Source organism: Chimaeribacter californicus (genome assembly GCF_002858675.1).
Taxonomy (GTDB): Bacteria; Pseudomonadota; Gammaproteobacteria; order Enterobacterales; family Enterobacteriaceae; genus Chimaeribacter; species Chimaeribacter californicus.
Genome location: NZ_PJZF01000016.1, coordinates 1 through 114,682, shown reverse-complemented (window position 1 = coordinate 114,682; position 114,682 = coordinate 1). Strand labels below are relative to the sequence as shown.

The window sequence follows — 114,682 nt, the reverse complement described above, 5'->3', positions numbered from 1 at the left end:
TGCCGTATGAAGTGGGCCGGGCGCAGTTCAAGCATCTGGCGCGGGCGCAAATTGCCGGGATGAATGTAGGCAGCCTGAAACTGCTTTTCCACCGCGAAACCAAGGAGATTCTGGGTATTCACTGCTTTGGCGAGCGCGCGGCGGAGATTATTCACATCGGCCAGGCCATCATGGAACAGAAAGGGGAAGGCAATACTATTGAGTATTTCGTCAATACCACCTTCAACTACCCCACGATGGCGGAAGCCTACCGCGTTGCCGCACTGAACGGGTTAAACCGCCTGTTTTAATGCGGTGTCAAACATCGGCTGCATATGCTCTTTGATGGCCTCTGCCAGTTGCTCATAGCGGCTGCGCAGTGGTGAGCCGGGGCGATAGACCAGCGCAATGGTCCGCTTCGGCTCCGGTTTGCAGCACTGCATGTAGCTCACGCCGTCACGCTGGCGCTCATTCGGCACCGCCAGCGCAGGCAACAGCGTGATGCCGCTGCCGGCCGCCACCATGTTCCGCAGGGTTTCCAGGCTGGTGGCACGGAAGTGGGTGTCCTCGTCCGCCCCGGCCTGGAAGCAGAAGCCCATCGCCTGGTCGCGCAGGCAGTGGCCATCTTCCAGCATCAGCAGCTTTTCACCGGACAGCTCCGCCATCGCCACGCGGTCACGCCCCGCCCAGGGGTGATCGGTATACACGGCCAGCTTCAGCGGCTCATCAAACAACGGCACTTCGATAAAGGATTCTGACTCTTTCACCAGCGCCAGAATCACACAATCGAGCTTGCCGCTGTCGAGCTGTGCCAGCAACTGATGGGTTTGCGCCTCGTGCAGGTACATCTCCAGCTTCGGGAACGTCTGGTGCAGCATCGGGATGATATGCGGCAGCAGGTAAGACCCGAGCGTCGGGATCAAGCCAATATGCAGCGGGCCGGACATGGTCTCTCCCTGCTGGCTTGCCATCTCCTTGAGCACTTTCACCTCACGCAACACGGTGCGGGCCTGCTCCACCAGCAACAGCCCGGCCTGGGTGAACAGCACCTTACGGCTGGTGCGTTCCAGCAACATCACCCCCAGTTCATCTTCCAGCTTACGGATCTGGCCGCTCAGGGTGGGCTGGCTGACGTGGCAGGCATCCGCCGCACGCCGGAAATGGCGGAATTCCGCCAGGGAAACCAAATACTCTAAATCGCGAATGTTCATTTTTTCCTCCGACCCATGATAGCTCATGGCAATGAATAAGATAGCAATCAACGATTAGATCTATCAACCCCCAGCGTGAATAATGTACCCCAACGAAGCAAGTCACATGCAGAAATAAGAAATTCATCCTTTATTTTAAGAGGTTATCGATGTTTTCAAGCCAAGAAGGTAAGCAAGTCCCACAGGTTGTGTTTCATACCCGTCAGGGCGACCAGTGGGTTGATGTCACAACCGACGACCTGTTCAAAAATAAAACGGTTATCGTCTTTTCACTGCCGGGTGCCTTTACCCCGACCTGTTCTTCCAGCCATCTGCCGCGTTACAACGAACTGGCCGGTGTGTTCCGCCAGCACGGCGTAGACAGCATCCTGTGTGTTTCCGTGAACGATACGTTCGTGATGAACGCATGGAAAAACGATCAGCACGCTGAAAACATCACCTTCATCCCGGACGGTAACGGCGAGTTCACCAAAGGTATGGAAATGCTGGTAGAGAAAGCGGACCTGGGCTTTGGCCCGCGCTCCTGGCGTTACTCCATGCTGGTTCGTAACGGCGTGGTAGAAAAAATGTTCGTTGAGCCGAACAAGCCGGGCGACCCGTTTGAAGTCTCTGACGCTGACACCATGCTGAAATACCTGGCACCTGAGTTCAAAATCCAGGAATCCGTCTCTGTGTTCACTAAGCCGGGCTGCCCGTTCTGTGCCAAGGCAAAACAGATGCTGCAAGAGCGCGGTATTCAGTACGAAGAGATCGTTCTGGGCAAAGACGCGACCACCGTCAGCCTGCGCGCTGTTTCCGGCCGCGCCACGGTACCACAGGTCTTCATCGGCGGCCGTCACATTGGTGGCAGCGACGATCTGGAAACCTTCCTGGCCGTATAACCCTGACGTAAGAGATAAGCCATCCCTGCGTATTAACAATAAGAAACAGCCAACGTGAATTTTGGCGGGCTTTTAGCCCGCCTTTTTTATTCCCGTCCCTTTTTTACACAGCAGAAAACCGAGGCATACCATGAAACAACTAAACGTCGACGTTGCCGTCATCGGCGGCGGCACCGCCGGCCTGGGCGCTTACCGCGCCGCGAAACTTTCCACGCCGAATGTGGTGATGATCGAGGGCGGCCCGTTTGGTACTACCTGCGCGCGGGTAGGCTGTATGCCTTCCAAACTGCTGATTGCGGCGGCGGAAGCCGTACACCAGGCGGAACGCGCCCACGGTTTCGGCATCCACCCTCAGGGTGAAATCGTGATCAATGGTCGTGAAGTCATGGATCGCGTCAAGTATGAGCGCGACCGGTTTGTCGGCTTCGTGCTTGAGGGTGTCGATAACATCCCGGCGCGTGACAAAATCTCCGGCTATGCCCGTTTTATTGATGACAACACGCTGATGGTGGATGACCACACCCGCATCGTGGCGCAGCGCATCGTGATTGCTACCGGCTCGCGCCCCACCTGGCCCGCAGCCTGGGACGCACTGGGCGATCGTCTGGTGATTAATGATGACGTCTTCAGCTGGGATGACCTCCCGGCCTCCGTCGCGGTATTCGGCCCCGGCGTAATCGGCCTGGAGCTGGGCCAGGCGCTGCATCGCCTTGGCGTCGAGGTGAAAGTGTTTGGCGTCGGCGGTGGTGTCGGCCCGCTCACTGACCCGCGTGTGCGCGACTATGCCGCCGCCACCCTGGGCAACGAGTTTTACCTCGATCCGGATGCAAAAATCGAGATGATGCAGCGCGAAGGCGATCGCGTCTTCATCCGCTATCAGGACAAACAGGGCAACCCGCAGGATCTGATGGTGGATTACGTGCTGGCCGCTACCGGCCGTCGCCCGAACGTTGATAAGCTCGGGTTGGAAAACACCACCCTGACGCTGGATGCGCGCGGCGTACCGACGGCCGGCCGCCTCACCATGCAAACCAGCGTGCCGCACATTTTTATTGCCGGTGATGCCAGCAACCAGTTGCCGCTACTGCATGAAGCCAGCGATCAGGCACGGATTGCCGGCGATAACGCCGGGGCCTTCCCGGAAGTGAACCCGGGTTTACGCCGCAGCGCGATCTCAGTGGTATTCTCCGATCCGCAGATTGCCATGGTCGGCGCCACCTACCGCGAACTGAACAGTGCGCTGGGCGCCTGTGGCTGCTTTGAAATCGGTGAGGTCTCCTTTGAGAACCAGGGCCGTTCACGGGTGATGCTGCGTAATAAAGGCAGGCTGCACGTTTATGGCGAGCAAGGTACCGGGCTGTTCCTCGGTGCGGAGATGATCGGCCCGGATGCTGAACATCTGGCACACTTGCTGGCGTGGGCACATCAGCAGAAAATGACCATCAACCAGATGCTGGATATGCCGTTCTACCATCCGGTGATTGAAGAGGGGCTGCGCACGGCCCTGCGCGATCTGCAAAGCAAACTGCGCCTCGGCAATGACGAGGCCGAACGCTGCCAGCGCTGCCCGGGCGAGTAAACTGTCACCGTTCCTCAACGAAAAGCGGGCCTGCCAGGCCCGCTTTTTATTTCCCAGCCCTGTACCCACCCTTATTCCCACGCATAGCCACGTATAAATAGAACAAGATAAAAAATAACCTTGATCTATTTAAATGAAACTCTAAAAAATAGTTAATTGCCACTTCAATAATTATTAAATTTTTCATGTTATTCGCTTTGTTAATATCCTTTCCGCGATTTTATTAGCACGCGTAAAATTTATTATTCAAAGGGAATGACAATGAAATTAACACGTATTTCCAGGGCATTACTTGCCATTGGTTTGACCACCGGTGCCGCCAGTGCTTTCGCGCTGGAAGCCTGGAATGGCCAGGAAGGTGGCGACACGATGCAGGTTATTTTTGACGGCAGTGTCTACCAGAATGCATGGTGGGTGGCTGCCGCTAACTGCCCGAAAGATGCCGCCGCCGATGAAGCCAATAACCCGTGGCGTTATCTCCGCACGGCTACCAGCGCTGAAATAGCAGAATACGGTAACCCGACCAGCTGTGATATTAACGGCGGCGGCACCCCGGTTGTGCATGAAACCTTCAGCACCGATAAAGCCTATAAAGAAGGCGATATCGTGATGTATCAGGACAATAGCTATAAAGCAAACGGTGCGGTGCCGGCCTATTCCTTTATTCCGGCTGAAGGCAACCCGTGGCAGCTTTATACGCCGGTAGACACCTGGATCGCCTCCAAAACCTATAATAAAGGGGATGTGGTCAAGGTGAACGGCCAGTCTTACGAGGCGCTGTTCTACACCATCGGTGATGACCCTTCAAACCCGGCTAACCAGAACCCGGACAATAACAACGGCCGTCCATGGAAACCGTTAGGCGCGACGGTGGAATACACGCCGGAACAACTGGCCGCCGCCCCGCAGTTCAGCGCTGCTACCCTCTACCCTGCCGGGCAACTGGTGCAGTTCCGGGGCCAGCCGTATGTGGCGCAGGCCAAAGTTCAGCACGCCTCCCCAACAGATGCTAACCCGTGGGCAGTGTACATCGACTGGGCGGGCACCAAGGAGCGCGTAGGCACGCCGAAAAACCCGTGGCCGGCCCATGTTTATGCACCGTATGTGGACTTCAGCCTGAACAGTATTCCGGATCTGGCGAAACTGGCGAAAGAGCAGAACGTTAACCACTTCACCATGGCATTTGTGGTGGCGAAAAGTGGTGACCAGTGCCTGCCGACCTGGGGCACCGCCTACAACCTGCAGGACTACACCCAGTACAGCAAAATCAAGGCGCTGCGTGAAGCCGGTGGCGACATCATGGTTTCCATTGGTGGTGCAAACAATGCCCCGCTGGCCGCTGCCTGTAAAAACGACGCTGACCTGACCCAGCTTTACCATGACATCGTGGATAACCTGAACCTGAACGTGCTGGACTTTGACATCGAAGGCACCTGGGTGGCGGATCACGAGTCAATCCAGCGCCGTAACCGCGCCGTAAAAGCGGTACAGGCGAAATGGAAAGAGGAAGGCCGCAAAGTCGGCATCTGGTACACGCTGCCGATCCTGCCGACCGGTCTGACCGCCGAAGGGCTGTATGTGCTGGAAGATGCGCGTGACGCCGGGGTCGATCTGGCCGGTATCAACGTGATGACCATGGACTACGGCAACTCGGTTTGCCAGTCTGACAACACCGAAGGCCAGAACATCCACGGCACCTGCGCGACCTCCGCGATCGACAACATGTCCGCACAGTTGAAGAAAATCTGGCCGGCCAAGTCCGACAAAGAGATCAACGCCATGATGGGCACCACCCCGATGATCGGGTACAACGACGTTCAGGGCGAAGTGTTCTACCAGTCTGATGCAAAACTGGTGATGGAAGATGCGGTGAAACGCGATCTCGGCATGATCGGCATCTGGTCGATGGCGCGTGACCAGCCGGGCATCGCCAAACAGGTCAGCCCGGAACACAGCGGCATGACTGAACAACAAGCGCCGATGTATGCCTACAGCAAGATCTTCGCGCCGTTTACGCATGTTGATGACGAAATTAACCCTGCCCTGGCCGCCCTAAAAGGGTTTGAAGTAGTCATCAGCAATGGTGTCCCGATGACCAGTTTGTCATTAGATCGCCCGGCTCACGAAGCGAGAAATATGAACTATACCATTGAGCTTAATGGTAAATATTGGGCGAAAAGCCAGTACAACCGATGCTATGAATGGGGAACGAAAAAAACAGACACGGTGAATGATATTGTAACCTGTTCCTGGGGTATCCCGCTAAAAGTCGGTGATACATTACACCTGTGGAACTATTCCAATGGCGTTCAGACCCCCCTGGAAACCATCACCGTGTCAGAAAAAACCCTGGAAGGGAAAACTTCGGTGGCGCCCATCATCGGCGAACAGCTGAAAGGATTTGCTCTCGCACTTCAGGAGGGTAAGCCGGTTCTGCAAATGACGGTGACTCAAGAAGCGCATAAAGCCTCAGACGTTAACTTTTCTATTGAGCTGAACGGCAAATATATCGGCAAAAGTCAGAATGGCTCGATAGACCATGGTAAGAAAACCATTAATACCGAGACAAATATGGTCACCGGCACCTGGACTAACCAGTTGAAAGCAGGTGATAAAATTAAACTGTATCGCTTTAGTAACAGCGTTTACACGCCTATCACTGAAACCCTGCTCACCAGCGATATGCTGAAAAACGGTGGCTCACTCATTAACCAATAACCCCTTTTTATCAGCGTAATAAAACCCAGGAGCCGGATGGCTCCTGGGTTTTTTGTTTACGGCACACACCCACCATGGCGCTCTACGCTAACCGCTGTTTCGCCTCGGTGATGGCGTTTGCCACCTGATGCGGTGACACGCCGCCTTTGGCGTCACGTTTATCCAGACAGGATTGCAGTGACAGGATTGGGTAGACATCGTCGCCAATCACGCTGCTGAACGTCTGTAACGTTGCCAGCGGCAACGCTTCCAGCGCCACACCCTGGTTAATGGCTTCCACCACCGCCGCGCCGACAATATGGTGCGCCTCGCGGAACGGAATGCCTTTCGCCACCAGATAATCTGCCAGCTCCGTGGCATTGGCGTAACCCTGCTCCGCCGCTTCCTGCGTGCGGGCGCGTTTCACCTTGATGCCGTCCAGCACCAGCGCTGCCATGTTCAGGCAGTCAAACCAGGTTTCCAGCGCGTCAAACAGCCCTTCTTTGTCTTCCTGCATGTCCTTGTTGTAGGCCAGCGGCAGCCCTTTCATGGTCATCATCATGCCGGTCAGCGCACCCTGTACCCGGCCGCTTTTACCGCGGATCAGTTCCAGCGCGTCGGGGTTTTTCTTCTGCGGCATCAGTGACGAGCCGGAGGTCACGCGGTCTGACAGCTCCACAAAGCCCGCCTCGCCGGTGTTGAAGAAGATCAGATCTTCGGCAAAGCGCGACAGGTGCACCATGCTGATGGCCGCATTTGACAGCAGCTCCAGCACGTGGTCACGGTCAGAGACGCTGTCCAGGCTGTTACGGGTGGCAGAAGCGAACCCGAGCCAGCCCGCCAGTTGCTCCCGGTCAATCGGGTAAGCGGTGCCGGCCAGCGCGCCACAACCCAGCGGGCTGACGTCCAGCCGCGTCAGGGTGTCACGCAGGCGGCTTTCATCCCGCGCCAGCATCTCGACATAGGCCATGCACCAGTGGGCAAAGGTCACCGGCTGCGCGCGTTGCAGGTGGGTATACCCCGGCATCACCGCATCCTGATTGGCCTCGGCGGTCGCCACCAGCGCCTGTTGCAGGTTTTTGAGCGACAGCAGCAGCTCCGCCACCTGCGCTTTGCACCACAGCTTCAGATCGGTCGCGACCTGATCGTTACGGCTGCGGCCGGTGTGCAGCTTCTTGCCGAGGTCGCCCACTTTGTTGATCAGCTTCTGCTCCACCCAGCTATGGATGTCTTCCGCATCGCTTTCGACAATGGCTTCCGGGTTGGCGCGCACCTCGTCCAGCAGAAACATCAGCGCTTCCTCCAGTCGCTGCTGCTCATCCTGCGTCAGCACATTGACCGTGACCAGTGCCTTCGACCAGGCGACAGAGCCGACGATATCCTGTTCGGCCAGCCGGTAATCGAAACGCAGGGAGTCATTGAGTTGTTTGAAACGTTGGTCTGCTGCCTGGGTAAAACGCCCGCCCCAAAGTGCCATAGTGTGCGTCCTTCTGATAAATGCTGTAACTGACAGGGCGCGGTACCGCGCCCTGATAAGAATGGGTGCCTGTCCGGGCCGCCGGGCGGCCCGTGGCGATTACTGCTTTTTCGCGTTCAGCGCACGGATGCGGGAAGAGAGCGAGAACAGGCGGATGAAGCCGCCGGCGTGGCTATGGTCATACACTTCATCTTCACCAAAGGTCGCGAACTCTTCGGAGTAGAGGCTGTTAGCAGATTTTTTCTGGATAGCGGTAGCGGTGCCTTTGTAGAGTTTCACCACCACTTCACCGTTCACCTCTTCGGCCAGCGCTTCTGCCGCTGCCTGGATGGACTGGCGCAGCGGGGCGAACCAGCGGCCGTCATACACCACGTAGGACATCTCGTGGCCCAGTTGTTCACGCCATTTGAAGCTGTCACGGTCCAGTACCAGCTGTTCCACACCGCGCAGTGCCGCCATCATGATGGTGCCGCCCGGGGTTTCGTAGCAGCCGCGGGATTTAATCCCCACCAGACGGTTTTCCACGATGTCGATCCGGCCGACGCCATGTTTCACGCCCAGTTTGTTCAGCGCTTCCAGGCACTGGTATGGGCTGAGCGCCTCGCCGTTCACCGCCACTACGCGGCCTTTTTCCACGGTAACCGTGACCAGTTCGGCGGCGTCCGGGGCTTCTTCCGGGTCAACTGTCCAGGCCCAGCAATCTTTGTTCGCGGCATTCCATGGGCTTTCCAGCACGCCACCTTCGGTGGAGATGTGCCAGGCGTTTTCGTCACGGCTGTAGATCTTCTCCAGCGATGCGGTGGTCGGGATGTCACGCTCTTTCAGGTAAGCCAGCAGCGCCTCACGGGAACGCAGGTCCCACTCACGCCACGGTGCCACCACTTTCAGCTCCGGGGCCAGGGCGGTGTAGGTGGTTTCGAAACGCACCTGATCGTTACCTTTGCCGGTTGCGCCGTGGCACAGGGCATCCGCGCCGACTTTCAGTGCCAGTTCCACCTGCGCTTTCGCAATCAGCGGGCGCGCCATTGAGGTGCCCAGCAGGTAGCTGCCTTCGTAGAGGGCGCCGGTTTGCAGCACCGGGTAAACGTAGTCTTTGATGAATTCTTCACGCAGGTCGACCACATGGCACTCAGAGGCACCGGTACGCAGCGCTTTCTGCTCAATCCCTTCCAGATCGCTGCGCTCCTGGCCGATATCGGCGACGAAAGCCACCACTTCGCAGTCATAGTTCTCTTTCAGCCATGGAATGATGGCTGAGGTGTCCAGACCGCCGGAGTAAGCCAGAACGATTTTCTTGATGCCTTTAGTTTGCATGATGATGTCCTTGATACAGATTCAGTAAATTCAGTAAAAACCCGGCATTACGCCAGGATGCGTGTGCCGATGGCCACGCCGTTAAACAGGGCAGGTAATTTCTCTGCATTACGCCAGCTGGCGATATCCACCGGCCGGCCAAGGGTGCGGGCGGCGTCCAGCGCGGCGTTAACTTTCACGACCATGCCGTCGGTGATGATGCCCTGCGCGATCAGCTGTTCCGCTTTCTCCGCCGTCATCTCCGCGATGCGCTGGCCTTTACCGTCCAGGATGCCGCTGACGTCAGAGAGCAGAATCAGATCCGCGCCCAGGGTTTCTGCCAGCGCAGTGGCAGCCTGATCCGCATTGACGTTCATCAGTTCGCCCCCGGCCGTAATGCCGATGGAGCTGATGATCGGCAGGTAACCGGCGCCCAGCAGGGTGTTCAGCAGGGAAGCGTTGCCGGGGGTCGCTTTGCCGACGTGGCCCAGCTCTTCATCAAACTGCGCCACGTTTACCGTGTTGCCGTCAGCCAGGCTCAGGCCCACGGCGTTAAGGTTGTTTTTGATCGCCCAGGCCAGCAGGGTTTTGTTGGCGGTGCCCGCCAGCGCCCCGGTGATGATGTCGATCTGGTCAGCGGGCGTGACGCGCAGGCCGTGCTTTTTCACTACCGGCAGCGAGAGCTTTCTCATCAGCTCATCCACCAGGAAGCCGCCGCCATGCACAATGATCAGCGGGCGCTGGTGTTCCTGACGGTAAGCCACCAGTGCGCCAAACAGGCGTTCCAGCGCCTCTTCGCTGTCGAGCAGCACACCGCCCAGCTTGATAATTAACGGATTCATCATGTTCACGCCTCACCCTGTTGAAATCTTGACTCGAATGTTTAGCAGACGCCGCCCACCGGCCGCGCCGGAGAATTACAGCAGCGACTGGGTTTCCGGGAACCCGAAGCGCAGATTCATGCATTGCACCGCCTGTGCGGAGGCCCCTTTCAGCAGGTTGTCCTCGGTGGCGACTACAATCAGGTGCTCGCCCTGCACGGCAAAGCCAATGTCGCAGAACGGCAGGCCGACCACATCTTTCAGCGCCGGCACCCCCTCGCGGTAGAGGCGCACCAGCGGTTTGTCGTGGTAGGCGTTGTGGAACGCTTCCGCCACATCCTGCGCCGTCACGCCTGCATTCAGACGGCAGGTGATGGTTTCCAGGATGCCGCGCGGGAAGTTTGCCAGGTGCGAGGTGAAGATCACCGGCGTGCCCAGATGGGCGACAATTTCAGGATGGTGGCGATGGTTAAAGATGCCGTAAGGCTGAAGGCTGACTTCGCAGACGCTGCTTTTCAGGCTGGCCTTGCGCCCGGCACCGCTGACGCCGCTGGTGGCGTTGATCACCGGCCACTGGTCGGTATTCAGCAGGTTGTTGTCGAGCAGCGGCTTCAGCGCCAGCTGGGCCGCCGTCGGGTAGCAGCCCGGCACGGCGATCAGTTTCGCGTCGGCCAGGGCGCCTGCCTGCCATTCAGCCAGCCCGTACACGGCTTTCTCCAGCCATTCCGGGTGCTGGTGCTCAAAGCCATAGAAATCGGTGTAGAAGGCGGCGTCACGCACCCGGAACGCGCCGGAGAGGTCAAACACCACGCAACCGGCCGCCAGGAATTGCGGGGCCAGATCGTGGCTGACGGCGTGGGCCGTCGCGAGGAACACCACATCAACGCCGTTGGCGGCCTCGGCCACGTTCTCCAGCGGCAGCACCGGCAGATCGATAATCCCTTTCAACTGGGGATGCAGCTCGTCGAGCCGTTTTCCTGCATCTGCACTTTGCGCTGAAACCATCAAACCGGTTATGTTCATATGCGGGTGACGATTCAGGTAGGTCGCAAGTTCCGCACCGGCATAGCCGCTGGCACCAACTATCAGCGTATTCAACATGGGTTCCGCTCACCTTCTTAGTGGATGACTGACGCGCGCGTCAGGCGTAACAGGTTACCGGGCTTATCAGCGTGCTTTGCCGTTCACCCACGGGACTGAGCAGTTCATTTTTTCGCCAGGGCCGTTACCGGTTCCTTTCTGCTCTGCCTTACTGTATTTTTATTCAAAATAAATGCATGAATATTGATACTATCCTAACTAAGGGCTGTCAACAGTGAAGATGAAATTACCTCCTTTTATTGAGCTATACCGGGCGCTGATCGCCATGCCATCCATCAGCGCCACCGACAGCGCGCTCGACCAGAGTAATGAAGGATTAATCACTCTGCTCGCCGGTTGGTTCCGCGATCTCGGCTTTAAGGTGGAGATCCAGCCGGTGCCGGATACCCGTAACAAATTCAACATGTTGGCCAGTATCGGCAGCGGCAGCGGCGGCCTGCTGCTGGCCGGGCATACGGACACTGTCCCCTTCGATGACGGCCGCTGGACGCGTGACCCGTTCACGCTGACGGAGCATGAAAACCGGCTCTATGGGCTGGGCACCGCCGACATGAAAGGTTTCTTCGCCTTTATCCTCGATGCGCTGCGTGACATCGACCCCAGCAAACTGAATAAGCCGCTCTATATCCTGGCAACCGCCGATGAAGAGACTTCGATGGCCGGGGCGAGCTATTTTGCGCGTTCCACCACCCTGCGGCCGGACTGCGCCATCATCGGCGAACCGACTTCACTGAAGCCGGTGCGGGCGCACAAAGGGCATATGTCGAACGCCATCCGCATTGAGGGCCAGTCGGGCCACTCCAGCGATCCGTCACGCGGCGTGAATGCGATTGAGCTGATGCACGAATCGATCACCCAACTGATGGGGCTGCGTAACTCGTTGAAAGAGCGCTTCCACCATGACGGCTTCGTCATCCCCTACCCGACGATGAACTTCGGCGCTATCCACGGCGGCGATGCCTCTAACCGCATCTGTGCCTGCTGTGAACTGCACATGGACATCCGCCCGCTGCCGGGGCTGACGCTCTCTGATCTGAATGAGATGCTGAACCTGGCGCTGGAGCCGGTGAGCCAGCGCTGGCCGGGGCGCGTCACCGTGACTGAACTGCACCCGCCGGTGCCCGGCTATGAGTGCCCGGCGGATCATCATTTGGTGCAGGTGGTGGAAAAGCTGCTCGGCACCAAAACCGGGATTGTGAATTACTGTACGGAAGCGCCGTTTATTCAGCAGCTCTGCCCGACGCTGGTGCTTGGCCCCGGCTCCATTGAGCAGGCACACCAGCCGGATGAATACCTGGATATGGCCTTTATCCAGCCGACGCGCACGCTGATCACCCAGGTGGTGCATCACTTCTGCCACGCCTGATGCCGCATAATCAGCCCGGACGGAATTAGCCGGGCTGATACGCAGCGGCCTGTAATTAAATTTCAGCGGTTGAGCGTTTTTAGCAGTAAGAAAATCGCCGCTTTTGCGGTACATATAGAGTGAAGGGCCGTGAGGCTGGTAATACGATGCATTAACAGGGCAGCAATGCCTTTCGGGTGAAAGTTATTTACAAAACATAAAATCACAAGAGAAACAGGTCAGGGTCTATGAACGAACAATATTCTGCAATGCGAAGTAATGTCAGTATGCTCGGCAAGCTGCTCGGTGAAACCATCAAGGAGACACTGGGCGAGCACATTTTGGATCGTGTTGAAACTATCCGTAAGTTATCCAAATCCTCCCGCGCCGGTAATGAGGCGCACCGCCAGCAACTGCTTTCCACACTGCAAAACCTGTCAAATGAGGAGCTGTTGCCGGTTGCACGGGCGTTCAGCCAGTTCCTCAACCTGACCAACACTGCCGAGCAGTATCACAGCATCTCGCCGAACGGCGAAGCGGCCAGCAACCCGGAAGCGCTGGCGCACCTGATCGGCCGTCTGAAAGAGAACAACGTAACGGACGACCAGCTGCGTGACTCGGTGGATAATCTCTCGATTGAACTGGTGCTGACCGCGCACCCGACGGAAATCACCCGCCGCACTTTGATTCACAAAATGGTCGAGGTGAACACCTGCCTCAGCCAGCTCGACCATAACGACCTGGCCGACTACGAGCGCAATAAAATCATGCGCCGCCTGCGCCAGCTGATTGCCCAGTCCTGGCACACTGACGAGATCCGCAAGCATCGCCCATCACCTATCGACGAAGCCAAATGGGGCTTTGCAGTGGTGGAAAATAGCCTGTGGGAAGGGGTGCCTGCGTTCCTGCGTGAGCTCAACGAGCAGCTGGAAAACTCCATTGATTACCGCCTGCCGGTAGACGCCACGCCGATCCGCTTCACCTCCTGGATGGGCGGTGACCGTGACGGCAACCCGAACGTGACCGCGGAGATCACCCGCCGCGCCCTGCTGCTGAGCCGCTGGAAAGCCACCGACCTGTTCCTGCGTGACATCGCGGTGCTGGTCTCGGAGCTGTCGATGTCCGACTGTACGCCGGAACTGCGCGCCCGCGCCGGAGGCGACGAGGTGCTGGAGCCGTACCGCGAAATCATCAAAGGGGTGCGCAGCCAGCTGACCAAAACCCAGGCCTGGCTGGAAGCGAAGCTGAAAGGCGAGCACGCGGTGCGCCCGGACGATCTGCTGGTGCAGAACGAACAGCTATGGGAGCCGCTCTACGCCTGTTACGAGTCGTTGCAGGCCTGCGGCATGGGCATCATCGCCAATGGCCAGTTGCTCGACACGCTGCGCCGCATCCGCTGTTTCGGCGTGCCGCTGGTGCGCATTGACCTGCGTCAGGAGAGCACCCGCCACACCGAGGCCATCGCTGAAATCACCCGTTATCTGGGGCTGGGCGATTATGAAAGCTGGTCAGAGCCGGACAAGCAAGCGTTCCTGATCCGCGAGCTGAACTCCAAGCGCCCACTGGTGCCGCGCAACTGGGAGCCGAGCGAAGAGACCAAAGAGGTGCTCGACACCTGCCAAGTGGCAGCGGAAGCGCCGGAAGGCTCGATTGCCGCCTATGTGATTTCTATGGCGCGCACGCCGTCTGACGTGCTGGCGGTGCACCTGCTGCTGAAAGAGGCGGGCTGCCCGTTCCCGATGCCGGTCGCCCCGCTGTTTGAAACGCTGGATGACCTGAACAACGCCGATAGCGTGATGACCCAGTTGCTGAGCATCGATTGGTATCGCGGCTATATTCAGGGCAAGCAGATGGTGATGATCGGCTATTCCGACTCTGCCAAAGATGCGGGCGTGATGGCTGCCTCCTGGGCGCAGTACCGCGCACAGGACGCGCTGATCAAAACCTGTGAGAAATCCGGCGTGGCATTGACGCTGTTCCACGGCCGCGGCGGCTCCATCGGCCGTGGGGGTGCACCGGCCCATGCGGCGCTGCTGTCACAACCGCCGGGCAGCCTGAAAGGCGGCCTGCGCGTCACCGAGCAGGGCGAAATGATCCGCTTCAAATTCGGCCTGCCGGAAGTCACCATCAGCAGCCTGGCGCTCTATACCGGCGCGATCCTCGAAGCGAACCTGCTGCCGCCGCCGGAACCGAAACCGGAATGGCGCCGCATCATGGATCTGCTCTCGGACGTCTCCTGCTCCATGTACCGCGGCTACGTGCGCGAAAACCCGGACTTCGTGCCCTACTTCCGCGCGGCCACGCCAGAGCTGGAGCTGGGCAAACTGCCGCTGGGTTCCCGCCCGGCCAAGCGCCGCCCCAACGGCGGTGTTGAGTCGCTGCGCGCCATTCCCTGGATCTTCGCCTGGACGCAGAACCGCCTGATGCTGCCGGCCTGGCTGGGTGCCGGTGCCGCACTGCAAAAAGCGGTGGAAGAAGGGAATCAGGACGAGCTGGAAACCATGTGCCGCGACTGGCCATTCTTCTCCACCCGCATCGGGATGCTGGAAATGGTGTATGCCAAGGCTGACCTGTGGCTGGCCGAGTATTACGATCAGCGGCTGGTGGACAAGTCACTGTGGCCGCTGGGCAAACAGCTGCGCGATCAGCTGGCCAGCGACATCAACGTGGTCTTGCGGATCGCCAATGACGATCACCTGATGGCCGATCTGCCGTGGATTGCCGAATCCATCGCGCTGCGCAACGTCTACACCGACCCGCTGAACGTATTGCAGGCCGAATTGCTGCACCGCTCACGCCAGCAGGAAGAACCAGACCCGCAGGTGGAACAGGCGCTGATGGTAACCATCGCCGGCGTTGCCGCCGGGATGCGCAACACCGGCTGATACCCGCAAAAAGCACAAGGGCACCTGCGGGTGCCCTTTTTTATGGCGATCGTTTTTAGCGCGGGAAAGGCATAAAAAAGGCCGCTTCAGCGGCCTTACAGGAAGAGGAATCAGGCGTGAACCGGGGCCGCCGTGCCGGGGCGGATGCCCAGCGTATGGCAGATGGCGTAACTCATCTCCGCCCGGTTCAGGGTGTAGAAGTGGAAATCTTTCACCCCTTCCCGGCTCAGGATTTTCACCATGTCCATCGCGATATTCGCCCCGACCATTTTGCGCGTTTCGGCGTCATCATCCAGCCCTTCAAACATGCTGATCATCCACTGCGGCACCCGTACGTTGGTCATGGTGGCGAAACGTTGCAACTGCTTAAAGTTGGAGACCGGCAGAATGCCCGGCACGATTTCCACATCAATCCCCGCGGTCACGCAGCGGTCACGGAAGCGCAGATAGCTCTCGACATCAAAGAAGAACTGGGTGATGGCGCGGTTGGCGCCGGCATCAATTTTGCGCTTCAGGTTAATCAGGTCAGCCTGCGCGCTTTTGGCTTCCGGGTGCACTTCCGGGTAGGCGGCGACTGAAATATCAAAATCCCCCACTTCTTTCAGCAACGCGACCAGATCGGTGGCGTACATCTCTGGTTTACCGCTGCCCGGCGGCAGATCGCCCCGCAGGGCCACGATATGGCGGATACCGCTGTGCCAGTAATCGTGGGCAATCTGGCGCAGCTCGTCACGCGTAGCGTCGATGCAGGTCAGGTGCGGGGCGGCTTCCAGCCCGGTGCGCTCTTTGATGCCCTTGATGATGCTGTGGGTGCGGTCACGTTCGCCGGAGTTGGCACCGTAAGTCACAGAGACAAATTTCGGTTTCAGGCTGCTGAGTCGGTCAATGGAACGCCACAGGGTATCTTCCATTTCGCTGGTGCGCGGCGGGAAGAACTCAAAGGAGACATTAAACTGGCCATGCAGTTCGGCCAGACTCTGGTTCAGCGCGTCCCGCTGGTTTGCGTGGAAAAAACTCATACCCTACCTCATCAGTCACTGCGTGGTTGTTATAGACACATTGGTGTTATAGACACGGTGTTGTTATAGACACGTTATTTTTATTGGCGATATAGGATTTGCTTCGCCTGATAAGCGTCTAGACGTCTAAACGTTTAGATAGAAAATGACGGAGATCGGCCAAAGAGTCAACTAAATATTATTTACCTTCCGTGAGTAATCTTCACCCAGAATGAGAAAAATTCAAGCAGGAAACGCAGCAGGCGGGAAAGGCCTTCTGCCGGGGCGGCAGAAGGCATTGAAAGGCTTAGAGAAGGCGGGCCAGGCGGTTGAGATCAGATTGAAGCGCCCCGGCGGTGACGTCACGCCCCGCGCCCGGCCCGCGGATCACCAGCGGGTTATCACGGTACCAGCGGCTCTCAATCGCGAAAACGTTGTCGCACGGCAGCAGCGCGGCCAGCGGGTGATCCGGGCGTACCGCTTCCACACCGACGCGGGCCTTGCCGTTGGCATCGAACCGCGCCACATAACGCAGCACCAGCCCCATCTCGTTGGCCGCTTCCAGACGTTGCACCATCTGCTCGTTCAGCGCCTCGCCATCTTCAAAGAACTGATCCACGCTGCCCTGAATGCAGTGGGCCGGCACCAGTGACTCAACCCGTACCTGATTCGGCTCGATGTCATAGCCCGCTTCACGCGCCAGGATCACCAGCTTGCGCATCACATCCTGGCCTGCCAGATCCACGCGTGGGTCCGGCTCCGTCAGCCCCTGTTGCCACGCCTGATCCACCAGCTCGGTAAAGGGCACCGTGCCGTCAAATTGCAGGAACAGCCAGGAGAGCGTACCGGAGAAAATGCCGCTGATTGCAAGAATGGTATCGCCGCTGTCACGCAGGTCACGCACCGTGTGGTTGACGGGCAAGCCTGCGCCGACAGTGGCGTTATAGAGCCAGTGGCTGCCGGTTTTGGCGAAGGCGTCACGGATCTGGCGATAATTATCGCCGGCGGAGGCCCCGGCCAGTTTATTGGCGCTGATGACATGGAAACCGTAGCTGGCGAAATCCAGATACTGCTCAGCCAGGTTTTCACTCGCCGTGACATCCAGCACCACCAGATCATCAAACGGGTGGGCGCGCATCCACAGGAACAGCGACTCCTCATCCTGCTCACGCGCTTCGTCGTCAAAGAAGGCCAGCGCCCGGCTGGCGTCCAGCCCGTCATAGCTCAGCAGGCTGCGGCGGCTGTCCACCACCCCGGCCAGTACAAACTCAAACCCACTGCGCGCCGAGAGGTTTTTCTGTTCGCGGGCGAACAGCTCCAGCCAGCGCGAGCCAATGTTGCCTTTGCCGAACAGCATCAGGCCGATGCATTTTTCCGCGCGGAACAGCGTCTGGTGCAGGCCCTGGATCAGGTGTTCCGTCGGGCCGACGCGCAGCACCGCCACCAGGCTGATGCCGTCTTCCGCCTGCCAGATGAACTCCACCGGCTGATCTTTCAGCTCCTGATAGAAACGGTGGCTGTGCAGCGGGTTTTTGCATACGCCGGCGCCCACCAGCGCCACCAGCGCCAGCTTTTCACGCAGGTGAAGCTGGCCGGGCAGCCCGGCATCTTCCAGCGCCCGCAGGGCACTGCCGACGACTTCGGCCGTATAGCAGAGTTGCAGCAGGTTGCGGTCAGGGTGTACGCCGGTGGCCAGCGGCCGGATCTGGGCACGATTAAGCACCCGATCCACCTCTTTCTGTGCCAGCACAAAGTCATGCTGCGGCGGAATAGTAAATTCAATCAGGCAGATATCGTCGTGGCTGGTAACGATTTTCGCGCCGGTGCCGGAGGCCAGCACACGCTCAATACGCGTCGAGCCCTGCTCCGGCTGGTAGCTGCAACGCAGTTGCAGATCGATATCGCTGCCGGAAACCGGCTGTAGGGTTCGGGCGTGCAGCACCGGTGCCGCCAGGCGGGCCAGCTCGCTGGCCTCATCCAGCCGCAGCAGCGGCAGCAGGCAGGCATCTTTCACTTTGCGCGGGTCAGCGCTATACACCCCGGCCACGTCGCTCCAGATGGTGACGCGGCTGACACCGGCCAGCGCGCCAATCTGGGTAGCGGAGTAGTCACTGCCGTTACGGCCGAGCAGCACGGTTTCACCGGCATCGTTGCGGCAGATAAAGCCGGTCACCACCAGATATTTATGCGGGTGCTGCGCCAGCAATTGTTGCAACAGCGGGTAGGAGCGGCCTTCATCGACCTGCGGCTGGGCGCTGCGCTCCGCCCGCAGGAAATCACGCGCGTCAAGCCAGGCAGCCTGGTAGTCAAGTTTGTTGAGCACGGCCGCCATCAGGCGCGCAGACCAGATCTCACCATGGCCCACCACTTCGGCATAGACGGCGTCAGTCAGCGGGGCGTCCAGCAATACGGCCAGACGCTCCAGATCGTGAATGAATTGGGTAATCAGCGGCTCAGCCAGTTCCGGCGGTAACAGACCGGCGATCAGCTCGCTCTGGTAACGGCGCAACGTCTGCTGCACCTGATGCGCCGACAGGCGATCGCTCTGGCTCAGCTTCAGCCAGCTGATCAGCTGGTTGGTGGTGCTGCCTGCTGCCGACACCACCATCATGTCGCCCGGCTTGCCATACTCCGCCATGATCCCAGCGACGCGCAGATAACACTTCACATCGGCCAGACTGCTGCCGCCGAATTTGTGCAACTGCCGGCTCCCCGCCGGCGCTGCTACCGCAATTGCATTCATGCTTACCTCGTTGCCGCCGCCTGGAAAGCCTGTTCCAGATCGGCAATCAAATCTTCACTGTCTTCCAGACCCACGGAAACCCGCAACAGGCTGTCGGAAATACCGGCCGCCTTGCGCGCCTCCGGTGCCATGCCCGCGTGGGTCATGGTTGCGGTATGGGAAATCAGGCTCTCTACCCCGCCCAGCGACTCCGCCAGCGTGAACAGTTTCAGGGCTTTCAGGAAGCGGCGCAGGATCTGCTCGTCGCCATCCAGTTCAAAACTCAGCATCGCGCCGAAACCGGCCTGCTGGCGGCAGGCGATCTCATGGCCGGCATTGTCCGGCAGGGAAGGATGATACAGCTTTTTCACCTGCGGCTGCTGCGCTAAATAGTCAACAATCGCCAGCGCGTTGCTCTGTTGTTGTTTGATGCGCGGTGACAGGGTGCGCAGGCCGCGCAACAGCAGGTAGCTGTCAAAAGCCGCGCCGGTGACGCCGATGTTGTTGGCCCACCAGGCCAGCTCCGTCGCCAGCGCCGGGTCTTTGGCGATCACCGCACCGGCCACCACATCAGAGTGGCCGTTCAGGTATTTGGTGCAGGAGTGCACCACCAGATCTGCGCCCAGGGCCAGCGGCTGTTGCAGCGCCGGGCTAAGGAAGGTGTTATCCACCACGGTGACCGCACCGGCCGCCCGCGATGCCTCACAGATGGCGGCAATGTCCACCACGCGCAACAGCGGGTTGCTCGGTGTTTCAATCAGCACCAGCTTCGGTTTTTCCTGTAATGCGTCTGCCAGCGCGGCGGCGTCACCCTGATCGACAAACCGCACGCGGTACGCGCCGCGTTTGCTCAGGCTGTCGAACAGGCGGTAGCTGCCGCCATAACAGTCATGCGGGGCCACCAGCAGATCGCCGGGTTTCAGGAACACGGTACACACCAGATGAATTGCTGACATCCCGCTGCTGGTCATGACTGCACCGGCACCGCCCTCCAGGTCTGCCAGCGCGCGTTGCACCACATCACGCGACGGGTTGCCGCGGCGCGAGTAGTCGTGGGCGCGTGGTTCGTTGAAATCCGTGAAGTTATAGGTGCTGGACAGGTGGATGGGGGGAACAACACAGCCATATTGCTCGTCATCGTTCAGGCCGCTGCGTACGGCGATGGTTGCTTGCTTATGCGTCATGTGGTCTCTCCCTGACGGGATGCTGGGGGTTTAGGGCCTAAAGATTAATCGCATCGAGAATAGACGTCAATACATCTGGACATCTAAACTTCTTTGCGTATAGATTGAGCAGAGCCACAATACCCGCTAAAATTATAGCGTTTTCAAATATGAGTAACCTGTCAGGCAGGTTGCATCCCCATTGCGTGGGTGAAGGAATACTGTTGACCGGTTACACCGGCATGTCAGTGAGGTTGCTCCGGTATCGGAGATTTTTATCAAGATTGATTTAGTGAGAACAGTGAAGATCGGGCATAATCAGCCGGTTTTTAGAATTTTATATTTTTCCGACAAATTTAAGGTGTCCCATGGCTGAGTGGAACGGCGAATATGTCAGCCCATACGCTGAACACGGTAAAAAAAGCGAGCAGGTTAAAAAAATCACGGTCTCTATCCCGCTGAAAGTGCTCAAGATTCTGACGGATGAACGGACACGTCGCCAGGTAAACAACCTGCGCCACGCCACCAACAGCGAGCTGTTGTGTGAGGCGTTCCTGCATGCCTTTACCGGCCAGCCGCTGCCGAATGATGCTGACCTGCGCAAAGAACGCAGTGATGAGATCCCGGAAGAAGCGAAAGTGATGATGCGCGAAATGGGTGTGGATCCCGATACCTGGGAATATTAAGCGGGGCGGTGGGCGGTGCCCGCCGTGTTGCGGTGTTTATTCAGACATGCAAAAAACCAGAAACGCAAAACCCAGAAATGCAAAAAGGCGCCCAAAGGCGCCTTTTTCGTCGTACGGGCAGTAATTACTTCTTAGCGCCCGGTACGCTGAAACGCTTGTTGAAGCGGTCAACACGACCACCGGTAGCCACGTCACGTTGCTTACCAGTATAGAACGGGTGGCATGCGCTGCACACGTCCAGGTTCAGATCGTGACCCATAGTGGAACGGGTTTTGATCACGTTACCGCAAGTACAAGTGATGGTAACGAAATCGTATTTTGGGTGGATACCTTGTTTCATGGGAAAACCTCAGTTAAGGCCGCGTCGCTATCCAGCCCTGTTTTGCCAGACACCACGCGTAGTGGATAAAGTTAGGTTTTGATACATCAAAATGTATCAAAGGCGGCGAATCATACAGAAACCCATCGGCCGATGCAAACGCATCCACACATTTTGAGGCACACAGTGTACACTATTCCGACATTTTTTAACAGTCCGGACACCTGATGCCTGTCGTTCATACCGCCCTGCCCGTCCCCCTCAACCGCACTTTTGACTATCTGCTGCCTGACGGCCTGCCGCCGGTGGTGCCCGGCGCACGCATCACGGTGCCGTTCGGCAAGCGTCAGGTGGTGGGCGTGGCGGTGGGGGTCAGTGAGCAGAGCGAACTGCCGCGTGACCAGCTTAAACCGGTGGCAGAGGTGCTCGACAACCACAGCCTGTTCAGCCCACTGATGTGGCGGATGCTGCACTGGGCCGCCGGGTATTACCACTTCCCGCTCGGTGAGGTGCTGTTCCATGCGCTGCCGGTGCTGTTGCGCCAGGGAAAGGCAGCTGACCTGCCGCCGCGCTGGCAGTGGTTCGCCACTGAACAAGGCCGGGTGACGCCGCCTGACAGCCTGAAGCGGGCACGCAAACAGCAGCAGGCGCTGGCTGCGCTGTTGCAGGGGCCGGTCTGGCGTGATGCGGTGGCTGACCTTGAGCTGACTGACCCGGCGCTTCAGGCGCTGCGCGCCAAAGGGCTGGCTGACCTGCGCGCGCAGGCGGCAGAGGTGGCGGACTGGCGGCCGGGCTTTGAAGTGCTGGGCGAACGGTTGCGGCTGAACACCGAGCAGGCCACCGCCGTGGGGGCGATCCGCAGTGAGGATGACCATTTCGCTGCCTGGCTGCTGGCAGGGGTGACCGGCTCCGGTAAAACCGAAGTCTACCTCAGCGTACTGGAGAATATCCTCGCTGCCGGCAAGCAGGCGCTGGTGATGGTGCCGGAAATCGGCTTGACGCCGCAAACCATCGCCCGCTTCCGCGAGCGTTTCAGCGCGCCGGTAGAGGTGCTGCACTCCGGCCTGAATGACAGCGAGCGGCTGGCCGTGTGGCTGCGGGCGCGTAACGGCGAGGCGGCGATCGTCATCGGCACACGTTCTTCGCTGTTTACCCCGTTTGCGCGGCTCGGCGTCATCATCATCGATGAGGAGCATGACAGCTCCTATAAACAGCAGGAAGGCTGGCGCTACCATGCGCGCGATCTGGCGGTGTACCGCGCCCATGCGGAAGATGTGCCGATCGTCATGGGGTCCGCCACCCCGGCGCTGGAGACGCTGCACAATGTCCAGACCGGCAAATACCGCCAGCTCACCCTGGCACGCCGTGCCGGTAATGCGCGCCCGGCCTCCCAGCACCTGCTGGATTTAAAAGGGTTGCCGCTGAAAGCGGGCCTCTCCCAGCCGCTCCTGAAAAGGATGCGTGAACACCTGGCGGCGGACAACCAGGTCATGCTGTTCCTTAACCGGCGCGGCTACGCCCCGGCCCTGCTCTGCCATGAGTGCGGCTGGATTGCCGAATGCCAGCGCTGTGACCACTACTACACTCTGCACCAGCACCTGCGGCAGTTGCGTTGCCACCACTGCGACAGCCAGCGGCGCGTGCCGTACCAGTGCCCGCAATGCGGCTCCACGCAACTGATGCCGGTGGGCGTCGGCACCGAGCAACTGGAGCACGAGCTGGCGCCGCTGTTCCCGGAGACGCCGATCACCCGCATCGACCGCGACACCACCAGCCGTAAAGGCGCGCTGGAGCAGCACCTGGCAGATGTTCACCGCGGCGGCGCGCGCATCCTGATCGGCACCCAGATGCTGGCGAAGGGTCACCACTTCCCGGATGTCACACTGGTCTCGCTGCTGGACGTGGACGGCGCGCTTTTTTCCGGGGATTTCCACTCGGCGGAGCGCTTTGCCCAGCTCTATACCCAGGTTTCCGGCCGTGCCGGGCGCGCGGGCAAACAGGGCGAGGTGATTTTGCAGACCCACCACCCGGAACACCCGCTGTTGCAGATTCTGCTGCGCGAAGGGTATGACGCCTTTGCCCGCCAGACGCTGGCCGAGCGCAAAAGCGTGTTTTTGCCGCCCTTTACCAGCCATATCCTGATCCGCGCCGAAGATCAGGATAACCAGCTGGCGGCCCAGTTCCTCCAGCAGTTGCGCACCCTGTTTGAGGCCAGCCCGCTGCGTGAGGAGGCGCTCTGGATCCTCGGCCCGGTGCCGGCGCTGCAACCCAAGCGCGGCGGGCGGTTCCGCTGGCAATTGCTGTTGCAGCACCCGACGCGCCGCCTGCTCCAGCGCCTGATGACAGATTCCCAGACCCTGATCGCGGCCCTGCCGCTGTCACGTAAGGTCAAGTGGACGGTGGATGTTGACCCTATCGACGGCTGACCGCAGAACGATAACCCTGCGGTGGAAAAAAGCTACCGGCCAGTGCCGGAGTTGGGTAGCACATCGAAAAAGTCTTCACTGCTCACACTTTTCATGCAAATTAGGTAATAAATCCTAACCACAATCTGTTTAGAATGTGGTTAGGTATGCACCCAAAACAGATACGCTGTCAGCCTCAGGGAACCAGGCATGTACCACCAAATGACACGTTGCCTGCCGACAATGGCTCAGCATCATGATTTTCCAGGTAGTGGCACCGGCCTGCCGCCTGTGCAAGGAGAGACGCGTTGGAATTAAAAAAAGAAATACCGATGGCGACCATGAAGGACGTTGCCGAGATGGCCGGTGTATCCACCGCCACTGTGTCGCGCGCCCTCATGAACCCCGAAAAAGTCTCCGCCCCGACCCGGCAAAAGGTTGAACAGGCGGTACTGGCTGTCGGCTATTCCCCCCACGCCCTCTCCCGCAACATCAAACGCAGTGAATCCCGTACGATTCTGGTGATTGTCCCGGACATCAGCGACCCGTTCTTTGCCGATGTGATCCAGGGCGTGGAGCGCACCGCAGCGGAAAATGGTTACCTGGTGCTGATTGGTGACTGCGCCCAGCAGCAGCAGGAGGAGCGCACCTTCATTAACCTGATCATCACCAAGCAGATTGACGGGATGCTGCTGCTCGGCTCCAACCTGCCGTTCGATGCCAGCAAAGAGGAGCAGCGCAACCTGCCGCCGATGGTGATGGCCAATGAGTTCGCGCCCGAGCTGGAGCTGCCGACCGTACACATTGACAACCTGACCGCCGCGTTTGAGGCAGTACACTACCTGCACCGCCTCGGGCACCAGCGCATCGCCTGCATTGCCGGGCCGGAAAAAATGCCGCTGTGCCATTACCGGCTGCAAGGCTATATTCAGGCGCTGCGCCGCAATAACCTGCCGGTGGAGAGCCACTATATTGTGCGCGGGGACTTCAGCTACGAAGCCGGCGCGCAGGCGCTGGGCACGCTGATGGCGTTGCCGAAACCACCAACCGCCATCTTCTGCCATAACGACATCATGGCGATGGGCGCACTCTCCCAGGCGAAAAAACTGGGCCTGCGTGTGCCTTACGATGTGTCGCTGGTCGGCTTTGATGACATCAAACTCTGCCAGTACAGTGACCCACCACTGACCACAGTGGCCCAGCCGCGGTTCCAGCTCGGGCGCCAGGCGATGCTGCTATTGCTTGAACAGTTGCAGGGTCATGCGGTACAAAGCGGCTCACGGCTGCTCGACAGTGAATTGGTGGTTCGCGGCAGCACCGCAGCGCCTAAGCGCTAGTCAAACATTTTAGGGTTCAGTAACATGACCGACTTCATTCTTCATCACGACACAGCGAAACGATAGTGGCACAGAGAGACTATGTAAGCCGTGGGCGCGCAGGAGCGCGGCGGAAAGCCCCCGGCCGGAAGAAAAAAAGCAGTTCTCCGGGTATCTCCAAAACGATGGTGGCACTGGCCGTCGCGGTTCTGGTGACATTTATCGGTGGCCTCTATTTCATCACGCACAATAAGTCAGAGGATGCGGCACCGCTGCTGCCGGCGCACCCTGCCCATCCGGGCAACGGATTGCCGCCGAAGCCGGAAGAGCGCTGGCGTTACATCAAAGAGCTGGAAAACCGGCAGATCGGCGTGCAGTCCCCGACGGAACCTACCGCCGGCGGTGAAGTGAAATCGCAGACGGAACTGACGCCGGAGCAGCGCCAGTTGCTGGAACAGATGCAGGCCGACATGCGCCAGCAGCCGACGCAGCTCTCTGAGGTGCCGTATAACGATCCGTCCCAGAGCACGCACACCCCGGCCACCACCCGGATGCCGCCGGTGACCAACAGCCTGCCGCGCCAGCAGCCGGTACAGCCGCAGCCGCCGAAAACCGTGCCGCGCCCCCAAAGCGCGCCGGTGCAGCCTGCAGCGCCGGTCACAGCGGTGCAGCCGAAGGCAGAGAAGCCGAAAGAGAAAGAGAAGCCCCAGCGCTGGATGGTGCAGTGCGGTTCCTTCCGCACCGGCGACCAGGCGGAGTCTATCCGTGCGCAGCTGGCCTTTGAGGGCATTGAAAGCCGCATCACCGCCAATGGCGGCTGGAACCGCGTGGTGCTCGGGCCTTACAGCTCCCGTGCTGCGGCGGATAAGTCTTTACAGCGCCTGCGCGGCGTAGGTATGTCCGGCTGCATTCCCCTTGCAGCCGGGGGTTGAAAAGCCACAATCCTCCCCCATCTCTATTCTCAATATGCCCCGGACCGGTGTTGATGCCCCGGTCCGGGGATCTTTTCTGACTGCAACGAGGGTTTGCTCGTGACAACAATTGTAAGTGTGCGCCGTAATGGCCAGGTCGTAATTGGTGGCGATGGCCAGGCAACCCTGGGAAATACCGTCATGAAGGGCAACGTGCGTAAAGTGCGCCGTCTGTACAATGACAAAGTGATTGCCGGTTTTGCCGGCGGCACCGCCGATGCGTTTACCCTGTTTGAACTGTTTGAGCGCAAACTTGAAATGCACCAGGGCCATCTGGTCAAAGCGGCCGTGGAGCTGGCGAAAGACTGGCGTACTGACCGTATGCTGCGCCGCCTGGAAGCCCTGCTGGCCGTGGCGGACGAGAATGCATCGCTGATCATCACCGGGAACGGTGACGTGATCCAGCCTGAGAATGATTTGATTGCCATTGGTTCCGGCGGCCCTTACGCCCAATCAGCGGCCCGCGCCCTGCTGGAAAATACCGAGCTGGGTGCCCGTGACATCGTGGAAAAATCCCTGGGTATTGCAGGTGATATCTGCATCTATACCAACCAATTCCATACTATTGAAGAATTGCCTTCCAAAGCGTAAGGACCGAATACTATGTCTACCATGACCCAACGGTCTGAAATGACCCCACGCGAGATTGTCAGCGAGCTGGACAGCTACATCATCGGCCAGGACAAAGCAAAGCGTGCCGTTGCCATCGCCCTGCGTAACCGCTGGCGCCGGATGCAGCTGGATGAAGCGCTGCGCCATGAAGTCACCCCGAAAAACATTCTGATGATAGGCCCCACCGGTGTCGGTAAAACCGAAATTGCCCGTCGCCTGGCGAAACTGGCCAATGCGCCGTTCATCAAAGTTGAAGCCACCAAGTTCACCGAAGTGGGCTATGTGGGTAAAGAAGTGGATTCCATCATCCGCGATCTGACCGATGCCGCCGTGAAAATGGTGCGCCTGCAATCGATCGACAAAAACCGCCACCGCGCGGAAGAACTGGCGGAAGACCGCATCCTGGATGTGCTGGTGCCGCCGGCGAAAAACAACTGGGGCGTGCCGGATGAGCACCAGGAGCCGTCCGCCGCGCGTCAGGCATTCCGCAAGAAACTGCGTGAAGGCCAGCTTGACGACAAAGAGATCGAAATCGATCTGGCGGCTGCGCCGATGGGCGTTGAAATCATGGCACCTCCGGGCATGGAAGAGATGACCAACCAGCTTCAGTCCATGTTCCAGAACCTGGCCGGCCAGAAGCAGAAACCACGCAAAATCAAGATCAAAGAAGCCTTCAAGCTGCTGGTCGAAGAGGAAGCGGCGAAACTGGTGAACCCGGAAGAGCTGAAAGAGCAGGCGATTGAAGCGGTTGAGCAGCACGGCATCGTGTTTATCGATGAGATCGACAAAATCTGTAAGCGCGGCGGCCAGGGCTCCGGCCCGGATGTCTCCCGTGAAGGCGTACAGCGTGACCTGCTGCCGCTGGTGGAAGGCTGCACCGTCTCCACCAAGCACGGCATGGTGAAAACCGACCACATCCTGTTCATCGCGTCCGGCGCGTTCCAGACGGCCAGCCCGGCTGACCTGATCCCGGAACTGCAGGGTCGCCTGCCGATCCGCGTGGAGCTTCAGGCGCTGTCGACCAGCGATTTCGAACGCATCCTCACCGAGCCAAGTGCTTCGCTGACCGAGCAGTATAAAGCGCTGATGGCGACAGAAGGCGTGACGGTCTCCTTTACCGAAGACGGCATCCGCCGTATCGCTGAAGCGGCCTGGCAGGTCAATGAAACCACCGAAAACATCGGTGCGCGCCGCCTGCACACAGTGCTTGAGCGTCTGATGGAAGATATCTCCTATGACGCGAGCGAGAAAAGCGGTGAAGCGTTCTCTATTGATGCGGACTACGTCGGGAAACACCTGGATCAGCTGGTGGCCGATGAAGATTTGAGCCGTTTTATCCTGTAATTCGCGTCCATAATCCCATACTATTTGCAGGGAGGCTTCGGCCTCCCTGTTTTTTTATGGTATTCCCTCCGGACAAAAGCGAATCATGAGCGAACAATGTTATACCTCCCCAGGCCGGGCCTGGCTGGAAAGCCTGCGGCCGCGCACCCTGCCGCTGGCTTTCGCCTCCATTGTGGCCGGCTCGGCGATTGCCGCCTGGCACCACAGTTTCCACCCGGCCATTGCCTTGCTGGCGCTGCTGACCGCCGGTCTGCTGCAAATTCTTTCCAATCTGGCCAACGATTATGGTGACGCCCTGAAAGGCAGTGATACGCCCGACCGCCTCGGCCCGCTGCGGGGGATGCAAAAAGGCGTGATCACCGCCGGGCAGATGAAACGGGCGCTGATGATTTCCGTGCTGCTGACGCTGCTGTCCGGTATCATGCTTATCGCCGTAGCCTGTGACACCCCGCAGGATGTGCTGGGCTTTGTGCTGCTTGGCCTGCTGTCGATTGCTGCCGCCATCACCTACACCGTGGGGTCGAAACCCTATGGTTACCGCGGGCTGGGGGATGTCTCCGTGCTGACGTTTTTCGGCTGGATCAGCGTCGCCGGCACCTATTACCTGCAAACCCACCGGCTAGACGGCGTGGTATTCCTGCCGGCTACCGCCTGTGGCCTGCTGGCGGCGGCGGTGCTCAACATCAACAACCTGCGGGACATCGACAGCGACAGCGCCAACGGCAAAAACACCCTGGCGGTGCGGCTGGGCGCGCGCAAAGGGCGGTATTACCATGCGCTGCTGCTGGCAGGCGCAGTGCTCTGCTTCGCCCTGTTTGCACTGATTTACCTGCACAGCCCGTGGGGCTGGCTGTTTGTGCTGGCGCTGCCGTTATTACTGCGCCATGGCCGGTTTGTGGTGCGCGAACAACAGGCCGCCGCAATGCGGCCGATGCTGGAACAGATGGTCAAGGCCGCGCTGCTGACCAACGTGCTGTTTGCGCTCGGCGTGGTGCTGAGCATCAGTTAATTCATTCTGGCTGAAGGCAAAGTTAACAATTGATGATTTTGCCAACATCCGCCAGAAAGGGATATACTGGATATTCCTGCATCAACCAGACGTTAATCCTATGAAATACGATACTTCCGAACTGTGCGATATTTATCACGAAGAGGTGAACGTCGTTGAGCCTCTGTTCTCCAATTTTGGCGGGCGTACCTCATTTGGCGGACAGATCACCACCGTGAAATGTTTCGAAGATAACGGCCTGCTTTATGATCTGTTAGAAGAGAATGGCCGCGGCCGGGTGCTGCTGGTTGATGGCGGGGGGTCCGTGCGCCGGGCGTTAATCAATGCCGAGCTGGGGCGCATTGCCACACAGAACGAGTGGGAAGGGCTGGTGATTTACGGCGCGGTGCGTCAGGTGGACGATCTGGCGGAGCTGGACATCGGCATTCAGGCGATGGCTGCCATCCCGGCCGGTGCCGCGGGTGAAGGCATTGGCGAAAGCGATATCCGCGTCAATTTCGGTGGGGTGACGTTCTTCTCCGGCGATCATCTCTATGCGGATAACACCGGGATTATCCTGTCGGAAGACCCGCTGGACATCGAATAACCCGCGTCCGGGGCGTTAACGCCGGGCAACAAAAAGGCACTCTGCGGAGTGCCTTTTTCGTTCTGACTTTACACCCTTGCGGCGTGCGCCGGGTGCGAGGGGATCAGACCTCTTCCATTTTTCCCAGCAGGGCGCGCAGACGATCCTGCCACACATGCTGCTCTTGCTTCAGCTGCTCATTCTCACGCACCAGCATTTCGTGGTGGCTGCCGGCATTCTGAACTTCCTGAGAGAGCGTGTTGTTCTTCTCTTTCAGTTCTTCAATTTCCATTTGCAACAGGGTGATGGTGTCAATCGCCTGCTGAACTTTCGCTTCTAATCTCTCAAAAACTTCAAATGACATTCTTAATTCCTCTTATGTGCGTAAGGCGTACATCTTGTCGTGTCGTCCGCTCCATGGGGAGGCAGAGGCAGCAAAACGGCTTAGTTTTGAAAAACAAGCGCCCTTTTCGAAACGCTGCGGCTGTATCAGCTCGGCGCGCCGCTTGATTAAACCGATTGTATTTAATAAAGCCGATTGTATGTAGCCTGTCTGCCGCTGTCTAGCCACATCCCGGCGTTAACCGGGCGCAGGGGGCCATTTTATTACCGCAGGTTGCCGGAGAAGGGGGGAAAGCGTAAATCGCCCCGCGTTGGCGCCTCAAGCGAAACGGCAAGGTGACCGGTTTACTGATGCGCGATTGGGGTAAAATGGCGAGAAAATAACGCGTATTCGCTCATTTTTATGACACACCACACACATTTTAAGTTCGCTATTTCTCGTTTCTGCTCGTTAACGATAAATTCACATTGTGTTCTCATTTATAAAATGAGCACTTAAGTGAATTAACCTTTGTTACACCACGGCGACCCAACAATAACTTATGAACCTTACCGTCTGTAGGACTTCACTATGAGCCAATTAACCAGCACTACCCTGAAAGGCCAATGTATCGCCGAATTCCTGGGAACCGGCCTGATTATCTTCTTCGGCGCCGGCTGTGTGGCGGCCATGAAACTGGCCGGAGCCAGCTTCGGGCAGTGGGAAATCAGTGTCATCTGGGGCCTGGGCGTGGCGATGGCGGTTTACATGACCGCTGCCATTTCGGGTGCCCACCTCAACCCGGCGATCACCATCGCCCTGTGGCTGTTCGCCTGCTTTGATGGCCGTAAAGTCGCCCCTTACATTGTGGCGCAGGTGGCCGGGGCCTTCTGTGCCGCCGCCCTGGTCTACGGTCTCTATTACAATCTGTTCTTTGTGTATGAACAGGGCCACAATATGATCCGCGGCAGCGTGGAAAGCCTTGACCTGGCGGGCATTTTCTCGACGTACCCTAACCCGCACATCTCGATTTTGCAGGCATTTATTGTGGAAACTGTCATCACTGCCATTCTGGTCTGCCTGATCATGGCACTGACCGATGACGGCAATGGTGTGCCGCGCGGCCCGCTGGCCCCGTTGCTGATTGGTTTACTGATTGCGGTGATCGGTGGCTCTATGGGCCCGCTGACCGGTTTTGCCCTGAACCCAGCGCGTGATTTCGGCCCGAAACTGTTCGCCTTCCTGGCGGGCTGGGGCAAAGTCGCCTTCACCGGCGGCCAAAGCATTCCTTATTTCCTGGTGCCAATCTTTGGCCCACTGGTGGGGGCATCCCTGGGTGCCTTTGGTTACCGCGCCCTGATTGGTCGCCATCTGCCGTGCGAAGTGTGCGTGACAGACGAGAAAGCCGCCCCACAACCTACACAGCGCAAAGCGTAAGCAATAACGCGTTCCCGGTTAACTTTTTTGCAGGATGATTATGATGACGCCAGAAAAGAAATACATTGTCGCGCTTGATCAGGGCACAACCAGTTCCCGCGCGGTGGTTCTCGATCACGATGCCAATATTGTGGCAGTGTCTCAGCGTGAGTTTACCCAAATCTACCCGAAAGCGGGCTGGGTTGAGCATGACCCAATGGACATCTGGGCTTCACAAAGCTCCACGCTGGTAGAAGTGCTGGCACATGCCGATATCCGCTCTGACCAGATCGCCGCGCTCGGGATTACCAACCAGCGTGAAACCGCGATTGTGTGGGATAAAGAAACCGGCAAACCCATCTATAACGCCATCGTCTGGCAGGACCCGCGCACCGCGGACTACTGCGAAAAACTGAAAAAAGAGGGGCTGGAGGAGTACATCCAGCACACGACCGGGCTGGTGATTAACCCCTATTTCTCCGGCACCAAGGTGAAGTGGATCCTCGACCACGTAGAGGGCGCCCGTGAGCGCGCCAAGCGTGGCGAACTGCTGTTCGGCACTGTGGACACCTGGCTGGTGTGGAAAATGACGCAGGGCCGGGTTCACATTACCGATTACACCAACGCCTCGCGCACCATGTTGTTCAACATCCACAAGCTGGAGTGGGATCAACGGATGCTGGAGATCCTCGACATCCCGCGTGAAATGCTGCCGGAAGTGAAATCCTCGTCAGAGATTTACGGCCAGACCAACATCGGCGGGAAAGGCGGCACCCGTATTCCTATCGCGGGTATCGCCGGTGACCAGCAGGCGGCGCTGTATGGCCAGCTCTGCGTACAGCCCGGCATGGCGAAAAACACCTACGGCACCGGCTGCTTTATGCTGATGAACACCGGCGCCGAAGCCGTCACCTCGACCCACGGCCTGCTGACTACCATCGCCTGCGGCCCACGCGGCGAAGTGAATTACGCACTGGAAGGCGCGGTGTTCATCGGCGGTGCGGCGATTCAATGGCTGCGTGATGAGATGAAACTGATCAGCGACGCCGCGGACTCCGAATATTTCGCCCTGAAGGTCAAAGACTCTAACGGCGTTTACATGGTGCCGGCCTTTACCGGCCTCGGCGCGCCATACTGGGACCCGTATGCCCGCGGGGCGCTTTTCGGCCTGACCCGTGGCGCAAACGCCAACCACATCATCCGCGCCACGCTGGAGTCGGTGGCGTACCAGACGCGTGACGTGCTGGAAGCGATGCAAAACGATGCGGGCACCCGCCTGCAGACGCTGCGCGTGGATGGCGGCGCGGTAGCCAACAACTTCCTGATGCAGTTCCAGTCAGACATTCTCGGCACCCGCGTTGAGCGCCCGGAAGTCCGGGAAGTGACCGCGCTTGGGGCGGCCTACCTGGCCGGTCTGGCGGTCGGTTTCTGGAAAGATCTGGACGAAGTACGCGCCAAATCGGTGATTGAACGCGAATTCCGCCCGAGTATCGAAACCACTGAGCGTAACTACCGTTACGCCGGCTGGAAAAAAGCGGTTGCCCGCGCCCGTTCCTGGGAAGAGCACGACGAATAAGCCCTGCCTTCAGGCTCCCCCTGCCGGGGAGCCTGTTCTCCTGCCCCCGTTCCCTGCCCCGCTTTTCCCTGTGTTACACTTCTGCGCATCTTCCTTACCGCAGACAGGTTTGCCATGAAACGTGAATTAGCCATCGAGTTTTCCCGTGTAACCGAAGCCGCCGCATTGGCCGGCTATAAATGGCTGGGCCGGGGCGATAAAAACGCCGCTGACGGTGCCGCCGTCCATGCCATGCGCATCATGCTGAATAACGTGGAGATCGATGGCCGGATTGTGATTGGCGAAGGTGAAATTGATGAAGCGCCGATGCTCTATATCGGTGAGAAAGTGGGTACCGGCAAGGGTGATGCGGTAGACATCGCCGTTGACCCGATTGAAGGCACGCGCATGACGGCGATGGGCCAGTCCAACGCGTTGGCGGTGCTGGCAGTGGGCGACCACGGCACCTTCCTGCACGCCCCGGATATGTACATGGAAAAGCTGGTAGTCGGCCCCGGCGCGCACGGCAGCATTGATCTGGCTCTGCCGCTGGAGCAGAACCTGCGCAATGTCGCCGCCCGGCTCAACAAGCCGCTGGCGGAACTTACGGTGATCATTCTGGCGAAGCCGCGCCACGACGCCACCATCAAAAAGCTGCAACAGCTCGGGGTGAAAGTCTTTGCCATTCCTGACGGTGACGTGGCCGCGTCAATCCTGACCTGTATGCCGGAAAGCGAAGTCGATGTGATGTATGGCATCGGCGGCGCGCCGGAGGGTGTCATCTCTGCGGCGGTGATCCGCGCGCTGGACGGTGACATGCAGGCCCGGCTGCTGCCGCGCCATGAGGTCAAAGGGGAGAGCGAAGAGAACCGCCGCATCGGTGAGCAGGAGCTGGCTCGCTGCAAAGCGATGGGCATTGAAGCCGGTCAGGTGCTGACGCTGGAGCAGATGGCGCGCAACGATAATGTGATCTTCTCCGCCACCGGCATCACCAAAGGCGATTTGCTGGACGGCATCCGCCGTAAGGGCAATATGGCGACCACCGAAACCCTGTTGATTCGCGGCAAATCCCGTACCATCCGCCGCATTACTTCCACGCACTTCCTGGATCGCAAAGACGCGGCGCTGCACCCTTACATCCTGTAGCCACCGCGTTCTGTCTTTTCCGCGTCCGGTATCAGGCGGCGTCACCCGCTTCCTGATGCCGGGCCGCCATCGGCCACCAGCAGAGCAGCATCAATACCGCCATAGCGAACATCAGCAGCCCCAGGCTGAACTGGCCGGTTTGCGGCAGCATGGCCGAAAGCCAGGCCACCAGCCCCGATCCCATATTCTGCATACCGCCCACCAGTGCCCCGGCCGCGCCCGCCAGATAGGGGAACGGCTCCATCGCGCCGGTGGTGGCCAGCGGGAACAGCATCCCCGCGCCAAAGAAGAACAGCGCCGCCGGGATAATCAGCGTCCAGATCGTCATAATGCCGAACCACCCGGGCAGCCACATCATCAGCCCGGCCAGCAGGCAACTGAGCACCGCGTACCACATCAGCTGGTGAAATGAGGCACCCGCCTTGCCGGCAAACCAGGCACCAAAGAAGGCGGCCGGCAGCGGCAGGATAAACAGGATGCTCACCGTCAGGCTGCTCAGCCCCAGCACGCCGCCCATCAGCACGCCACAGCTCGCCTCAAACACCGCGATGCCGGCCAGCGCGCCCATCAGAATCACCAGATAGCGGCTGAAATTGCCGTCGGCCAGCAACGGTTTAAAGCCGCTGAACAGCGCCCGCGGTGCCTGCCCGGCAGGGCGGGTTTCCGGCAGACCGCGGTACATTGCCAGGGCTACCCCACTGCATAACAGCAGCAAAAAGGCGAAACAGGCACGCCAGCCAAACCAGCCCGCCAGCGTCCCGCCAATAATCGGGGCCAGCAGCGGGCTGACCAGAATACCCATATTCAGCAGGCTGTTCGCCTGACGCAGCGCGCTGCCGGCGTAGAGGTCACGCGGCATGGTGCGTGCCATGACCCCGGCGACGCCGGTGCCCATGCCTTGTACTGCCCCGGCCACAATCAGCCCGTTCAGGCTGGTGGCCAGCAACGCACCGGCCGCGCCCAGCAGGAAAATCAGCATCCCGGTAAAGATCACCGGCCGCCGCCCGATACGGTCAGACACCGGGCCATACACCAGCTGGGAGAGGCCATACATCACCAGATAGGCGGCCATCACCCGCTGCACGGCGCCGGGTTTGACGGCAAAGTGCTGGGCGATCGCTGCAATGGTCGGCACATAAATGGTTTGCGCCATCTGCCCGACGGCCACCAGCAGAATCAGCATGGCCATCAGGTGAAGGTTTTCAATTTTTTTCATGGTTTTCAGGGTAATAAACAAAGCCAGGATAACGGCACACCGCCGGCCGGGAAAGTGGGCGGTACGCTACCAAAACTGCGGCTATTGTTAAAACTTTGCAGCGATCGGGTTTCATCCGCCCTGGCAGGCGGCCGCTCCAGCAGCGTAAAGCGTGCTGTACGCTGACCACCCCTCCGGTGCGCCAATCCCATTTAATCGATAATTGTTCACAGAAAGATCACCTACCATCGGGTCACAGGATGCAGCGTGCCGCAGAGCGGCCACCCGATAACCAACAGGAGCACTGACACTATGGCAGAGTGGGTAACAGGAAAGGTCACGCACGTGGAACACTGGACAGACGGCCTCTTCAGCATTCAGGTCAATGCGCCGGTCGATGCCTTCACCGCCGGGCAATTTGCCAAACTGGCGCTGGAAATAGAGGGCGAACGCGTACAGCGTGCCTACTCCTATGTGAATGCGCCCAGCGATGAGAACCTGGAGTTTTATCTGGTGACGGTGCCGGAGGGCAAACTCAGCCCAAAACTGCATGCATTACAGCCCGGTGATGAATTGATGGTGACGAAAGAGGCGGCCGGTTTCTTCGTGCTCGACGAAGTGCCTGAATGCCGGACGCTGTGGATGCTGGCCACCGGCACCGCCATCGGCCCCTATCTCTCGATTTTGCAGGAGGGCAAAGATCTGGACCGCTTTGAGCATATCGTCCTGGTGCATGCCGCCCGTTATGCGCGCGATCTCAGCTACCTGCCGCTGATGCAGCAGCTCCAGCAGCGCCTGAACGGCAAATTAAAAATTCAGACAGTGGTGAGCCGCGAAACCGTACCCGGCTCCCTGACCGGGCGCGTACCGGCGCTGATTGAGAGCGGCGAGTTAGAAGCGGCGGTAGGCGTGCCTATGGACGCGGAAAGCAGCCACATCATGCTGTGCGGTAACCCGCAGATGGTGCGCGACACGCAGCAGGTGCTGAAAGAGAGCCGCGACATGCGCAAACACCTGCGCCGCAAACCGGGCCATATCACCAGTGAGCACTACTGGTAACCGGCCCCGGCCACCTGTCTATAACCGGTAACGCACCGGCTCAGCCGGGGGGCCGAAGCGGTTGTTGTCCGGCGTGCCCGGCATAAACCCGCACTCCACCAGCATCAGCACAAAAATCACGGACGGCAGCAGGCGGCCCAGTGTCCATGATGCTAACGACGGCAACATCTGCCAGTTTCCGGCCGCCAGTACCCAGGCCAGAATCAGCAAAAACGCCCACCCACCGGCACGGTTACGATCGTGCAAACGCTTTACCAGCACCGCCGAGGTGGGCCACAGCAGAAAAACGATCAGAAACGCCGCCGACTGAATCTCTACCCAGCGCCGGTCAGCGGCCAGAAAGGCCGCGCCCATCACCACCAGCCAGAGCACCAGCCATACCCAAAAATCCCGCCGCCCCAGACGGCCGCGAAAAGAAAATCCCCACGCCTGCAATGTCATTATCATTCTCCTTATGCACACCGAGCGCCAGTGTACCCCACGCCCACTCACCCCGGCAGTACCGCGCCGCTTTTTTGACTTTTACCCCTGAATACCGTTTTAATCGGGCACAGACTTCCGCGATGTATACGACATAATGAAAAGACCTCTGATTCCGATTCTGGCGGCCCTGCTGGCCGTGAGTGCCCTGCCCCGCGCGGTGGCCGATCCCCCCGACGCCGGGCGCAGCACCCTGGGTAGTGAGATGCCCAAAGCACCGTACCTGTTGAATGGCGCACCCACGTTTGACATGACGGTGGTGAAATTCCGCGAAACCTATAACGGCCAGAACCCGTCACTACCGATTAACGAATTCCGTTCTATTCCGGACAAAGAACCCAACGCGGTACTGACGCGTGCCGCCAGTAAAATCAATGAGAATCTCTATGCATCGACCGCACTGGAGAAAGGCACCGGCAAAATCAAAACCATGCAGGTGACCTATCTGCCGATTCAGGGTAACGAAGAAAAAGCCGCGCGGGCTACCGCCATCAGTTATATGGCGGCGCTGATGCGTGAATTCGAACCGGCGCTGAACGTCGAACAGAGTACCGCCCGGGTGGCGGAACTGCTGGAGGCCGGCAAGGGCGCGCAATTTTACCAGCATCAGGTCGGCGCTATCCGCTATGTGGTGTCGGATAACGGGGAGAAGGGGCTGACGTTCGCCGTAGAACCGGTGAAACTGGCGCTTTCGGAGCCGTAAGCACGCGGCTAACCATGACAAAAAGCAAAGCCTTTTACGGTAATGATCTCTATACTGGTCGGCAGGTAAATTGCCTGTAAGGCAGTCATTTTAGTCGAATCTTGTGTCTCTGCTTGGAGGATTTAACATGCGTCATCCCTTAGTAATGGGTAACTGGAAGCTTAATGGCAGTACCCATATGGTTAACGAACTGATCGCAGGGCTGCGTAACGAACTGAGCGCGGTTGACGGTTGCGGCGTAGCCATCGCACCTCCGGCACTCTATCTGGATCAGGCCCGTCACCAACTGGCCGGCAGCCGCATTGCCCTGGGTGCCCAGGACGTGGGCGTTAACTTGTCAGGTGCATTTACCGGTGAAACCTCTGCCGAGATGCTCAAAGACATCGGCGCGCAATACATCATCATCGGCCACTCTGAGCGCCGTACTTATCACAAAGAAAGTGATGAGTTCATTGCCAAAAAATTCGGTGTGCTGAAAGATGCCGGTCTGATCCCGGTGCTGTGCATCGGTGAGACCGAAGCGGAAAACGAAGCCGGCCAGACAGAAGCCGTGTGCGCCAAACAGCTGGATGCCGTGCTGAACACCCTGGGCGCGAAAGCGTTCGAAAATACTGTGATCGCTTATGAGCCGGTCTGGGCCATTGGTACCGGCAAGTCTGCTACCCCAGCGCAGGCACAGGCCGTTCACAAATTCATCCGTGACCATATCGCCAAACAGGATGCTGACGTCGCTGAGAAAGTAATCATCCAGTACGGCGGTTCTGTGAATGCCGGTAACGCCGCTGAACTCTTCACGCAGCCGGACATCGACGGCGCGCTGGTGGGCGGTGCGTCCCTGAAAGCGGACGCTTTCGCCGTGATCGTGAAAGCTGCTGCAGAAGCCAAACGCGCGTAATCATCCACGCCGTTTGCCCATAAAAAAACCCCGCCTGGCGGGGTTTTTTATTGCGCGGAATACAGGGTTTATCGCCTTGAAAGACTCAGCGGCGGGTAATCTGGTCAAAGATAGCCCCGGTCGCGAAGTGCGTTTTCTGCGCTTCAGCCCAGCCGCCGGCCACGTCATCCACGGTAAACAGTTTCAGTTTCGGGAAATCGTTGGCAAATTTGGCCGCAATCGCCGGATCGCGCGGGCGGTAGTAGTTCTGTGCGGCAATTGTCTGGCCTTCCGGGCTATAGAGATATTTCAGGTAGCCTTCCGCCACTTCGCGGGTGTTGCGGCGGTCCACAATGCGGTCAACCACGGAAACCGTAGGCTCCGCCAGAATGGATTCGCTTGGCGTCACGATATCAAACTTATCTTTACCCAGCTCTTTCACCGCCAGTTGGGCTTCATTTTCCCAGGCGATCAGCACATCACCCATACCACGCTCCACAAAGGTATTGGTGGCACCGCGGGCACCGGAATCCAGCACTTCCACATTTTTATACAGTGCCTTCACGAAATCCTGTGCTTTGGTCTTGTCATTGTTGTTGTGGTGCAACGCGTAACCCCAGGCCGCCAGGTAGTTCCAGCGTGCGCCGCCGGAGGTTTTCGGGTTCGGGGTAATCACGGATACGCCGGGTTTAATTAAATCCGGCCAGTCGTGAATCTGTTTCGGGTTACCTTTACGCACCAGGAAAACGATGGTGGAGGTATAAGGGGCGGAATTGTCCGGCAGGCGTTTTATCCACGCTTTATCAATACGGCCACGCTCAGCAATCGCGTCTACATCATAGGCGAGAGCCAGTGTTACCACGTCCGCATCAATGCCGTTGATTACCGAGGTGGCCTGCTTACCGGAACCGCCATGTGACTGGCGCACCGTGACGTGATCGCCGGTTTTCTGCTGCCAGTATTTGGTGAAGGCCTGATTATATTCCTGGTAGAACTCCCGCGTTGGGTCGTAAGAAACGTTAAGCAATTGAATATCTTTTGCCAAGGTGCTTGTTGCTGCCAGCATCAGTGCCAGTCCTACTCCCCATTTACGCATTGTTACGCTCTCCCGGTTTCGATCATTGCGACGTGTTTTATTCTGGCCTCCAGCCTGCCAGAAACCCCCGCAAGGATTAAAGAATAAAAAGATAGCGACTATGTTTTTTTGGAATAAGCATTTGAAGGCGAAAAAAAACCTCCCGATGGGAGGTTTTTTCAGCGACATCAGATCAGTAGAGTTTTTTTGCCGTATCCAGCCAGTCAGATTTGAAAGGCCGCTTCATGTTTTCGATGGCATCAATGATGTCATGGTGAACCAGCTTCTCATTCTGAATACCGACGCAACGGCCGCCGTAGCCCTGAAGCAGTAACTCAATAGAGTATGCGCCCATGCGGGAAGCCAGGATGCGGTCATAAGCGACCGGCGCACCGCCACGCTGAATATGGCCCAGCACTGTGGCGCGGGTTTCACGCTTGGTTTCACTCTCAATATGACGCGCCAGCTCGTCGATGTCACAGATGTGCTCCGTGATCGCCACAATGGCGTGTTTCTTCCCTTTGGCGATGCCGGCTTTAATCTCTTCAACCAGATCGTCGCGGGTAAACTCCACTTCCGGCAGCACGATGAACTCACACCCACCGGCAATGGCTGCGGCCAGGGTCAGGTCACCACAGTAACGCCCCATTACTTCAACAATCGAAATGCGCTGGTGAGAAGAGGAGGTGTCACGCAGGCGGTCAATGGCCTCTACCACGGTTTCCAAGGCGGTAAAGTAGCCGATGGTGTAATCAGTACCCGCCACGTCATTATCGATGGTGCCCGGCAAACCGATGCAGGGGAAGCCCATTTCAGTCAGGCGTTTTGCCCCCATGTAAGAGCCATCACCGCCGATGACCACCAACGCGTCAATACCGCGTTTTTTCATGTTCTCAATAGCTTTGGCGCGAACCGCTTCATCACGGAACTCAGGGAAGCGTGCGGAGCCCAGGAAAGTACCGCCCCGGTTGATCATATCGGACACGCTGTAGCGGTCCAGCTTCTCCATGCGATCTTCGTACAAGCCGAGGTAGCCGTCATAAACCCCGTAAACTTCCAACCCTTCGGTCAATGCGGCACGCACAACACCACGGATCGCAGCATTCATACCTGGGGCGTCGCCGCCACTCGTCAGTACACCAATTTTTTTGATCATGACTACCTCTGAACTTGTAGATGCAATTTCTTAAAAATGCTTATTCCGCCGATTATACGTGCGCCGGGCAGTATAGAAAATGAACCGGTCTTGGGTCAGCGATAGTATAACAAAAAGCCCAGGCTGAATTGATTCAGGTCACTCTATCGCGGGGTAATCCACCGCTTGTTGCAAGGCTGTTCAATAATCGGCATCCAAAAACTTTTCCTGGTGAAAACTGGCCTGATTTTCTTAATGTCCTTGCCGTTCCTGCGCTAACGACAGGCAGGTGTCCTGGGTAATGAAGCGTGCGTGCGCATCCGAACCGGCGCTGAACGCCAACACGCTGCAGGATTATCATACCTTTTTCTGCAGCACATTGATGCTATAAGAATAGCACTATTCCTAACTCCATCAGATGGATAAAAAGAACCGCCCTTCGTGCGCTTATCCTCCGAATGGCAACACCCGCCCCGTGCTGCCGGGACGCTGACACAGCGTAAAACAGTATGACTACTGTGATAAGTCAGGAAGAAAATTCCTGTGGCACCGGCAAAAAAAACCCCACCTTTCGGTGGGGAAGACAGGGATGGTGTCTATGGCAAGGAAAAACAGGGTACTACTCTTTGGTACTCAGCTTCTGGGCAGAAGTGGGTTGCAAATCATTCATGCGTTGCGCATTTTGCTGTTGCACTTGCTGCATTCTTTGCAGTTGATCCATACGTTGCTGGTGCTTCTGCGCCAACACCGTTTTCTGGTCATCGGTCAGCAGGTTGTACATCAGGTTACGTACCCGGGCCATCTCGACCTGGCGGGCAACCTGCTCCTGCGCCATTTTTTCGGCCTGGGCCTCAACAGCAGCCTGATCAAAGTTCTTCGCAGTGATCAGCCTATGCATGGTTTCCATTTCAGCTACATTGATACGGGGCATATCACGACGTGCCTGGTGCATTAAATCACGCATCTGCTGGCGTTGTTCTTCCGTGAGACTGACGCCATCAAACATTAATTCGTTGTTAACATACCCATGTTTCAGCATGGATTCGTTATGGTTCCAGGCAGGTTCACTGGTCGTTGTCTCAGCGGCCTGTGCCATACCCGCAGAGAGCGGCAACAGGGTGGCCAACACTAACGCAGTTACCTTTTGCATCTAAAAAACTCCTGGTGCCGTTCACGATTCGTTATTCAATGTGAACCAGTGTAGTGATGCAGCTGCAAACATGCGTCAGTGCATGTAAAACTTCGTAAAGTCATGGAATGCCAACAATTGATGACGTATTTTGCGTCTAGAGGTAAATACAATGAATAAAATCCTTTTAGTCGATGACGACCGTGAACTCACGTCGCTTTTGAAAGAACTGCTGGATATGGAAGGGTTTGACGTCGTGGTAGCCCATGACGGCGAACAGGCACTGGAACAACTGGACAGCAGCATTGACCTGCTGCTGCTGGACATCATGATGCCGAAGAAAAACGGCATTGATACCCTGAAGGAGCTGCGTCAGCACCATCAGACGCCGGTGATCATGCTGACGGCCCGCGGCAGCGAGCTGGACCGGGTGCTGGGCCTGGAGCTGGGTGCAGACGATTACCTGCCGAAACCCTTTAATGACCGGGAGCTGGTTGCCCGCATCCGTGCCATTCTTCGCCGCTCACACTGGAGTGAACAGCAACAGAATGGGGAAAGCGGTGCGCCAACCCTGCAAGTGGACTGCCTGCAGCTGAACCCGGGGCGGCAGGAGGCCAGTTTTGAAAATCAGGTGCTTGATCTGACCGGCACCGAATTCACGTTGCTCTATCTGCTGGCACAGCATCTGGGCCAGGTGGTGTCACGTGAGCATCTCAGCCAGGAAGTACTGGGCAAACGCCTCACACCGTTTGACCGCGCCATTGATATGCATATCTCCAATTTGCGCCGCAAACTGCCTGAACGCAAAGACGGGCACCCGTGGTTCAAAACCTTGCGTGGCCGGGGTTATCTGATGGTATCCGCAACATGATCAACAGCTTAACAGCACGAATCTTCGCCATTTTCTGGTTTACCCTGGCGCTGGTGCTGATGTTGGTATTGATGGTGCCCAAGCTGGACTCCCGCCAGCTGACCCCGCTGCTGGAGAGTGAACAGCGGCAGGGCCTGATGCTGGAACAGCATGTGGAAGCCGAACTGGCCAGCGACCCGGCCAACGACCTGATGTGGTGGCGGCGCCTGTTCCGCGCCATCGACAAATGGGCACCGCCGGGCCAGCGCTTATTGCTGGTTACCAGCGAGGGGCGGGTAATTGGCGCCCAGCGCAACGAGATGCAGATCGTACGTAACTTTATTGGCCAGTCAGATAACGCCGATCGGCCGAAAAAGAAAAAATATGGCCGGGTTGAAATGGTCGGCCCCTTCTCGATTCGTGATGGGGAAGACAACTACCAGCTTTACCTGATCCGCCCTGCCAACAGCCCCCAGTCTGATTTTATCAACCTGATGTTTGACCGGCCGCTGCTGCTGCTGATTGTCACCATGTTGATCAGCTCACCGCTGCTGCTGTGGCTGGCGTGGAGTCTGGCGAAACCGGCGCGCAAGCTGAAGAATGCCGCAGATGATGTGGCGCGCGGCAACCTGAAACAGCACCCGGAGCTGGAAGCCGGCCCGCAGGAGTTTCTGGCGACCGGTGCCAGCTTCAACCAGATGGTTAGCGCGCTGGAAAGAATGGTCACCGCCCAGCAACGGCTGATCTCCGACATCTCCCATGAATTGCGCACCCCGTTGACGCGCCTGCAACTGGCGACAGCCCTGATGCGTCGCCGTCATGGCGAGGGCAAAGAGCTGGAGCGTATTGAAATGGAAGCCCACCGGCTGGACAGCATGATCAATGACCTATTGGTGTTATCACGCAGCCAGCATAAAAACGAACTGGCGCGCGAACCGCTGAAGGCAAATACCCTGTGGGCGGACGTACTGGAAAATGCGCAATTTGAGGCAGAACAGGTTGGGAAAAAGCTGGAAATCACCTCACCGCCCGGCCCATGGACGCTGATTGGCAATCCGTCTGCGCTGGACAGCGCACTAGAGAATATCGTGCGTAATGCGCTGCGTTATTCCCACCATCACATTGCCGTTGCCTTTGCCTGCGACGACGAAGGCATCACCATTACGGTAGATGATGACGGCCCCGGCGTATCACCGGCCGATCGGGAACAGATTTTCCGTCCCTTCTATCGTACTGACGAAGCGCGCGACCGTGAATCAGGCGGTACCGGGCTGGGGCTGGCGATTGTTGAAACCGCCGTTTCCCAGCATCGTGGCTGGGTACGCGCCGATGACAGCCCGCTCGGCGGCTTGCGCCTGATTATCTGGCTGCCGCTGCACCTGCGTTAAGTTTCTGGTATTCTGCGCCCCTCAATTCTGGGGGGCGTATGCTGAATATCGTTTTATTTGAACCTGAAATCCCACCAAATACCGGCAATATTATCCGTTTATGTGCTAATACCGGTTTTCATTTACACCTGATTGAGCCGCTGGGCTTTCCCTGGGACGACAAACGCCTGCGTCGTGCGGGGCTGGATTACCATGAATACGCGTCTATCCAGAAACACGCCGACTATGCCCAGTTCCTGGAGCAGGAGCAGCCTGCCCGGCTGTTTGCACTGACTACCAAAGGCACGCCCGCCCACAGCGCGGTAAGTTATCAGCCCGGGGATTATCTGTTGTTCGGGCCGGAAAGCCGTGGCTTGCCTGCTGCTATTCTGGATGCCCTGCCTGCCGGGCAGAAGATCCGGATTCCGATGCAGCCCAACAGCCGCAGCATGAATCTGTCGAATGCGGTGTCCGTGGTGGTGTATGAGGCGTGGCGCCAGCTCGGTTACGCCGGGGCGCTGATTAAATCTTGATTATCGCTGTGACAATAAAAAAGCAGGCCAGGCCTGCTTTTTTCGTTTCTGAGGTACCGGGAAGCGGTTAAATCCCGTCCCCGTAGACGAACCCATCACCGTTAAAGTGTTGATCCATATCGAGTGAAGGCTTCTCACTTTCCGGCCGGCCGACAATGCGCGCCGGAACCCCGGCCGCTGTGGTATGCGCCGGCACCGAGTGCAGCACCACGGAGCCGGCACCGATTTTCGCACCGCGCCCGACTTCAATATTGCCGAGGATTTTCGCGCCCGCGCCGATCATCACCCCTTCACGGATTTTCGGGTGACGGTCGCCGCTGGTTTTGCCGGTACCGCCCAGCGTGACGGATTGCAGGATGGAAACATCATTCTCCACCACCGCCGTCTCCCCAATCACAATGCCGGTTGCGTGGTCGAGCATGATGCCGCAACCGATTCGGGCCGCCGGGTGGATATCCACGCCAAAGGTAACGGAAATCTGGTTCTGGAAGTAGACCGCCAGCGCCTGACGGTTCTGTTTCCACAGCCAGTTACCGATGCGGTACGCCTGGAGCGCATGGAAGCCTTTCAGGTAAAGCAGCGGCGTGGAGTACTTATCCACCGCCGGATCGCGCAACCGTACCGCCAGGATGTCACGGGCGGCGGAGAGGGTCATCTGCACGTCAGAACGGTACGCCTCTTCCACTACTTCACGGATGGCGATGGCAGGCATAATCGGGCTGCCCAGCTTATTGGCCAGAATATAACTGAGGGCACTGCCGAGGTTTTCATGTTTAAGCAATGTTGCATGGAAGAAACTGGCCAGCATCGGTTCACAATCAGCCAGCGCCCGCGCCTCTGATTTGATGTAATTCCAGACCTGTTCTAACTCTTCAGACGACATTGCCTTCCCCTCTGCCTTATGTAAATAAGCCACGCGACCGGTTTTTTCGGCCACGTGGCTGGATAAAATAACCGGTCAGGCGCTCTGTTTTTCGTCTTTTCTGGTGCGACCCAGTAACGTTGTGGCGGCTTCCCGTGCATCTTTATTGCAGTACAACACCTGATATATCTGTTCAGTAATCGGCATTTCAACCTGATAGCGTTGCGCCAGCGCCAATACCTCTTTGGTATTGCGATAACCCTCCACGACCTGGCCTATTTCATCCTGCGCCTGCTGAACGGTTTTCCCCTGCCCCAGCATAATACCGAAACGCCGGTTACGGGATTGGTTATCTGTGCAGGTCAGCACCAGATCGCCCAGGCCCGCCATCCCCATAAAGGTGGACGGATCTGCGCCCAGCGCCGAACCAAGGCGGCTCATCTCTGCCAGGCCACGGGTGATCAGCGCGGTACGGGCATTGGCCCCGAACCCGATGCCGTCGGACATCCCGGCACCAATCGCGATCACGTTTTTCACGGCACCGCCCAGCTGCACACCGATGAAATCGGGGTTGCTGTAAACCCGGAAGCTTTTGCCGCAGTGCAGCAACTCCTGCAGGTCGTCCGCGAATTGCGCCTCGGTAGAGGCGAGCGCGATAGCCGTCGGCAAACCGGCCGCCAGCTCTTTGGCAAATGTCGGCCCGGAGAGCACGGCGAGCGGGATGGCGTCACCCAGTGCCTCACGCGCCACATCCTGCAACAGGCGGCCGGTTTCCGCTTCCAGCCCTTTCGTCGCCCAGACAACCCGGGCATCCGCACGCAAATGCGGCTTCAGCTGGCGCAGGACATCCCCAAACACATGGCTCGGCACCACCACCAGCACATCCCGGCTGGCAGCCAGCGCACGGGCGAGATCGGTTTCAAGCAACAGGGAATCGGGGAAAGGGACATCGGGCAGAAATGCCTGGTTGCAGCGGGCTTGCTGCATGGCATCGATATGTTGTGGGTTGTGGCCCCACAACACGACGTTATGGCCATTACGCGCGAGGGTAATGGCCAGAGCGGTGCCGTACGAGCCGGCACCGATCACTGTCATTGACGCATTGACACTATCCATCAGGCATCCTGATGTGGAGCAGCACCTTCGCCTTCAGACTGCTGTTGCAGATAGTTCATGAACAGCGCATCAAAATTGACGGGGGCCAGGTTCAGTTGCGGGAAGGTACCGCGTGATACCAGGCTGGTGATGCACTCACGCGCATACGGGAACAAAATGTTCGGGCAGTATGCGCCCAGGCAATGCGCCAGCTGTGTGCCGTCGATACCGGCGATAGAGAAAATACCGCCCTGCTGTACTTCACACAGGAACGCAGTTTCTTCGCCCAGTGAGGCGGTCACGGTAACACGCAACACCACTTCATACACATCGTCAGCCAGCTGGCTGGAGGCGGTATCAAGATCCAGTTTAACTTCCGGCTGCCACTCCTGCTGGAAAACCTGCGGAGCATTCGGCGCTTCGAAAGAGATATCTTTAGTGTAGATACGTTGGATCTGGAAACCCATTTCTGTGTTGTTTTGCTCTGACATGTTAGTCATACCTTTTAGTTAAACGTCCTTATTGCACCACGGCGAACCGCACCCGGCCCTTAGAGTAACGGATCCAGGCCACCGCGCGCCTCAAGCGCATGTAAATCATCACAGCCGCCGATGTGCTGGCCATCGATGAAAATCTGGGGAACCGTCGTGCGGCCACTGCGGGTGATCATTTCTTCACGTTTTTCCGGGTGCGCATCAATCGCGACTTCGGAAAAAGCGGCCCCTTTCGCATTCAGCAGCGCTTTTGCGCGATGGCAAAAAGGACAGGTCGCTTTGGTGTACATCTCGATCTTAGCCATGACTAGCCTCCGGTTTCCGGTAGATTGGATTATTTGCCGCGTGCCAGCGGCAGGTTCTCGCCGCTCCAGCCCGCAATGCCCTCTTTCAGGACAGAAACGTGTTCAAACCCGGCGGCGCTCAGTGCTTCCGCAGAGGCACGGGCGCTGGTGCCGTTGGCGCATACCACGATAACCGGTTGCGCTTTGTGTTTCGCCAGCTCGCCAATGTTGTTGTTTTTAATATCGGCGGCAACGACGTTCATTGAATTCGCGATATGGCCTTTGCGGAAATCATCACGCGGGCGGGTATCCACCACCACGGCATCTTCTTTATTAATCAGGCGTGTGGCTTCACCACGGGTAATTTCACGAACCTTGGAAAAACGGCTCTTGAAGGTCGTTACGATCACTGCAATCAGTAATGCAACCCAGGCCAGGCTCAGTACGAGATGATCTCTAACGAATTCCATAATGTCTTGCATGGGGTGTAGCAACTCCCGTCAGTTAGGGGATAAAAATAAGGCTTCAGAGTATACCTGCGCGTTGCCTCAAATACAGCCGGTAAGCCGGCATGAGTGAAGAAACTGCGGCGCAGCACGAAAATTAGCACTGTTGGCCGGCAAAAGTTAACTCTTATTGCGACGCATCTTTGATCTTCCTGCGCTATGTGGTTTTTTCATTGCGATAAAATCCGCCGCTCTTCAGGGCCGGGTGCCACGCCGCCATGCCCTGCGATTTCTCTCTTTTCAGGTGAGTAAACACGCCATGTCGAGCATTAAGAAACCTACTGTGCTGGTGATTCTGGACGGCTACGGCCACCGCGGTGCGGCCCCGGACAACGCCATTCTCAACGCCCATACCCCAGTGATGGACACCCTGTGGCAAACCTGCCCGCATACGCTAATCGGTGCCTCCGGGCTGGATGTCGGCCTGCCGGACGGGCAGATGGGCAACTCCGAAGTCGGCCACGTCAACCTGGGGGCCGGGCGCATTGTCTACCAGGATCTGACCCGGCTGGACAAGTCGATAAGCGATGGGGATTTCTACCATAATCCGGTGCTGACGGCAGCCGTCGACAAGGCGGTGCAGGCCGGGAAAGCAGTCCACATCATGGGTCTGCTCTCTGCCGGGGGCGTTCACAGCCATGAAAGCCATATTCTGGCGATGATCGATCTGGCGGCCCGGCGTGGCGCAAAAGCAGTCTACCTGCATGCCTTCCTGGATGGCCGCGATACCCCGCCGCGCAGCGCACATGCTTCGCTGGCCCGTGCCGCGGAGACGTTCCGCACACTGGGTTGCGGCCGCATCGCGTCAGTGGTCGGCCGCTATTACGCGATGGACCGCGACAACCGCTGGGATCGCGTGCAGCGAGCGTATGACCTGCTGACCGCCGCCAAAGGCGACTTCAGCGCGGCCACCGCCACAGAGGCGCTGGATGCCGCCTACGCGCGTGATGAGAATGACGAATTCGTGAAGCCGACGGTGATCCGCGCTGAAGGCGAAGCGGACGCCGCAATGGAGGCGGGGGACGCGCTGATCTTTATGAACTTCCGCGCTGACCGCGCCCGCGAGATCACCCGTGCCTTTGTGGAACCGGGCTTTAGCGGCTTCGTGCGGGAAAAAGAGGTCGCGCTCAGCACCTTCGTGATGCTGACCGAATACGCGGCGGAGATCCCGGCTGCCTGCGCTTACCCGCCCGCCTCACTCGACAATACCCTGGGTGAATGGTTGATGAAGCAGGGCAAAACCCAGCTGCGTATTTCGGAAACCGAGAAATATGCCCACGTCACCTTCTTCTTTAACGGTGGGGTGGAAACCCCGTTTGCCGGGGAAGATCGCATCCTGGTCAACTCGCCGAACGTGGCAACCTATGACCTGCAACCAGAAATGAGCGCGCCGGAACTCACGGACAAACTGCTTTCCGCCATCGGCAGCGGCCGTTATGACCTGATCATCTGTAATTACCCGAACGGTGACATGGTCGGCCATACCGGCGTGTATGAGGCGGCAGTGAAAGCCGTGGAGACCCTGGATGGCTGCATCGCCCAGGTGGCAGGCGCCGTGAAAGCCGCAGGCGGCCAATTGCTGATCACCGCCGATCACGGTAACGCTGAGCAGATGCAGGATCTCACCACCGGGCAGGCACATACGGCACACACCAGCCTGCCGGTGCCGCTGATTTATGTCGGCCAGCCGGCCACGGCGGTTGAGGGCGGCAAACTCTCCGACATCGCCCCGACGCTGCTGAGCCTGATGAACCTGCCTATCCCGCCGGAGATGACCGGCAAACCGCTGTTTACGCCTCGCTGACCCACCACAGGCCGGAGCCCTGCCGGCCATTTTCCCCTTGCGCCGCCGCGTTGTGTGGCGCACCTCTCTGTCTCTGTGCCGGAAACAGTAAAAACGTTAACACTTCAGCAGTGGCAATTCCGGCTAAAAAAGAAATACTAAAGGGGCAGCCTGCGGCGGGTGCCTGCCTTTTTGGCTGTGCATCCGGCGCGCGATCAGTGCTAGGATAACCCCCGGGATTTGCCCTGCCAGGACGAATCAGTTTTCACACAATGGACGACAGTTTGCGTAAATCTCCCCGCTCCAGCCAGCCTATTCTCCCGCGCCTTTGCATGATGCAGAGCACGATCTCCTGCCCGCCCGATGCCTTTACCCTGCTGGCCCGCCCTGCCGGGTGTTTGCTGGCCGCTACGCTGTGGGCCGGTGCGTTGCTCGGTTCGCCTATGGCCCACGCCGAGGACAACAAGCAGCAGCTGAAATCCCTGCAGCAGGACATCGCCGAAAAAGAGAAAAGCGTTCAGTTGCAGAAAGTGCAGCGCAGCGCCCTGCTCGATCAGCTGAAAGCGCAGGAGAAGATCATCGCCCAGGCCAGCCGCGAATTGCGTGATACCCAGAGCGGGCTGGCGTCGCTGGAGAAAGAGATAGGCGCGCTGACCATGTCGATCCAGAAATTACAGAAACAGCAATCCGCCCAGCAGACCCTTCTGGCTAAACAGCTGGATGCCGCGTTCCGCCTTGGCCAGCACAATGGCCTGCAACTGGTGCTGAGCGGGGAGGAGAGCCAGCGCAGCGAGCGGATTCTGGCCTACTTCGGTTACCTGAACGAGGCGCGGCAGAAAACCATCAACACGCTGGCCGAAACCCGCACCGATCTGGCCGCCCAGCGAAAATCGCTGAAAGCCAAGCAGGATCAGCAGGCACAGTTGCTCACCCAGCAACAGGCGCAACAGCAGACGCTCGAACAGGCCCGCGCAGGCCGCCAGAAAACCCTGACCAGCCTGGAGGCCTCGCTGGAGAAAGATCAGGCGCGGCTGGTGGAGCTGCGGCAGAACGAAGCGCGCCTGCGTGACCAGATAGCCAAAGCGGAACGTGAAGCACGCGCCCGTGCCGAGCGTGAAGCGCGCGAGGCGGAAAAAGTGCGCGCCAAAGAGCAACAGGCGAAGAAACGCGGCGCGAGCTACAAACCGACCGAAAGCGAGCGCTCGCTGATGTCACGCACCGGCGGGCTGGGCCGCCCCGGCGGCCAGGCGATCTGGCCGGTACATGGCCGGACGATTCACCGTTTCGGCGAGCCGTTGCAGGGTGAACTGCGTTGGAAAGGCATGGTAATCACCGCCGCTGAAGGCAGCGAGGTCAAAGCGATTGCGGACGGCCGCGTCCTGCTGGCTGACTGGTTGCAGGGCTATGGGCTGGTGGTGGTAGTGGAGCACGGTAAGGGTGACATGAGCCTTTACGGCTATAACCAGAGCGCGCTGGTCAATGTGGGCCAGCAAGTGAAAGCCGGGCAGCCGATTGCGCTGGTCGGTACCAGTGGGGGACAGGGCCAGCCTTCACTCTATTTTGAAATCCGTCGCCAGGGACAGGCCGTTAACCCACAGCCGTGGTTGGGAAGATAAGTCGTGTTACAACGAGTATGGAAGAAGCACTCTCACCTCGCCGCCGCATTCAGTACCCTGCTGCTGGCATTCTCCGCACAGGCCGGCAAGCTCTCCATCGTCATTGATGACGTGGGCTACCGGCTGCACAATGAAAACCAGGTGTTGCAGATGCCGCTGCCGGTCACGGTGGCCATTTTGCCCAACGCCCCGCACTCCCATGAAATGGCCGTCAAAGCACATAACCAGGGGCGTGAAGTCCTGATCCATATGCCGATGGCCCCGCTGAGCAAACAGCCGCTGGAGCGCGACACGCTGCAGCCGGCCATGAGCAGCGAGGAAGTGAGCCGCATCATCCGGCAGGCGGTGACGAATGTGCCTTACGCCGTGGGCATGAATAACCATATGGGCAGCGCCATGACCTCCAGCCTGCCGGCGATGCAGAATGTGATGCAGGCGCTGAGCAGCTATCACCTGTTCTTTCTCGACAGCATGACCATCGGCAGCAGCCAGGCAACCCGTGCGGCGGCCGGCACCCCGGTGAAAGTGATTAAGCGCCGGGTGTTTCTGGATGATGTGCAGAATGAGGCGGAGATCCGCCGCCAGTTTGAGCGGGCGGTGCAACTGGCACGCCGCAATGGCTCGGCGATTGCCATCGGCCACCCGCACCCGGCGACAATCCGGGTACTTCAGCAGATGTTGCCCGCCCTGCCGGGCGACATTGTGCTGGTGCGGCCCAGTGATTTGCTGAATGAACCCTCTTCTGCCGGTAACACCCATGCCGCGCCGCCGCCGAAAGCCCCGGCACCAAAACCGAAACCGGCCCCGCGTAACCCGTTCCAGGGCGTGAAAGAGTGCAAAGCGAAACAGCCGCCGCAACCGGTCTATGCCGATGCGATGCTGAACGCGATTGGGGAAAGCCTGATCACCTCGCCGGGCGTACAGTTTATTGAGCGCGAGTGGCAGCAGTGGCAGGCGCTGAAACTGGTGCCGGATTCACTGGCGAGTCCGGCGAGTCCGGCGAGTCCGGCGAGTCCGGCGAGTCCGGCGAGTCCGGCGAGTCCGGCGAGTCCGGCGAGTCCGGCGAGTCCGGCGAGTCCGGCGAGTCCGGCGAGTCCGGCGAGTCCGGCGAGTCCGGCAGGGCAGCCTGCCCCGGCGGCACAGCCGTAGGCAAGCGTTGCGGCGACCGCTTTTTCCGGGTCGCCGCTTACTGTTTCTGTTGTTTCCCGGTCACAGGCTCCCCGGTTCTGTTTCCGTGGCCGGGTAGCCTGCTACGCGGGTGCGGGGCGTCCGGCTGATGTGCATACCACGCCTTGAGGTATTTCAAAAACGAGTAGATCACCGCATAACTGCCGGTCACCACGCCAATTTTCCCCTGCCGCCACGCCCCGCTGAACAGATACCACTTAAAAAACGCCCCGATGGCGCTGGCGATGCCGCGCCATAATGAGGGCCGGATGGTTTTGTATTTCACTAACCGGGTGGTGTAGCCGTTCGCTTTATTAAAGACTTCATGCAGGGAATAGAAGGTGTCATGCCGTACCGCGCCGGGAATAATCTTGCTGCAGGCAAAACCTTCCGCCTCATCGTCTACCGGCCGGTCGTTGAAACGCACCACATCACGGTGAAACAAGCGCACCGGGAAGTCGGGCGATGAAACCGGGTAGAGGGTTCTGACCGGCTTCCCCATCACAAACCAGTAGCGCGACAGACGGTAGGCCGTATGCGGGTCAGGAGCCGGGGCTGCTTTAAAGTGGGCCAGCCAGGCCAGAGTCATTGGGTCGAGGATTTCATCGCTGTCCACGCACAGCACCCAGGCATGGCGGGCGTGCCGGAGGGCGATATTCATCTGCCGGCCGTGAGTTTCATACTCAGCGTAATGCGGCGTAATGCCCAGCTCCCGGCATATCGCCAGGGTGTCATCGGTGCTGCCGGAATCCACTACCACCAAATCATCCGTAATGGCTAATAATGGTGTTAAGACAGACTTAATTAATCGACCGGAATTATACGTCAGGACACAAACACTCAGCGCCGTCATGGTCAGAACTCCCTGTAAAATAAAGGCAAAACGCCTTTATATAAGGAGCGCCGGAGCAGAGATCAAACGCCCCGGGCCGGTTTATTGACCCAGGGCAGGAGAGGGTGAATTAGTCCCAATTCAGGATGACTTTTCCGGATTGCCCGGAACGCATAATGTCAAAACCTTGCTGGAATTCATCAATCGGGAAGTGGTGGGTGATGATCGGCGTCAGGTCGAGGCCGGACTGGATCAGCGCCGCCATCTTATACCAGGTTTCGAACATCTCGCGGCCGTAGATCCCTTTGATAAATAGCCCTTTGAAGATCACCTGGTTCCAGTCGATCGACATCTCTGACGGCGGAATGCCCAGCAGCGCGATGCGCCCGCCGTGGTTCATCGCCTGCAACAGCGAACGAAACGCCGGGGGAGCGCCGGACATCTCCAGCCCGATGTCAAAGCCTTCGGTCATGCCCAGCTCCGCCATCACGTCCGTGAGGTTTTCGCGGCTGACGTTCACCGCGCGCGTGACGCCCATGTTGCGCGCCAGATCGAGCCGGTACTCATTCACATCGGTAATCACCACATGGCGCGCGCCGACATGCTTGCAGACCGCCGCCGCCATGATGCCGATCGGCCCGGCACCGGCCACCAGCACATCCTCACCGACCAGGTCAAACGAGAGCGCGGTATGCACCGCGTTGCCGAACGGGTCAAAAATCGCTGCCAGCTCGTCCGGGATGTTGTCCGGGATTTTGAAGGCGTTAAACGCCGGAATTACCAGATACTCCGCAAAACAGCCGGGGCGGTTCACGCCCACGCCCACCGCGTTACGGCAGAGATGGGTGCGCCCGCCGCGGCAATTGCGGCAGTGGCCGCAGGTGATATGCCCCTCGCCGGAGACACGATCCCCCAGGCTGAAGCCGCGTACTTCCTGCCCAATCCCCACCACCTCGCCTACATACTCATGGCCGACCACCATCGGTACCGGGATGGTTTTCTGCGACCACTCATCCCAGTTATAGATGTGCACATCGGTGCCGCAGATGGCGGTTTTACGGATTTTAATCAGCAGATCGTTGTGGCCCATCTCCGGCTGCGGTGCGTCAGTCATCCAGATGCCGGTCTCTGCTTTCAGCTTGGCTAATGCTTTCATGGCCCTTCCTTATGCGATAACGCCCAATTGCCGGCCGATGCGGGTAAACGCCGCCACGGCATGTTCAATCTGTTCCGGGGTGTGCGCTGCGGAGATCTGGGTGCGGATGCGCGCCTGCCCTTTCGGCACCACCGGGTAGAAGAAACCGGTGACGTAAATGCCCTCCTGTTGCAGCGCCTGGGCGAACTCCTGCGCCAGCCGTGCCTCGCCGAGCATCACCGGAATAATGGCGTGATCGGCCCCGGCCAGGGTAAACCCGGCAGCGGTCATTTTTTCGCGGAACAGCGCCGCATTGGCCCACAGTTTTTCACGCAGGGCATCGCCCTGTTCCAGCATCTCCAGCACTTTGATCGACGCCGCCGCAATCGACGGGGCCAGGGAGTTGGAGAAGAGATAGGGGCGCGAACGCTGGCGCAGCCACTCCACCACCTCTTTGCGCGCGGCGGTATAGCCGCCGGACGCCCCACCCAGCGCCTTGCCCAGCGTGCCGGTGATAATGTCCACGCGGTCCATCACCCCGCAATACTCCGGCGTGCCGCGCCCGTGTTCACCCACAAAGCCGACCGCGTGCGAGTCATCCACCATTACCAGCGCGTTGAACTCCTCCGCCAGATCGCACACGCCGTTCAGGTTGGCGATCACGCCGTCCATTGAGAAAACGCCGTCGGTGGCGATCAGGATGTGCCGCGCGCCTTCCGCCGTGGCCTGCGTCAGCCGCTCGCGCAGTTCGGCCATGTCATTGTTGGCGTAACGGTAGCGCTTCGCCTTGCATAACCGCACGCCGTCGATGATGGAGGCATGGTTCAGCGCATCGGAAATCACCGCATCTTCCGGCCCCAGCAGGGTTTCAAACAGCCCGCCGTTGGCATCGAAACAGGAGGAGTAAAGAATGGCATCTTCCATGCCGAGGAACGCCGCCAGCCGCTGCTCCAGCGCCTTGTGCAGATCCTGCGTGCCGCAGATAAAACGCACCGAGGCCATGCCGAAACCGTGTTTCTCCATGCCCGCGGCCGCCGCCGCGATCAGGTCTGGGTGGTTCGCCAGCCCCAGATAGTTATTGGCACAAAAATTAATCACCTGCTTGCCGTCCGCCAGGGCGATTTCAGCCTGCTGGGCGGAGGTAATAATCCGTTCGGTCTTATACAGCCCCTCGGCGCGCGCGGCCTCAAGCTGGTCTTCCAACTGCTGGTAGAAGGACATCGACATGCTGTTATCTCCGGGATAGGTCATTTCGCGAAAGATATTACTGGCAGCCAGGCAGGTTGACGATGCAGAACAGGGATCAAATGTCACTTTTGCAGCATATATCACGCCGCTCAATGATCTTCACGTGAGCAATCAGGGATATTCAGCCGCTTCCCGCTGCCAGCCAGGAAGTGAAGTGCTATGATATTGCCCATTATAGCGTGGGGCATGGTGCTCCACCGGCAAGTTGAATAAAGGTAAACCCCATGATTATTGTCACTGGCGGCGCTGGTTTTATCGGCAGCAACATCGTTAAATCCCTGAATGATATGGGGTACCGGGACATTCTGGTGGTGGACAACCTGAAAGACGGCACCAAGTTCGTAAACCTGGTGGATCTGGACATCGCGGACTATGTGGATAAAGAAGATTTTATCGCCAGCATCGTCGCCGGTGATGATCTGGGTGACATCGAGGCGGTGTTCCATGAAGGTGCCTGCTCCTCCACCACCGAGTGGGATGGCAAATACATGATGGACAACAACTATCAGTATTCAAAAGACATCCTGCACTTCTGCCTTGACCGCGAAATCCCGTTCCTTTATGCCTCGTCTGCCGCGACGTATGGTGGCCGTGACGGCAACTTCATTGAAGAGCGCCAGTATGAGCAGCCGCTGAACGTCTACGGCTACTCCAAGTTCCTGTTTGACCAGTATGTGCGTGAGATCCTGCCGCACGCGGCGTCACAGATCTGTGGTTTCCGTTACTTCAACGTCTACGGCCCGCGTGAAGGTCATAAAGGCAGCATGGCGAGCGTGGCGTTCCACCTGAATAACCAGATCAACGCCGGTGAAGCGCCGAAGCTGTTCGAAGGCAGCCAGGGCTTCCAGCGTGACTTCATCTACGTGGGCGACGTGGCCGCAGTGAACCTGTGGTTCTGGCAGAACGGCGTCTCCGGCATCTTCAACTGCGGCACCGGCCGGGCCGAATCTTTCCAGGCCGTGGCTGACGCGGTAGTGAAACACCACAACAGCGCGGGCGTGGAGTACATCCCGTTCCCGGAAAAACTGAAAGGCCGCTATCAGGCGTTCACTCAGGCTGACCTGACCAAACTGCGCGCCGCCGGTTACGACAAACCGTTCAAAACCGTGGCAGAAGGTGTGGCTGAGTACATGGCCTGGCTGAACCGCGCCGTCTGAGTCCCCGCCATAAGGAACTGAAGCGGTATGAAAATCCTGGTTATCGGCCCCTCCTGGGTAGGCGACATGATGATGTCGCAAAGCCTTTACCGTACCCTGAAGGCCGTGACGCCCTCCGCAGAGATTGACGTGATGGCACCGGCCTGGTGCCGTCCGCTGCTCGACCGGATGCCGGAAGTGAATGAGGCGCTGGCAATGCCGCTGGGTCATGGTGCACTGGCGCTGGGCGAACGCCGCCGCCTGGGCGTGGCGCTGCGTGAAAAGCGCTACGATCGCGCCTATGTGCTGCCGAACTCGTTCAAATCCGCGCTGGTACCGTTTTTCGCCAATATTCCACAACGCACCGGCTGGCGCGGCGAGATGCGTTACGGCCTGCTGAACGATATCCGCACGCTGGATAAAGCCGCGTTCCCGCTGATGGTGCAGCGTTATGTGGCATTGGCCTATGAGCGCAAGCACGTCCACAGCTGGAAAGATCTGGCGCAACCGCTGCTCTGGCCGCAACTGGCGGTGACCGATCAGGAGATCGCCGCGACCACCGCGGCTTTTGGCATCCATGCTGACCGCCCCGCGATCGGCTTCTGCCCCGGTGCCGAATTCGGCCCGGCCAAACGCTGGCCGCACTACCACTACGCGGCGCTGGCAGACATTCTGGTGGCGCAGGGCTATCAGGTGGTGCTGTTTGGTTCCGCCAAAGATCACGCCGCAGGCGAGGACATCCGCGCCGCATTGACTGAACAGGGCCGCGCGCACTGCCTGAACCTGGCGGGCAAAACCCAGCTTGATCAGGCGGTGGTGCTGATCGCCGCCTGCCGCGCGGTGGTGAGCAACGATTCCGGCCTGATGCATGTGGCCGCCGCGCTTAACCGCCCGCTGGTGGCGCTTTACGGCCCCAGCAGCCCGGACTTCACCCCGCCGCTCTCCCATCAGTCCAGGGTTATCCGTCTGATTACCGGCTACCACAAGGTACGCAAAGGGGACGCCGATCAGGGCTATCACCAGAGTTTGATCGATATTACGCCTGAGCAGGTCTTTGCCGAGTTGAACACCCTGCTCACCTCGGGCAAGGAGAGTTAATGCACGTTTTGATTGTGAAGACCTCATCAATGGGGGACGTGCTGCATACGCTTCCGGCCCTGACTGATGCCATGCAGGCCCTTCCCGGCATCCAATTTGACTGGGCGGTCGAAGAGGCGTTCAGCCAGATCCCAGCCTGGCACCCGGCGGTGGATCGGGTGATCCCGGTCGCCATCCGCCGCTGGCGCAAAAACTGGTTCGGTGCCGAAACCCGCCAGCAGCGTTGTGATTTCAAGCGTGAGCTTCAGAGCCGCCAATATGACGTGGTGATTGATGCCCAGGGGCTGATGAAAAGCGCGGCGTTGATCACCCGGCTCGCCAGGGGCGAAAAACATGGGCAGGATGTGGCCAGCGCCCGCGAGCCGTTTGCCAGCTGGTTCTTCAACCATCGCCACGACATCGACAAGCGCCAGCACGCCGTGGAGCGCACGCGTGAGCTGTTTGCCAAAAGCCTGGGTTACCCGAAACCGGACACCCAGGGCGATTACGCCATTGCCGCCCGCTTCCTGCGTGACCAGCCGGCCGATGCCGGGCGTTATCTGGTGTTTCTGCACGCCACCACCCGGGATGACAAACACTGGCCGGAAGAAAACTGGCGCGCGCTGATTGCGCAGGTGGCACCGACCGGCCTGCGCGTCAAATTGCCGTGGGGCGCGGAGCATGAGCACCAGCGCGCCCAGCGGCTGGCCGCCGGGTTTGAGCATGTGGAAGTGCTGCCGAAGCTGACGCTGGAAAATGTGGCAAAAGTGCTGGCCGGGGCGAAAGCGGTGGTGTCGGTGGATACCGGCCTCAGCCACCTGACCGCCGCGCTGGACAGGCCCAACATCACGCTCTATGGCCCGACTGACCCAGGACTGATTGGCGGCTATGGGCAGAACCAGATCGCCTGCCGCCCCGCCAGCGGCAACAGCATGGCGGACATCAGCGCCGCGCAGGTGTACCAATGTCTTGAAACGGAGCAGTTGATCAGTGGGCAGCCTCTTTAAACAGATCTACCGTTATACCCATACCCGCCCCTTTCGCCACAACGAAAATCTCTGGCCCTACATGAAGATTGGCCGGGCGCCCACCGGGGAGATCGCGTCGCTGCGTTATAAGGGCCAACCGATCCCGCTGGCCGACCTGTCGGCATTGCGCGGCAGTTGCCACGGCCCGTTGCTGCTGACGGCCACCGGGCCGTCGGTGAAAACCATCCGCTTCAAAACGCCCTCCCCGCTGCCGGCCATGGGGGTGAACGGCGCCTGGTTCCTGCAACAGCAGGTCGGGTTCCGGTTTTATGTGGTGGTGGATATGGGCTTTTATGACCAGAAGCGGGAGGTGATTGCGGAAATTATCCGTGACCCGGCGCTGACGCTGTTTACCACCGCGCACGGCATTGCGCGTATCCTTGACCGGCACGGCCTGGCCGCAGTGAAGTGCAAACTGGCGCTGATCGAAGATGCCGCCTTCAAAATCTATCAGCCCAAAATTGAGGCGGAGGCGTTGCAATCCGCTTATGCCGGGCAACCCAGCGCCCATTTTGCGCCTGACCGCCCGGACATCGGTTTTTCTACCGACATCCGCCACGGCATTTTTGATGCCGGTACGGTGGTGTACTGGGCGTTGCAGATCGCCGCGTATTTGGGATTTGATGAGATATTCATTCTTGGCCTGGATATGAATAATTTCCACCAGCCGCGCTTTTATGAAACGGAAGAGAATAAACAACCCTCTTACCTGGCTGACAGCCTGACGCAGCTGGTGATGCCCTCCCTGCGCCATGCCGGTGACACCTTGCGCCGGCAGTCAGTACGGGTGGTTAACCTCTCCCCACACAGCGCGATTGATGAGTCTATTTTTGAGAAGGCCGATTACCATGCCATTTTTAACTGAGCGCCTCTCCCTGGAGCGGCTCTGGTTTGCATTTTTCTCCCTGTTTCTGTTTTTCAGCGCCATATTTTGTGGCTATACCCGCGTCACCAACCTGTTCCATCTGGCGGCCGTCAGCTTCTTGCTGTTGCTGTGGCGTCGCCCGCTGTTCCGCCAACAGCTCACCGCCAACCGGCATCTGATGACCGGCCTGGCGCTGGCCGCGCTCTATCTGGTCTATTACGCCCTCAGTAACCTGTGGACAGCGCACCCGCTGAATATTGAATCCACCCTGACGCACAGCGTTTACCTGCTGACCTTCCTGGCGATGCTGGTCACGGTGTTGAACAGCCGTTACCGCCCGGCCATCTACCTGGCGATCTGTTGCGGCTTCGCCGTACTGGCGCTGTTTTTAATGGGCGTCGATCACCAGAATATCCTGACCAACCGGCTGATGACGCTGAAAAGCCCGGGGCCGGACAATGTGATTGATGTCGGCGGCTATTTTGCGATCGGCATTATTCTGTCGCTGATGGTGTTCCGCGACACGCAGCGCCGCGTAGTGCTGTTGCTGCCGCTGCTGCTGTTTATCGCCCTGTTGCTGACCCAGAGCCGCGGCCCGGCCATTGCCCTGCTGCTGGCACTGGTGATGACCTCACACCTCGGCCTGTTTACCCGCCGCAACCTGCTGTGGTGCGGGGCGGCCGTGCTGGTGCTGGGGGCGTTTTTTGCTTACAGCGGGCTGGGCGAGGTGATGATTACGCGGTTTGAGGCGCTGGCGGTGCAGGTCTACCTGCGGCTGAGCATCTGGCACCATTCCTTTCAGCTGATCGGCGCGGCGCCGTTCTTTGGCTACGGTTTTGACCATCAGCTGAGCTTTACCAACTACAGCGGCGAGTACATCACTACCACCCACAGCCTCTATCTTGGCGCATTGCTGAAAGGCGGGTTGGTGGGGTTTACCACCATGCTGCTGTTGATAGGTTATGGGGCAAAGCAGGCGTTGCGGTGTGTACGTGAAGGGCGGCGGCTGGAAGCATCACTGTTTATCTTTATGCTGATTTTTTATGTCTCACAGGGGATGTTTAACATCGGCAATCCGGCAGAATTCTGGTACCTGTTCTGGTTCCCGTTTGCGGTGGTGATGACGCAAAATTGGCCGGCGCGCGCCCTTTTCCCTAAAGGCTGAATTCTCAGCGTCTGCTTTACCGGGGCGTTGCCGCGCCCCGGCACGTCACTTTTTAGTCACCGCTACCTTTTCGGCAACAGCTCACACACCCGTTCAAATACCTCTTCTGCGCTGATGATGCAGAGCGGCTGGCGCTGCTGTTCCGGCGTCAGGTTTTTGGTGGTCAGCGGAACATGGATCACCCGGTGCAAGGCCGGATCCTGATAGGGGCCGGTGTGTGCCGGGTTCGCGGTAACAAACAGGCTCACGGTCGGGGTTTTCAGCGCAATCGCCAGATGCAGCGGCCCGGTGTCACCGGTCACCATCACATCCATATTTTTCATGATGCCCAGCAGCGCCTTCAGCCCGGTTTTGTCGATGTAGCTGACCACCTGCTGCAACTCCTGCGCCGTCATGCCCGCCAGAAACTCGCGCTCCAGCGCCGCCTCCTTACGGGTGCCGATCAACACCACCTGATAGTCCGGCCCCAGCGCCAGTAGCCGTTTCGCCAGGGCGATAAAATGCGGAACCGGCCAGCAACGCAATTGCCCGGATGCCCCCATCTGGAAACCGATAATCGTTTTGCCGGGCGCTTTCTCCAGCAGCGGAAACGGCACCGGAATCGCCATGTGGGTATCAGAGGCATCGCAGCCCAGCCGCGCCACCAGATCAAGTTTGCGCTGGATCAGGTGGCCGCTGTAATGCACGAACGGGTTCGCCAGCCACCGCTCCAGCCCGCACGGCTTGCCGCCGTAAATATCTTTCAGGATATAACGGCAACCGGCCAGCACCGCGCTCAGCACATCGTAAGGCGGCTTGGCATGCAGAATGATCGCCAGTTCCGGTTGATGGCGGCGTAACTGCCCTACCACGCTGAAGATGTCCCTGACCTTTTCATCCCAGTAGACCACGTCGTCGAAATAGTCGCTCTCCGCCACCAGCCCGCGGTTTTTCTCACTGGAGACCAGCGTGATAAAGGCGTTCGGGTAGCGCTGCTTCACCGCCCGGATCGCCGGGGTGTTGAACATCAGATCGCCCAGCGCCGTGGTGGAATAGATAACAATGCTACGGAACTCGTGCTGTGCATCCAGCGTGCGCGGGTCCTGCAACCGGCGCGTCAATGCCACATAACCGCGTAAGAACGCGTTAGTCAGGGACGTTTTCCATTTCTTGGCCATGATCAGTTCACTGCCGCCTTGTTGCCGGAAGCCTGTTCCGCCAGGGTGGCGTCGTAATACTCGGCCAGCGTCATGCCGCGCGTGCGCTCACTCAGCCAGCTGAACAGTGCCTCCAGCTCGCGGTACAGGCCTTCAATCTCTTCCTGGTTTTTAAAGGTCGGGCTGCCGCCCGGCATAAACTCGGACGAGTGCAGCATAAACTCCACATAGTCACTGCCCGCTGCCAGCGTGCGTTCCACCACCGATTTCATGGTGGCCAGATTGCCGCCGGAAGGGCGCAACCAATGCACGGACGGCGAGCGCTGTTTGCCGCGCAGGGCGTCATACCCCTGCTTGATGCTGTTCATCAGGCCGGAGTGTTTGTACTGGATGCTCATCGGTACTTCCAGCAGCGTCGACTTCCCGGCGCGGGCAATATTGTGCGGATCGATGAAATAGGCGGCATCCGGGAAATGGCGGTAGTCGCTGCCGCCCTGCCCGGCCGGGTCGCCCGGGGAGAAACGCCAGTTCACGCGCGGCGTGACCGAGCAGTCCACCTGGTAGCCATACTCCAGCAGCAGCGAGGCGTAATACTCATTGAACGCCCAGCGCCCGGCACGGTGGCTGCGCATTTTGGTCTGGAAGGCGTCTTCCAGCAGTTTGGTCATATGGTCAACTTTGGCGCGGATCTGGTCAGCCGGGTACTCAATCAGGTAGGGCTTATGGCGCCAGTCGTCATCTGTCAGGGCCACGATCGGCGGGCTGTTCCAGGCGTGGAGGTGCATCCCCACTTCGCCCTGGTTGCGGGCAATCACGTCACGCGCAAACGCCACATACTCTGCATCCATCGCCATCTCATAGTTGGTGAGGTAGACCGGCTTGAAGCCGTATTTCTCACACAGGGCCTGAAAGCGCGGCAAATAGTGGGTATTCTCGGTGGTGATCCGATCGTGGTTCTGCCACAGATTATCGCCTTCGGTATCGATGGTGATGAGGAATGCAGGTTTTGACATAAAAAGTTAAGCCCGGTTAATGCGGAGTGAAACATGTTACGCAGGCGGGCGGCACAGAGCAAATGGCATTATGTGCCGTCACCGCTGCCGGAAAGGCGGCCGTGCCCGTTTTGTGACAGAGCTTAACACCTTGAAGTGTAGCCACATGGCGGGGGGTCATTTAGAATCACCCGCTGGCCCCCTGAATAGCGATCACTATGAACAACGCGGCAGTTCACCTCTCCAATGCCCCCGTCCGGCGCATTCTGATCATCAAACTGCGCCACCACGGCGATATGTTACTGACGACGCCGGTTATCAATACCCTGCATCAGCATTACCCGGCGGCAGAGATTGATGTGCTGCTGTATCAGGAGACGCGTGACATGCTGGCCGCGCACCCGGCGGTGACCACGATTTTCGCCATCGACCGGCAATGGAAGAAGCTGGGCACCCGCAAGCATCTGCAAAAAGAGGCCGGGCTTATCCGGGCGATCCGCGCCCGCCGGTACGATCTGGTGGTCAACCTCGCGGATCAGTGGCGCAGCGCATTGATCACCCGCCTGAGCGGCGCGCCGGTGCGTATCGGGTTTGATTTCCCGAAACGCCGCCATCCGCTGTGGCGCGCCTGCCATACGCAACTGGCATCGACCGACGGCCATAACCGCCTGCACACGGTGGAGCAGAACCTCTCGATCCTCGCGCCGCTGGGGCTGGCCCCGCTGGATGAGCGCGTCACCATGAGCTACCGCGATGATGACCGGGCGGCAGTGGCGGCGCTGCTGGCCGCTCAGCAGGTTGCTGCCCCCTATATTGTGGTGCAGCCGACGTCACGCTGGTTCTTCAAATGCTGGAGCGAAGAGAACATGGCCGAAACGCTGCGCGCCCTGCTGGCCGACGGCCACCGCATTGTGCTCACCTCAGGGCCGGATGCCAAAGAGCAGAAGATGATCGCGCAGATTCAGGCGCTCTGCCCGCAGCCCGGGCTGGTGTCGCTGGCCGGGCAACTGACGCTGCGCCAGCTGGCCGCGCTGATTGATGGGGCGCGGCTGTTTATCGGGGTGGATTCAGTGCCGATGCACATGGCCGCCGCGCTCGGTACGCCGTGCCTGGCGCTGTTCGGCCCCTCAAAACTGACCTTCTGGCGGCCCTGGCGGGTTAACGGCCGGGTCATCTGGGCCGGGGATTACGGCACCCTGCCTGACCCGGATGCGATCGATACCCGCACTGACCAGCGCTACCTGAACCTTATTCCGACAGACGCGGTGATTAATGCCGCGCGGGAACTCCTGATATGACACCTTTCCGTTTGGCGATTGTGCGCCAGAAATACCGCCCGGATGGCGGCGCAGAACGTTTTGTCGCCCGCGCACTGGACGCGCTGGATAACCAGAACCTGGATTTGAACGTGATCACCCGCGAGTGGCAGGGCGACACCCGGCCCAACTGGCATATTCACCTGTGTAACCCGGTGAAATGGGGCCGCATCAGCCGTGAGCGCGGCTTTGCGGAGGCGGCCCGCGCCCTGTGGCAGCGGGAAAAGTTTGACCTGGTGCAGAGCCATGAACGCATTGCCGGCTGTGACATCTATCGCGCCGGGGACGGCGTGCACCGCCGCTGGCTGTTGCAGCGTGCGCGGCTGCTGCCGGTGTGGCGGCGTAAACTGCTGTTTTCTGACCGCTATCACCGTTATGTGATGTGTGCCGAGCGGGCGATGTATGCCGCGCCGGAACTCAAGGCCGTTATCTGCAATGCAGAGATGATCAAGCGCGAGATTGTGGCGGATTTCGGTGTGCCGCCGGAGAAAATCTCGGTGATCTACAACGCTATCGACAGTGAGAAGTTTGTACCGGCTGACGAGGCGGTGCGCCAGACTCTGCGTCAGCAGCTCTCGCTGCCGGCCAGCGCGCACTGTTTGATTTTTGTCGGCTCCGGCTTTGAACGCAAAGGGCTGGCCGCCGCCATTCAGGCGCTGGCCGCCACCGACAGCTACCTGATCGTGGTGGGGAAAGACAAAGATGAGAAACACTACCGCGCATTGGCGCAATCGCTGGGGTGCCTGAACCGCCTGCGTTTTCTGGGCGTCCAGAAACAGACGCTGCCGTTCTATCAGGCCGCGGACGCACTGCTGCTGCCGACGCTCTATGACCCCTTCCCCAATGTCATTCTTGAGGCAATGGCCTGTGGCCTGCCGGTGATCACCAGCAACACCTGCGGCGGCGCGGAGTTTATCCGCCAGGGGGAAAACGGGTTTGTCTGTGATGCGCTGGATGTAGCGGCGCTGGTGGAGGCGATCCGCGCCCTGCCGGCCTGTGCGCCCGGCTCGGCAATGGGCGAAGCCGCCCGGCAACGCATTCTGCCTGCCACGCCTGCTGCCCTGTCGGCACAGCTGATTTCACTCTACTCAAGGCTTCTGGACTGATATGCGCATAGTAATGATGATCGATGGCCTCGGCGGCGGCGGCGCGGAAAAAGTGGTGCTGACGCTGTGTGAGGGGATGCAGAAGATGGGCCACCAGATAACGCTGCTCTCCTTGCAGGATGTCTGTGCGTATCCGATCCCGGCCGGGATTCACTATCAGGTGATTGCCGATACCAGCCGCGCACCGTGGCGCAAGGTTACTGAATTGTCACGCCGCGCTGCCGCGCTGGATACCGTTCTCCGCCAACTGGAAAAATCGCACGGCCGCTTTGATCTGGCGATCTCCAACCTGCACAAAACCGATCGCATCGTGCGCCGCAGCCGGGTGCTGGGCAGCGACCGCCTCTGGTTCTGCGTGCATGGTGTGCTCTCCCGCACCTATCTGGGCCACCGCACCGGGCTGGATCGCTGGCTGAAAAAGCGGAAGATGATGCAGGTCTATCAGCATCAAAATATGATTTCCGTGTCTCAGGCGGTGGCAGAGGATTTGACCGCTAACCTGGGGCTGACATTGAAAGCCAGTGAGGTGATCAATAACCCGTTCGATATTGACGCCATCCGGCAGCTCGCCGCGGAACCCTGTGAATGGGCCGGAAAGCCGTACCTGATTCACGTCGGGCGTTTCCATGAACAGAAGCGCCATGACCGGCTGCTGAAGGCTTACGCCCTTTCCGGCATCACTGCCCCGCTGCTGCTGGCCGGTACCGGCAGCGATGCCCGCACGGCCGCCATCAAAAACCTGGCGCAGCAGCTCGGTATCGCTGACCGGGTGATTTTCATGGGCTTCCGGGCGAACCCGTTCCCGCTGATTAAACACGCCTCACTGCTGGTGCTCAGCTCGGATAATGAAGGGTTTGGCAATGTGCTGGTGGAGGCGCTGATCTGCGGTACGCCGGTCGTGAGTACTGACTGCCCCGGCGGCCCGCATGAAATTCTGGAAAGTACCGGCATGGCCCGGGGCCTGTCGGCGCTTACGGAGGAGGCACTGGCGGAGAAAATCCGCGAAGGCTTTACGCAGCCGCTGCCGATCCGGGAAGAGGCGCTGCAAAAATACAGCATTCAGGCGATTTGCCGCCGTTATCTGGATCTTTACCACGGCTGACGAGCGATTACCGGCAGGCAAAACCTGCCGTTTTTTACCGGGCGCTTTTTTCCAGCGCCTGCCACGCCTCATCCACGCTGATATCCTGACATTCACCAGACGCGGTCTGGAGAATATGGTACTCGCCTGACCACGGGTGCCATGCGGCTTTATCCGTATCCCCGAAAAACACCACGGTATTTTTCCCGAGCGCCGATGCCAGATGCATCTGCCCGCCGTCGCTGCACAGAATCGGGTTACACAGGCTGAAACCGGCAATCACTTCCCGCACCGAGGCGGTCGGGTAGAGTGCGACCCGGTCTGAGCCGCATTGCGCCATCAGCGCCTCGGCCCGCGCCTGGTCGCCGATGTCATCGGGCGACAGGGTGCCCTGGGGCGACCAGAAGATCAGCACGCCGGCATCCGGCTGCTGCACGATACGCGCGATCACCTCGGCATAACGCTCAACCGGCCAGCGGCGTTTCGGGCTGCGGCTGCTGATGTGTATGCCATAGAGTTTCTGCACCGGCGGCAGCAACGCGGCCCGGCGGCGGGCCGCCTCAGTGAGTTCGTCCGCAGTGGGGTAGACGCGCACCGCCGGGATCGGCGGCGGGGTATCCGTGATGGCCTTTAAATAACTGAAGGTGCGCTCAACCTGATGATGGCCGGAAAAGTCTGATTTGCCGAAAGGCCGGGCTATTTCTTTACGCCCCAGATCGGCGCCGATTATATTTTTCGCTCCCACCATTCGCGCCAGTTGCAGGCTATATTTGCACGGCGACGGATTGGCCAGAATTACCGCGTCAAACTTTACCCGGCGTAATTTCAGCAGAATGGCGGCGCGCTCCAGATATACGCCCAGCGCGGACTGGTTTTTATCGCGGTGCTTGGCTTTTTTATAGATAAAAAGATGATCAACATGGGGATTGTTCTTAACGACATCCTTACTGACGGAATTAATCAACAAAGAGATCGTTGCCTGCGGATAAACGGTTTTCACCCCTTCGATTAACGGCGTAGTACAAACCAGATCACCAATATTATCCCGGCGGATAATCAGTATATTTTTCATTTTATCCTTTACGGCAAAAAGTGTCGCCTGCCCCGGACACCCGCCCGGACTGCGCAAGATAGCGCCTTTCGGCGGCAGGTATGATACTATTCACGCTACCCCATATAAATGAATTTGATAGAATGTTGCTGCGTTTATATCAGGTATTACTCTACCTCATCCAACCCCTGATCTGGATTCGCTTACTGTTACGTAGTCGCAAATCCCCGGCTTACCGCAAACGCTGGGCAGAGCGCTATGGCTTCTGCGAAGGAAAAGTAATACCCGGCGGCATCATGCTGCATTCGGTGTCGGTTGGTGAAACGCTGGCGGCGATCCCGTTAGTCCGCGCCCTGCGCCACCGCTACCCCTCATTGCCGATTACTGTGACCACAATGACCCCGACAGGTTCCGAGCGTGTGCAGTCGGCCTTCGGCAAAGACGTGCACCATGTGTACCTGCCCTATGATCTGCCGGGATCGGTAAACCGCTTCCTGAACAGCGTCAGCCCTAAGCTGGTGATTGTGATGGAAACCGAGCTGTGGCCTAACCTGATCAGTGCGCTGCACCAGCGGGAGATCCCGCTGGTGATTGCCAATGCCCGCCTCTCCGCCCGTTCCGCCGCCGGTTATCAGAAAATTGGCGGGTTCATGAAAACCCTGCTGCGCCGCATTACGCTGATTGCCGCGCAAAATCAGGAAGATGGTGAACGCTTTATTGAGCTGGGGCTGAAACGCAGCCAGCTGGCGGTGACCGGCAGCCTGAAATTCGATATTTCGGTCACGCCGGAACTGGCAGTACGCGCGGTCTCCTTGCGTCGCCAGTGGGCGCCGCATCGCCCGGTGTGGATCGCCACCAGCACCCATGAGGGGGAAGAGAGCGTGCTGTTGCAGGCGCATCGCCAGTTGCTCGCCCAGTTCCCTAATCTGTTGCTGATTCTGGTGCCGCGCCATCCTGAACGCTTCTCCACCGCCAAAGATCTCACCGCCAAAGCCGGCATGAGCTATACCCTGCGCAGCAGCGGCGAATTGCCGAACAGCGGCACCCAGGTAGTAATTGGCGATACCATGGGCGAGCTGATGCTGCTGTACGGCATTGCCGACCTCGCGTTTGTCGGCGGCAGCCTGGTTCCGCGCGGCGGCCATAACCCGCTGGAAGCAGCGGCCCATGCCATTCCGGTGCTGATGGGGCCACACACCTTTAATTTCAAAGATATCTGTACCAAGCTGAGTGAGGCCGACGGCCTGATCACCGTCAACGATGCTGAAACGCTGGTGAAAGAGATCACCACTCTGCTGACCGATGAAGATTACCGTCTCTACTATGGCCGCCATGCCGTTGAGGTGCTGCACCAGAATCAGGGGGCGCTCCAGCGTCTGCTGCATCTGCTGGAGCCTTACCTGCCGCCCCGGAGCCATTGATGAGCGCCCGTAAACGCCTTTCCGTGGTGCTGATTGCCAAAAATGAAGCCGACCTGCTGCCGGACTGCCTGCGCTCTGTGGCATGGGCGGACGACATCATCCTGCTCGACTCCGGCAGCCAGGACGCCACCGCCGAGGTCGCCCGGCAGGCGGGTGCCACCGTTTACCAGAACCAGGCGTGGCCCGGCTTCGGTAAACAGCGCCAACTGGCACAGCAGTACGCCACCGGCGACTATATTCTGATGATCGATGCGGACGAACGGGTCAGTGCCCCCCTGCGCCAGGCGATTGAGCAGGTATTGCAGGCGCCGGACGAGGGCGCGGTGTACAGCCTGGGGCGGCGCAACCTGTTCCTCGGGCGCTTTATGCGCCACAGCGGCTGGTACCCGGATCGCGTTGTGCGTTTATATGACGCGCGGAAATACCGCTACAACGACCATCTGGTGCATGAGTCGCTGGAGACGCAGGGCGCGCGCGTCATCCCCTTGCCGGGGGATTTACTGCACCTGACCTGCCGTGACCTGCCGGCGTTCCAGCAAAAACAGCTGGGGTATGCGCGGGACTGGGCGCAACAGCGCTACCAGCAAGGGAAAGGGTGCAGCTTCCTCTCCATCCTCAGCCACACCGCCGGGGCGTTCTGTAAAACCTGGCTGCTGCGCGCCGGTTTCCTGGATGGAAAACAGGGTTTCCTGCTGGCGGTGGTCAATGCACAATACACGTTCAATAAGTACGCAACCCTCTGGGCGCTGCGCCATACCCAGCCACCAAGCGAGCCATCATGAGCAATAAAGCCATCTATCCCGGTACTTTTGATCCGCTGACCAATGGGCACCTTGAGCTGATGACCCGTGCGTCAGTGATGTTTGATCGTGTGGTGCTGGCGATTGCGGCCAACCCGGCCAAAAAACCGCTGTTCTCTCTGGAGGAGCGGGTGGCACTGGCCCAGCAGGCGCTGGCGCACCTGCCTAATGTGGAGGTGGTGGGGTTCAGCAGCCTGATGGCCCACTTTGCCGAACAGCAGCAGGCCAACATCCTGATCCGTGGTTTGCGGGCCGTTACTGACTTCGAATATGAGAAGCAACTCGCCGCCATGAACCGCCACCTGCTGCCAACGCTGGAAACCGTGTTCCTGATGCCGTCCGAACAGTGGGGCTTCCTCTCCTCTACGCTGGTGAAAGAGGTGGCGCGCCACGGTGGCGAAATCGACCCATTTTTGCCGGCGCCTGTCGCACAGGCGCTGAAGCAGAAACTGGCCTGACTACTGCTGGCAACGCGGGCAGAAGAAGGTGCTGCGCTGCCCGTGGCGTGCGGATTCAATCAGTGAACCGCACACCCGGCAAGGCTCACCCGCCCGGCCATACACCTGCAGCTCCTGGGCGAAATAGCCCGGTTTGCCGTCCGACTGAAGAAAATCACGCAGCGTCGTCCCGCCCTGCTCAATCGAGCGTTGCAGCACCGCTTTGATGGTGGTCACCAGCAGCGCAGCTTCACTGTGTGACAGGGAACCGGCCGCCCGGTCCGGTGCAATCCCGGCCATAAACAGCGATTCGCTGGCATAGATGTTCCCCACGCCCACCACCAGTTTGTTATCCATCAGCCAGGGTTTGACCAGCGTGCGCTTATTACGCGATTTTTCAAACAGATACTCTGCGGAGAACTCATCATCCAGCGGCTCCGGCCCCAGATGGGCGAGCACATTGCTGGTGGTCAGGTCTTCACACCACAGCCAGGCACCGAAGCGGCGCGGGTCGGTGTAACGCAGCACGTAGCCGTTATCCATCACCAGATCGACATGGTCATGTTTGCCTGGTTCGTGCTCTTCCCGCAGCATCCGCAAGCTGCCGGACATCCCGAGATGCACGATAATCCAGCCACGCGGCAGCTCAATCAGCAGGTATTTGGCCCGGCGCTGCACGCTGAGCACCGGCTGGTCGCTTAACGCCATGATCTCGGTGGAGACCGGCCAGCGCAGGCGGCTGTTGCGGACAATGGCATGTTGAATGGTATGGCCGACCATGAAAGGCTCGATGCCGCGGCGGCTGGTTTCAACTTCAGGTAATTCAGGCATGCAGGCTCCCGTTTACTGAACTGATAAACGCCGCCCCGTCAGGCTGGGTGCCTGTGGCGGCTTCATAAAAACAAAAAACCCGGCCGAAGCCGGGTTTTTTATTAATCCACTAAAATTATTTAATTTTAGCTTCTTTGTAGATCACGTGTTGACGGACAACTGGATCGAATTTCTTCAGTTCCAGTTTTTCCGGCTTAGTACGCTTGTTCTTCGTGGTGGTATAGAAGTGACCAGTACCAGCAGAAGAAACCAGCTTGATCTTCTCGCGAACACCTTTAGCCATGATTCAGTTCCTTAATACTTCTCACCGCGGGTACGGAGATCGGCCAAGACCGCTTCAATACCCTTCTTATCAATAACACGCATACCTTTAGCAGATACACGCAGAGTTACAAAGCGCTTCTCGCCCTCAACCCAAAAACGGTGAGAGTGCAGGTTCGGCAGAAAACGGCGTTTGGTCGCGTTCATTGCGTGGGAACGGTTGTTACCGCTCACCGGGCGCTTGCCAGTAACTTGGCAGACTCGGGACATGTCTATTCTCCAAAAATCAAATCAGCTCGAGCTTCGTATAGGATTTGGCCGCCTCGTCAGGCTTTAGAGCCCATCTCAGCAAATTTCACTGAGAAGACTCGTCATCATCAGGTGTAAAAACCGTCATCAGGTCAGAAACCTGCTGAGATAGGCTCTTAACGCCAAACCCAAGATTCTCAAAGGTGGCGTAGTATACGCTCTGAAGCGTATGTGCTCAAGTCCCGAACAGCTAAAGATCCCGAAGGATCGCGAAAAAAGGGCTCAAATCCAGCCGCGCGCGGCGAAAGAGACCGATTCACCATTACCGATCACCAGATGGTCCAGCACGCGGATATCGAGTAATTGGCAGGCTTTTATCACCTGTTCGGTTATTATTCTGTCGGCCTGGCTGGGTTCAGCCTTACCCGACGGGTGATTATGCGCGAGAATTAACGCGGCTGCATTAGCCTTCATTGCTTCCCGGACAATTTCCCGTGGATGGATCTCGACGCAATCAATAGTACCAGCAAACATCTCTTCATGGCGAATCAGCCGGTGTTGATTGTCCAGAAACAGCACAAGGAAAATCTCCCGTTCACGGCGCGCCAATACTCCCTGGATATAACGCGTCACCACCTCCGGTGAACGCAGGGCATCGCCGCAGGCCAGATGACGGATAACACTGCGCCGCGCCAGTTCAGACACCGCGCTTATCTGGGCATATTTCGCTTCGCCGATGCCGTCGCAACCCGCCAGTCTTGAATAATCGGCTGTCATCAGCGCATGGAGGGAACCGAACTCCGCCATTAATTGCCGCGCCAGTACCGTGACATGCGTGCCGGGGTAGCCGGTGCGTAAAAAAATCACCAGCAACTCCTCATCCGTTAAGTGCCCTGCGCCGTATTTCAGCAGCTTTTCACGCGGTGGCATGCCCTCATTCCAGGCCATTCCTCTTGCCCTCCTCCCGGTTTAAGAGCGCCATCATAGCGATAGTCCCACGGAACGCGACACCCGGTGGCTGACTTTGCGAGCCGCTTTCCAGACTTTATCTTTCCCGGCCATGGGCCGGACGCGGTAGCGGTTCTGCCCGGTGGTTATGCTAAAATGCGCGCATTAATGGCTGAAAATCGGACAACCATAATGGCGGGACTTACCGGTAAACATATTGTGCTTGGCGTCAGCGGCGGTATCGCGGCTTATAAATCCCCTGAGCTGGTGCGCCGGCTGCGGGATCGCGGCGCCGAGGTGCGGGTGGTGCTGACCAGCGCCGCCAAGGCCTTTATTACCCCACTCAGCCTGCAGGCGGTCTCCGGCCACCCGGTGTCAGATGACCTGCTGGACCCGGCAGCCGAAGCGGCAATGGGGCACATTGAGCTTGGAAAATGGGCTGATTTGGTGATCATGGCGCCGGCGACTGCCGATCTGCTGGCACGCGTCACCGCCGGCATGGCCAATGACCTGCTGACCACCGTCTGCCTGGCCACCGCGGCCCCGGTTGCCGCCGTACCGGCCATGAACCAGCAGATGTACCGTGCGCCCGCCACGCAGGCCAACCTGGCGACACTGGCGCAGCGCGGCGTCCTGTTATGGGGGCCGGACAGCGGCAGCCAGGCCTGTGGGGATGTCGGCCCCGGCCGGATGCTCGATCCTTTGGAGATCGTCGAACGGGCGGTGCAACACTTCTCGCCCGTAAAGGATCTGCAACACCTGAAGATAATGCTCACCGCCGGCCCGACGCGCGAAGCGCTGGACCCGGTGCGTTTCATCAGCAACTACAGCTCCGGCAAAATGGGGTTTGCCATCGCCCAGGCGGCCGCCGCACGCGGTGCTCAGGTCACGCTGGTGGCCGGGCCGGTGTCTCTGCCGACCCCGCCGGGGGTGACCCGCGTTGACGTCACCAGCGCATTAGAGATGGAACAGGAAGTGATGAAACAGGCTGGCGACCAGCAGATTTTTATCGGGTGTGCCGCAGTGGCAGACTACCGCGCCGCCCAAGTGTCCCCGGAGAAAATCAAAAAGCAAGGCGATGAAATCACGCTGAAAATGGTCAAAAACCCGGACATCGTGGCCGGTGTCGCCGCGATGGCGGTACGTCGCCCGTTTGTCGTGGGATTTGCCGCCGAAACCCAGAATGTGGAAGAATACGCGCGACAAAAATTGATACGCAAAAACCTCGACCTGATTTGCGCTAACGATATTTCACTGGCCGGGCATGGTTTCAATAGCGATACCAACGCCCTGCACCTTTTTTGGCAGCAAGGGGATGTGCGTTTGCCGCACGCTGATAAAACCCTCCTTGGCCAACAGTTACTAGACGAGATTGTCAGCCGTTATGATGAAAAAAATCGACGTAAAGATTCTTGATCCGCGTATTGGTCAGGACTTCCCCTTACCGACTTACGCCACCCCCGGCTCCGCCGGCCTTGACCTGCGCGCCTGCCTGGACGCGGCCGTTGAACTGGCACCGGGCCAGACAGCCCTGCTGCCGACCGGCCTGGCCATCCATATCGCTGATGCCTCACTGGCGGCGGTGATCCTGCCGCGTTCCGGGCTGGGCCATAAACATGGCGTGGTACTGGGCAACCTGGTGGGCCTGATTGACTCTGACTATCAGGGGCAACTGATGGTGTCGGTGTGGAACCGCAGCCAGACCGCCTTCACTGTTGAGCCGGGCGAGCGTATTGCACAGATGGTGTTTGTGCCGGTGGTTCAGGCAGAGTTCAACCTTGTTGACGCGTTTGACAGCAGCGAACGGGGCGAAGGCGGTTTCGGCCACTCCGGCCGCCAGTAATCCTGTAGCGCGTCGTGCCCGTCCGCGACAGTGAACACCGCTTTACCTAAAAATACCTGCCACTCATTACTTCTCTTTTTATAAGCCGCAGAGTTTTCTGAACTCATGCGGCAAGGTTGTGGGTTTTCGTTGATTAACGCCGTTATTAGCAAGGATCTCTCTGGATATGGCAGAAAAAGAAAATAAAAGGAACCGGCGCGAGGAAATTTTACAGGCTCTGGCCCAGATGCTGGAATCCAGTGACGGTAGTCAGCGCATCACCACCGCCAAACTCGCCGCCACCGTGGGCGTTTCCGAAGCGGCACTGTACCGGCATTTTCCCAGCAAGACCAAGATGTTTGACAGCCTGATTGAGTTTATTGAAGACAGCCTGATCAGCCGTATCAACCTGATTTTGCAGGATGAAAAAGAGACCCTTGCCCGGCTGCGCCTGATCCTGTTATTAATTCTTGGTTTTGCGGAGCGTAACCCAGGCCTGACCCGTATCATGACCGGCCATGCGCTGATGTTTGAACAAGACCGGTTGCAGGCCCGCATCAATCAGTTGTTTGAACGGATTGAGGCGCAGTTACGGCAAGTGCTACGCGAACGTAAATTGCGTGAGGGAACGGCGTTCAGTCATGACGAGGCGCTGCTGGTCAGCCAGATGCTGGCACTCTGCGAAGGGATGCTGTCGCGCTATGTCCGTTCTGATTTCCGCTACCGGCCGACGCAAGACTTTGATCACCGCTGGCCGCTGATCGCCAGCCAGTTGCAGTGACGCTGAAATAAGAAAAGGGCCGTAAGGCCCTTTTTTATACCCGGCAGCGTGCCGGACTCAGACGCCGTACTGCTGGCGATAGGCGCGCACTGCCGCAAGATGGTCAGCCATCTCCGGTTTCTCTTCGAGGTAGACGATCAGATCATTGAGCGTAATGATAGAAATCACTTTGCAGTGATAGTCGCGCTCCACTTCCTGAATAGCAGAGATCTCGGCACGTCCGCGCTCCTGGCGATCCAGCGAGATCAACACGCCGGCCAGTGTCGCACCCTGCGCATTGATGATCTCCATCGACTCACGGATGGCCGTCCCGGCGGTTATCACATCGTCCACCAGCATCACGCGCCCCTGCAGCGGGCTGCCTACCAGCGTGCCGCCTTCGCCATGATCCTTGGCTTCTTTGCGGTTGAAACAGTAAGGCACATCGCGCTCATGATGCTCGGCCAATGCCACTGCGGTCGTGGTCGCAATCGGAATGCCTTTGTAGGCCGGCCCGAACACCAGGTCAAAATCAATTCCGGAGTCCATCAGGGCTTCTGCATAGAAGCGCCCCAGCAGCGCCAAATCACGCCCGGTATTAAACAGGCCGGCATTAAAGAAGTAGGGGCTGGTACGGCCCGATTTCAAGGTAAATTCGCCGAACTTCAAAACCTGTTTATTAAGCGCGAACTCAATAAATGTGCGCTGATAGGCTTTCATGGTCTCTCTCCTCATTAATGACTGATCGCACATGCCCCGCAAATGGGCCATAAAAAAGGCGACTCATCGCCGCCTTAAAAATCTTATTGCTCAAGCGCCGCTTTCTGCGCTGTGAAAATAGTATCAATCCCCTCGCGCGCCAGCGCCAGCAGGGAGAGCAACTCCTCATGGCTGAACGGCTCGCCTTCGGCGGTACCCTGCACTTCAATCATGCGGCCATCTTCGGTCATCACCACATTCATGTCAGTTTCTGCGGCGGAGTCTTCGACATATTCCAGGTCGCAAAGCGCTTCGCCTTTAACGATCCCCACGGACACGGCAGCAACCAGCCCTTTCATCGGGTTCGCTTTCAGCTTGCGGGCGGCTACCAGCGCATTCAGCGCATCGGCCAGCGCCACACAAGCACCGCTGATGGATGCCGTGCGCGTGCCGCCGTCAGCCTGCAATACATCGCAGTCGAGGGTGATGGTGAACTCGCCCAGCTTTTTCAGGTCAACCGCGGCACGCAGCGAACGCGCAATCAGGCGCTGAATCTCCAGGGTACGGCCGCCCTGTTTGCCCTTGGCCGCTTCACGCGGGTTACGGGTATGGGTTGAACGCGGCAGCATGCCATATTCAGCGGTGATCCATCCCTGGCCCTGTCCTTTCAGGAAGCGCGGCACGCCCTCTTCCACCGTTGCGGTGCACAGTACTTTGGTCTCACCAAATTCCACCAGCACTGAACCTTCAGCATGTTTGGTGTAGTTGCGGGTGAAAGTGAGGGGGCGCACCTGGTGTGCATTACGGCCTGCTGGACGCATGGATTGATCTCCGGCTTGCAAATCTTAGTTGGCTGCGCATTATACGGGCTTCGTGAGGTAATGCCTATCATGACGGGTAGGCCGCGGCTATAATCCCCCCATCTTTACATTATGGGGACGCACATATGATCCGCAGCATGACCGCCTACGCCCGGCGTGAAATCAAGGGCAACTGGGGCAGCGCAGCCTGGGAACTCCGTTCCGTTAACCAGCGTTATCTGGAAACCTACATCCGCCTGCCGGAGCAGTTCCGCGGCCTGGAGCCGGTTGTCCGTGAGCGCATCCGCGCGCGGCTGACCCGCGGCAAGATCGAATGTAACCTGCGTTTCGAGCTCGACCCGGGTGCCCAGAGCAGCCTGGTACTGAATGAAAAATTGGCCAAACAGCTGGTAGAAGCCGCCAACTGGGTCAAAATGCAGAGCGACGAGGGTGAGATCAACCCGGTCGATATTCTGCGCTGCCCGGGTGTGATGTCGGCGGAAGAGCAGGATCTGGATGCCATCAGCGCGGAGTTGCTCAAAGCCCTCGACGGCGCGTTGGATGATTTCATCGCCGCCCGTGAAAGCGAAGGTGCCGCCCTGAAATCGTTGATTGAACAGCGACTTGAAGGCGTGAGTGCGGAAGTGAAAAAAGTACGTGCCCAGATGCCGAACATCCTGCAATGGCAGCGTGAACGGCTGGTCAGCAAACTGGAAGAAGCCGAAGTGCAGCTGGAGAATAACCGGCTGGAACAGGAACTGGTGCTGATGGCCCAGCGCGTGGATGTGGCAGAAGAGCTGGATCGCCTTGAAGCGCATGTGAAAGAGACGCACAAAATCCTGAAGAAAGAGGAAGCCGTGGGCCGTCGCCTGGACTTCATGATGCAGGAGTTCAACCGCGAGTCGAACACCCTGGCATCAAAATCGATTAATGCCGATGTCACCACCTCCGCCATCGAGCTGAAAGTGTTGATCGAACAGATGCGTGAGCAGATTCAGAACATCGAGTAAGTTTTCAGCAAGAGTTACCTGCTATCAAAAAATCCAAAAGCCCGCATTCAGCCGGGCTTTTTTGTTGTCCTGAGCTAGAGCGCATGACCAGGGTGTACCCAAAGGTGTACCTGACAGGATTTGGGTACATCAGTTTGGGTACACCCCCTCTTCAACATATAGGTATTCACAATGCCAACACTGACAGATAGGCAAATTCGCTCATGGATAAAGGCCAGCGTTAAGGCTGTTCTCTGTTGATAAAGAGACATTGTCCAGATCAATTCTTTTTGCCCATTTAGCGTTGTTCCTTACTAAGACAATTATCTTTGTGAGGGATTTTACGCTTTCTCCTCGTACTGTTCTGGATAGCGGTCCCGGCTGGCAAAGATGTTTGTCACTTCCATCATATTCTCGGTTCCCCATGTACACAGTGGGATGATTGCCTCGGCCAGGCTACGGCCCAGCGGGGTCAGCGCATAGTCTACGCGTGGCGGTACTTCCTGATAATCGGTACGCGCCAGCACGCGGTCAGCCTCGAGATCCTTCAACTGCTGAATTAATACCTTGTGGCTCACGCCATTGATCGACCGCTTGAGCTCGCCGTAGCGCTTCGGACCGCTACGTAAGAAAAACAGCACCAGCGGTTTCCACTTGCCTGAGATGATGCGAAGCGTGGCGTTCAGCCCACAGCCGGTACCACAGTTTTCGGTTTGAGAGGGTGTTGTCATTTGATACTTACCTAAAGGTGCATACTTGTACTTAGGTTAGCAGAAGCGCAATGTGGTCAGCAAGTAAGCAATTGCCTGCTTCTTCACAACTCAAATGAAGGGTGAACAACATGAACAGATTAAATGGAATGACCGCCGTGATCACCGGCGGCGCTACCGGCATTGGGCTTGCTGCTGCCAAACGTTTCATCGAAGAAGGTGCTTTTGTCTTCATCTTTGGCCGCCGGCAAGAAGCGCTTGATGCCGCTGTAAATGAACTTGGCCCGAACGCCCGGGCCGTTAAGGGCTCGGTCTCAGAGCCACTCGATCTTGACCGGCTTTACGCGGCGGTGAAAGCCGAGCGCGGAACGCTGGATATAGTATTTGCCAATGCCGGTACGGGAAGCCAGCTGGCGTTAGGCAATATTACCGCCCGGCATATTGATGAAATATTCGACACCAATGTAAAGGGGGCAATTTTTACCGTCCAGAGTGCGTTGCCGCTCATGGGTAAGGGCGGCTCGATAATCCTGACCGGATCAAGCGCAGGCACAACGGGTGCTCCTGCATTCAGCGCTTACAGCGCGAGCAAAGCGGCAGTGCGTAACCTCGCACGGAGCTTTGCAGAGGATTTGAAGGGCACCGGTATCCGGATAAACGTGCTTTCACCGGGACCGACGGCGACCGAACTTGCAAAAGCAGCGCTGGGTGAGGACGGCATAAAAGCCTTTGGCTCAATGACCCCGCTCCAGCGTATGGCCGATCCGGATGAACTCGGGGCGGCAGCGACTTTTCTCGCGTCGTCGGACAGCAGCTTCATGACTGCCAGCGAGCTCGCTGTTGATGGCGGACTAGCGCAAATTTGACCCGCGATGCTTTGCTGATCACCCCATTTGATTTCAAAACCCACCGGCACAGTCAATCCCAGGAATATCTATGAGTTATGCAATTATAGGTTTCGGCAATATTGGTCAGGCGCTTGCAAAGGCATTTGCCCGAAGCGGCATAGAAGTATCTGTCGCCACCACCCGCGACCCAGAAAGCTATGCTTCTGCGGCGGCAGCGATAGGGCCCGAGGTGATTCCAAAAAAACTCACGGAGGCTGTAAAGGCGGACGTCATCTTTTTGGCCGTCCGTTACGAATCGCATCAGGATGTGGCGAGGACGCTTCCGACCTGGAAAGGAAAAACTATCATCGATGTGACTAATGCCTATGGTGTATCGCCCGAGGAACTAGGGGGACAGCCCTCTTCTGACGTCGTCGCTCAGGCATTTACTGGTGGAATGCTGGTCAAGGGATTTAACCATTTAGCCTCTGCTGTTCTCGGACAAGATCCGCATATACAGGGAGGCAGGAGAGTTGTTTTCCTGGCGAGTGATGAGAAAGGTGCTGAAGATGAAGTTGGCCTGCTTGCGGAAAGGCTTGGTTTCTCACCGATTAAACTCGGTGGTCTTTCTGAAGGTGGGCAACTCGTGCAGGCGCGCGGAAATAGCTGGGGCAAGCTGATCTTTAAAGATTTAGTCAAATTTGAATGATTAACTGCCCTCGATCACTGTTTCAAAGATTTTAAATACTTTCAGACATTAAGCCCCTAATCAGGGGTTTTTATATCGAATTTATCCATTGGGAGGCGGCCCCTAAAAGGCCTGAATACGCTATACCCATGTCCAGGATCTTTAGCGTCCGGGCCACATACTTCCACCAATCCTTAGACACGCCTCTCTTTGTATCCGTTTGACATGCTCAATATGAAAAGCCCGCCCCTTGCGGGCTTTTTTCTGCCGGACGATCAGCGTTTACGTTTGCGCCCCCGCGTCAGGGCGGCGAGGCCTAGCCCGGCCAGCGCCAGAACGGTGACGCCCACCATATGGGAATCCACAGAGATCGCCTTGTCTTTGGCATTCTTACTAAACCGGCCATGGGTACGGTGCAGGTGCTCTACCGGCTCATACAGGTAATCCGGACGCAACGGGGATTCCGGCTCGTCGGTCATCTGCCCTTTATAGGCCTGTTTTGCCAATAATTTGTCCAGCATACCGGGGAAGACCATGTTGCCGAGAATCGATTGCAGCGTTGCCTTGCCCAGCCAGATTTCACGCGGGGCGCGCCTGGCGGCGTCAAAAATAGCCCGGGCGGCCACTTCCGGCTGGTAAATCGGGGCCACCGGCTGCACGCGGTGGCTGAGTTTATTGCGCGCCCATTCAAATTGCGGTGTATTGATGCCCGGCAGATGCACCATGGTCAGGCGTACCCGGCTTTTATCGTGAATCAGTTCACTGCGCAGCGAATCAGTAAACCCACGGAGCGCCGCTTTGGCCGCACAATACGCTGACTGCAGCGGAATAGAGCGATAGGCCAGCGCCGAACCGGTCTGCACAATGGTGCCGTGGTTGCGTGGCTGCATACGCTTCAGGGCAGCGAGCGTGCCGTTGACGGCCCCAAGATAAGTGACGTCAGTAACGCGTTTATATTCTTCAGGCGTCATCTCGCTGACCGGGGCAATTACCGTATTCATGGCAACGTTTACCCATATATCGATAGGGCCAAGATCGTTTTCCACCTGATCGGCTGCCCGCTCAACCTGCGCCGAATCAGAGACATCCACCGGCAGCCCCAGTACGCGGCCGCCACAGGCTTCCAGTTCCTCAACGGCGCTGCGCAGCCCCTCTTCTCCCCGGGCAAGTATGGCGACATCAAACCCTTCCTGGGCGAAATGGAGAGCGGTAGCCCGGCCAACCCCTGCCGTTCCGCCTGTAATGACGGCCACACGTGCGTGATTACTCATTGATTACTCTCCTTTGAAATACGCCTTTAGTGCAAAAAGCATAGCAGCCAGCTGTACCAGCGCGCGGTTGCCCCAGAGGAATAGGCAATACACAAAGAGGTATGGGTATTTTTCAACCATCCCATCGGGCCTATCATCAGCCATGTTGACGCACGTTCAGCGTCTGTTTTTCTATTTTCTGAAAGGGTAACCCTATGACCAGTATCAAGAACAAAGTGATTGCCATCACCGGCGCAAGCAGCGGTATTGGCGAAGCCACGGCACGTTTACTGGCAGAACGAGGCGCGCGGGTCATCGTCGGCGCACGCCGGGTGGATCGGCTGGCTACGCTGGTGGATGAGATCCGCTCTGCGGGTGGTGAAGCCTGGAGCCAGGCGCTGGACGTCACCCGGCTGGAAGAGATGGAGGCCTTTGTTGACCTGGCGATGCGCAAATTTGGCCGCCTGGATGTCATTATCAATAATGCCGGTGTCATGCCGCTTTCTCCTTTGTCGTCCCGTAAGGTGGATGAGTGGAACCAGATGATCGACGTCAATATCCGCGGCGTATTGCATGGCATTGCCGCAGCACAACCGGTGATGCAGGCCCAGCAGAGCGGCCATGTCATTAATATCTCCTCGATCGGCGGGTTGAGCGTGTCCCCCACTGCCGCCGTGTACTGCGCCACAAAATATGCCGTGCGCGCTATTTCTGACGGCCTGCGTCAGGAGTCAGACACGCTGCGCGTTACCGTAATTTACCCCGGCGTGGTGGAGTCAGAACTGGCCAATACCATTACAGACGATACTGCCCGCCAGGCGATGGATTCTTTCCGCCGTATTGCCATCAAACCCGATGCCATTGCGCGGGCCGTGGCTTACGCCATCGAACAGCCGGATGAGGTAGACGTCAGCGAACTGGTGGTGCGCCCGGTCGCCAGCCCTTACTGAGGTTACCCTGCGTTACCCGGCGGGGCATCCGGCAGAAACGCCGCGATGCCCCACTGTTGCAGCTCAGTAATCATGGCCGTCACCGCCGGGTGGTGCAGGAATGCCCACAGGTGCGCGGCCCGTTTTTTGCCGATCCCGGCATAGGTGTGCCAGTCCTGTTCCGTGCGCTGGCTGACCGCCTGCCAGCCACTGCCGGAAAGGGCGTTCAGCGCATAGGGCGGCAGGCCCAGTGCGCTCAGCCATTGCCAGAGGTTTTTCTGCCGCGCCAACTGCAGGCTGGCATAGATTTTTTCCGCCTGCTTCAGGCTCAGCCCGGTATCCGTGGCCAGATCGGTACTGTTCAGTTGCAGCCAGCCCACCAGCGAGCCCAGCTTTCCGCTGTCGATCAGTTTGCGCCAGCTCTCCGGCCCCAGACCGGCCAGTTCCAGCCCATGCGGGCCACTGAGCCAGACCAGGCGCGCAAGAAATTGCTCCCGGCATTCCGGCGTCAGGGTAAAACAGGTAAACGGGGTGAACTGGTCCGCATCGGGGTACACCACCGGTTTACGCGCGTTCACCCGCCAGGCGACACCTTCCAGCCGGGGAATGCCTTGCCCCGCCAGCCCGATGATCACCCGGTCTCCCTCTGCCAGATCCCAGCGTTTCAGCCTTTCCGGGGAGCCGATATTGACGCGCTGCACCTGTTTGTCATCCAGCTGAACCGGGTGAAGGTGAAGGATAGCGGCGACTTTCCCGGTTCTGCCTACCGTAAACTCAATGGCGCGTACTTCCGCCGTCTGGCGGGCAGGCGGATATTTCCAGGCAATAGCCCAGGCCGCAGGCTGGTTTTGCCAGTAACGCCCCGCCGGGCTTTGCCCTTCGCGAATCACCACGCCATCCGTCACAAAAGGAAGCGGGGCATGGAACCATTGATCCCGCTGCGCTGCGGCCTGCTCGAAGGTCGTCAGCGGCAAGGTATAGCGGGCGGTCAGAGGAAAACCCAGCTCAGTTAACGCCTGCAGGCGGGCAGGCATCTCTGCCGGGCCATCCGGCCACTCCCAGGCGAAGAAACCGAGTTGCCGCAGTTCAGACGCTGCGGCCTGGCGGCGCATCAACAACCCCGCCGCTTTATTCCGGGCATTAAGGCCGCCCTGTACCGACTGTTGATGACCGGTCATCCGCAGGAAAATCTCCCCCTGGAGGGTGATATCCTGCCAGCGGCTGCCGGGCGGCAGGGTCAGCGGCACACTGCCCATCTGGCGGACACTCTCCGTCCATGACTGCCCGCGCAGGCCGTCGCCCCGGCTGATGGCAGACACCAGCCTGCCATGGCGGTAAGTCAGGGTAACCGCTACGCCATCCACTTTGGGCTGTATCCACACCTCCTGTTTCCCCGCCAGCCAGTTTTTCAGGGCGCGGTCATCCGCGGCTTTTTTCAGGCCGGTGTGGGCCACCGGGTGCGGCACTTTTCCCGCCGCCAACGCGGGTTTCCCGGCCTGATGCCCCGCGCATTGTTGCCATTCGCCCAGTGTCAGGCGCAGTTGATCGTAGAGCGTATCCTCTATCAGGCTGACACCCTGTTGGTAGTACGCGGTGTCACACGCCTCCAGCCGGCGGCTCAACGCCGCAATTTCCTGCGTCAGCCGCGGCGCATCCCAGGCGGGGCAATCCGCAGAGGCCTTTGCCGGTACCGCGCCATACAGCAGCACAATGCCTGCCAGTATTATTAATGAACGCATAGCGCCCTCCTTTTGCCGCCGAGTTAACCGCATTAACGGGCGCGGTTCGAGCAGCAAAAAGCGGTGTTGGAAGCGGTGCCGAAACAATAAATACCGGGGTGCAACGGAGATATTTAGTTTGCGAGGCGTCTCGGCTTTCCGGCAGAACCGATAGCGCAGGCGGTGAGTTTCAGGTGAAATAAACGCGAACGCTGCATCCGGACGGGTAGCCGTGTATACTGTGCGAAGACATTCTCTTCCGCATCAACATATCAACCGTTACAGCTGAAACATCACCTATGGCTCAAGGCACGTTATATATTGTCTCTGCCCCCAGTGGCGCAGGGAAATCCAGCCTGATTCAGGCTTTGCTGAAAACACAACCGCTCTACGACACTCAGGTTTCCATCTCCCATACCACCCGCGCCGTGCGCCCGGGCGAGAAGCATGGTGAGCACTACTTTTTTGTCTCTGAGGCGGAATTTTGCGACATGATTGAGAAAGATGACTTTCTTGAACATGCGCAGGTGTTCGGCAACTATTACGGCACCTCACGGGCCGCCATTGAGCAAGTCCTGAAAACGGGTGTTGATGTGTTTCTGGATATTGACTGGCAGGGTGCCAAACAAATCCGGGAAAAAATGTCTGACGCGCGCAGCATCTTTATTCTGCCGCCGTCAAAAGAGGAACTGGGGCGCCGCCTGCGTGGCCGCAACCAGGACAGCGAAGAGGTTATTGCCAAACGTATGGCGCAAGCCGTCGCGGAGATGACCCACTTTGCCGAGTACGATTACCTGATCGTTAATGATGATTTTGATCTGGCCCTGTTGGATTTAAAAACCATTATTCGCGCTGAACGTCTGCGTCTGGGCCGCCAAAAGCTCAAGTATGACGGTTTAATCACCAAATTATTGGCAGACTGAAGTCACTTTCAGTATTATGCCCAGTCATTTCGTCACCTGTGGAGTAGCACTTATATGGCACGCGTAACTGTTCAAGACGCTGTAGAGAAAATTGGTAACCGTTTTGACCTGGTGTTGGTCGCTGCTCGTCGGGCGCGCCAGATTCAGGTAGGCGGTAAAGATCCGCTGGTTCCGGAAGAGAACGACAAATATACCGTTATCGCCCTGCGTGAAATCGAAGAAGGTCTGATCAATAACCAGATTCTCGATGTCCGCGATCGTCAGGAACAGCAAGAGCAGGAAGCCGCTGAAATTCAGGCTGTGACCGCGATCGCTGAAGGCCGTCGTTAATCGGAGTTGTGAAATACCTTGTACCTGTTTGAAAGCCTGAATCTGCTGATTCAAAAATACCTGCCCGAGGAGCAGATCAAGCGCCTCAAACAGGCATACCTCGTTGCGCGCGACGCGCACGAAGGTCAGACCCGCTCCAGCGGTGAGCCGTATATTACTCACCCTGTGGCGGTTGCCTGCATTCTGGCGGAAATGCGCCTTGACCACGAAACGCTGATGGCGGCCCTGCTGCATGACGTCATCGAAGATACCCCTGCGACGTATCAGGATATGGAGCAGTTGTTCGGCAAAAGCGTGGCTGAACTGGTTGAGGGCGTCTCTAAGCTGGATAAGCTTAAATTCCGTGACAAGAAAGAAGCGCAGGCGGAAAACTTCCGCAAGATGATCATGGCGATGGTGCAGGACATCCGCGTCGTTCTGATCAAGCTGGCCGACCGGACGCACAACATGCGTACCCTCGGTTCGCTGCGGCCGGACAAGCGCCGCCGCATCGCGCGTGAAACGCTGGAGATCTACAGCCCGCTGGCCCACCGGCTGGGTATTCACCATTTAAAAACCGAGCTGGAAGAGCTGGGTTTTGAAGCCCTTTATCCGAACCGTTACCGTGTGATCAAAGAGGTCGTGAAAGCGGCACGCGGCAACCGTAAAGAGATGATTCAGAAGATCTTGTCTGAAATCGAAGGGCGGTTGACGGAAGCCGGTATTGAATGCCGCGTGAGCGGACGTGAAAAGCACCTGTACTCGATCTACTGCAAAATGCACCTGAAAGAGCAGCGTTTTCACTCCATCATGGACATCTACGCCTTCCGCGTCATCGTAAAAGAAGTTGATACCTGCTACCGCGTACTCGGCCAGGCCCACAGCCTGTATAAGCCACGCCCGGGCAGGGTCAAAGATTATATCGCCATTCCCAAGGCCAACGGCTACCAATCCCTGCATACCTCCCTGATCGGCCCGCACGGCGTGCCGGTTGAGGTACAGATCCGCACCGAGGATATGGACCAGATGGCAGAAATGGGGGTGGCCGCGCACTGGGCCTATAAGGAACAGGGCGAATCCGGCACCACGGCGCAAATCCGTGCGCAGCGCTGGATGCAAAGCCTGCTGGAACTGCAACAGAGCGCCGGCAGTTCGTTTGAATTCATTGAAAGCGTGAAATCTGATCTGTTCCCGGATGAGATTTACGTGTTCACGCCGGAAGGCCGCATTGTGGAATTGCCGGCCGGCGCAACGCCGGTGGACTTCGCTTATGCGGTGCATACAGACATCGGCCATGCCTGTGTGGGCGCGCGCGTTGACCGCCAGCCTTACCCGCTGTCGCAGTCACTGAGCAGCGGCCAGACGGTAGAGATCATCACCGCGCCGGGCGCCCGGCCGAATGCCGCGTGGCTGAACTTTGTGGTGAGCTCTAAAGCGCGCGCCAAAATCCGCCAGATGCTGAAAAACCTCAAGCGTGATGATTCCGTGTCGCTCGGCCGCCGCCTGCTGAACCATGCCCTGGGCAATGGTCGCAAGCTGTCTGATATTCCGGAAGAGCATATCCAGCGTGAGCTGGAGCGTATGCGTCTCGCCTCTATGGATGACCTGCTGGCAGAAATTGGCCTGGGTAATGCCATGAGCGTGGTGGTTGCCACTAATCTGCTGGGTGACCACACCACTATCGGCCCGAGCGGGATGCGTAACCTGCCGATCAAGGGTGCCGATGGGGTGCTGATCACCTTTGCGAAATGCTGCCGCCCGATCCCCGGTGACCCAATCATCGCCCACGTCAGCCCGGGTAAAGGGCTGGTTATCCACCATGAGTCGTGCCGTAATATCCGCGGCTACCAGAAAGAGCCTGAGAAATTCATGGCGGTGGAGTGGGATGATCAGGAACTGGATCAGGAATTCATTACTGAAATCAAAGTGGATATGTTCAACCATCAGGGTGCGCTGGCGAACCTCACGGCGGCAATTAATGCGGCGGAGTCCAACATCCAGAGCCTGAGCACCGAAGAGCGTGATGGCCGGGTTTACAGCGCCTTTATCCGCCTGACCGTGCATGATCGTATTCATCTGGCGAACGTTATGCGTAAAATCCGTATTATGCCGGATGTGATCAGAGTAAACCGAAACAGAAACTAAGGCTGATGACTCCACAACGATACGCGCGAATCCGCGAAATGCTGACTGCCAGACAACCGGATCTCACGGTATGTATGGAGCAGGTTCATAAGCCCCACAACGTCTCGGCCGTGATCCGCACGGCCGATGCGGTGGGTGTTCATGAGATCCACGCGGTCTGGCCCACCAACCGCATGCGTACGCTGGTCTCTTCCGCTGCCGGCAGCAACAGCTGGGTTCAGGTACAAACCCATAAAACCATCACCGACGCCGTGTCCTGCATGAAAAGCCAGGGTATGCAGGTGCTGGCGACCCATCTTTCCGATAACGCCGTTGATTTCCGCGAGATCGATTACACCCGCCCGACCTGCATTCTGCTTGGGCAGGAGAAAACCGGCATCACGCCTGAAGCGCTGGCCCTGGCCGATCGCGATATCATTATCCCGATGGCCGGCATGGTGCAGTCATTGAATGTCTCGGTGGCCTCCGCACTCATCCTGTATGAAGCCCAGCGCCAGCGTCAGAATGCCGGCATGTATCACCGCGATACCTGCATGCTGGATGACGAGGAACAGCAGCGCTTGCTGTTTGAAGGCGGCTACCCAGTGCTGGCCAATGTGGCGAAACGCAAAGGCCTGCCGCGCCCGGCGCTGGATGAAACCGGCCAGATTGTGGCAGACCCCGCCTGGTGGGCCGCCATGCAGTCTACGGAGCGCTGAGTGGAAGGCCGCCTGCTGGATGCCGTGCCGTTAACCTCCCTTACCGGGGTAGGCGCCAGTCAGGCAGGCAAACTGGCAAAGCTCGGCCTGGAAACGATTCAGGATCTGCTGCTGCATCTGCCGATGCGCTACGAAGATCGCACCCACCTTTACCCTATCAATGACCTGCTGCCGGGCATTTTTGCCACGGTGGAAGGGGAAGTGCTGCGCACGGATATCAGCTTCGGCCGCCGCCGGATGATGACCTGCCAGATCAGCGACGGCACCGGCGTTGTGACTCTGCGCTTTTTCAATTTTAATGCTGCCATGAAAAACAGCCTGGCCACCGGCCGCCGGGTGACGGCTTATGGTGAAATTAAACGTGGTAACCATGGCGCGGAGATTATTCACCCGGAGTACCGTATTCAGGGTGAGAACAGCGAAGTGATGCTTCAGGAGTCACTGACGCCGGTCTACCCGGCGACCGAGGGCATCCGGCAGGCGACCCTGCGTAAGCTGACCGATCAGGCACTTGAGTTGCTGGATACCGTGCCGATTGCCGAGCTGCTGCCGGAAGAACTGCGCCGCTCGATGATTTCACTGCCGCAGGCGTTGCATACGCTGCACCGGCCGCCGCCGGACATCCGGCTCGACGATCTGGAAAAGGGGCGGCACCCGGCCCAGCGCCGCCTGATCATGGAAGAGTTGCTGGCGCATAACCTCAGTATGCTGGATGTGCGCGCCGGTACGCAGAGTTATCAGGCGTTGCCCATCCCACTGGATACCCAATTAACGCAGCGTTTCCTCGCGTCCCTGCCGTTTAGTCCTACCGGTGCGCAACAGCGCGTGGTCGCGGAGATTGAACAGGATCTGGCGCGCGGTTTCCCGATGATGCGCCTGGTGCAGGGCGATGTGGGTTCCGGTAAAACACTGGTGGCTGCGTTGGCCGCGTTGCAGGTGATCGCACAGGGCAAACAGGTGGGCATGATGGCCCCGACCGAGTTACTGGCGGAGCAACATGCCAATAACTTCCGGGCGTGGTTTGAGCCGCTGGGCATTCAGGTTGGCTGGCTGGCCGGTAAACAGAAAGGCAAAGCGCGCCTGGCCCAGCAGGAGGCAATCGCGTCCGGCCAGGTATCAATGGTGGTGGGCACCCACGCCATCTTCCAGGAGCAGGTGCAGTTCAATGGCCTGGCCCTGGTGATCATCGATGAACAGCACCGTTTTGGTGTGCATCAGCGGCTGGCGTTATGGGAGAAAGGGCTGGAGCAGGGATTCCATCCGCATCAGTTGATCATGACCGCCACCCCCATCCCGCGCACGCTGGCGATGACGGCATATGCCGATCTCGATACCTCGGTGATTGATGAACTGCCGCCGGGCAGGACGCCGGTCACAACCGTGGCGATCCCCGATACCCGCCGCGAGGAGATTATTCAGCGGGTGAGGAATGCCTGCCAGCAGGAAGGGCGGCAGGCGTATTGGGTCTGCACCCTGATAGAAGAGTCCGAGATGCTGGAGGCGCAGGCCGCCGAAGTGACCTGGGAAGGGCTGAAAGAGGCGCTGCCCGGCCTGAATATCGGGCTGGTGCATGGCCGGATGAAACCGCAGGAGAAGCAGGCGGTGATGCAGGCGTTCAAACAGGGTGACATTCAGTTGCTGGTGGCGACCACGGTAATTGAGGTGGGCGTCGATGTGCCGAACGCCAGCCTGATGATTATCGAAAACCCGGAGCGGCTGGGCCTGGCCCAGTTGCACCAGTTGCGCGGCCGCGTTGGCCGTGGCGCGGTGGCCTCCCATTGTGTGCTGCTCTACAAAACGCCGCTGAGCAAAACTGCCCAGCGTCGCCTGCAGGTGCTGCGTGACAGCAATGACGGTTTCGTGATTGCCCAGCAGGATCTGGAGATCCGTGGGCCGGGTGAGCTGCTCGGTACCCGCCAGACCGGCAGCGCCGAGTTCAAAGTTGCCGATTTGCTGCGCGATCAGGCGATGATTCCGGAAGTGCAGCGTGTGGCGCGCCATATCCACCAGCGCTACCCAGACCATGCCAAAGCACTGATCGAGCGCTGGCTGCCGGCGCGCGCCCGCTATACCAATGCCTGACCTAACGGCAATACCCATGCCTGTCCTGACGGCCAGATGCCCGGCAGCATCAGAAACAGTTTAATCACCAGCGCATTCGCAATATCAATAAAGAACGCCCCGACCATCGGCACGATCAAAAACGCCAGGTGTGAAGGGCCAAAGCGGCCGGTAATCGCCTGCATATTGGCAATCGCCGTGGGTGTCGCCCCCAGCCCAAAACCGCAATGCCCGGCCGCCAGTACCGCTGCATCATAATTTTTGCCCATCACCCGGTACGTCACGAATATCGCATAGAGCGCCATCGCCAGCGTCTGCACTGTCAGGATCACCAGCATCGGCACCGCCAGCGCAGAAAGCTCCCAGAGTTTCAGGCTCATCAGCGCCATGGCCAGAAACAGCGACAGACTGACGTTCCCCACCACGGAGACCGCGCGGTCAAATACCCGGTAAAGCCCGGTCACCGACAGCAGGTTGCTGAGCACCACGCCGATAAACAGCACGCAGACAAAGGTTGGCAACTCACAGGCGGTGCCGTGCAGTATCCGGGCAAGATAGCTGCCGGCAGAGAGACAGATGGCGATCATCGCGATGGTTTCGATCAAAACCAGCGGCGTAATCAGGCGGCCGGTCAGCGGTTTCTCAAAGGCACTGGGGGTCGCCAAATCCTCCGGGCAGCCGTCCGGCGTGGCAGAGTGCTTGACCAGATAACGCGCCACCGGGCCACCAATCAGCCCGCCGAGCACCAGACCAAAGGTGGCGCACGCCATCGCCACCTCGGTGGCACTGCTGAAACCGTAGCGCTCAGTGAATACCTTGCCCCAGGCCGCGCCGGTGCCGTGGCCGCCGGAGAGGGTAATGGAGCCGGAGAGCAGCCCGGTCAGCGGGTTCAGCCCCATTAACGTCGCCAGCCCGATGCCCAGGATATTCTGTACCAGCAACAGCCCCACCACGACCCCCACAAAAGAGAACAGCGCTTTGCCGCCGGTGCGCAGGCTGCTGATGTCCGCATTCAGCCCGATGGTGGCAAAGAAGGCCAGCATCAGCGGCTCTTTCATCGCATTGTCGAACGTCAGCTCCCAGCCAAAAAACTGTTTGGCGGCCAGTAAAGCCAGTGCGACGACCAACCCGCCGGCCACCGGTTCAGGAATGGTATAACGGTTAAGCAACGGCACGGTCTGGACGCATTTCCGCCCCAATAATAATACCAGCGTGGCGGCGACCAGCGTGCCGAAGGTATCCAGTTCAATCATAAAAGTGCTCCCGAAAAATGATAAACATTCTCTATATCAATCTATTATTGTTATACCCACACAGTCTGTGTGATAAGACGATGGGATTAAAAACCGAAAGACCCAGCAAAAGCAAGGGTAATGCCTGGGTACGCAGCGAAGAGGGGCAATAAGATTTCGTGGCAGGCTGTTGGCAAACGTTTGCTTTTTAACGGGCGGGATCATTAAAATGCCCCCTTTGCCGCCCTGGAAACCCATCATGAGCCTGCACACCGCAGAGCGGGATAACACCGCTGCCGCTACGCCCCGTAACAGTGAACTGATTTACCGGCTTGAAGACCGGCCACCGCTGCCGCAAACCCTGTTCGCCGCCTGCCAGCATTTGCTGGCGATGTTTGTTGCGGTGATTACCCCGGCGTTGCTGATTTGCCAGGCGCTCGGCCTGCCTGCGCGGGACACGCAGCACATTATCAGCATGTCGCTGTTCGCTTCCGGCCTTGCATCTATTCTGCAAATCAAAACCTGGGGGCCGGTCGGGTCCGGGCTGTTGTCGATTCAGGGCACCAGCTTTAACTTCGTCAGCCCGCTTATCATGGGCGGCATGGCGTTGAAAAACGGTGGCGCGGATGTGCCTACCATGATGGCGGCGTTGTTCGGCACCCTGATGATCGCCTCCTGCACGGAGATTGTGTTGTCCCGCTTCCTGCATCTGGCGCGCCGCATCATTACCCCGCTGGTCTCCGGTATTGTGGTGATGATCATCGGCCTGTCGCTGATTCAGGTCGGGTTGACCTCTATCGGCGGCGGCTATGGCGCGATGAGCGACCACACTTTTGGTGCGCCGAAAAACCTGCTGCTGGCGGCGGCGGTACTGGGGGTGATTATTCTGCTGAACCGCCAGCGCAACCCTTACCTGCGTGTCGCCTCGCTGGTGATCGCCATGCTGGTGGGTTACCTGCTGGCCTGGGCTATGGATATGCTGCCGGCCACGGCGGCGGCGAGCGCCTCGCATGCGTGGATCATGCTGCCGATGCCGCTCTACTACGGGCTGGGTTTTGACTGGAATCTGCTGTTGCCGCTGATGCTGATTTTTATGGTCACGTCACTGGAAACCATTGGCGATATCACGGCGACGTCGGATGTCTCTGAGCAACCGGTGTCCGGGCCGTTGTATATGAAACGCATCAAGGGCGGGGTGCTGGCGAATGGCCTGAACTCCCTGCTGTCGGCGGTGTTTAACACCTTCCCGAACTCCTGTTTCGGCCAGAACAACGGCGTGATCCAGTTGACCGGCGTGGCCAGCCGCTATGTGGGCTTTGTGGTGGCGCTGATGCTGGTAGTACTCGGCCTGTTCCCCGGCGTGAGCGCGCTGGTGCAGCACATCCCTGAACCGGTGCTGGGCGGCGCAACCATTGTGATGTTCGGCACCATCGCGGCCTCCGGCGTGCGCATCGTCTCCCGCGAGCCGTTAAACCGCCGGGCGATCATGATTATCGCGCTCTCGCTGGCGGTCGGGCTGGGCGTCTCCCAGCAACCGCTGATTTTACAGTTCGCGCCGGACTGGGTGAAAAATCTGTTCTCCTCCGGGATCGCGGCCGGCGGCATTACCGCCATTGTGCTGAACCTGATCTTCCCGCAGGAAAAGTAACGCCTTCCCTGTGCCCGTCTGACCACGGCCGGTGTGTTCACACATCGGCCGTTTTTTATGAATTGTGTTTGGTTGCGCTCTTGTGATAACCCGCTGATTGCGGCATAAACAGGGATAACTTTTTTGGGCGAACTGGATTGGGCGATGAAATTTCTCGGAAAGCTGGTGCTGACCGTACTGTTAGTGTGCGTTTTGGTGATCGTACTGGGATATGTCGTGATACAGACTCAGTGGGCGGCGGGCGGGCTCAGCCGTTGGGTCAGCGCCAACAGTGATTACCGGCTCACGGTGGGGAAAATCAACCACTCATGGTCTTCGCCTTCCTTCCTGACGCTGCAACATGTCCGGCTCGCGCGGGCCAACCAGCCGGAGATGCTGAATGCAGAAGAGGTGAACCTGGGCTTCGACTGGCAGCAATTCAGCCAGCCGGGCCATTTTGATCGCCTGACGCTGCGTAACGGCAGCCTGAACCTCAGTAACCCCAATGCCGGCGTGCCGGTACAGGCCAACCTGCTGCAACTCAGCAATATGCGGCTGGTGGCCGGGATTGATCGCCTCTCGGTGACGGCCCAACAGGTGGATGCCGGTATCACGCCATGGCACCCCGCGCCCGGCCGCGTACTGGGTAATGACGCAGAGTTCCAGCTGAGCGCCGGTGAGCTGACCGTCAATGATATGCCCGCTTCACAGGTACTGGTGCAGGGGCGTATCCAGCAGAACCGGCTGCTGCTGAATAATGTCGGCGCGGATTTCGCCCGTGGCCAGTTAACCGCCAATGCCAGCCGCGACGCGGACGGCAGCTGGAACATCAATAACCTGCGGCTTAGCAACATCCGCCTGCAATCCCCACACCCGCTGGCAACCTTCCGGCAGGACTTCGAGGCACTGCCGAAAATCACATTGCAACGGCTGGATGTGATCGACGCGCGCCTCCAGGGGCCGGACTGGGCCTTTAACGATCTTGACGTCGCCTTGCAGAATATGACCTTTGATCATGGCGACTGGCAGAGTGATGACGGTTCCATCGCCTTTAATGCCAGTGACCTGATCAACGGCAGCCTGCACGTTACCGACCCGATTGTTGATCTGGCGTTTGACCAACAGGGCATTACCCTGAAACAGCTGAGCACCCGCTGGCAGAACGGTCTGCTGCGCACCACCGGCCACTGGTCACGCGCTGACCGGCAACTGCAGCTGGATGAACTGGTGGTGGCTGCGCTGGAATATACCCTGCCCGGCGACTGGCAGACGCTGTGGATGAAGCCGCTGCCGGGCTGGCTGGCCGGGATTACCGTCAGCAAGCTGACCGCCAACCGCAACCTGATTATTGATGTGTCGCCGGACTTCCCGTTCCAGCTGACCGCGCTGGACGGTACCGGCAACGATCTGGTGCTGGCGCGCGATCACCAATGGGGGATCTGGGGCGGCAAACTGACGCTGAATGCCAGCGAGGCGACGTTTAATAAGATTGATGTCCGCCGCCCTTCCCTGAGCCTGACGGCAGATGCTGACCAGATTGCCGTGACGGAGTTGAGCGCCTTTACTCAGGCGGGCCTGCTGGAATCCACGGCGACGCTGAGCCAGCAGCCGCAACGTACCTTCAGCGTGACGCTGAACGGCCGCGCGGTGCCGTTGTCGCTGGTGCAGAACTGGGGCTGGCCGACCGTGCCGGCGAGCGGTGACGGCGCACTTCAGGTGCAGTTGCAGGGGCAACTGGCCGCCGGCACGCCGCTGAAAACCGGGCTGAACGGGCAGTTGACCGCGACAGACGCGCAGGGGCAACAGATCACGCAGCAGATGATTAACGGTACCGTCAGCGGTGCCGCCCCGGCCCCACCGGCTGCCGCGCCGTTGCCGCAGAATCTGACGCCGCCGGCACCCTGAGCCTTCGGTAGGTGGTAACACTGCTTACGTAAACCAAAATACAAAACGGGCGGCCCAGGCCACCCGTTTTTTTCATCGCATTTTCACGTCTTACGCGACGCCCAGCTCTGAGCCGCCCTTTTCCAGCGGATCATAGGGTTTCGCCGGCAGCACGATGTAGGTGCCTTCAAATACCGCGCCCTGCTCCTCATCCCCATACAGCGCCACAGTCAGCTGAACCCGCGCCTTGCGGCCACGAGCCAGCCGATCCAGATCGCCGCTGATGGAGCCGAGATCGGCCACGGCCCGCGGCCGCCCGCTGACCGGGTTGCTGTAACGGATATGGGCGTCGGCCAGAATAATGGTGCCGCCCAGATGGCGCTCCCGCAGCAATAACCAGATCAGCCCCCAGCCGGTGAGCGTGGCCATCGAGAAGAGGCTGCCGGCAAACAGGGTATGGTGTGGGTTCTGGTTGCCCGCCTCCGGCATGGTGGTGACAAACCGCTGGCCGGTATACTGGCTGATGCGCACGCCCATCTTTTCACTGAGCGGGATATGCTCATACCACGCCTGCTGAAGCTGCCCGCACCAGTCCGGCCGGTGAAGGATGTCATCCAGCGTCGCGACCGGTTTTATCATCAGGAAATGGCGCACCGGCGTGGTCTGCGGCACCGCAATTTCACCCTGGTTCACAAACCCCAGGGTGGCAAAGAACTCAACCGCATCTTCACGCGCGCTGCATACCACGCGCTTCACGCCTTCCTGACGGGCCACCGACTCCAGGGTCATCGCCACCAGCGTCCCTAACCCTTTGCTCTGGACACTGGGGTCCACCGCCAGAAAACGGATCGACGCTTCATTGTCCGCATTGATGTAAAGCCGCCCGGCGGCGACGATTTTCCCATGCTCATCCACCACCATCTGGTGATGGGCCATCGCATCGTAGGCATCTTTTTCCGAGCCGATCGGCTGATGCAGCGGCTTGCGTAACATCTCCCAGCGGAACTGGTAGTACTCTTTCAATTCTTGTTCAGTCACAGGTACACGCAGGTGATACATAGACACAGTCTCTCATTGAATTCGTCAGTCAGAACCGCCGGGCTGCCCGGTCGCGTTTTAGTTATTGATATGTCGTTCTCCGGTTACACCTGTAACCAGAAGGTCACCGGCCCGTCATTCACCAGGGAGACTTTCATGTCCGCCGCGAAGCGGCCGGTTTCAGTCGGGATGCCCTGCTCCCGGCACAGGCCGGTAAAATGGTGGTAAAGGCGCTCCGCCTCGGCAGGCGCCGCGCCGCGCGAGAAGCTCGGGCGCATGCCTTTCTGGGTGTCGGCGACCAGGGTAAATTGTGAAACCACCAGCAGGCTGCCGCCATGTTGGCGGAGATTAAGATTCATCTTGTCGTTCTCGTCGCCGAAGATGCGGTAACCGATCACCCGCTCACACAGGCGTGCGGCTTTCTGCTCATCATCACCCTGCTCCACGCCCAGCAGCACCAGCAGGCCCGGCCCGATTTCACCGCATACCTCGCCGCCTACCGTGACGCCGGCCTGCAACACCCGTTGAATCAATGCAATCATAACGCCCTATTTCTCCTCTGTGAGAGCCATGACCTCCGACCGCTTTTTGCGGCGCAGGCTGCGGTATTCGCCCAGCGATACCGTGATCTCTGCCCCGAGCAACACGATACACCAGCTGACATAAATCCAGAGGAACAATATCGGTATTACCGCCAGGACGCCATAGATCAGCTGATACGAAGGAAACAGGGTGATATAGAGCGAAAACAACTTCTTACCCAGCTCAAACAGGATGCCGGCCACCAGCGCGCCAATCAGCGCATCTTTACCCGCGACGCGCACGGTCGGCACCAGGCTGTAAAGCAGCCAGAAGGAACCCCAGGAGAGCAGCAGCGGCAGCACCCGCAGCAACTGGTCAATGACGCTGTGCATCCCTTCCACGCTTAGCCAGTTCAGTGACAGCAGGTAGGAACTGATGGCGACGCTCGCCCCTACCAGCAGCGGCCCCAACGTCAGCACCATCCAGTAGACGGCAAAAGAGTAGACAATCGGCCGTTTGTTTTCACTGCGCCAGATTTTGTTCAGCACGCTGTCTACCGCCGCAATCAGCAGCAGCGCCGTGACAATCAGCCCGCAGGTGCCGATGGCGGTCATCTGGCTGGTGTTCGACATAAACTGTTCCAGATAGCGCTGGAGGTTATTGCCGGCGGCGGGCATAAAATTAGAAAAAATGAAATTTTTGACCTGGGCGCTGATCTGCGAGAACACCGGGAAAATGGACAGCAGAGAGAAAGCCACGGTGATCAGCGGCACCAGTGACAGCAGCGAGACATAGGCCAGATGCCCGGACAGCAGCAGCAGGTCATCATGGTCGATGCGTTTTATCAGGATTTTTAAATAGCGCACGCTGAAGCGGAAAGCCGCCAGCGTGCGCTCGGGTTTAAATCTTAACTTCACCATAAGCATTACGGCTCCGGAAAAGGGACCGGCACGCCTCAGGAAAAGTAGGCCGGAACGGTCGAGGCATCGGTGACCAGCACCCCTTCAATGCCCAGTGCGCGTGCCGCTTCAACATTGTCCAGCGAGTCATCAAAGAAGACGGCCTGATCGGGCGTGACGCCCTCCTGGCGCAATACATACTGGTAGATGCCCGGCTCCGGTTTGCGCATCCCGATCTCCTGCGACAGGTAGATGGCATCGGCCGCAGCCCGGACTTCCGGGTACTGCTCCGGCCAATAGGTGCTGTGCAGCCGGTTGGTATTGGAGAGCACCACTACCCGGTGCCCCGCGTTGCGCTGCTGCTCCATAATAGTGAGCGTCTCTTTACGCAGCCCGACAAACACCGCCTGCCACCCCGCTGAGAACTGCTCGAAACTCAGGGCAATCCCCATCTCATTACACAGCTGTACGGCAAACGCTTCATCACTGATCTCGCCGCGCTCGTGGCGGTGGAATGCGTCGCCCATGGAGAAGCTGGCATTCAGTGACGCCAGCGGCACCCCACTCAGGTTACTCCACACCCCCAGTACACGCCTGAAGTCGATATCAACAATCACGTTCCCTAAATCAAAGATATACAACATGGCACACTCCTGATGTTGCGATGCGGTTTCTCACTGTAGCGGGAAAGTGTAGACCTGAACAGGCACCGGTGTGGCAGAAGCGGGGAAAGTTTGCGGGGGGAAGACGCAAAAAAACAGGGCACCCTGAGGTGCCCTGTGATTACGGTAACGGCTGACGTGACGGACGCTTACGCGTCTTTCGGGCCACGGCTGGCACGTTTACGGTCATTCTCGGTCAGGTGACGTTTACGGATACGCACGGACAGCGGCGTCACTTCTACCAGTTCGTCATCATCGATGAACTCGATAGCCTGTTCCAGCGTCATTTTCTGCGGTGGCACCAGGGTGGTCGCTTCGTCAGTACCGGACGCACGCATGTTGGTCAGCTTCTTACCGGTCAGGCAGTTCACGGTCAGGTCGTTGGAACGTGAGTGAATACCGATGATCTGGCCTTCATACACTTCCGCACCATGGCCGAGGAACAGCTTGCCGCGATCCTGCAGACCGAACAGGGCGAAGGCAACAGCTTTACCCTGGCCGTTAGAGATCAGTACGCCGTTCTGGCGCTGGCCCACTTCGCCCGGACGAACATCGTCGTAGTGGCTGAAGGTGGAGTACAACAGGCCGGTACCGGAAGTCATGGTCATGAATTCGTTACGGAAGCCGATCAGGCCACGGCTTGGGATCACGTAGTCGAGACGTACGCGGCCTTTACCATCCGGATCCATGTTTTTCAGGTCGCCTTTACGCTCACCCATCGCCTGCATCACAGAACCCTGGTGGGTTTCTTCGATGTCCAGCGTAACGTTTTCGAATGGCTCCTGCTTACGGCCTTCGAATTCGCGGAAGATTACTTTCGGACGGGATACCGCCAATTCGTAGCCTTCACGACGCATGTTTTCGATCAGTACCGACAGGTGAAGTTCACCACGGCCGGATACGCGGAAGGCGTCAGCGTCTTCAGTTTCTTCAACGCGCAGTGCCACGTTGTGCACCAGCTCTTTGTTCAGACGCTCCAGAATCTGGCGAGACGTCACGAACTTACCTTCTTTACCGCAGAACGGCGAGGTATTGACGTTGAAGAACATGGTAACCGTTGGCTCATCCACGCTCAGGGCCGGCAGCGCTTCCACATTCTGCGTGTCACAGATGGTGTCAGAGATGTTCAGCTCGCCCAGGCCGGTAATCGCGATGATGTCGCCCGCTTCAGCCACGTCAGCCTCGATACGCTCCAGACCCAGGTGGCCCAGCACTTTACCGACTTTCGCGTTGCGGGTTTTGCCTTCGCTGTCGATAACAGTAACCTGCTGGTTCGGCTTCACTTTACCGCGCTTGATACGGCCGATGCCGATAACGCCGAGGTAGTTGTTGTAGTCCAGCTGCGAGATCTGCATCTGGAGTGGTGCTTCTACTTCTACCTGCGGCGGGGAGACGTGGTCAACGATCGCCTGATACAGCGGGGTCATGTCTTCCGCCATGTCAGTGTGATCCAGGCCGGCGATACCCATCAGCGCAGAAGCGTAAATGACCGGGAAGTCCAGCTGCTCGTCAGTCGCGTCGAGGTTAACGAACAGGTCGAATACCTGATCAACAACCCAGTCAGGACGTGCGCCCGGACGGTCAACTTTGTTGATAACTACAATCGGCTTCAAACCATAGGCAAAGGCTTTTTTGGTTACGAAGCGGGTTTGCGGCATAGGGCCATCCATCGCGTCTACAACCAGCAGCACCGAATCCACCATGGACATGACGCGCTCTACTTCACCACCGAAGTCGGCGTGCCCTGGGGTATCAACGATGTTGATACGGTAGTCATTCCATTTGATGGCGGTGTTTTTCGCGAGGATGGTAATCCCACGCTCTTTCTCCAAATCGTTGGAGTCCATTACGCGCTCAGTCGCTTCGGTACGTGCATCAAAAGTACCGGACTGTTGCAGAAGTTTATCAACCAGGGTGGTCTTTCCATGGTCAACGTGCGCGATGATGGCGATGTTACGCAAATTTTCGATCACAGCTTTGCCTCAGGCATTTAGAAATAACGCGCTATTGTACACGTATTAAGCGAGCTACTAAACAAGATCACAGCACTCTGTGTAAAACAACCTGACTCCGGTTAGTTTGTGATCCCTTTCACGGTGCAATGATCGCAAAATGAGCCGATTGCGCACCAAAACAGCGCACGCTTTTTGCCCATATGCACTATTTTAGTGCAAAAAACCCGTTATGGTGCATACTTGAAAGGGCAGAAAGGCACGAAAAGAGGGATAATTCAGCAATCACAAAAGTTGGCACACTTCTCGCTTAGATACAGGACGAGCGAAAAAGTCTACTCAGGGTGAAAACGCCTTACAAAAGGTGAGCCGCCATTCTGTTACGGTACTTCGTTCCACGACGACAAAAAAATCCGGGAGAAACTAGTATGTCCGCTGAACATGTTTTGACGATGCTGAATGAGCATGAAGTGAAATTCGTTGACTTGCGTTTCACTGATACCAAAGGTAAAGAACAGCACGTCACCATTCCATCCCACCAGGTCAATGCCGACTTCTTCGAAGAAGGTAAGATGTTTGATGGTTCCTCCATCGGTGGCTGGAAAGGCATCAATGAGTCAGACATGGTTCTGATGCCGGATGCCAGCACTGCGGTGCTTGATCCGTTCTACGAAGAATCTACCCTGATTATTCGCTGCGACATCCTTGAGCCGGGCACCATGCAGGGCTACGACCGCGACCCGCGTTCTATCGCCAAACGTGCTGAAGAGTTCCTGCGCGCTTCCGGCATTGCCGACACCGTGCTGTTCGGGCCGGAGCCGGAGTTCTTCCTGTTCGACGACGTGCGCTTCGGCAGCAGCATCGCCGGTTCCCATGTAGCCATCGATGACATCGAAGGCGCGTGGAACTCTGCGACCAAATACGAAGGCGGCAACAAAGGCCACCGTCCGGCTGTGAAAGGGGGTTACTTCCCGGTTCCGCCGGTTGACTCCTCCCAGGATCTGCGCTCAACCATGTGCCTGACCATGGAAGAGATGGGCCTGGTGGTTGAAGCTCACCACCACGAAGTGGCCACCGCCGGTCAGAACGAAGTGGCAACCCGCTTCAACACCATGACCAAGAAAGCGGACGAAATTCAGATTTACAAATACGTGGTACACAACGTGGCCCACGCATTCGGCAAAACCGCGACCTTCATGCCGAAACCGATGTTTGGTGATAACGGCTCAGGCATGCACTGCCACATGTCGCTGTCCAAAAACGGCAACAACCTGTTCGCCGGCGACAAATACGGCGGCCTGTCTGAAATGGCGCTGTTCTACATCGGCGGTATCATCAAACACGCGAAAGCGATCAACGCCTACGCCAACCCGACCACCAACTCTTACAAGCGTCTGGTCCCGGGTTATGAAGCACCGGTCATGTTGGCCTACTCTGCCCGTAACCGTTCTGCCTCTATCCGTATCCCGGTAGTGGCCAGCCCGAAAGCGCGCCGCATTGAAGCCCGCTTCCCGGACCCGGCTGCCAACCCGTACCTGGCATTCGCTGCCCTGCTGATGGCCGGCCTTGACGGCATCATCAACAAGATCCACCCGGGCGATGCGATGGACAAAAACCTGTATGACCTGCCGCCGGAAGAAGAAGCAGAAATTCCAAAAGTGGCCGGTTCACTGGAAGAAGCGCTGGCTTGCCTGAGCGAAGACCGCGAATTCCTGACCCGTGGCGGCGTATTCACCGATGACTCCATCGATGCTTACATCGACCTGCGCAAAGAAGAGATGGATCGCGTGCGCATGACGCCGCACCCGGTTGAGTTCGAGCTGTACTACAGCGTTTAATAAGACCGCGTTTAAAACGACCGCTGTTAAAAGGGCGGCGTTTTAAACACCAGAGTAGAACGACGGCGTGTTATCACGCCGGGTCAGACGATTTTTTGTTGCCGTGGAAACTTTCAGCCCATCTCCGGATGGGCTTTTTTCTCCACGCGCTTCCCCGCCAAACGCCGCCATCCGGTAACGCATTACCCCATGGTCTGGCAACGCGCACGACACAGGTGCAGGAGACTGCTTTATGGCAACTGGCAAGCTGCCCGATGCTGGGCAGATCCTGAATTCGCTTATCAACAGCATTCTGCTGCTGGATGAAGAGTTAGCCGTTCATTACGCTAACCCGGCCGCGCAGCAACTGCTGGCACAGAGTTCACGCAAACTTTTTGGTACCCCCCTGCCGGAACTCCTGGGTTACTTTTCGCTTAACATCGAGTTAATGCGTGAAAGCCTGAATGCTGGGCAAGGGTTCACCGATAACGAAGTGACGCTGGTGGTGGATGGCCGCGCGCACATCTTCTCACTGACCGCACAGGCGTTACCGGAAGGCTTTATCCTGCTGGAACTGGCCCCGATGGATAACCTGCGGCGCCTGAGCCAGGAACAACTGCAGCACGCCCAGCAGGTCGCCGCACGCGATCTGGTGCGCGGGCTGGCCCATGAGATTAAAAACCCCCTCGGCGGTTTACGCGGCGCGGCACAGCTGTTGTCAAAAGCGCTGCCCGACCCCTCCCTCAACGAGTACACCAAAGTGATCATCGAACAGGCCGACCGCCTGCGCAATCTGGTGGACCGCTTACTGGGGCCGCAACGGCCGGGGCAACATATTACCCAAAGTATTCATCAGGTCGCGGAGCGCGTCTGCCAGCTGGTGTCGCTGGAGAAGCCGGATAACGTCGCCCTAATCAAGGATTACGACCCCAGCCTGCCGGAGCTGGCCCACGATCCGGACCAGATTGAACAGGTGCTGCTGAATATCACCCGCAATGCCCTTCAGGCGCTGGGGGAACAGGGCGGCACCATCACCATCCGTACCCGCACTGCTTTCCAGATTACCCTGCATGGCGTGCGTTACCGCCTGGCCGCACGTATTGATATTGAAGATGACGGCCCCGGCGTGCCCTCCCTGCTGCAGGACACGCTGTTCTATCCGATGGTGAGCGGCCGCGAAGGCGGTACCGGCCTTGGCCTGTCCATTGCACGGAATCTGATTGATCAGAATTCAGGGAAAATTGAATTTAACAGTTGGCCGGGTCATACCGAATTTTCGGTTTTCCTGCCTATTCGCCAGTGAGGTTTGCTATGCAACGAGGGATAGTCTGGATCGTCGATGACGATAGCTCCATCCGCTGGGTGCTTGAACGTGCGCTCACCGGCGCGGGTTTAAGCTGTGCGACGTTTGACAGCGGCAACGCGGTGCTGGATGCCATCGCCACCCAAACCCCTGACGTTTTGCTGTCTGATATCCGGATGCCCGGCATGGATGGACTGGCATTACTGAAACAAATTAAACAACGCCACCCGATGCTGCCGGTGATCATTATGACGGCGCATTCAGACCTGGATGCCGCCGTCAGCGCGTATCAGCAGGGGGCGTTTGATTACCTGCCCAAGCCGTTTGATATTGATGAAGCGGTGGCGCTGGTGGAACGCGCCATCAGCCATTATCAGGAGCAGCAACAACCGGCACGCAGCCAGCCGGTGAGCGGGCCGACGGCAGACATCATCGGTGAAGCGCCGGCGATGCAGGATGTGTTCCGCATCATTGGCCGGCTTTCGCGCTCGTCGATCAGCGTGCTGATTAACGGCGAATCCGGCACCGGTAAAGAGCTGGTAGCCCATGCACTGCACCGCCACAGCCCCCGTGCCAAGTTACCGTTTATCGCACTGAATATGGCAGCGATCCCGAAAGACCTGATTGAGTCTGAGCTGTTCGGCCATGAAAAAGGGGCGTTTACCGGCGCCAACCAGATTCGTCAGGGCCGGTTTGAGCAGGCCGACGGCGGCACGCTGTTCCTGGATGAGATCGGGGACATGCCGCTGGACGTGCAGACCCGCCTGCTGCGCGTGCTGGCGGATGGCCAGTTCTACCGCGTGGGCGGCTATGCGCCGGTCAAGGTAGATGTGCGCATCATCGCCGCGACGCACCAGAACCTTGAGCTGCGCGTGCAGGAGGGTAAATTCCGTGATGACCTTTTCCACCGCCTGAATGTGATCCGGGTACATCTGCCGCCGCTGCGCGACCGCCGGGAAGATATTCCGCGGCTGGCGCGTTACTTCCTGCAGGATGCCGCCAAAGAGCTGGGCGTCGAGGCCAAAAACCTGCACCCGGAAACGGAGGCTGCCCTGACGCGGTTACCGTGGCCGGGCAACGTGCGCCAGCTGGAGAATACCTGCCGCTGGCTGACGGTCATGGCCGCCGGGCAAGAGGTGTTGATTCAGGATCTGCCGGGGGAGCTGTTTGAAACCAGCGCCCCGGAGAGCGGTGGTCAGAGCCTGCCGGACAGCTGGGCTACGCTGCTGGCACAATGGGCGGATCGCGCCCTGCGTTCCGGTCACCAGAACCTGCTGTCTGAAGCCCAACCGGAGATGGAGCGCACCCTGCTGACCACGGCCCTGCGCCACACCCAGGGTCACAAACAGGAAGCAGCGCGCCTGCTGGGCTGGGGTCGTAACACCCTGACGCGTAAGCTGAAAGAGCTGGGCATGGAATAAGCCCGGGCCGGGTGTAAAAAAGAGGCGCTGTTGCACATTTTTCCTGCGTTTTAGCCCTTTACAACCCGGTGCGCCGCATTATCATGAGGGCGCTAAACCGGGAGGCAGAAGATGCTACATTCACTTTTTGCATGGGTATCGCAAGGCGCGGCAGTAACAGCGGACGTAACATCGGCCACCGTCAGCCATTCTCCACAGACGGTCGCGGCGGCGGTGTTATGTTACGCGTTGATGAACTTCTTTAATTGAAATAACAGCCGCTGATGCGGCTGTTATTTTATCGGGCGTCCGGTGATGCGGCGTCAAATTACCCGCGAGAACTGTTGCTGCCGCGCCTGGCGGCGCAGATAGCGGTCAAAGCACATGCAGATATTGCGGATCAACAGCCGCCCACGCGGGGTGACCTGCAGGCCATGCGCGGATTGCTCCACCAGCCCATCCTCTGCCAGCGGCGCGAGTAACGCCAGATCCTCCGCAAAATACTCATGGAAGCGAATACCGTATTGCTGCTCAACCGGGGCAAACGCCAGGCTGAAGTTGCAGATCAGCGTGCGGATCACATCCCGCCGCAGGCAGTCATCCTGCGTCAGCGTCAGCCCGCGCCACAGGGCCTCACCACCGGCCTCTACCCGCGCATAATAGGCTTTGAGGTCTTTCTCATTCTGCGCGTAGCTGTCCCCCAGCATACTGATGGCAGAAACGCCCAGCCCCAGCAGATCCGTATCACCCTGCGTGGTGTAACCCTGAAAATTACGGTGCAGTGTGCCTTCGCGCTGGGCGATCGCCAGTTCATCATCCGGGCGGGCGAAATGATCCATGCCGATAAACTGATACCCCGCCTGCGTCAGGAAGGCGATGCTCTGTTGCAGAATCGCCAGCCGCTGCCCCGCGTCCGGCAGATCGGCTTCTTTGATTTTTCGCTGGGCAGCAAACAGGGATGGCAGGTGGGCATAATTGAACACGCTCAGGCGATCCGGGCTGAGTTCGGCCACCCGTTGCAGGGTGTAGGCGAAACTTTCCGGCGTCTGTTTCGGCAGGCCGTAGATCAGGTCAATATTGGTCGAGCGAAAGCCCAATGCCCGCGCCCGTGCCACCAGCGCAAAAATAAAGTCCTCATCCTGCTCCCGGTTAACCAGCCGCTGCACCTGTTTGTCGAAGTCCTGCACGCCCATGCTGAGGCGGTTAAAACCCTCGTCACGCAAGTGATCCAACACATCCAGCTCAATTTCACGCGGATCAAGCTCCAGTGACTGCTCAACCTCCGGCAGAAACTCAAAATGGCTGCGCAGGAGGCCCATCAGGCGGCTGATTTGCCCTTTGTCGAGGTAGGTCGGCGTGCCGCCGCCCCAATGCAGCTGGCTGACCTGACGCCCTTTAAACAAGGGTGCCCGCTGGTGAATTTCCTGCGCCAGCCGCTCCAGGTATTGTTCCGCCTTATGCCGCTGGCGCGTGACCACTTTATTGCAGCCGCAGAAATAGCAGAGCTTATGGCAAAGCGGGATATGGACGTAAAGGGAGAGCGGGCGGTCAGGATAGCGCGCCACGGCATGCTGAAACGCATCGGCGCCGAAATCCTGATGGAATTCCAGCGCCGTAGGGTAAGAGGTATAACGCGGCCCTGACTGGTTATATTTTTGGATCAGGGCCAAATCCCAGATAACGGCCTGCTCAGACATCTCATTTACTCCTTCCGGTATCGTTGCCTGCCGGGTCGGAGAAAGGGTGAGCGACTCACCTGCCTGGCCACGGAGGCGCTGCGCAAACGGGCTTTACGTTGCGAGAGCCGCCATAGTTTACCCAATAACCCTGCCAAATAACACATAAGCAGCAGGGTTATTACCGGGATAATCCAGCGCATGGATTAATGGGTGTCTTTCGGGTTTCCGCGCTTGAGCAACTGGTACATATCTTCTTTCGGCTCTTCTTCGTCAATGATGTCGTCTTCATCGTCGCCCAGTTCAATGCCTAACAGCTCCATCAACACATCAATGCGATCCAGCGTCTGGTCGACAAATGCCTGATCTTCCGCGCTCAGCGTTTCGCCGTCGTCCAGTTTATCCAGCAGGGCATCCAGACGCGGATCGTTCTCCAGCAGGGTGAGTTCCTCTTCCGGTGCCAGACGCGGTTTGGCCTCTTTCTGCGTTTTGGCGGCTTTTTTCGGGGTATTGCCGTAAACCGTTTCTACCACCAACGGAACCGCTTTTTTACTGCCCAGGCGCGGGTCGCGTTTCTCCTGGGTTGCGGTTTTTTTCTGATCGGTCTCCCCGGTAGCGCGAGAACCGGGTGCATGGCCGCGGCGCTTTTTCTGACGCTTACGATCGCGGGCCTCTAAATCCAGCTCGACACGACTTTTTTTCTTATTTTTGGTGTGGGGTGCCGCGGCTTTTACACGTGGCGTTTTGGATGGCTGGTTCATGGCATCTGCTCTCAGGGGGAAATCATTTCAGTATAGAATTGCGGCGGAATCTAGCAGAAAGCGGACAAAGAAAAAAGGCGGCAGGAGGCCCCGGCGCCTTTTTATCTGCTTCCTTATCAGGGAAGCGCTGTTTTTGCCCTGCCACCCGGCACTATTCCCTTATTCCGGGCAGAAGGCACCTCCTTGTCAGACCCTGTCCATAGGTGCTCCCTGTACCGGTGTTATCCTGCACCGGCCGTCTCCTGTGCATCCTGCCCACACCTTCCCGGTGTGCCTTTTCCTGAAGGGTGCCCTCCCGGCAACCTGGCGGCATACCTTGCCGGCTCTCCTTACCTACCCCATGTCCTTACGGGGGGAATGTCGCGCGCGCCTGCGCCTCCTGAAGCATCCTGCTGGAGAACACTTTACGCCGGTGGCGCTTCGTCTCAACCCAGCCGGTAGCGGGGAGAGAGTATGCCGATCCATTAATTCATTGAGCTGATTGGTTTTATAATTAAATAAACCGAAATTATCAGTTAAAGCCGCCGGAACGAATGGCAGATCGCTTACACGCCACCCGCCAAATGCCTGCATTTACGCCGCCTACAGGGATTAAAAGCCACAAACATGCCGCTTTTGGTAACGATGCAGTTATAATCGCCAGCCAGAGATATTTAGCCTTACGGAGACAACATTTTGACTATCCGAACTTATAACTATCAGGTGACCCATTTTGTCACCAGTGCTCCGGACATCCGGCACCTGCCTGCGGATGAAGGCATTGAAGTCGCATTTGCCGGGCGTTCGAACGCGGGCAAATCCAGCGCGCTGAACACCCTGACAAACCAGAAGAGCCTGGCACGTACCAGTAAAACACCGGGCCGTACGCAACTGATTAACCTGTTTGAACTGCAGCCGGGGCTGCGCCTGGTTGACCTGCCGGGCTATGGTTATGCCGAAGTGCCTGAAGAGCTGAAGCGTAAATGGCAGAAGGCGCTGGGTGAATACCTGCAAAAACGTAATTGCCTGAAAGGTTTGGTGGTGCTGATGGACATCCGCCATCCCCTCAAGGATCTGGACCAGCAGATGATTCAGTGGGCCGTGGCAGTTGATCTGCCGGTACTGGTGCTGCTGACCAAAGCCGACAAACTGGCCTCCGGCGCACGCAAAGCGCAATTGAACATGGTGCGCGAAGCCGCACTGGCCTTTATGGGTGATGTGCAGGTAGAGGCTTTCTCTTCCCTGAAGAAGATTGGCGTCGACAAACTGAGCCAGAAGCTGGATACCTGGTTCAGCGAACTGCCGCCGGCCGTGGCTGATGAAGTGAGTGACGAAGAAGAGTAACCGCAGGCGCGTTACCGCAAAACGAAAGAGACAGCCCATGGCTGTCTTTTTTATGCCTGGCGATCCCGGGTGGGAAAGCGGCTGGAAATGGCGGCCGGGCTGCCAATTCCCCAATAAAAAACGCCCCAGTCAATACTGACTGGGGCGGCTAAATATTCAGCCAAATCCGATTACGTGAAGTAAAAGGTCTGAAAGATAGAACATCTTACCTCTGTACCCTACGCCGTTAACTCTACAACATTTTTTCAAAGGGCAAAAGAAATTTTTGTAGTTTACTTACACAATATCCGGTGTTTTTGCGGCATATATCGTCATATCTTCCGCTTATGATGTAGCTTAATTACAAAAAATGCTTAGGTTATCGCCGTTTAGTGCGCCTGATCCCAGTTTTCACCTACGCCAACCTCAACCTGCAACGGCACATCCAGCTGCATACTCTGCTCCATCAAGGCACGGATCTTCTCAGACGCCGCCTCAAGAACCGATTCATGCACTTCAAACACCAGTTCATCGTGTACCTGCATGATCATCCGGACATGCGGATCCTGTTGCTGTTGCAGCCAGGCGTCTACGTCGATCATGGCACGTTTAATGATGTCTGCTGCCGTGCCCTGCATCGGGGCGTTGATCGCTGCCCGCTCCGCCGCTTTACGGCGCATCGCATTTTTCGAATTAATATCCGGCAGGTAGAGCCGGCGGCCATCCAGCGTGGTGACGTACCCTTTTTCCGCCGCCAGTTTGCGCGTGCGATCCATGTAACCCAGTACGCCCGGGTAACGCTCAAAGTACTTATCCATATAACGCTGGGCTTCATGGCGCGGGATGTTCAGCTGACGCGCCAGGCCAAAGGCGCTCATGCCGTAGATCAGGCCAAAGTTAATTGCTTTGGCACTGCGGCGCTGTTCGCCGGTGACGCTCTCCAGCGGCATACCAAACACCTCTGCCGCGGTCGCGCGGTGGATGTCTTCCCCGGCGGCAAAGGCCTCTAGCAGCCCTTTATCCTGCGAGAGGTGCGCCATGATGCGCAGTTCAATTTGCGAGTAGTCCGCCGCCATAATCTTGTACCCTTCCGGCGCGATAAAGGCCTGACGGATACGCCGCCCTTCATCATTACGCACCGGGATGTTCTGCAGGTTCGGATCGCTGGAAGAGAGCCGCCCGGTGGCCGTGACCGCCTGGTGATACGAGGTATGCACCCGGCCGCTGGCCGGATTGATCATCTGCGGTAGCTTGTCGGTATAGGTGGATTTCAGCTTCGCCAGGCTGCGGTACTCGAGAATCACTTTCGGCAGCGGGTAATCCAGCGCCAGCTCGGCCAGCACCTCTTCATTGGTGGACGGTGCGCCGCCCGGCGTCTTTTTCAGGATCGGCAGTTTCTGTTTATCGTACAGAATCGCCTGCAGCTGTTTCGTGGAGGAGAGGTTAAACGGCTCTTCCGCCAGTTCATGCGCTTTGCTTTCCAGCTCACCCAGACGCTCGGTGAGTTCCACCGAATGTGCCGCCAGAATTGATTTGTCGATCAGCACCCCAGTGCGTTCAATACGTGACAACACCGGTACCAAGGGCATCTCAATATCACGGAAGACATTTGGCAGGCCTTCACTGGCCTCAATTTTCGGCCACATCGCAAGGTGAAGCTGCAAAGTGACATCAGCATCTTCCGCCGCGTAGTGGCTGGCTTCCTCCAGGGCAATCTGGTTGAAAGTCAGCTGATTTTTCCCTTTACCGGCGATCTCGACAAAACTGACGGTGGTGTGGCCCAGATGGCGATCGGCCAGGGTATCCATGTCGTGGCGGCTGGAGACGCTGTCAAGTACATAGGATTCCAGCATGGTGTCGAAGGCGATGCCGCGCAGTTCAATGCCGTAGCGCTTCAGGACGCCCTGATCGAACTTCAGATTCTGGCCGATTTTCAACGCTTTTTCGCTTTCCAGCAGCGGCTTCAGCTTTTCCAGCACCAACTCAAGATTTAGCTGATCGGGCGCATCAATGTAGTCATGCCCGACCGGCAGGTAGGCCGCTTTGCCCGGTTCGATAGCAAAAGACAAGCCTACCAGGTTGGCCGTCAGGGTATCGAGCGAGTCGGTTTCCGTATCAAAGGCGAACAGCTCTGCTGCAGAGAGCTTCTCCAGCCATTCATCCAGCTCCGCCTCAGTCAGCAGCGTCACGTATTCATCCTGTGCCAGCTGAACGCGTTCTATGTCCGGTACCGGCACGTTGATGTCGATTTCATCCGCGCCACGGCTGCCGGAGGTGGGGGCTTTTTTGTTGATCAGCCACTTGCCCGCGTCCAGATCGCTGGCCCAGCGCTTGAACTCGTAATGCTGGAACAGTGCGCGCAATTCGTCAGCGGCCGGAGTCATGACATTCAGCTCATCACAGCTGACTTCCAGCTCCACATCAGTTTTGATGGTGGCTAACTGGTAGGAGAGATACGCCACCTCTTTGTTTTGCTCCAGCTTCGCTGCCATGGTTTTCGCACCACGGAAACTCAGGCCGGCAATGGCATCCAGATTGCTGTAGAGCGCATTCAGCCCTCCGATACCTTGTAACAGCGCCTGAGCGGTTTTTTCGCCAACCCCGGGTACGCCCGGAATGTTATCGGAGGAGTCGCCCATCAATGCCAGAAAATCGATGATCAATTCCGGAGGGACACCATATTTGGTGATCACTTCTTCAGGGCCGAGGATCGCATTATTCATGGTGTTGATCAGGGTAATATTCGGCGTGACCAACTGGGCCATGTCTTTATCCCCGGTGCTGATCAGCACCGCATGGCCCGCTTTTTCCGCCTGCAGGGCCAATGTGCCGATCACATCGTCCGCTTCCACGCCGGAGACCGCCAATAACGGCAGCCCCATGGCCTTCACCATATTATGCAGCGGTTCGATCTGGGCGCGCAGATCGTCCGGCATGGGGGGACGGTGCGATTTATACTCAGCAAATAACTCATCGCGGAATGTCTTGCCCTTGGCATCAAACACCACCGCAACATGGCTGGGTTGATACTGCTGCAACAGGCTTTTCAGCATGTTGATCACACCATACATGGCGCCGGTCGGCTCACCGGCAGAGTTGGTCAGCGGTGGAAAAGCATGGTAGGCGCGGTAGAGATAAGAAGACCCATCAACCAGGATCAGGGGATTTTCTGCAATATGTGCCATAGCGACTCTTTTTCGTCATCGGTCAATGTACTAAGGATGCCATAGCTGGCGCGAAAGGCGAACCTTCGGCGGCCTCTCTCCGCGATCAATCCGATCATTTGCGAGATGATCCGCAGGATCAATATTGTGGATAACTTTGTGCATAAAAGATCGCGCAATTGCAACACTTGCGTTCTTAAGCGCTTAATTTGTTATTTTTCTCAAATAAATCAAAGCATTGATAGCGATCAAAACGTTGGATATCTTTTTTGAGGGGTAATAGCCAATGTGGATATAACTTTATGCCGATTTCTGTTTTGCTTCTTTTGGTTAAATAACCATCGACAGAATAAATATCGTTTCCATTCCCTCCCCGTCCGAAACCCATTTCCTTTTCTCACAGGAAGCCAGGATGTTTGTTAACAACACATCATGACCGGCCGGTAATACACGATGGGGATAACCTCTTTCAGGTAGCTGTAGAGGGTTACCAAAATAGCGGGGCAGAACATCACTGCGCTCGTTAATAGGCTATAAAAAATGCCGGATAATCCGGCATTTTTTAGCGGCATTTCATTAATACTATTTCTGTGTCAGCAGGAAATTCACGACATCAGAGTATTGCTTGCTGTAGATATCCATCGAGCTCATATCCAGGCCATCATTTTTGACCATATATTTGCCGTTAACAAAGATAGAAGGCACGCCCTGCAGACCCATGTCAGCTGCCGCTTTTTCTTGTTGCACGACCAGGGATTTCACCACGAAGCTGTTCCAGGCAGAGTCATATTCTTCTGACGTCACACCTGCCTGAATAAAGACTTTCTTAATATCATCTGCCGTTTGTACCACCTGGGTTTTTTGTACGGCATCAAACATCAGAGGAGCAACTTTATCTTCGACACCCAATGCCAAAGCAACTGCCCATGCCTGAGTCATCTCTTTCCCTAATGGGCCAAGGAACTCAACGTGATATTTCGTTACTTTAGTACCCTGAGGGAGATTTTTTTTAATGGTGTCAGAGATATGGTAAATCTTTTCAAACTGGTAGCAGTGCGGGCAGTAGAAAGAGAAGAACTCCAATACTTGCGGCTCTCCTGATACCGGCTTATCCAGGGTGACAAATTGATTGCCACTTGAAAATTGCGCGGCTGAAGCACTGAATGCCAGCACCATTCCCACCAACGCTAAAAATATCTTCTTCATAGTTCCTTGTTCTCCGTTGATATTACCATTAATACATAGGCGTTAATTGCAGCGGGGGTTCCTGCAATTGGTTAAGCTGCTCTCTGAAAGCTGCCGTTTGGCTCTCCCAGAAACTTCCTTCTGTCATCCACGGGAAGCTACGGGGGAAAGCCGGATCGTGCCAGCGACGCGCTACCCAGGCCAGATAATGCACCATGCGCATAGCGCGCAGCGGCTCAATCAATGCCAGTTCTCGCTGATCAAACTCACTGAATTCTTCATAGGCCTCCAGCAGAATATCAAGCTGGATCCGTTGTTCTGCTTTATCCCCATGTAACAGCATCCAGAGATCCTGTACGGCAGGGCCATTGCGCGCGTCATCCAGATCAACGAAACAGGGGCCATCACGCCACAGAATATTGCCGGGGTGGCAATCCCCATGCAGTCGCAAGGATTGCCATTGTGTATGCCAGTGAAGCTGAACAGCACTAATAAGGTTATCTGCTGCCAGCAGGAAATCATGGCGCTGGGCACGGGGAATTAACGGACACGCATCCAATACTTGCCGGGGCTGAAAGACATATTCATCTAACCCGATAGTGGGCCGCGCCCCGAATAATTGCTTCCCCCCAATCTGGTGAATCCGCCCAAGATAACGCCCTACCATTTCCAGCTGATCGAGATTATCTACTTCATATTGACGGCCGCCGGCACTGGGGAAAACGGCAAAAAAGTAACCGTGATAGTGATTCAGGGTATCGCCGGCAAGCAATAACGGCGCTATAAGCGGGATTTCAGCCTCATTTAACTCAGCGGCAAAGGCATGCTCCTCACGCAACTGGGCTTCACTCCAACGTTCCGGCCGGTAGAATTTTACGACATAGCGTTGACGTGCCTCCCCCATAAACTGGAAAACACGGTTTTCATAGCTATTGAGTTCAGTAAGGCCGGATTCAGCGTAAAGACCCACATGCTGTAATGCATCCAGAATGAGATCCGGCGTCAAAGCATGAAAATTAAAGGCAGGTGTTGTCGGCATAGGGCTCATGAGGTGAAAGATTCAGTAGAAAAGAAGAGGAGCGTCACTCTTTAATGACGCCACGGGCCCGCAAGATAGCCGTTTTAAAATCTTCTTCATAATCTTTTTTCAGGCCGGGAATCGCCTCAGACTGATCGCTATCACGCATTTTCAGATGATAAATCAGCGTGTCATCTGTCAGGTCAGACAGCTCGCCCTGAAAACCGCTCTCATGCGCCAATTTTTGCAGGAATTGCAGCAGATTAAGATCGGCATCCTTTTCCCATGCCGGTTGAAGCAGCGCAATCAGTTCTTTCATCCGATGGCTATTCATGACGTTATCCTTGCTTTGGAGGAAACGGACAAAGTAGCAGGGATGCCCTTTGAGTGAAAGGGCGGGAGTTGTCAATAAAAGTAAATCATCGCCTCCGGCATACATGGCGCTACAATCGTTATCTCAGTAAACAGGAGATAGTGACGTGATACCAACAACGATTACCGGGGTCATACTTTGTGGCGGGCAGGCAACGCGTATGGGAGGACATGACAAAGGATTACTTCCTTTCCAGGGTAAGCCGCTCTACCAACATGTTGCTGAACGCCTGCAGCCGCAGGTGGCACATATTATTCTCAGTGCTAATCGTAATCTTGAGCAGTATCGCCAGGCCTATCCCACTTTTGCCGATACCTTTACCGGTTTTGCCGGCCCACTGGCAGGAATATTAACCGGTCTGCAAAACAGCGAGACCGACTGGGCCGCCTTCGTACCTTGTGATGTCCCTTTCCTGCCGGACGATCTGATCGAACGTTTGTGGTCGGCTCGTCAGGAGGCTTCTGTCGCCTATGCCCACGATGGTGTACGCGCCCATCCTACCTTATGCCTGCTGCACCGGCGTATGATTGCGCCGCTCATGCAATTTCTACAGCAGGGCGATCGTAAGTTGATGCTTTTTTTTGAACATGCTGGTGCTCAGGCGGTGTATTTCCAGAACCATGCTCAGGCTTTTCAAAATATTAATACCCCTGCTGAGTTACAGCACCTTTCACCTTTGGACAGAACCTCATGACGATACCGCTATTGGGCATTGTCGCGTACAGCGGTACGGGAAAAACAACGCTGCTTAAGCAATTGATTCCTTTACTGGCGCAGTGTGGGGTGCGTGTCGGCTTAATCAAACATAGCCACCATAATGTGGATGTCGATACGCCCGGTAAAGACAGCTATGAGCTGCGTAAGGCGGGTGCGCTGCAAACCATGGTAGCCAGCTCGCAACGTTGGGCGTTAATGACAGAGACGCCGGAGGCATCAACTGAGCCGGATCTCTTCTCCTTGGCCAGTCGTTTTGACAGCAATAGGGTCGATCTTATTCTGGTTGAGGGGTTTAAGCATGAAACCGTACCTAAAATTGCGCTCTATCGTGCAGCGGTCGGTAAACCTCTGGATAAACTGATCGATCACTATGTTATCGCGCTGGCCAGCGATCAACCTGTGACGGTAACAGTGCCACAGTTAGATCTTAACGACCCTTCACTTATTGCCACTTTCATTGCCCATTGGTTAAAGCAACATCAATGATGTCAGGCAAAGTGCCCAAGACAACATAACGTCAGGAATAAAAGAGGGACATGATCAGCGTGAAGAGTAAGAAATCAGCAGGTTGCGGAGCTTTTCCGCATAGCAAAAAGGCCATCCTTACGGATGGCCTCGTGCTTGATTTGATGCCTGGCAGTTCCCTACTCTCGCATGGGGAGACCCCACACTACCATCGGCG

General features: G+C 58.0%; 106 protein-coding genes (1 of these 106 cut by a window edge). 58 read left to right on the top strand and 48 right to left on the bottom strand.

Annotation, left to right across the window (positions count from 1 at the left end; genetic code table 11):
• Positions 1–290: the end of a Si-specific NAD(P)(+) transhydrogenase gene (sthA, locus tag CYR55_RS16895; RefSeq protein WP_101817527.1), read on the top strand. Its footprint begins 1,114 nt before the window's first position; 290 of the gene's 1,404 nt are visible here — the last part of the coding sequence; the start codon falls outside the window, past its left edge; it ends in the stop codon at positions 288–290.
• Here the strand turns inward: sthA and oxyR are convergent.
• Positions 273–1,190 carry a DNA-binding transcriptional regulator OxyR gene (gene oxyR / locus CYR55_RS16890; protein ID WP_101817526.1) on the bottom strand — a complete coding sequence of 306 codons (918 nt, stop codon included), beginning with the start codon at positions 1,188–1,190 and terminating at the stop codon, positions 273–275. The genes sthA and oxyR overlap by 18 nt on opposite strands.
• A gap of 149 nt (positions 1,191–1,339) precedes the next feature.
• On the opposite strand from oxyR, the gene CYR55_RS16885 reads away from it, so the two are divergent.
• From CYR55_RS16885 to CYR55_RS16875, 3 genes are all read left to right on the top strand, one after another.
• Positions 1,340–2,071 carry a glutathione peroxidase gene (locus tag CYR55_RS16885; protein ID WP_072931628.1) on the top strand — a complete coding sequence of 244 codons (732 nt, stop codon included), beginning with the start codon at positions 1,340–1,342 and terminating at the stop codon, positions 2,069–2,071.
• A gap of 130 nt (positions 2,072–2,201) precedes the next feature.
• Positions 2,202–3,650 carry a dihydrolipoyl dehydrogenase gene (locus CYR55_RS16880; RefSeq protein WP_101817525.1) on the top strand — a complete coding sequence of 483 codons (1,449 nt, stop codon included), beginning with the start codon at positions 2,202–2,204 and terminating at the stop codon, positions 3,648–3,650.
• Between the two features lie 261 nt (positions 3,651–3,911).
• A complete protein-coding gene (locus tag CYR55_RS16875) occupies positions 3,912–6,368 on the top strand; it encodes a glycosyl hydrolase family 18 protein (RefSeq protein ID WP_101817524.1) in 2,457 nt (818 codons plus the stop codon).
• Positions 6,369–6,450: 82 nt separating this feature from the next.
• Here CYR55_RS16875 and argH read toward each other — a convergent pair whose 3' ends face one another.
• From argH to argC, 4 genes are all read right to left on the bottom strand, one after another.
• The gene (argH, locus tag CYR55_RS16870) at positions 6,451–7,824 is read right to left on the bottom strand and encodes an argininosuccinate lyase (RefSeq protein ID WP_101817523.1); all 1,374 of its coding nucleotides are present in this window, start codon (positions 7,822–7,824) and stop codon (positions 6,451–6,453) included.
• 99 nt (positions 7,825–7,923) lie between these two features.
• Positions 7,924–9,138 carry an argininosuccinate synthase gene (locus tag CYR55_RS16865; RefSeq protein WP_101817522.1) on the bottom strand — a complete coding sequence of 405 codons (1,215 nt, stop codon included), beginning with the start codon at positions 9,136–9,138 and terminating at the stop codon, positions 7,924–7,926.
• A gap of 47 nt (positions 9,139–9,185) precedes the next feature.
• Positions 9,186–9,962, bottom strand: coding sequence for an acetylglutamate kinase (gene argB, locus CYR55_RS16860; protein ID WP_175580814.1), 777 nt, complete (start codon positions 9,960–9,962; stop codon positions 9,186–9,188).
• A gap of 72 nt (positions 9,963–10,034) precedes the next feature.
• Entirely contained in the window at positions 10,035–11,039 is a 1,005-nt protein-coding gene (gene argC, locus CYR55_RS16855; RefSeq protein WP_101817521.1) for an N-acetyl-gamma-glutamyl-phosphate reductase, read from the bottom strand.
• A 214-nt stretch (positions 11,040–11,253) separates the two neighbouring features.
• Here argC and argE point away from each other — a divergent pair, with 214 nt between their 5' ends.
• Both argE and ppc read left to right on the top strand, forming a co-directional pair.
• Positions 11,254–12,405 (top strand): acetylornithine deacetylase, encoded by a 1,152-nt coding sequence (gene argE, locus CYR55_RS16850; RefSeq protein WP_101817520.1) that lies wholly within the window; start codon positions 11,254–11,256, stop codon positions 12,403–12,405.
• Between the two features lie 227 nt (positions 12,406–12,632).
• Entirely contained in the window at positions 12,633–15,269 is a 2,637-nt protein-coding gene (gene ppc / locus CYR55_RS16845) for a phosphoenolpyruvate carboxylase (RefSeq protein WP_101817519.1), read from the top strand.
• A gap of 110 nt (positions 15,270–15,379) precedes the next feature.
• Here the strand turns inward: ppc and metF are convergent, their stop codons facing one another.
• The 3 genes from metF to metB form a co-directional block, all read right to left on the bottom strand.
• Positions 15,380–16,288 carry a methylenetetrahydrofolate reductase gene (gene metF, locus CYR55_RS16840; protein WP_101817518.1) on the bottom strand — a complete coding sequence of 303 codons (909 nt, stop codon included), beginning with the start codon at positions 16,286–16,288 and terminating at the stop codon, positions 15,380–15,382.
• 286 nt (positions 16,289–16,574) lie between these two features.
• A complete protein-coding gene (locus CYR55_RS16835; protein ID WP_101817517.1) occupies positions 16,575–19,010 on the bottom strand; it encodes a bifunctional aspartate kinase/homoserine dehydrogenase II in 2,436 nt (811 codons plus the stop codon).
• Between the two features lie 2 nt (positions 19,011–19,012).
• Positions 19,013–20,173 (bottom strand): cystathionine gamma-synthase, encoded by a 1,161-nt coding sequence (gene metB, locus CYR55_RS16830; protein WP_101817516.1) that lies wholly within the window; start codon positions 20,171–20,173, stop codon positions 19,013–19,015.
• A 347-nt stretch (positions 20,174–20,520) separates the two neighbouring features.
• Here metB and metJ point away from each other — a divergent pair, with 347 nt between their 5' ends.
• Complete coding sequence (gene metJ, locus CYR55_RS16825; protein WP_072931608.1) at positions 20,521–20,838, top strand: met regulon transcriptional regulator MetJ; 318 nt, start codon at positions 20,521–20,523, stop codon at positions 20,836–20,838.
• 124 nt (positions 20,839–20,962) lie between these two features.
• On the opposite strand, the gene rpmE is transcribed toward metJ, so the two are convergent.
• Complete coding sequence (rpmE, locus tag CYR55_RS16820; protein ID WP_072931606.1) at positions 20,963–21,178, bottom strand: 50S ribosomal protein L31; 216 nt, start codon at positions 21,176–21,178, stop codon at positions 20,963–20,965.
• 206 nt (positions 21,179–21,384) lie between these two features.
• On the opposite strand from rpmE, the gene priA reads away from it, so the two are divergent.
• The 7 genes from priA to rraA all read left to right on the top strand — a co-directional run bounded on the left by priA (position 21,385) and on the right by rraA (position 29,400).
• Positions 21,385–23,583: a primosomal protein N' gene (gene priA, locus CYR55_RS16815; protein WP_101817515.1), complete on the top strand. Its 2,199-nt coding sequence runs from the start codon at positions 21,385–21,387 to the stop codon at positions 23,581–23,583.
• Between the two features lie 287 nt (positions 23,584–23,870).
• Entirely contained in the window at positions 23,871–24,899 is a 1,029-nt protein-coding gene (cytR, locus tag CYR55_RS16810; RefSeq protein WP_101817514.1) for a DNA-binding transcriptional regulator CytR, read from the top strand.
• A 65-nt stretch (positions 24,900–24,964) separates the two neighbouring features.
• Positions 24,965–25,810 carry a cell division protein FtsN gene (gene ftsN, locus CYR55_RS16805; RefSeq protein WP_101817513.1) on the top strand — a complete coding sequence of 282 codons (846 nt, stop codon included), beginning with the start codon at positions 24,965–24,967 and terminating at the stop codon, positions 25,808–25,810.
• 99 nt (positions 25,811–25,909) lie between these two features.
• A complete protein-coding gene (hslV, locus tag CYR55_RS16800; protein ID WP_072931598.1) occupies positions 25,910–26,440 on the top strand; it encodes an ATP-dependent protease subunit HslV in 531 nt (176 codons plus the stop codon).
• A gap of 21 nt (positions 26,441–26,461) precedes the next feature.
• On the top strand, positions 26,462–27,805 hold the full coding sequence (hslU, locus tag CYR55_RS16795; RefSeq protein WP_101817539.1) for an HslU--HslV peptidase ATPase subunit: 1,344 nt from the start codon (positions 26,462–26,464) through the stop codon (positions 27,803–27,805).
• An 85-nt stretch (positions 27,806–27,890) separates the two neighbouring features.
• The gene (locus CYR55_RS16790) at positions 27,891–28,814 is read left to right on the top strand and encodes a 1,4-dihydroxy-2-naphthoate polyprenyltransferase (protein WP_101817512.1); all 924 of its coding nucleotides are present in this window, start codon (positions 27,891–27,893) and stop codon (positions 28,812–28,814) included.
• A 100-nt stretch (positions 28,815–28,914) separates the two neighbouring features.
• Complete coding sequence (gene rraA, locus CYR55_RS16785) at positions 28,915–29,400, top strand: ribonuclease E activity regulator RraA (RefSeq protein WP_101817511.1); 486 nt, start codon at positions 28,915–28,917, stop codon at positions 29,398–29,400.
• Between the two features lie 103 nt (positions 29,401–29,503).
• Here rraA and zapB read toward each other — a convergent pair whose 3' ends face one another.
• A complete protein-coding gene (gene zapB / locus CYR55_RS16780; RefSeq protein ID WP_072931591.1) occupies positions 29,504–29,743 on the bottom strand; it encodes a septal ring assembly protein ZapB in 240 nt (79 codons plus the stop codon).
• 549 nt (positions 29,744–30,292) lie between these two features.
• Here zapB and CYR55_RS16775 point away from each other — a divergent pair.
• From CYR55_RS16775 to glpX, 3 genes are all read left to right on the top strand, one after another.
• On the top strand, positions 30,293–31,138 hold the full coding sequence (locus CYR55_RS16775) for an MIP/aquaporin family protein (protein WP_101817510.1): 846 nt from the start codon (positions 30,293–30,295) through the stop codon (positions 31,136–31,138).
• Positions 31,139–31,178: 40 nt separating this feature from the next.
• Positions 31,179–32,693 carry a glycerol kinase GlpK gene (gene glpK, locus CYR55_RS16770; protein ID WP_101817509.1) on the top strand — a complete coding sequence of 505 codons (1,515 nt, stop codon included), beginning with the start codon at positions 31,179–31,181 and terminating at the stop codon, positions 32,691–32,693.
• Positions 32,694–32,807: 114 nt separating this feature from the next.
• Positions 32,808–33,818 carry a class II fructose-bisphosphatase gene (gene glpX, locus CYR55_RS16765; RefSeq protein ID WP_101817508.1) on the top strand — a complete coding sequence of 337 codons (1,011 nt, stop codon included), beginning with the start codon at positions 32,808–32,810 and terminating at the stop codon, positions 33,816–33,818.
• A 31-nt stretch (positions 33,819–33,849) separates the two neighbouring features.
• On the opposite strand, the gene emrD is transcribed toward glpX, so the two are convergent.
• Positions 33,850–35,034 (bottom strand): multidrug efflux MFS transporter EmrD, encoded by a 1,185-nt coding sequence (gene emrD / locus CYR55_RS16760; RefSeq protein WP_101817538.1) that lies wholly within the window; start codon positions 35,032–35,034, stop codon positions 33,850–33,852.
• Positions 35,035–35,325: 291 nt separating this feature from the next.
• On the opposite strand from emrD, the gene fpr reads away from it, so the two are divergent.
• The gene (gene fpr, locus CYR55_RS16755; RefSeq protein WP_101817507.1) at positions 35,326–36,072 is read left to right on the top strand and encodes a ferredoxin--NADP(+) reductase; all 747 of its coding nucleotides are present in this window, start codon (positions 35,326–35,328) and stop codon (positions 36,070–36,072) included.
• An 18-nt stretch (positions 36,073–36,090) separates the two neighbouring features.
• Here fpr and CYR55_RS16750 read toward each other — a convergent pair whose 3' ends face one another.
• Positions 36,091–36,513, bottom strand: coding sequence for a DUF805 domain-containing protein (locus CYR55_RS16750; RefSeq protein WP_101817506.1), 423 nt, complete (start codon positions 36,511–36,513; stop codon positions 36,091–36,093).
• 136 nt (positions 36,514–36,649) lie between these two features.
• On the opposite strand from CYR55_RS16750, the gene CYR55_RS16745 reads away from it, so the two are divergent.
• Together CYR55_RS16745 and tpiA are read left to right on the top strand one after the other, a co-directional pair.
• Positions 36,650–37,255 carry a DUF1454 family protein gene (locus CYR55_RS16745; protein ID WP_101817505.1) on the top strand — a complete coding sequence of 202 codons (606 nt, stop codon included), beginning with the start codon at positions 36,650–36,652 and terminating at the stop codon, positions 37,253–37,255.
• Between the two features lie 127 nt (positions 37,256–37,382).
• Entirely contained in the window at positions 37,383–38,150 is a 768-nt protein-coding gene (gene tpiA, locus CYR55_RS16740) for a triose-phosphate isomerase (RefSeq protein ID WP_101817504.1), read from the top strand.
• Between the two features lie 85 nt (positions 38,151–38,235).
• Here the strand turns inward: tpiA and CYR55_RS16735 are convergent, their stop codons facing one another.
• From CYR55_RS16735 to cpxP, 3 genes are all read right to left on the bottom strand, one after another.
• A complete protein-coding gene (locus tag CYR55_RS16735; protein WP_101817503.1) occupies positions 38,236–39,225 on the bottom strand; it encodes a sulfate ABC transporter substrate-binding protein in 990 nt (329 codons plus the stop codon).
• 172 nt (positions 39,226–39,397) lie between these two features.
• A complete protein-coding gene (gene pfkA, locus CYR55_RS16730) occupies positions 39,398–40,360 on the bottom strand; it encodes a 6-phosphofructokinase (protein ID WP_101817502.1) in 963 nt (320 codons plus the stop codon).
• Positions 40,361–40,958: 598 nt separating this feature from the next.
• Entirely contained in the window at positions 40,959–41,489 is a 531-nt protein-coding gene (gene cpxP / locus CYR55_RS16725) for a cell-envelope stress modulator CpxP (protein ID WP_101817501.1), read from the bottom strand.
• A gap of 151 nt (positions 41,490–41,640) precedes the next feature.
• Between cpxP and cpxR the strand changes: the two genes are divergently transcribed.
• The 3 genes from cpxR to trmL are packed head-to-tail and all read left to right on the top strand — an operon-like array spanning position 41,641 to position 44,218.
• Positions 41,641–42,339: an envelope stress response regulator transcription factor CpxR gene (cpxR, locus tag CYR55_RS16720; RefSeq protein ID WP_072931569.1), complete on the top strand. Its 699-nt coding sequence runs from the start codon at positions 41,641–41,643 to the stop codon at positions 42,337–42,339.
• Entirely contained in the window at positions 42,336–43,706 is a 1,371-nt protein-coding gene (cpxA, locus tag CYR55_RS16715; protein WP_101817500.1) for an envelope stress sensor histidine kinase CpxA, read from the top strand. Before cpxR ends, cpxA begins: the two co-directional genes overlap by 4 nt.
• 38 nt (positions 43,707–43,744) lie before the next feature.
• Entirely contained in the window at positions 43,745–44,218 is a 474-nt protein-coding gene (gene trmL / locus CYR55_RS16710) for a tRNA (uridine(34)/cytosine(34)/5-carboxymethylaminomethyluridine(34)-2'-O)-methyltransferase TrmL (RefSeq protein WP_101817499.1), read from the top strand.
• A 67-nt stretch (positions 44,219–44,285) separates the two neighbouring features.
• On the opposite strand, the gene cysE is transcribed toward trmL, so the two are convergent.
• The 5 genes from cysE to CYR55_RS16685 all read right to left on the bottom strand — a co-directional run bounded on the left by cysE (position 44,286) and on the right by CYR55_RS16685 (position 47,435).
• Positions 44,286–45,101 (bottom strand): serine O-acetyltransferase, encoded by an 816-nt coding sequence (gene cysE, locus CYR55_RS16705; protein ID WP_101817498.1) that lies wholly within the window; start codon positions 45,099–45,101, stop codon positions 44,286–44,288.
• 75 nt (positions 45,102–45,176) lie between these two features.
• The gene (gpsA, locus tag CYR55_RS16700; protein ID WP_101817497.1) at positions 45,177–46,196 is read right to left on the bottom strand and encodes an NAD(P)H-dependent glycerol-3-phosphate dehydrogenase; all 1,020 of its coding nucleotides are present in this window, start codon (positions 46,194–46,196) and stop codon (positions 45,177–45,179) included.
• Positions 46,196–46,666, bottom strand: coding sequence for a protein-export chaperone SecB (gene secB / locus CYR55_RS16695; protein WP_101817496.1), 471 nt, complete (start codon positions 46,664–46,666; stop codon positions 46,196–46,198). The genes gpsA and secB overlap by 1 nt, the downstream gene beginning before the upstream one ends.
• Positions 46,667–46,725: 59 nt before the next feature.
• Entirely contained in the window at positions 46,726–46,974 is a 249-nt protein-coding gene (grxC, locus tag CYR55_RS16690) for a glutaredoxin 3 (RefSeq protein ID WP_101817495.1), read from the bottom strand.
• A 29-nt stretch (positions 46,975–47,003) separates the two neighbouring features.
• The gene (locus CYR55_RS16685; protein WP_101817494.1) at positions 47,004–47,435 is read right to left on the bottom strand and encodes a rhodanese-like domain-containing protein; all 432 of its coding nucleotides are present in this window, start codon (positions 47,433–47,435) and stop codon (positions 47,004–47,006) included.
• Positions 47,436–47,718: 283 nt separating this feature from the next.
• On the opposite strand from CYR55_RS16685, the gene gpmM reads away from it, so the two are divergent.
• The 3 genes from gpmM to CYR55_RS16670 all read left to right on the top strand — a co-directional run bounded on the left by gpmM (position 47,719) and on the right by CYR55_RS16670 (position 52,007).
• Complete coding sequence (gene gpmM, locus CYR55_RS16680; RefSeq protein WP_101817493.1) at positions 47,719–49,263, top strand: 2,3-bisphosphoglycerate-independent phosphoglycerate mutase; 1,545 nt, start codon at positions 47,719–47,721, stop codon at positions 49,261–49,263.
• Positions 49,264–49,577: 314 nt separating this feature from the next.
• On the top strand, positions 49,578–50,858 hold the full coding sequence (gene envC / locus CYR55_RS16675) for a murein hydrolase activator EnvC (protein WP_277622343.1): 1,281 nt from the start codon (positions 49,578–49,580) through the stop codon (positions 50,856–50,858).
• Between the two features lie 3 nt (positions 50,859–50,861).
• Positions 50,862–52,007, top strand: a complete 1,146-nt coding sequence (locus tag CYR55_RS16670; protein WP_165699617.1) for a divergent polysaccharide deacetylase family protein — start codon at positions 50,862–50,864, stop codon at positions 52,005–52,007.
• A gap of 37 nt (positions 52,008–52,044) precedes the next feature.
• Here CYR55_RS16670 and CYR55_RS16665 read toward each other — a convergent pair whose 3' ends face one another.
• The 3 genes from CYR55_RS16665 to CYR55_RS16655 form a co-directional block, all read right to left on the bottom strand.
• Complete coding sequence (locus CYR55_RS16665) at positions 52,045–52,878, bottom strand: glycosyltransferase family 2 protein (protein WP_101817491.1); 834 nt, start codon at positions 52,876–52,878, stop codon at positions 52,045–52,047.
• Between the two features lie 109 nt (positions 52,879–52,987).
• A complete protein-coding gene (tdh, locus tag CYR55_RS16660; RefSeq protein WP_101817490.1) occupies positions 52,988–54,013 on the bottom strand; it encodes an L-threonine 3-dehydrogenase in 1,026 nt (341 codons plus the stop codon).
• A gap of 9 nt (positions 54,014–54,022) precedes the next feature.
• A complete protein-coding gene (locus CYR55_RS16655; RefSeq protein WP_165699616.1) occupies positions 54,023–55,219 on the bottom strand; it encodes a glycine C-acetyltransferase in 1,197 nt (398 codons plus the stop codon).
• Between the two features lie 245 nt (positions 55,220–55,464).
• Here CYR55_RS16655 and rfaD point away from each other — a divergent pair, with 245 nt between their 5' ends.
• The 5 genes from rfaD to CYR55_RS16630 are packed head-to-tail and all read left to right on the top strand — an operon-like array spanning position 55,465 to position 60,511.
• Complete coding sequence (gene rfaD, locus CYR55_RS16650; RefSeq protein ID WP_101817488.1) at positions 55,465–56,397, top strand: ADP-glyceromanno-heptose 6-epimerase; 933 nt, start codon at positions 55,465–55,467, stop codon at positions 56,395–56,397.
• Positions 56,398–56,424: 27 nt separating this feature from the next.
• Positions 56,425–57,474 carry an ADP-heptose--LPS heptosyltransferase RfaF gene (rfaF, locus tag CYR55_RS16645; protein WP_101817487.1) on the top strand — a complete coding sequence of 350 codons (1,050 nt, stop codon included), beginning with the start codon at positions 56,425–56,427 and terminating at the stop codon, positions 57,472–57,474.
• A complete protein-coding gene (rfaC, locus tag CYR55_RS16640; protein ID WP_101817486.1) occupies positions 57,474–58,460 on the top strand; it encodes a lipopolysaccharide heptosyltransferase RfaC in 987 nt (328 codons plus the stop codon). Before rfaF ends, rfaC begins: the two co-directional genes overlap by 1 nt.
• On the top strand, positions 58,444–59,346 hold the full coding sequence (locus tag CYR55_RS16635; RefSeq protein WP_101817485.1) for a sugar glycosyltransferase: 903 nt from the start codon (positions 58,444–58,446) through the stop codon (positions 59,344–59,346). The genes rfaC and CYR55_RS16635 overlap by 17 nt, the downstream gene beginning before the upstream one ends.
• Entirely contained in the window at positions 59,330–60,511 is a 1,182-nt protein-coding gene (locus tag CYR55_RS16630) for an O-antigen ligase family protein (RefSeq protein ID WP_101817484.1), read from the top strand. Before CYR55_RS16635 ends, CYR55_RS16630 begins: the two co-directional genes overlap by 17 nt.
• A gap of 62 nt (positions 60,512–60,573) precedes the next feature.
• On the opposite strand, the gene CYR55_RS16625 is transcribed toward CYR55_RS16630, so the two are convergent.
• Complete coding sequence (locus tag CYR55_RS16625; protein WP_101817483.1) at positions 60,574–61,668, bottom strand: glycosyltransferase family 9 protein; 1,095 nt, start codon at positions 61,666–61,668, stop codon at positions 60,574–60,576.
• Positions 61,669–61,670: 2 nt separating this feature from the next.
• A complete protein-coding gene (locus CYR55_RS16620) occupies positions 61,671–62,660 on the bottom strand; it encodes a polysaccharide deacetylase family protein (RefSeq protein WP_101817482.1) in 990 nt (329 codons plus the stop codon).
• Positions 62,661–62,857: 197 nt separating this feature from the next.
• Between CYR55_RS16620 and rfaQ the strand changes: the two genes are divergently transcribed.
• Genes rfaQ through CYR55_RS16605 form a run of 3 tightly spaced genes read left to right on the top strand, consistent with a single transcriptional unit; the run spans position 62,858 to position 66,163 of the window.
• The gene (rfaQ, locus tag CYR55_RS16615; protein WP_101817481.1) at positions 62,858–63,937 is read left to right on the top strand and encodes a putative lipopolysaccharide heptosyltransferase III; all 1,080 of its coding nucleotides are present in this window, start codon (positions 62,858–62,860) and stop codon (positions 63,935–63,937) included.
• Complete coding sequence (locus tag CYR55_RS16610; protein WP_101817480.1) at positions 63,934–65,061, top strand: glycosyltransferase family 4 protein; 1,128 nt, start codon at positions 63,934–63,936, stop codon at positions 65,059–65,061. The genes rfaQ and CYR55_RS16610 overlap by 4 nt, the downstream gene beginning before the upstream one ends.
• Position 65,062: 1 nt before the next feature.
• The gene (locus CYR55_RS16605; protein ID WP_101817479.1) at positions 65,063–66,163 is read left to right on the top strand and encodes a glycosyltransferase; all 1,101 of its coding nucleotides are present in this window, start codon (positions 65,063–65,065) and stop codon (positions 66,161–66,163) included.
• A gap of 34 nt (positions 66,164–66,197) precedes the next feature.
• On the opposite strand, the gene CYR55_RS16600 is transcribed toward CYR55_RS16605, so the two are convergent.
• Complete coding sequence (locus CYR55_RS16600; protein WP_101817478.1) at positions 66,198–67,214, bottom strand: glycosyltransferase family 9 protein; 1,017 nt, start codon at positions 67,212–67,214, stop codon at positions 66,198–66,200.
• Positions 67,215–67,336: 122 nt separating this feature from the next.
• Between CYR55_RS16600 and waaA the strand changes: the two genes are divergently transcribed.
• Genes waaA through coaD form a run of 3 tightly spaced genes read left to right on the top strand, consistent with a single transcriptional unit; the run spans position 67,337 to position 69,872 of the window.
• Positions 67,337–68,614 (top strand): lipid IV(A) 3-deoxy-D-manno-octulosonic acid transferase, encoded by a 1,278-nt coding sequence (gene waaA / locus CYR55_RS16595; RefSeq protein WP_101817477.1) that lies wholly within the window; start codon positions 67,337–67,339, stop codon positions 68,612–68,614.
• Positions 68,614–69,396, top strand: coding sequence for a glycosyltransferase family 2 protein (locus CYR55_RS16590; RefSeq protein ID WP_101817476.1), 783 nt, complete (start codon positions 68,614–68,616; stop codon positions 69,394–69,396). The genes waaA and CYR55_RS16590 overlap by 1 nt, the downstream gene beginning before the upstream one ends.
• Complete coding sequence (gene coaD / locus CYR55_RS16585) at positions 69,393–69,872, top strand: pantetheine-phosphate adenylyltransferase (RefSeq protein ID WP_101817475.1); 480 nt, start codon at positions 69,393–69,395, stop codon at positions 69,870–69,872. Before CYR55_RS16590 ends, coaD begins: the two co-directional genes overlap by 4 nt.
• Here the strand turns inward: coaD and mutM are convergent, their stop codons facing one another.
• The 4 genes from mutM to radC all read right to left on the bottom strand — a co-directional run bounded on the left by mutM (position 69,873) and on the right by radC (position 72,140).
• Positions 69,873–70,682, bottom strand: coding sequence for a bifunctional DNA-formamidopyrimidine glycosylase/DNA-(apurinic or apyrimidinic site) lyase (gene mutM, locus CYR55_RS16580; protein ID WP_101817474.1), 810 nt, complete (start codon positions 70,680–70,682; stop codon positions 69,873–69,875).
• Positions 70,683–70,797: 115 nt separating this feature from the next.
• Positions 70,798–70,965, bottom strand: a complete 168-nt coding sequence (gene rpmG / locus CYR55_RS16575) for a 50S ribosomal protein L33 (RefSeq protein ID WP_004392084.1) — start codon at positions 70,963–70,965, stop codon at positions 70,798–70,800.
• Positions 70,966–70,976: 11 nt separating this feature from the next.
• Positions 70,977–71,213 carry a 50S ribosomal protein L28 gene (gene rpmB, locus CYR55_RS16570; protein ID WP_072931514.1) on the bottom strand — a complete coding sequence of 79 codons (237 nt, stop codon included), beginning with the start codon at positions 71,211–71,213 and terminating at the stop codon, positions 70,977–70,979.
• Positions 71,214–71,474: 261 nt separating this feature from the next.
• The gene (radC, locus tag CYR55_RS16565) at positions 71,475–72,140 is read right to left on the bottom strand and encodes a RadC family protein (RefSeq protein ID WP_101817473.1); all 666 of its coding nucleotides are present in this window, start codon (positions 72,138–72,140) and stop codon (positions 71,475–71,477) included.
• A gap of 192 nt (positions 72,141–72,332) precedes the next feature.
• On the opposite strand from radC, the gene coaBC reads away from it, so the two are divergent.
• The 3 genes from coaBC (at position 72,333) to slmA (ending at position 74,743) form a co-directional block, all read left to right on the top strand.
• The gene (gene coaBC / locus CYR55_RS16560; RefSeq protein ID WP_101817472.1) at positions 72,333–73,556 is read left to right on the top strand and encodes a bifunctional phosphopantothenoylcysteine decarboxylase/phosphopantothenate--cysteine ligase CoaBC; all 1,224 of its coding nucleotides are present in this window, start codon (positions 72,333–72,335) and stop codon (positions 73,554–73,556) included.
• A complete protein-coding gene (dut, locus tag CYR55_RS16555; RefSeq protein WP_072931508.1) occupies positions 73,525–73,983 on the top strand; it encodes a dUTP diphosphatase in 459 nt (152 codons plus the stop codon). Before coaBC ends, dut begins: the two co-directional genes overlap by 32 nt.
• Positions 73,984–74,149: 166 nt before the next feature.
• On the top strand, positions 74,150–74,743 hold the full coding sequence (gene slmA, locus CYR55_RS16550; RefSeq protein ID WP_101817470.1) for a nucleoid occlusion factor SlmA: 594 nt from the start codon (positions 74,150–74,152) through the stop codon (positions 74,741–74,743).
• Positions 74,744–74,800: 57 nt separating this feature from the next.
• On the opposite strand, the gene pyrE is transcribed toward slmA, so the two are convergent.
• The gene (pyrE, locus tag CYR55_RS16545) at positions 74,801–75,442 is read right to left on the bottom strand and encodes an orotate phosphoribosyltransferase (protein ID WP_101817469.1); all 642 of its coding nucleotides are present in this window, start codon (positions 75,440–75,442) and stop codon (positions 74,801–74,803) included.
• Positions 75,443–75,525: 83 nt separating this feature from the next.
• The gene (gene rph, locus CYR55_RS16540) at positions 75,526–76,242 is read right to left on the bottom strand and encodes a ribonuclease PH (RefSeq protein WP_101817468.1); all 717 of its coding nucleotides are present in this window, start codon (positions 76,240–76,242) and stop codon (positions 75,526–75,528) included.
• A gap of 125 nt (positions 76,243–76,367) precedes the next feature.
• Between rph and CYR55_RS16535 the strand changes: the two genes are divergently transcribed.
• The gene (locus tag CYR55_RS16535) at positions 76,368–77,231 is read left to right on the top strand and encodes a YicC/YloC family endoribonuclease (RefSeq protein WP_101817467.1); all 864 of its coding nucleotides are present in this window, start codon (positions 76,368–76,370) and stop codon (positions 77,229–77,231) included.
• A gap of 320 nt (positions 77,232–77,551) precedes the next feature.
• On the opposite strand, the gene CYR55_RS16530 is transcribed toward CYR55_RS16535, so the two are convergent.
• Positions 77,552–77,941, bottom strand: coding sequence for a winged helix-turn-helix transcriptional regulator (locus CYR55_RS16530; protein ID WP_101817466.1), 390 nt, complete (start codon positions 77,939–77,941; stop codon positions 77,552–77,554).
• Between the two features lie 110 nt (positions 77,942–78,051).
• Here CYR55_RS16530 and CYR55_RS16525 point away from each other — a divergent pair, with 110 nt between their 5' ends.
• Together CYR55_RS16525 and CYR55_RS16520 are read left to right on the top strand one after the other, a co-directional pair.
• Entirely contained in the window at positions 78,052–78,786 is a 735-nt protein-coding gene (locus CYR55_RS16525) for an SDR family NAD(P)-dependent oxidoreductase (protein ID WP_101817465.1), read from the top strand.
• A 70-nt stretch (positions 78,787–78,856) separates the two neighbouring features.
• A complete protein-coding gene (locus CYR55_RS16520) occupies positions 78,857–79,456 on the top strand; it encodes an NADPH-dependent F420 reductase (protein WP_101817464.1) in 600 nt (199 codons plus the stop codon).
• Positions 79,457–79,710: 254 nt separating this feature from the next.
• Here CYR55_RS16520 and CYR55_RS16515 read toward each other — a convergent pair whose 3' ends face one another.
• Positions 79,711–80,706 (bottom strand): SDR family oxidoreductase, encoded by a 996-nt coding sequence (locus tag CYR55_RS16515; protein WP_101817463.1) that lies wholly within the window; start codon positions 80,704–80,706, stop codon positions 79,711–79,713.
• 194 nt (positions 80,707–80,900) lie between these two features.
• Between CYR55_RS16515 and CYR55_RS16510 the strand changes: the two genes are divergently transcribed.
• On the top strand, positions 80,901–81,635 hold the full coding sequence (locus tag CYR55_RS16510) for an SDR family oxidoreductase (protein ID WP_101817462.1): 735 nt from the start codon (positions 80,901–80,903) through the stop codon (positions 81,633–81,635).
• Positions 81,636–81,637: 2 nt separating this feature from the next.
• Here CYR55_RS16510 and ligB read toward each other — a convergent pair whose 3' ends face one another.
• The gene (gene ligB / locus CYR55_RS16505) at positions 81,638–83,353 is read right to left on the bottom strand and encodes an NAD-dependent DNA ligase LigB (RefSeq protein WP_101817461.1); all 1,716 of its coding nucleotides are present in this window, start codon (positions 83,351–83,353) and stop codon (positions 81,638–81,640) included.
• A 278-nt stretch (positions 83,354–83,631) separates the two neighbouring features.
• On the opposite strand from ligB, the gene gmk reads away from it, so the two are divergent.
• The 5 genes from gmk to recG are packed head-to-tail and all read left to right on the top strand — an operon-like array spanning position 83,632 to position 89,489.
• Positions 83,632–84,255: a guanylate kinase gene (gmk, locus tag CYR55_RS16500; protein WP_101817460.1), complete on the top strand. Its 624-nt coding sequence runs from the start codon at positions 83,632–83,634 to the stop codon at positions 84,253–84,255.
• Positions 84,256–84,309: 54 nt separating this feature from the next.
• Positions 84,310–84,585: a DNA-directed RNA polymerase subunit omega gene (gene rpoZ, locus CYR55_RS16495; RefSeq protein WP_101817459.1), complete on the top strand. Its 276-nt coding sequence runs from the start codon at positions 84,310–84,312 to the stop codon at positions 84,583–84,585.
• 18 nt (positions 84,586–84,603) lie between these two features.
• Complete coding sequence (gene spoT, locus CYR55_RS16490; protein ID WP_101817458.1) at positions 84,604–86,709, top strand: bifunctional GTP diphosphokinase/guanosine-3',5'-bis pyrophosphate 3'-pyrophosphohydrolase; 2,106 nt, start codon at positions 84,604–84,606, stop codon at positions 86,707–86,709.
• A 5-nt stretch (positions 86,710–86,714) separates the two neighbouring features.
• The gene (gene trmH, locus CYR55_RS16485) at positions 86,715–87,407 is read left to right on the top strand and encodes a tRNA (guanosine(18)-2'-O)-methyltransferase TrmH (protein WP_101817457.1); all 693 of its coding nucleotides are present in this window, start codon (positions 86,715–86,717) and stop codon (positions 87,405–87,407) included.
• Entirely contained in the window at positions 87,408–89,489 is a 2,082-nt protein-coding gene (recG, locus tag CYR55_RS16480; protein ID WP_101817456.1) for an ATP-dependent DNA helicase RecG, read from the top strand.
• On the opposite strand, the gene gltS is transcribed toward recG, so the two are convergent.
• Positions 89,474–90,721, bottom strand: a complete 1,248-nt coding sequence (gene gltS / locus CYR55_RS16475; protein ID WP_101817455.1) for a sodium/glutamate symporter — start codon at positions 90,719–90,721, stop codon at positions 89,474–89,476. The genes recG and gltS overlap by 16 nt on opposite strands.
• Before the next feature lie 238 nt (positions 90,722–90,959).
• Between gltS and CYR55_RS16470 the strand changes: the two genes are divergently transcribed.
• Positions 90,960–92,348 (top strand): nucleobase:cation symporter-2 family protein, encoded by a 1,389-nt coding sequence (locus CYR55_RS16470; protein ID WP_101817454.1) that lies wholly within the window; start codon positions 90,960–90,962, stop codon positions 92,346–92,348.
• A gap of 144 nt (positions 92,349–92,492) precedes the next feature.
• A complete protein-coding gene (locus tag CYR55_RS16465; protein WP_101817536.1) occupies positions 92,493–94,232 on the top strand; it encodes an AsmA family protein in 1,740 nt (579 codons plus the stop codon).
• A 90-nt stretch (positions 94,233–94,322) separates the two neighbouring features.
• Here the strand turns inward: CYR55_RS16465 and fabY are convergent, their stop codons facing one another.
• The 5 genes from fabY to typA all read right to left on the bottom strand — a co-directional run bounded on the left by fabY (position 94,323) and on the right by typA (position 99,305).
• Positions 94,323–95,270, bottom strand: coding sequence for a fatty acid biosynthesis protein FabY (gene fabY / locus CYR55_RS16460; protein WP_101817453.1), 948 nt, complete (start codon positions 95,268–95,270; stop codon positions 94,323–94,325).
• Positions 95,271–95,353: 83 nt separating this feature from the next.
• A complete protein-coding gene (gene dtd, locus CYR55_RS16455; RefSeq protein ID WP_101817452.1) occupies positions 95,354–95,791 on the bottom strand; it encodes a D-aminoacyl-tRNA deacylase in 438 nt (145 codons plus the stop codon).
• A gap of 6 nt (positions 95,792–95,797) precedes the next feature.
• On the bottom strand, positions 95,798–96,688 hold the full coding sequence (locus CYR55_RS16450) for a virulence factor BrkB family protein (RefSeq protein ID WP_479415244.1): 891 nt from the start codon (positions 96,686–96,688) through the stop codon (positions 95,798–95,800).
• A gap of 38 nt (positions 96,689–96,726) precedes the next feature.
• Positions 96,727–97,314, bottom strand: a complete 588-nt coding sequence (yihX, locus tag CYR55_RS16445; RefSeq protein WP_101817451.1) for a glucose-1-phosphatase — start codon at positions 97,312–97,314, stop codon at positions 96,727–96,729.
• 167 nt (positions 97,315–97,481) lie between these two features.
• Positions 97,482–99,305, bottom strand: coding sequence for a ribosome-dependent GTPase TypA (gene typA, locus CYR55_RS16440; RefSeq protein ID WP_101817450.1), 1,824 nt, complete (start codon positions 99,303–99,305; stop codon positions 97,482–97,484).
• Positions 99,306–99,712: 407 nt separating this feature from the next.
• Here typA and glnA point away from each other — a divergent pair, with 407 nt between their 5' ends.
• The 4 genes from glnA (at position 99,713) to CYR55_RS23370 (ending at position 104,074) form a co-directional block, all read left to right on the top strand.
• Positions 99,713–101,122: a glutamate--ammonia ligase gene (glnA, locus tag CYR55_RS16435; protein ID WP_101817449.1), complete on the top strand. Its 1,410-nt coding sequence runs from the start codon at positions 99,713–99,715 to the stop codon at positions 101,120–101,122.
• 232 nt (positions 101,123–101,354) lie between these two features.
• On the top strand, positions 101,355–102,404 hold the full coding sequence (gene glnL, locus CYR55_RS16430) for a nitrogen regulation protein NR(II) (protein WP_101817448.1): 1,050 nt from the start codon (positions 101,355–101,357) through the stop codon (positions 102,402–102,404).
• 8 nt (positions 102,405–102,412) lie between these two features.
• Positions 102,413–103,825: a nitrogen regulation protein NR(I) gene (gene glnG, locus CYR55_RS16425; RefSeq protein ID WP_101817447.1), complete on the top strand. Its 1,413-nt coding sequence runs from the start codon at positions 102,413–102,415 to the stop codon at positions 103,823–103,825.
• A 111-nt stretch (positions 103,826–103,936) separates the two neighbouring features.
• Positions 103,937–104,074, top strand: coding sequence for a YshB family small membrane protein (locus tag CYR55_RS23370; protein ID WP_146000996.1), 138 nt, complete (start codon positions 103,937–103,939; stop codon positions 104,072–104,074).
• A 53-nt stretch (positions 104,075–104,127) separates the two neighbouring features.
• On the opposite strand, the gene hemN is transcribed toward CYR55_RS23370, so the two are convergent.
• Together hemN and yihI are read right to left on the bottom strand one after the other, a co-directional pair.
• On the bottom strand, positions 104,128–105,501 hold the full coding sequence (hemN, locus tag CYR55_RS16420; protein WP_101817446.1) for an oxygen-independent coproporphyrinogen III oxidase: 1,374 nt from the start codon (positions 105,499–105,501) through the stop codon (positions 104,128–104,130).
• A 185-nt stretch (positions 105,502–105,686) separates the two neighbouring features.
• Positions 105,687–106,241 carry a Der GTPase-activating protein YihI gene (yihI, locus tag CYR55_RS16410; RefSeq protein ID WP_101817445.1) on the bottom strand — a complete coding sequence of 185 codons (555 nt, stop codon included), beginning with the start codon at positions 106,239–106,241 and terminating at the stop codon, positions 105,687–105,689.
• A 675-nt stretch (positions 106,242–106,916) separates the two neighbouring features.
• Between yihI and yihA the strand changes: the two genes are divergently transcribed.
• Positions 106,917–107,564, top strand: a complete 648-nt coding sequence (gene yihA / locus CYR55_RS16405) for a ribosome biogenesis GTP-binding protein YihA/YsxC (protein WP_101817444.1) — start codon at positions 106,917–106,919, stop codon at positions 107,562–107,564.
• 156 nt (positions 107,565–107,720) lie between these two features.
• Here the strand turns inward: yihA and spfP are convergent, their stop codons facing one another.
• The 5 genes from spfP to CYR55_RS16385 form a co-directional block, all read right to left on the bottom strand.
• The gene (gene spfP / locus CYR55_RS24280) at positions 107,721–107,768 is read right to left on the bottom strand and encodes a small protein SpfP (RefSeq protein ID WP_071892919.1); all 48 of its coding nucleotides are present in this window, start codon (positions 107,766–107,768) and stop codon (positions 107,721–107,723) included.
• A 164-nt stretch (positions 107,769–107,932) separates the two neighbouring features.
• Entirely contained in the window at positions 107,933–110,728 is a 2,796-nt protein-coding gene (gene polA / locus CYR55_RS16400) for a DNA polymerase I (protein WP_101817443.1), read from the bottom strand.
• Positions 110,729–111,289: 561 nt separating this feature from the next.
• Positions 111,290–111,913, bottom strand: a complete 624-nt coding sequence (dsbA, locus tag CYR55_RS16395) for a thiol:disulfide interchange protein DsbA (protein ID WP_101817442.1) — start codon at positions 111,911–111,913, stop codon at positions 111,290–111,292.
• 28 nt (positions 111,914–111,941) lie between these two features.
• Positions 111,942–112,931 (bottom strand): serine/threonine protein kinase, encoded by a 990-nt coding sequence (locus CYR55_RS16390; RefSeq protein WP_101817441.1) that lies wholly within the window; start codon positions 112,929–112,931, stop codon positions 111,942–111,944.
• A gap of 43 nt (positions 112,932–112,974) precedes the next feature.
• The gene (locus CYR55_RS16385) at positions 112,975–113,244 is read right to left on the bottom strand and encodes a YihD family protein (RefSeq protein WP_101817440.1); all 270 of its coding nucleotides are present in this window, start codon (positions 113,242–113,244) and stop codon (positions 112,975–112,977) included.
• 145 nt (positions 113,245–113,389) lie between these two features.
• Between CYR55_RS16385 and mobA the strand changes: the two genes are divergently transcribed.
• Complete coding sequence (gene mobA, locus CYR55_RS16380; protein WP_338153014.1) at positions 113,390–113,977, top strand: molybdenum cofactor guanylyltransferase MobA; 588 nt, start codon at positions 113,390–113,392, stop codon at positions 113,975–113,977.
• Positions 113,974–114,486: a molybdopterin-guanine dinucleotide biosynthesis protein MobB gene (gene mobB, locus CYR55_RS16375; RefSeq protein ID WP_101817439.1), complete on the top strand. Its 513-nt coding sequence runs from the start codon at positions 113,974–113,976 to the stop codon at positions 114,484–114,486. The genes mobA and mobB overlap by 4 nt, the downstream gene beginning before the upstream one ends.
• Positions 114,487–114,682 lie beyond the last annotated feature (196 nt).

Coding starts and splice junctions, on each gene's coding strand:
- CYR55_RS16835 (WP_101817517.1), bottom strand. CDS start 19,010: ATGAATGCAATTGCGGTAGCAGCGCCGGCGGGGAGCCGGCAGTTGCAC.
- cpxP (WP_101817501.1), bottom strand. CDS start 41,489: ATGCAAAAGGTAACTGCGTTAGTGTTGGCCACCCTGTTGCCGCTCTCT.
- trmL (WP_101817499.1), top strand. CDS start 43,745: ATGCTGAATATCGTTTTATTTGAACCTGAAATCCCACCAAATACCGGC.
- rfaF (WP_101817487.1), top strand. CDS start 56,425: ATGAAAATCCTGGTTATCGGCCCCTCCTGGGTAGGCGACATGATGATG.
- CYR55_RS16610 (WP_101817480.1), top strand. CDS start 63,934: ATGACACCTTTCCGTTTGGCGATTGTGCGCCAGAAATACCGCCCGGAT.
- rfaC (WP_101817486.1), top strand. CDS start 57,474: ATGCACGTTTTGATTGTGAAGACCTCATCAATGGGGGACGTGCTGCAT.
- CYR55_RS16735 (WP_101817503.1), bottom strand. CDS start 39,225: ATGCGTAAATGGGGAGTAGGACTGGCACTGATGCTGGCAGCAACAAGC.
- ligB (WP_101817461.1), bottom strand. CDS start 83,353: ATGCGTTCATTAATAATACTGGCAGGCATTGTGCTGCTGTATGGCGCG.
- rpoZ (WP_101817459.1), top strand. CDS start 84,310: ATGGCACGCGTAACTGTTCAAGACGCTGTAGAGAAAATTGGTAACCGT.
- gmk (WP_101817460.1), top strand. CDS start 83,632: ATGGCTCAAGGCACGTTATATATTGTCTCTGCCCCCAGTGGCGCAGGG.
- CYR55_RS16530 (WP_101817466.1), bottom strand. CDS start 77,941: ATGACAACACCCTCTCAAACCGAAAACTGTGGTACCGGCTGTGGGCTG.
- CYR55_RS16535 (WP_101817467.1), top strand. CDS start 76,368: ATGATCCGCAGCATGACCGCCTACGCCCGGCGTGAAATCAAGGGCAAC.
- rraA (WP_101817511.1), top strand. CDS start 28,915: ATGAAATACGATACTTCCGAACTGTGCGATATTTATCACGAAGAGGTG.
- secB (WP_101817496.1), bottom strand. CDS start 46,666: ATGTCAGAGCAAAACAACACAGAAATGGGTTTCCAGATCCAACGTATC.
- CYR55_RS16465 (WP_101817536.1), top strand. CDS start 92,493: ATGAAATTTCTCGGAAAGCTGGTGCTGACCGTACTGTTAGTGTGCGTT.
- CYR55_RS16605 (WP_101817479.1), top strand. CDS start 65,063: ATGCGCATAGTAATGATGATCGATGGCCTCGGCGGCGGCGGCGCGGAA.
- argB (WP_175580814.1), bottom strand. CDS start 9,962: ATGATGAATCCGTTAATTATCAAGCTGGGCGGTGTGCTGCTCGACAGC.
- radC (WP_101817473.1), bottom strand. CDS start 72,140: ATGGCCTGGAATGAGGGCATGCCACCGCGTGAAAAGCTGCTGAAATAC.
- cysE (WP_101817498.1), bottom strand. CDS start 45,101: ATGTCGTCTGAAGAGTTAGAACAGGTCTGGAATTACATCAAATCAGAG.
- yihX (WP_101817451.1), bottom strand. CDS start 97,314: ATGTTGTATATCTTTGATTTAGGGAACGTGATTGTTGATATCGACTTC.
- rfaD (WP_101817488.1), top strand. CDS start 55,465: ATGATTATTGTCACTGGCGGCGCTGGTTTTATCGGCAGCAACATCGTT.
- rpmG (WP_004392084.1), bottom strand. CDS start 70,965: ATGGCTAAAGGTGTTCGCGAGAAGATCAAGCTGGTTTCTTCTGCTGGT.
- CYR55_RS16385 (WP_101817440.1), bottom strand. CDS start 113,244: ATGAATAGCCATCGGATGAAAGAACTGATTGCGCTGCTTCAACCGGCA.
- glnA (WP_101817449.1), top strand. CDS start 99,713: ATGTCCGCTGAACATGTTTTGACGATGCTGAATGAGCATGAAGTGAAA.
- CYR55_RS16865 (WP_101817522.1), bottom strand. CDS start 9,138: ATGCAAACTAAAGGCATCAAGAAAATCGTTCTGGCTTACTCCGGCGGT.
- zapB (WP_072931591.1), bottom strand. CDS start 29,743: ATGTCATTTGAAGTTTTTGAGAGATTAGAAGCGAAAGTTCAGCAGGCG.
- coaD (WP_101817475.1), top strand. CDS start 69,393: ATGAGCAATAAAGCCATCTATCCCGGTACTTTTGATCCGCTGACCAAT.
- tdh (WP_101817490.1), bottom strand. CDS start 54,013: ATGAAAGCATTAGCCAAGCTGAAAGCAGAGACCGGCATCTGGATGACT.
- yihI (WP_101817445.1), bottom strand. CDS start 106,241: ATGAACCAGCCATCCAAAACGCCACGTGTAAAAGCCGCGGCACCCCAC.
- gpsA (WP_101817497.1), bottom strand. CDS start 46,196: ATGGATAGTGTCAATGCGTCAATGACAGTGATCGGTGCCGGCTCGTAC.
- CYR55_RS16520 (WP_101817464.1), top strand. CDS start 78,857: ATGAGTTATGCAATTATAGGTTTCGGCAATATTGGTCAGGCGCTTGCA.
- glnG (WP_101817447.1), top strand. CDS start 102,413: ATGCAACGAGGGATAGTCTGGATCGTCGATGACGATAGCTCCATCCGC.
- priA (WP_101817515.1), top strand. CDS start 21,385: ATGCCTGTCGTTCATACCGCCCTGCCCGTCCCCCTCAACCGCACTTTT.
- CYR55_RS16515 (WP_101817463.1), bottom strand. CDS start 80,706: ATGAGTAATCACGCACGTGTGGCCGTCATTACAGGCGGAACGGCAGGG.
- coaBC (WP_101817472.1), top strand. CDS start 72,333: ATGGCGGGACTTACCGGTAAACATATTGTGCTTGGCGTCAGCGGCGGT.
- grxC (WP_101817495.1), bottom strand. CDS start 46,974: ATGGCTAAGATCGAGATGTACACCAAAGCGACCTGTCCTTTTTGCCAT.
- CYR55_RS16590 (WP_101817476.1), top strand. CDS start 68,614: ATGAGCGCCCGTAAACGCCTTTCCGTGGTGCTGATTGCCAAAAATGAA.
- gpmM (WP_101817493.1), top strand. CDS start 47,719: ATGTCGAGCATTAAGAAACCTACTGTGCTGGTGATTCTGGACGGCTAC.
- trmH (WP_101817457.1), top strand. CDS start 86,715: ATGACTCCACAACGATACGCGCGAATCCGCGAAATGCTGACTGCCAGA.
- ppc (WP_101817519.1), top strand. CDS start 12,633: ATGAACGAACAATATTCTGCAATGCGAAGTAATGTCAGTATGCTCGGC.
- CYR55_RS16470 (WP_101817454.1), top strand. CDS start 90,960: ATGAGCCTGCACACCGCAGAGCGGGATAACACCGCTGCCGCTACGCCC.
- hemN (WP_101817446.1), bottom strand. CDS start 105,501: ATGTCTGAGCAGGCCGTTATCTGGGATTTGGCCCTGATCCAAAAATAT.
- dut (WP_072931508.1), top strand. CDS start 73,525: ATGATGAAAAAAATCGACGTAAAGATTCTTGATCCGCGTATTGGTCAG.
- waaA (WP_101817477.1), top strand. CDS start 67,337: ATGTTGCTGCGTTTATATCAGGTATTACTCTACCTCATCCAACCCCTG.
- envC (WP_277622343.1), top strand. CDS start 49,578: ATGCAGAGCACGATCTCCTGCCCGCCCGATGCCTTTACCCTGCTGGCC.
- CYR55_RS16880 (WP_101817525.1), top strand. CDS start 2,202: ATGAAACAACTAAACGTCGACGTTGCCGTCATCGGCGGCGGCACCGCC.
- metB (WP_101817516.1), bottom strand. CDS start 20,173: ATGACGCATAAGCAAGCAACCATCGCCGTACGCAGCGGCCTGAACGAT.
- glpK (WP_101817509.1), top strand. CDS start 31,179: ATGATGACGCCAGAAAAGAAATACATTGTCGCGCTTGATCAGGGCACA.
- argH (WP_101817523.1), bottom strand. CDS start 7,824: ATGGCACTTTGGGGCGGGCGTTTTACCCAGGCAGCAGACCAACGTTTC.
- cpxA (WP_101817500.1), top strand. CDS start 42,336: ATGATCAACAGCTTAACAGCACGAATCTTCGCCATTTTCTGGTTTACC.
- emrD (WP_101817538.1), bottom strand. CDS start 35,034: ATGAAAAAAATTGAAAACCTTCACCTGATGGCCATGCTGATTCTGCTG.
- argC (WP_101817521.1), bottom strand. CDS start 11,039: ATGTTGAATACGCTGATAGTTGGTGCCAGCGGCTATGCCGGTGCGGAA.
- CYR55_RS16665 (WP_101817491.1), bottom strand. CDS start 52,878: ATGACGGCGCTGAGTGTTTGTGTCCTGACGTATAATTCCGGTCGATTA.
- CYR55_RS16620 (WP_101817482.1), bottom strand. CDS start 62,660: ATGTCAAAACCTGCATTCCTCATCACCATCGATACCGAAGGCGATAAT.
- CYR55_RS16685 (WP_101817494.1), bottom strand. CDS start 47,435: ATGCAAGACATTATGGAATTCGTTAGAGATCATCTCGTACTGAGCCTG.
- CYR55_RS16775 (WP_101817510.1), top strand. CDS start 30,293: ATGAGCCAATTAACCAGCACTACCCTGAAAGGCCAATGTATCGCCGAA.
- CYR55_RS16875 (WP_101817524.1), top strand. CDS start 3,912: ATGAAATTAACACGTATTTCCAGGGCATTACTTGCCATTGGTTTGACC.
- rpmB (WP_072931514.1), bottom strand. CDS start 71,213: ATGTCCCGAGTCTGCCAAGTTACTGGCAAGCGCCCGGTGAGCGGTAAC.
- slmA (WP_101817470.1), top strand. CDS start 74,150: ATGGCAGAAAAAGAAAATAAAAGGAACCGGCGCGAGGAAATTTTACAG.
- fabY (WP_101817453.1), bottom strand. CDS start 95,270: ATGTATCACCTGCGTGTACCTGTGACTGAACAAGAATTGAAAGAGTAC.
- metJ (WP_072931608.1), top strand. CDS start 20,521: ATGGCTGAGTGGAACGGCGAATATGTCAGCCCATACGCTGAACACGGT.
- rpmE (WP_072931606.1), bottom strand. CDS start 21,178: ATGAAACAAGGTATCCACCCAAAATACGATTTCGTTACCATCACTTGT.
- dtd (WP_101817452.1), bottom strand. CDS start 95,791: ATGATTGCATTGATTCAACGGGTGTTGCAGGCCGGCGTCACGGTAGGC.
- metF (WP_101817518.1), bottom strand. CDS start 16,288: ATGAGTTTTTTCCACGCAAACCAGCGGGACGCGCTGAACCAGAGTCTG.
- CYR55_RS16750 (WP_101817506.1), bottom strand. CDS start 36,513: ATGACATTGCAGGCGTGGGGATTTTCTTTTCGCGGCCGTCTGGGGCGG.
- pfkA (WP_101817502.1), bottom strand. CDS start 40,360: ATGATCAAAAAAATTGGTGTACTGACGAGTGGCGGCGACGCCCCAGGT.
- CYR55_RS16600 (WP_101817478.1), bottom strand. CDS start 67,214: ATGAAAAATATACTGATTATCCGCCGGGATAATATTGGTGATCTGGTT.
- polA (WP_101817443.1), bottom strand. CDS start 110,728: ATGGCACATATTGCAGAAAATCCCCTGATCCTGGTTGATGGGTCTTCT.
- mutM (WP_101817474.1), bottom strand. CDS start 70,682: ATGCCTGAATTACCTGAAGTTGAAACCAGCCGCCGCGGCATCGAGCCT.
- CYR55_RS16745 (WP_101817505.1), top strand. CDS start 36,650: ATGAAAAGACCTCTGATTCCGATTCTGGCGGCCCTGCTGGCCGTGAGT.
- oxyR (WP_101817526.1), bottom strand. CDS start 1,190: ATGAACATTCGCGATTTAGAGTATTTGGTTTCCCTGGCGGAATTCCGC.
- CYR55_RS16790 (WP_101817512.1), top strand. CDS start 27,891: ATGAGCGAACAATGTTATACCTCCCCAGGCCGGGCCTGGCTGGAAAGC.
- glpX (WP_101817508.1), top strand. CDS start 32,808: ATGAAACGTGAATTAGCCATCGAGTTTTCCCGTGTAACCGAAGCCGCC.
- rfaQ (WP_101817481.1), top strand. CDS start 62,858: ATGAACAACGCGGCAGTTCACCTCTCCAATGCCCCCGTCCGGCGCATT.
- rph (WP_101817468.1), bottom strand. CDS start 76,242: ATGCGTCCAGCAGGCCGTAATGCACACCAGGTGCGCCCCCTCACTTTC.
- CYR55_RS16655 (WP_165699616.1), bottom strand. CDS start 55,219: ATGTCGATGTCCTTCTACCAGCAGTTGGAAGACCAGCTTGAGGCCGCG.
- CYR55_RS23370 (WP_146000996.1), top strand. CDS start 103,937: ATGCTACATTCACTTTTTGCATGGGTATCGCAAGGCGCGGCAGTAACA.
- pyrE (WP_101817469.1), bottom strand. CDS start 75,442: ATGAAAGCCTATCAGCGCACATTTATTGAGTTCGCGCTTAATAAACAG.
- CYR55_RS16885 (WP_072931628.1), top strand. CDS start 1,340: ATGTTTTCAAGCCAAGAAGGTAAGCAAGTCCCACAGGTTGTGTTTCAT.
- mobB (WP_101817439.1), top strand. CDS start 113,974: ATGACGATACCGCTATTGGGCATTGTCGCGTACAGCGGTACGGGAAAA.
- CYR55_RS16630 (WP_101817484.1), top strand. CDS start 59,330: ATGCCATTTTTAACTGAGCGCCTCTCCCTGGAGCGGCTCTGGTTTGCA.
- hslU (WP_101817539.1), top strand. CDS start 26,462: ATGACCCAACGGTCTGAAATGACCCCACGCGAGATTGTCAGCGAGCTG.
- gltS (WP_101817455.1), bottom strand. CDS start 90,721: ATGATTGAACTGGATACCTTCGGCACGCTGGTCGCCGCCACGCTGGTA.
- CYR55_RS16525 (WP_101817465.1), top strand. CDS start 78,052: ATGAACAGATTAAATGGAATGACCGCCGTGATCACCGGCGGCGCTACC.
- CYR55_RS16625 (WP_101817483.1), bottom strand. CDS start 61,668: ATGGCCAAGAAATGGAAAACGTCCCTGACTAACGCGTTCTTACGCGGT.
- cpxR (WP_072931569.1), top strand. CDS start 41,641: ATGAATAAAATCCTTTTAGTCGATGACGACCGTGAACTCACGTCGCTT.
- glnL (WP_101817448.1), top strand. CDS start 101,355: ATGGCAACTGGCAAGCTGCCCGATGCTGGGCAGATCCTGAATTCGCTT.
- tpiA (WP_101817504.1), top strand. CDS start 37,383: ATGCGTCATCCCTTAGTAATGGGTAACTGGAAGCTTAATGGCAGTACC.
- dsbA (WP_101817442.1), bottom strand. CDS start 111,913: ATGAAGAAGATATTTTTAGCGTTGGTGGGAATGGTGCTGGCATTCAGT.
- CYR55_RS16510 (WP_101817462.1), top strand. CDS start 80,901: ATGACCAGTATCAAGAACAAAGTGATTGCCATCACCGGCGCAAGCAGC.
- CYR55_RS16390 (WP_101817441.1), bottom strand. CDS start 112,931: ATGCCGACAACACCTGCCTTTAATTTTCATGCTTTGACGCCGGATCTC.
- fpr (WP_101817507.1), top strand. CDS start 35,326: ATGGCAGAGTGGGTAACAGGAAAGGTCACGCACGTGGAACACTGGACA.